This window comes from Nocardioides lianchengensis, from assembly GCF_900101465.1.
GTDB classification, from domain to species: Bacteria; Actinomycetota; Actinomycetes; order Propionibacteriales; family Nocardioidaceae; genus Nocardioides; species Nocardioides lianchengensis.
This window is the reverse complement of sequence record NZ_FMZM01000008.1, coordinates 56,303-167,441: the sequence shown is the minus strand read 5'-3', so window position 1 is coordinate 167,441 and position 111,139 is coordinate 56,303. Positions and strand designations below refer to the sequence as shown.

Below are 111,139 nucleotides of genomic sequence, written 5' to 3'. Positions count from 1 at the left end.
GTCGGCGTCGTGGGGGTTCCCGACTCGCGGCTGCCGGTCCTGGCGGAGATCTTCGGGTCCGAGCGGATCCTCCCGGCGACCGTGGAGTTCGTCGACATCGCGGGGATCGTGCGCGGCGCCTCGCAGGGGGAGGGCCTGGGCAACAAGTTCCTCGCCCACATCCGCGAGTCCGCGGCGATCTGCCAGGTGACCCGGGTCTTCCGCGACGAGGACGTGACCCACGTCGACGGCGAGGTGAACCCCGGCAACGACATCTCCACCATCCAGACCGAGCTGATCTTCGCCGACCTGGAGACGGTCGAGCGGGCGATCGCGCGCCTCGAGAAGGAGGCGCGCAAGGTCAAGGACCTGGTCGCCAACCTGGAGGCCGCTCAGCAGGCCAAGGAGGCGCTGGAGGCCGGTACGCCGATCATCGCCACCTCCATCGACCGGACGCTGCTGCGCGAGCTGTCCCTGCTCACGGCCAAGCCGTTCATCTACGTCTTCAACTGCGACTCCGACGAGCTGGCCGACGAGGAGCTGAAGACCCGCATGCAGGCGCTCGTCGCGCCGGCCGAGGCGATCTTCCTCGACGCCAAGTTCGAGTCCGAGCTGGTCGAGCTCGACGAGGAGGAGGCGGCCGAGTTCCTCGCCGAGGCCGGCGTCACCGAGCCCGGCCTGGAGGTGCTGGCCCGCGTCGGCTTCGCCACCCTCGGCCTGCAGACCTACCTCACCGCCGGCCCCAAGGAGTCGCGCGCCTGGACGATCCGCCAGGGCGACACCGCCCCGCAGGCCGCCGGCGTCATCCACACCGACTTCGAGAAGGGCTTCATCAAGGCCGAGGTCGTCTCCTTCGACGACCTGACCGCCGCCGGCTCCATGCAGAAGGCCAAGGAGGCCGGCAAGGTCCGCATGGAGGGCAAGGACTACGTCATGGTCGACGGCGACGTCGTCGAGTTCCGCTTCAACGTCTGAGCCAGTACGGCGAGCTCGCTCGCCGTACTGAGGCGAAGAGGTCGAGCGAGCCCCGCGGCCGAGCCTGCGAGGCCGCGACGGGCGTGTCGAGACCGTGATCCGGTTGCGCGAGCAGACAGCTCAGGCGCTGTCGGTGACCCGGCAACCGACCACGCTCAGGAAACCGTTGCGTGCTCACCGCTCGCGGCGGCGGTCCGCCGTTCGAACCACCAGCTCCGGAGCCTGGCGATCAAGCTCGCCACGAGACCGACGGGAAGCGCCAACGACCACGGCCGATCCCAGTCGTTGACCGAGGCCGCCAGCCCGATCACGAGGCACACCAGGGCCATCAGGGCCAGCGCCAGCCCCACCCGATCGCGGTGCCACGGCGGACGCGGCGGCAGGACCGGCGGCTCCCAGGTCGGGTCGTCGAGGTCGGCGCGGTGCGTCGGCGACCGTCGCGACCAGAGGCTCACGGGCCGAGGTTAGATCGCCTGCGCCGGACGACGAGGCGTTTCGGCGATCGAGGTCAGCACTCGTGAGCGGCGACAACTTCTCGTGGCCGGACGGTGTCCCACTCACCGACAAGCACGATCCACCGACCAGAAGGAGCTCCACCATGACGCGCACAGCAGCTCGGGCTGCGGTCCTCGCCCTCACGGGCGTCCTCGCAGCGACGACCCTGACCACCACGGCACTGACCACCACGGCACCGCCGGCCACCGCCGGAGCGCCCGCGGAGAGGGCCGAGATCACGAGGGTCGTGCTGCGGGTCGTCGGGTGCGACGACTGCTCGTTCACGGCGCACTCCTACCGCAGCGGGGAGGACGCGGCGTGGTCCGGCCCGGTGCGCCGGGTCCGGGACGGGAAGGTCGTGCTTCGGGTGCCCACCCGGCTCACCGAGGGCATGTCGATCTCGCTGACCGCACCGTGGGAGCGGCGGACCGGCGCGGTGAGCAACGTGGTCTTCCGCTACCGGGGGCAGCAGCCCGGCGACCGGGTCAGCCCGCAGGAGGCCCGAGAGGCCCGGCGCGGCTCGGCCTGCTTCCCCGGGATCGACGCGCCGCGGATCAAGCTGCGGGTCAAGGTCCACCGCGCGCACTTCCCCGGCACCGGCGCCCGGGCCACCGGCGCGGCGGCGTACACGGTCGTCTCCCAGCCGACCGTCGGCAACCGCGAGCGCGTGTACGACGGCTTCCTCGGCAGCCAGGACGTGATCCCCTGCCGGTGATCCGGACGTGACGTGCGCGACCCGGCGGTTCGGAGACCGCCGGGTCGGGCACCGGGGGTGAGAGCGTCCACCGCGGTCGCCACGAGCGGGGGACCCGATGACGGACGTACGACGCGTGCTGGTGACGGGAGCGACGGGGTACGTCGGCTCCCGCCTGGTGCCGGAGCTGGTGCAGGCGGATCACACGGTGCGGGTGGCGACCCGCGACCCCGACGGGCTGGACCGGTTCGACTGGTCCGACGACGTCGAGCCGGTGGTCCTCGACGTGACCGAGGACGAGTCGGTCCGCGACGCGGTCGCGGACGTCGACGTGGTCGTCTACCTGGTCCACTCGATGGCCGGCGGCGACTTCGTGGAGAAGGACCGCGAGGCCGCCGAGCGGGTCGCCGACGCGTGCGAGTCAGCGGGGGTGGGCCACCTGGTCTACCTGTCGGGCCTGGTCCCCGACGGCGAGCTGTCCGACCACCTGCGCTCGCGGCTCGAGGTCGAGGAGGTCTTCGAGGCGAGCAGCGTGCCGACGACGACCCTGCGCGCGGCCATGGTCGTCGGCGGTGGTTCCACCTCGTTCGAGCTGATGCGCAAGCTGAGCCGTCGGATGCCGGTGACCCTGGTGCCGACCTGGATGAAGCGTTCGTTGCAGCCGGTCGCGGTCGAGGACGTCGTCGAGGTGCTGACCCGCGCGGTCGGCGTCGACGACCCCGCCCGGATCGACCGGCCCTACGACCTCGGTGGCGACGAGGTGCTGACCTACCCCGAGCTCCTCGACCTGTACGCCGACGTGGCGAACCTCCGTCGCCCGCAGATCACGGTGCCGTTCGTGCCGATGTGGCTGGTCGGCGAGGTCGCGGCGCTGCTGTCGCAGATGCCTCGGGGCACGGTGACCAGCCTGGTCGACAGCCTGTCCCACGAGATGGTCTGCCGCGACGACGACGTACGACGCGACCTGGTGCCGGGCCACGGCTTCGTCCCGCTGCGCGAGGCGGTCGAGCGGTCGCTGGAGGGCGAGACCCGGGCGACGTCCTCGACCGGCGACGTGCAGGGCGAGGCGAGCTCCGACCCGGAGTGGGTCGGCTGAGGGAGCCTCAGCCGCCGACGACGGCCCGGACGTCCTCGTCGCCGTCGTTGAACCGGAGGATCCGACCCGCGGTGGTGTCGGGGGAGTCCACGACCGCGGCGATCACCTCGGCGACGGTGGCCCGCGAGACCTGCTTCTCGACGGTGTCGGAGGTGGCGATGCCGCCGGCGGGCTCCAGCGTGAGGGTGCTCGGACGCAGGATCGTCCAGGCGAGCGGCGACTGCTCGACGTACGCGTCGGCGGCGGTCTTCGCGTCGGCGTACGGGAAGAAGAAGTGGTCGGGCGCGACGCCGTGGTCGGGTCCGGCGCCGAAGTAGGACACCATCACGAACCGCGGCACGCCGGCCCGCGCGCTCGCGTCGACCGTCCGGATCGCGGCGTCGCGGTCGACGGCGTAGGTCCGCGACGGGTTGCCGCCGCCCGCCCCGGCGGACCAGACGACGACGTCCTGGTCGGCCACGAGCCCGGCCAGCGCGTCGGTGTCGAGGTTCTCGACGTCGGCCACCACCGCGGCCGCGCCGCTCGCCTCCACGTCGGCGACGTGCTCGGGGTTGCGCACCACCCCGGTGACGGTGTGGCCCCCGTCGCTGAGCAGCCGCTGCGCGAGCAGGGCGATCTTGCCGTGGGCGCCGATGACGATGACCTGGGACATGTCCTCGAATCTAGACGACCTCGCAGGCCGCGACCGGGCCAGGAGCACCGCGCACGGGTCTGGGGGCCTCAGGTCGGGACCGGACCGGCCGATGACGCCCGTGTGACGAGCACCTCTCCCGCCGCCCTGCGCTGGTTCCTCGACCGCGGGATCGCGACCAAGATCCTCTCCGCCATCGGCGTGGTGGCCCTGGTCGCGGCGGCGATCGGGGTCCTCGGCCTGGTCGACCTGGCGCGGGCGTCGTCGGGCACGCAGGACATGTACCGCCACCACGTGCTCAGCTCGACCACGACCACCCGGATCGTCACCGACGTCAAGGACATGGGTCTGGCGATGCGCGACGCCGCGCTGGCCTCCGACCCGGCCTCGGCCCAGGAGGCGCTCGACCGGGTCCCCGCGCTGCGGGCGAGCGTCGAGGAGGACCTCGCCGCGCTCGAGGACGCACACTCCTCGGCGGAGGCGGACGAGCTCCTCGACCAGGTGCGCACGGACGTCGAGGCCGGCCTGGCGTACGACGAGCAGCACACCGCCCCGCTCGCGCTCGCGCACCGCACCGACGCCTGGGTGAGCGCGAACGCCGGCAACGAGCACTTCGCCGCCGCCGTCGAGGAGCTGCACGAGCTGGGCGACGACGTGACCCGCGACGCCGAGGCGGCCGCGGCGGAGGCGGAGTCGTGGTACGAGCACGCCCGGAAGGTCGCGGTGGCCGTCCTGGTGCTCGGTGTCGCGCTGGGCCTCGCCGTCGGCCTGGTGATCGCCCGGATCGTCGCCGGGAACCTGCGCCGGGTGCAGGCGGTCTCGGAGTCGCTGGCTGAAGGTGATCTGACGCGGACGTCCGGGATCAGCAGCCGGGACGAGGTCGGCCGGATGGCCGCCAGCCTGGACGAGGCGATCGGCCGCCTGCGCGAGCTGATGGCCACCGTCGTCGGGTCCTCGGAGACCCTGGCCGCCTCGTCGGAGGAGCTCTCCGCGTCCGCCCAGCAGATCTCGGCCGGTGCGGAGGAGACCAGCGTGCAGGCCGGCGTGGTGGCCGGTGCCGCCGAGGAGGTCTCGCTGAACGTCCGCACCGTCGCCGCCGGCGCCGAGGAGATGGGGGCCTCGATCCGCGAGATCTCCGGCTCGGCCGCGGAGGCGTCGCGGGTCGCCGCCCAGGGCGTCGCGATCGTCGAGACCACGAACGCCTCGGTCGCCAAGCTCGGTGCCTCCAGCGAGGAGATCGGGAACGTGGTCAAGGTGATCACCTCGATCGCGGAGCAGACCAACCTGCTGGCGCTGAACGCGACCATCGAGGCGGCCCGTGCGGGAGCGGCCGGCAAGGGCTTCGCGGTCGTGGCCGGCGAGGTCAAGGAGCTGGCCCAGGAGACCGCTCGGGCGACGGAGGACATCTCGCGCCGGGTCGAGGCGATCCAGGCCGACACCGGGGGCGCGGTCGAGGCGATCGGCCAGATCAGCGGGGTGATCGAGGCGATCAACGACTACCAGAGCACCATCGCGTCCGCGGTCGAGGAGCAGACCGCGACGACCAACGAGATGTCGCGCAACGTCGCCGGGGCCTCGACCGGCACCGACGAGATCGCCGCCAACATCACCGGCGTCGCCGAGGCGGCCGACACCACCACCCAGGCGCTCGCGCAGACCCAGCTGGTCGTCGACGAGCTGGCCCGGATGGCCACCGACCTGCGCGGGGCGGTCGCCCGCTTCCGGGTCTGAGCTCCCGCTCCCGGCACTATCCGAAGACCACCAGCTGCCGCAGGGCGGCGCCGTCGGAGAGCACGTCGAGGGCGGTGTTGATGTCGGCGAGCGGGATGGTCGAGGAGACCAGCTCCTCGACGGGCAGCCGGCCGGCGCGCCACAGTTCCGCGAAGCGGGGGATGTCGCGGCTCGGGACGGCGCTGCCGAGGTAGCTGCCGACGATGGTGCGGCCCTCGGCGACCAAGCCGAGCGGGGAGACGCTGGCCCGCGCGTCGGGATGGGGGAGGCCGACGGTCACCGTCGTACCGCCCGCAGCGGTGAGGGCGACGGCGGTCTCGAACGCGCGGGCGCTGCCGGCCGCCTCGACCACGACGTCGCCGAGCAGGTCCGGGTCGCCGACCTCGTCGGGGTGGGCGGTGCGTACGGCGCCGAGCCGGGTCGCGATGGCCAGCTTCTCCGGCACCGTGTCGACCGCGACCACCTCGACATCGAGCGCGAGGGCGGTCAGCAGCGCGGCCATCCCGACCCCGCCGAGCCCGACCACGGTCACCGTCGAACCGGGGGCGGGAGGCGCGGCGTTGAGGAGCGCGCCGCCGCCGGTGAGCACGGCGCAGCCGAGCAGCGCGGCCACGTCGGCAGGCACGTCGTCCGCCACCGGTACGACGGAGCGCCGGTCCACGACCGCGTGGCTCGCGAAGGCCGAGACCCCGAGGTGGTGCAGGACCGGGCCGGCGTCGCCGCTCAGCCGGACGTCGCCGCCGAGGAGGGTGCCGGCACCGTTCGCCGCCGAGCCCGGGACGCAGGGCCGGACGCCGTCGGTGCGGCAGCCGGCACAGTCGCCGCAGCGGGGCAGGAAGGTCATCACCACCCGCTGGCCGACGCCCAGGTCGGAGCCGCCCGGCCCGACCGCCTCGACGATCCCGGCCGCCTCGTGGCCGAGCAGCATCGGCACCGGACGCACCCGGTCCCCGTTGACCACGGACAGGTCGGAGTGGCAGAGCCCGGCCACCTCGACCCGGACGAGCAGCTCGCCCGGGCCCGGCTCGGCCAGCTCCAGCTCACGGACCTTGAGCGGCTGCGAGACGGCGTACGGCCGCTCCAGCCCGATCTCCTCCAGGACGGCGCCGGTGATCCTCATCCCGTGATCGTGGCCGCTCGTGTGACGCCGATCAAGTCCACCGGTAGACCTTGCTCACACCGGGCCCGACAGGGGAACGAACGGGCGGCTCCGGACGATCTACCAGGTGAGGGAAACCCCCTCACCCAACCCCAGGAGAGATGCCATGAGCACCCCCACCGCCACCCTCGTCCACGACCTGGACGTGCTGCACTCGTCGTACGTCAGCGCCATCAACCTGGCCATCGAGTCGGGTCAGGACGACTACGTCGCCGAGCTGGCCGCGTCGTACGACCGCGAGGCGACGCTGATGGTCGCCCAGCGCGAGGGCAAGACCCACCTGCTCCCGCTGCGTCGCCGCCGGGCCGCCTGACGCTTCTCGGCAGAGCCGCCCGCCGTCCCCGGATGGGCGGTACCGTGGCGGCAACCACGCCTGCCAGGCGCGGCCCGACCGGGCCGCCGAGGGCAGGAACGGAAGGTGGGCGTCATGGCGGCGTCGCCCGACGAGGGGTCCCGGACGGGCATCCCGCAGTCGCTCGCGCACCTCGACCACCGACTCCACGAGGCCCGGCGGCAGGTCGCGGAGCGGCGGACCGGCCGTGGCCACCGCGACGAGCTGACCCGGGCGCACCGCGACCTGCTGGCCGCGCTCGAGGACTTCACCGGTGCGCTGGAGGAGCACGGCCTGCCTGTTCCGCCCGCATTGCGGACGGAGCTGCAGCTGCACCGTGACTTGTGGCGCTGAGCGCCCGACGGCGCCGCCGGTTGTGAGAGCGTGACGGCCATGATCGGGCAGCGCAGCACCACCGCCGTCGTCGCGCTGGCCGCCTCGGCCACGGCGCACCTCGTGGCGTCGTACCTCTGGTCGCGGCGCGCGGAGACCCACCCGGACGGGCGTCTCGACGACGCCCAGCGGATCCTCGCCGAGACCAGCGAGCGCTACCGCTCGCTCTTCGACCACCACCCCAGCGCGGTGTTCTCGCTCGACCTCGACGGTCGGTTCACGGCCGCCAACACCGCCGCCGAGCGGGTCAGCGGCTACACCGAGGCGCAGCTGCAGGGGATGTTCTTCGCCGACATCCTGCGGCCCGAGCACCTCGAGCCGGTCGCGGAGGCCTTCGAGCGGGTCCTCGGTCGGGACGCCCAGCAGCTGGAGACCGTGATCCGGACCCGCACCGGGACCGACGTGGAGCTCCACGTGACCGGTCTCCCGATCATCGTCGACGACCGGCTGGTCGGGGTCTACGGCATCGCCGAGAACGTCACGGAGCGCAACCGCATGCAGCGCGAGCTGCACGAGACGCGGGTGCGCGCGGAGCAGGCCAGTGACGCGAAGTCGATGTTCCTGGCCAACGTCAGCCACGAGATCCGGACCCCGCTCACCGCCGTGCTGGCGACCGCCGAGCTGCTGGTCGACAGCGAGCTCGACGACGACCAGGTCCCGCTGGCCGACACCATGCTCCGCTCCGGCCAGCGGCTGCTGCGCCTGGTCAACGAGCTCCTCGACTTCTCGGCCATCGAGGCCGGCAAGGCCACCGTGTACGACGTCGCGCTGGACCTGCCGGCCGTCGTCCTCGACGTCGTCGCGCTGGCCCGGCCCGCGGCGGAGGAGAAGGGCCTGTCACTGGCCGTCGACGTCGACCCGACGCTGTCCCGTCCGCTGACCGGCGATCCCGAGCGGATCGCCCAGGTGCTCACCAACCTGCTCAGCAACGCGGTGAAGTTCACCGACGAGGGCAGCGTCCACGTGCGGGTGGAGGTGGCCGAGCGGACCCCGGCCGCGACCAAGGTGCTGTTCCGGGTCGAGGACACCGGCATCGGCCTGACCGAGGCGCAGCAGGGCCGGCTCTTCGAGTCGTTCAGCCAGGGCGACCAGTCGGTCAGCCGACGCTACGGCGGCACCGGCCTGGGCCTGGCGATCTGCAAGCAGCTGGTGACCCTGATGGGCGGCTCGATCTGGGTGAGCGCCACCCCGGGCGCGGGCAGCACCTTCGCGTTCGTGCTGCCGCTCGCGCGGGCGGACGGCGCGGCGGCCTCAGGCTGAGGCCGGCACCCAGCGGGTCAGCACCGCGTCGACGTCCGCGGGCGTGATCGGCTTGGCCAGGTAGTCGTCCATGCCGGCCTCCAGGCAGCGCTCGCGCTCGCCCTGCACCGCGCTGGCGGTCAGCGCCACGACCGGGGTATGACGACCCAGGCCCTCGATCACCCGCAGCGCGCGGGTGGCGTCGTACCCGTCGAGCTCGGGCATCTGGCAGTCCATCAGCACCGCGTCGTACGACGTCGTGCGCAGCCGGTCGAGGGCCGCCCGGCCGTCCTCCGCGACGTCGGCGGTGAAGCCGAGCGTGGCCAGGATGCCGACGGCGACCACCTGGTTGACGTCGTTGTCCTCGACGACGAGCACGTGGCCGCGGGAGCGGGGCGCCGGCTCGGGCGGCTCCGTCGCCTCGCGGGCCTCGACCACCTGGAGCAGCGCGTCGCGCAGTCGGGGGAGCGAGGCGGGCTTGGTGAGCCGAGCCTCGACCCCGGCCGCTGCCGCCACGGTGGCCGGGACCTCGGGGCCTGAGGTCAGCAGCACGATGCCCGGCCGCGGCGCCCGGCGCTCGCTGATCCGGGTCGCGAGCTCGAGGCCGTCCATCACCGGCATGCAGAGATCGACGACGGCGACCTCGATCAGCTCGCCGGCCCGGGCCGCCTCGTCGAGGGCCTGGAGCGCCTCGACGCCGCCGGGCACGGCGATGGCGATCATGCCCCAGGCGCGCGCCTGCTCGACCAGGATCTGCCGGTTGGTCTCGTTGTCGTCGACGACCAGCACCCGGGCGCCGGCGAGCCGGTCGGCGTCGACCGGGAGGACCTCCACCGGTGCGTGCGCGCGCACGAGCGGGACGGTGAACCAGAAGGTGCTGCCGACCCGGGGTGTGCTGGTGAGGCCGAGCTCGCCGCCCATCGCGGCGACCAGGCGACGGGCGATGGCCAGCCCGAGGCCGGTGCCACCGTAGCGCCGGGTGGTGGAGGAATCGGCCTGCGAGAACGGCTCGAACAGGCGGGCCTGGTCGGCCGCGGCGATGCCGATGCCGGTGTCGCGCACCTCGAAGCGCAGGGTCTCGTCCACGCGGTGGACCGACACCACGACCTCGCCGTGCTCCGTGAACTTCACGGCGTTGCCGACCAGGTTCAGCAGCACCTGCTGGAGCCGCACGGGATCGCCGTGGAGGGCCGACGGCACGTCGGGCGCGCAGTAGGCGAGCAGCTCGACGTCGTCGCGTCGGCCGGCCTGCGCGGCCAGCCCGGTGGCCTGCTCCACGAGCTGGCCGAGGTCGAAGTCGACCGACTCGAGCTCAAGGCGGCCCGCCTCGGCCTTGGAGAAGTCCAGGATGTCGTTGATCGTGGCCAGCAACTGCGTCCCGGCCCCCTTCACGCCGGCGGCGTAGGCCCGCTGTCGGCTGTCCAGCTCGGTGTCGAGCAGCAGCCCGGTGAGGCCGATGACGCCGTTCATCGGCGTCCGGATCTCGTGGCTCACGGTGGCCAGGAACTCCGACTTCGCCCGGGACGCCTCGAGCGCGGCGTCGCGCGCGCCCACGAGCTCGACCTGGGCGCGGCGCTCCGACTCCAGCAGCCGCGCGGTGCGCACGAAGCCCAGGGCGAGCAGCACCGTGAGCCCGACCAGCTGCGCCGTGGGGTCGAGGGGGACGTCGCGGGCCGCATCGAGCGCGAGCAGGAGCGGCGGGACGAGCAGCGGGAGCACGGCGACGGCGAGCCGGCGCAGCATCGCGGCGCGGCTGGACACGACCGGGGCCGGCTCGGGGAGCGCGCGGGCGGGCGTCAGGGCGGCCGCCGCCAGCAGCGCGCTGCCGATCATCCAGCCGGCGTCGAGCAGCCGGGAGACCGCGCCGTCGCGCACCAGGACCAGGTAGCCGAGGTCGGAGACCAGCCAGCACGTCACGCCCGCGGCCAGCCAGCTGCTCACGGCCGAGCGGGTACGACGGTCGGCGAGCACGCGAGCCACCAGCGCGAGCAGCACGGCGTCGAGGGCGGGGTACGTCGCGAGCACCGCGCGCACCGGCGGCGAGTAGGAGTCGTCCGAGACCAGGGTGTCGATGGTGAGGTTCCAGACCAGCAGCCCGGAGACCACCAGCACGGTGAGTGCGTCGACCAGCGCGTCCAGGCCCGCCTCGCGCTGGCCGCGGACCAGGGTGAGCAGCAGCGCGATCCCGAGGAAGACGTAGGCGGCGACGAAGAACGGGTCGGCCCACGAGGCCTCCGGCGTCTGCCGCCGGGTCTCGTAGCCGAAGTAGACGATCTCGCCCAGGGTGCTCGAGGTGACGCCCGCGGCGATCAGGGCGGGGACGCCTCGGGCACCGGCCGGCGCCCGTCGTACGCCCAGCCAGGCGAGCAGGCTGGCCGGGCCGATCACGGCCAGGTAGGTGACGTCGGAGGGGATCTCGACCGGTCGGACGACGTGCACGACGGCCAGCGCCAGCACCGCTGCGAGCAGCAGCGAGCGCGGCCCGTCCGCCCGAACCCGAGTGTTCGTCCCGCTCACCTCCCTCGTCCCGGAGATGTTCTCGCACGTGACCGGGCCGAACGGTGGGACATCGGATGTCTGACGGCGTGTCGTGGTTGAAGATGCGACGATCGACGGCATGACTGTCTCGGAGACGAACCTCGTGGTCACGTTCGACCTGTTCAGCGCGCTGACGGACAGCCGCACGGGAGCGGCCGCGCTCCTGGGCCGGCTCGCCGCCGAGCGCGGCTGGGAGCAGGACGGCACCGCGCTCTACGACCGCTGGGACCGGCACAACAAGGCGCTGCAGCGGACCGCGCGCCCGCCCACGACCTTCCACGACGTGTCGCGCGAGGCCCTGGCCCGGGCGTACGACGAGCTCGGCCACCCGCTGGGCCTGGTCGACGACGACCTCGCGCTGCTGGAGGAGTCCGTCGCGGACTGGCCGCTGTGGCCGGATGCGGAGGCGGCGCTGCAGGCGGTCGCGACGCTCGCCGAGGTGGGGATCCTCTCGAACGTCGACGACGCGCTGGTCCGTCGCTCCCGGGCCTACCAGCTGGTGGACCCCGAGCGGGTGCTGACCTCGCAGCGGCTGGGCGCCTACAAGCCCGCGCCTGAGATCTACCGGTCGGCCGTCACCGCCGTCGCGCCCGCCCGGCTCGTGCACGTCGCGGCGTCGGCGCGCGACGTACGCGGAGCGCTGGAGGCCGGGATCGCCACCGTGCGGCTGGCCCGTCCGGGTCACCTGCTCGACCCGGACGGGCCCACGCCGACGGTCGAGGTCGGCCACGGCGGCGACCTGCGCCGCGTGGTGGCCGACCTCTCCGAGGGCTAGGCGCTCGGGACCACCATCAGGCCCCAGGCGACGAGCGGGGCGATGACCACGATCGACATGCCCCACTGCATGAGCCGCTTGAAGACCAGCTCGCGGTCGGTCGCGTCGGCGTTGGCCACCACGAGGGCGCCGTTGGTGGAGAACGGGCTGCAGTCGACCACCGAGCTGGAGATGGCCAGCGCGGCGATCAGGGCGATGGCGTTGACCTGGTCGGTCAGCAGGAACGGCACGGCCAGCGGGATGAGCGCCCCGATGATGCCGGTGGTGGAGGCGAAAGCGGAGACCACGGCGCCGATCAGGCAGATCAGCAGGGCCGCGACGAGCGGTGCGCCGACCTCGGCCACGCGGTCGCCGAGCCAGGTCACCACGCCCTCGTTCTGGAGCAGGTTGACGTAGGTGACGATGCCGCCGATGAGCAGCACGGTGCCCCAGCTGATCTTCTCGACGGCGCCCTTGGCGGAGGTCGGGAAGACCAGGGTCAGGGTGACGGCGATGGTCAGCGCGGTGAAGCCGACGTCGAGGTCGAAGACGAGCGCGCCGACCATCAGGGCGGCGAGCCCGAGCAGGGTGACGATCCGCTGCGGGGTGAGCCGGGTCGGGTCGGCGGCGTCGTCGTCGGCCGTGACCGAGCGGGAGGCCTCGACCGCGGAGTGCGGCGTGCTGGAGCCGCCGGCGTGGGTGGCCCGGAAGCTCGCCGCCTCGGCCTCGGTGCCCATCGCGGCGACCCGGGCGTCCTCGCGGCCCCGGGCGATCAGCTGGCGGCCGCCGAAGGCGAGGTAGGCGACGGTGGCGATGATCGTGGCCGCCAGGAACGTCGTGCAGAAGAGGAAGAGCTGGTTGCCGGGGAGGTCGTTGCGCTCGACGACGCCGTTGGTGATGCTGCCGAAGATGCCGATGGGGGAGAAGGAGCCGGCCGTCGCGCCCTGGACGACCATCATCCCCATCATCAGCGGGTTGATCTCGTAGCGCAGCGCGAAGCCCATCGCCACCGGCGCCACGATGGCGACCGCGGCCGGGCTGACCGCGCCGATCGCGGTGACCGCCGCGCAGACCAGGAACATCGCCCACGGGACCAGCGCGACCCGGCCCCCGACCGCGCGGACCGCGCCGTGCACGATCCAGTCGACGGTGCCGTTGTTCTTGGCCAGCGCGAAGAGGTAGGTGACGCCGACCAGGATCACGAACAGGTCGCTCGGGAAGCCGGCCAGCACGTCGTCGACCTCGAGGTCGTAGACGGAGAGGCCGACCACGAAGGAGGCCACCAGGGCCAGGGCGCCCATGTTGACGCCACGCACGGTGGCGACCAGGAACACGACCGCGAGGACGATCAGCGAGATGATCTCGTGGGACACGGGAATCCGTTCGTCAGAGGAGGGGTCCGAGAATGTGACCCACGTCATGAGGACTTCTCGATCATGTCAGTGGCTGAGCCACCTGGCAACCCAGCCACTTCCGGCCTAGGATCCCCGCATGACGCCGGAGTCCGCCAGGAGCCTGCCGCCGATGCGCCGGGAGCGGCTCTACGAGAGCCTCGCCGCGCACATCTCCGACTTCATCGAGGCGCAGGGCCTGGTGGGTGGCGACCGGCTGCCGTCGGAGCGCCAGCTGGCGGCCGACCTCGGCGTCAGTCGAGCGACCCTGTCGCGGGCCCTGGCCTCGTTGGAGACCCGCGGCCGGATCGAGGTCCGGCACGGGGTGGGGGCCCTGGTGCGCGATCCCGACGTCCCGGCGACCGGCGGGGGGAGCGGGCTCGCCGAGGGGCTGTCCGAGCGGCCACCCGAGCAGGTCACCGTCGCCCGCGAGGCGATGCTGGCCGGGCTCGCGCGGGCGGCCGCGAGCCACCCGCAGGACGCGCTGCGGACCGCGATGCTCGCTCCCGACGGCCGCCCCCGCAGCTTCGAGCACACCTGGCGCTGCATCCGCCGGCTCGCGGAGTCGCCGCTGATGGCCGACCTCGACGACCTGCTGGCCGAGAGCGCGCCGGACCCGGGAGACACCCCCGCCGTACGGGCCCGGCTGGACGCGCTGGCCGAGGCGATCATCCGGGCCGACGGCAGTGCTGCGGCCACCGCGTGCCTGGGCCTGCTCTCGGGGCCTGCTTGACCCGTGACCCGGGTCACCGGAGGATGCGCGGCGTGACTCAACAGGTGGATGTCGTCGTCGTGGGTGCCGGCCTGGCCGGTCTGGTCGCTGCTGCGGAGGCCGCCGACGCGGGCCGGTCGGTGGTGCTGGTCGACCAGGAGGGCGAGCAGTCGCTCGGCGGGCAGGCGTTCTGGTCGCTGGGCGGCCTGTTCCTGGTCGACAGCCCCGAGCAGCGCCGGATGGGCGTCAAGGACTCCCACGAGCTGGCCTGGCAGGACTGGCTCGGGAGCGCCCAGTTCGACCGCGAGGAGGACCGGTGGCCGCGCGCGTGGGCCGAGGCGTACGTCGACTTCGCGGCCGGCGAGAAGCGGTCCTGGCTGCGCGAGATGGGTCACCGGATCTTCCCGGTCGTGGGCTGGGCCGAGCGCGGTGACGGCCGCGCGGACGGCCACGGCAACTCGGTCCCGCGCTTCCACATCACCTGGGGCACCGGTCCCGGGGTGGTCGAGCCGTTCGAGCGACGGGTCCGCGAGCACGTCGCGACCGGTCGGATCACCTTCGCCTTCCGGCACCGCGTCGACGGGCTGATCGTGACCGACGGCGTCTGCGTCGGCGTCGAGGGACAGGTGCTGGAGCCGACCTCCGTCGACCGCGGCGTCGCCAGCTCCCGGACCGAGGTGGCGGCCTTCGAGATCCACGGCCAGGCGGTGATCGTCACCAGTGGCGGCATCGGTGGGAACCACGATCTGGTCCGCAAGGCCTGGCCGGCGCGGCTCGGCACGCCGCCGCGGACGATGGTGTCGGGCGTGCCCGCCCACGTCGACGGGCGGATGCTCGGCATCACCCAGGACGCCGGGGCGAACGTCATCAACCCCGACCGGATGTGGCACTACGTCGAGGGCATCCGCAACTGGAACTCGATCTGGGAGAACCACGGCATCCGGATCCTGCCCGGGCCCTCGTCGCTGTGGCTGGACGCGACCGGCAAGCGGTTGCCCGCGCCGTACTTCCCGGGGTTCGACACCCTCGGCACCCTCGCCCACCTGCGGAGCACCGGGCACGACTACTCGTGGTTCGTGCTGACCCAGAAGATCATCGAGAAGGAGTTCGCGCTCTCGGGCTCCGAGCAGAACCCCGACCTGACCGGTCGCGACATCAAGCTGCTGCTCTCGCGGGTCAAGAAGGGCGCTCCGGGCCCGGTCGAGGCGTTCAAGCAGCACGGCGAGGACTTCGTGGTGGCCGACTCGCTCAGCGAGCTGGTGCGGGGCATGAACGAGGTCGGCGAGGGCGCGACGATCTCCGAGCCCGAGCTGCGCGAGCTGATCGAGCGGCGCGACCGCGAGATCGACAACGCCTACACCAAGGACGCCCAGATCACCGCGCTCCGCGGGGCGCGGACCTACCGCGGCGACAAGCTGATCCGGGTGGCGACGCCGCACAAGATCCTGGACCCGAAGGCCGGCCCGCTGATCGCCGTACGATTGAACATCCTGTCGCGCAAGACGCTCGGCGGGCTGGAGACCGATCTCGACGGGCGCTGCCTGCGCGCGGACGGTACGCCGTTCCCGGGGCTCTACGCGGCCGGTGAGGTCAACGGCTTCGGCGGCGGCGGGATGATGGGCTACAACGCGCTCGAAGGCACGTTCCTCGGCGGCTGCCTCTTCTCGGGCCGTACGGCGGGCCGCGCCGCCGCGAAGGCGGTCGGCTGACGCGTGGGGGTCAGTGGGCGCCGGTGACGTTGAGGCCGACGACGCCGGCCACGATCAGCACGATCGACGCGGCCTTGAGCCAGCCGAGCGGCTCGCCGAGGAAGGCCCAGCCGACCACGGCGACCAGCGCGGTGCCGGCGCCGGCCCAGATGGCGTAGGCGACGGAGACCGGCACCGTCTTGACGACGACGGTGAGCAGCCAGATCGCGCTCGTGTAGCCGAGCAGCACGACGGCGGTCCAGCCGAGATGGGTGAAGCCCTGGGCCCGGGGCAGCAGGGCGCTCGAGGCGACCTCCAGGACGATCGCCACGGCGAGCAGGACGGCGGCCAGCACGGGTCTCTCCTTCGTCGACACGCGATGTAGCACTCGCTACATGCGCCTCGACTGTAGCACTCGCTACGCTCGGAGGATGGACCGTCGCGAGGAGCTGCTCGAGCAGGTCACCGACTACGTCTACGAGCACGGGCTGATCGGCCTGACCCTGCGTCCCGTGGCCGCGGCGATCGGGACCAGCGACCGGATGCTCATCTACCACTTCGAGAGCCGGGACGCGCTGGTCTCGGCCGTCGTCGCGCGCAGCACCGAGCGCTCGACCGCCGCGGTGCACGCCCTGCCCGCGGAGGCCGACGTACGACGGGGCGTGCTCGCGCTGTGGGCGGCCTACCAGGGGCCGCCGTTCAAGGCCTGCCTCGACCTCTACTGCCAGGCCGCGGCGAGCGGGCTGATCGGACAGGAGCCCTACCTGTCCAGCGCCCGCGCCGGCAACGAGCGGTGGGCGCAGGCGCTGCAGGAGTACCTCGTGCGCTGCGGCGCCCCGCGCGAGCGGGTGGCCCGGATCATCACCCTGGTCGACTCGGCGCTCTACGGGTTCCACCTCGACCTCACCACCGACCGCCCCGAGGTGCTCACCCGCGGCGTCGAGGACCTCGCGACGGCGGCCCAGACGATCGCCGGCGCCGGCCACTAGGGTCGGCGCGTGACCCGGATCCTCAGCACCGACGCCCGCACCCACGACCTCGACCCGCTCCGCCCCGGCTTCGGGCTGGCCGAGCTCGCCGACCTCGGCGGCGCCGGGATCGGGCTGTGGGAGATGGCGCCGGGCGAGGACCGCGACACCGAGGCCGACGAGGTGTTCGTGGTGCTGGCCGGCGCCGGGACCGTGGCCTTCGAGGACGGGTCGGTGCTCACGCTGGCGCCGGGCGTCGTCGTACGCCTGCGGGCCGGGGACCGGACGGTGTGGACCGTGACCGAGACGCTGCGCAAGCTCTATGTGACGGCTCCGACAGGGTGAGGGGCGGGCGCGCCGCAACATCGTTACACCGGTGAAACGAACGTGTCAGAACACGAAACGCAGCCTGGCTAGCGTGCGGCGCACCCGAGACACGCTCTCCTGGGAGGGACCCCAAGAAATGGCAGCACTTCCGCGCGCCCGCCGCCTGTCGGCCCGGCGCTCCACCATCGCCGCGAGCGCCGTGTCGCTCGTCGCGGTCCTCGCCCTCGCCGGCTGCGGCAGCGACGACTCCTCCTCCACCGACGCCGGTGGCGACGGCGGCGGCGACGCGTCGTACGGCGAGATCGACGTGCAGTACTCCTGGATCAAGAACGAGGAGTTCAGCGGCGAGTTCTACGCCTACGAGAACGGCTACTACGACGAGGCCGGCTTCGACGCGGTGAACGGGATCTCGGGCCCCGACACCGGCGTCGCCAAGCTGCTCAGCGGCACCGTCGACGTGGCGATCAACGACGCCGCCTCGGTCGGCGCCGCGATCGCCGAGGAGGAGGCGCCGCTGAAGATCGTCGGCGCGACCTTCCAGAAGAACCCCTTCACGATCCTGTCGCTGAAGGACGGCGCCGACATCGCGACGCCGCAGGACCTGGTCGGCAAGAAGATCGGCGTGCAGGACTCCAACGCCAACGTCTTCCGCGCCATCCTGGCCGCCAACGACATCGACGAGAAGGACGTCGAGGTCGTGCCGGTCGACTTCGACCCGACGCCGCTGATGAACAAGGACGTCGACGGCTTCATGGCCTACCTGACCAACGAGGCGCTGACCGTCGAGCTGGCCGGCTACGAGATCACCAACCTGCCGTACGCCGAGAACGGCGTCCCGTACGTCGCCGAGACGTTCACGGTCACCGACCAGACCCTGGCTGAGGACCGCGACAAGGTGAAGGCCTTCCTCACGGCCGAGATCAAGGGCTGGAGCGACGTCTTCCAGCAGCCGACCGACGCGACGGTCGACCTGATCACGAAGTACTACAACGAGGCCGCCTCCGACAACGCCGAGGGCCTCGAGTCGGTCTTCGGTGCGCTCGACCCGAAGAAGACCGGCATGGGCCTGGAGGCCTCGAAGCTGCTGATCTCGACGCCGGACACCGAGGCCAACGGCCTGTTCACCATCACCGACGAGCTGCAGTCGCAGACCGTCGAGTCGCTGGCCGCGGCCGGCTGGGAGGTCTCGGTCGAGGACCTGTTCGACACCTCTCTCATCGACGAGATCTACGAGGAGAACCCCGACCTCAAGGCCTACCAGGGCTGAGGTCGGGTCCTCGACCCGTCGTACACATGACGACTGAGCAGAACCTGGATGCCGGTGCCCGGCTGGGCACCGGCATCCAGATCAAGGGACTGACCAAGACGTTCAAGGGCAGTGGCGGCAAGCCCGTCACCGCCCTCCAGGACGCCCACCTGCACACCGACCAGGGCTCCTTCCTGGCGTTGCTGGGCCCGTCGGGCTGCGGCAAGTCGACGATCCTGCGGATCCTCGCGGGGCTGGAGTCGCCCAGCAGCGGCGAGGCCATCGTCGACGGCAAGACGCCGCGCGAGCTGCGCCGCGACAGCGAGCTCGGCATCGCCTTCCAGGACCACGCCCTGCTGCCGTGGCGCAGCGTGGTGAAGAACATCCAGCTGCCCTTCGAGGTCGCCGGCCGCAAGGTCGACAAGGCGTACGTCGAGGAGCTGATCGCCCTGGTCGGGCTGACCGGCTTCGAGAAGGCCAAGCCGGCCCAGCTCTCGGGCGGCATGCGCCAGCGGGTGTCCATCGCCCGCGCGCTGGCGCTGAAGCCGTCGGTGCTGCTGCTCGACGAGCCGTTCGGTGCGCTCGACGACATGACCCGCCAGAACCTCAACCTGGAGCTGCTGCGGATCTGGACCGAGAAGCCGGCGACCACCCTGCTGGTCACGCACGGCATCAACGAGGCGATCTTCCTCTCCGACCAGGTGGCGGTCATGAGCCCGCGGCCGGGCCGGATCAAGGAGATCATCGAGGTCGACCTGCCGCGCCCGCGGACGCCCGACATGATGCGCACGCCGGAGTTCCACGCGCTCGCTGACCGGGCCTCGGAGCTGCTCTTCGGCGCCGACGGGCGCGCGGCGGCCGAGTCGTGATCGCCCAGGGCCGCATCCCCGGCTGGCTCGCCGGCATCATCGGCGGTGTCGGGATCGTGCTGGCCTGGTGGCTGTTCTCCGTGGTCGCCTTCCGTCCCGACGAGGGCACCAGCTTCACGCCGGTGCCCTCCCCGTGGGCGGTCTTCCACCGGCTCTTCGAGGACGGCCTCGGCGCCTACTGGCCGGCCTTCGAAGTCACCCTCACCGAGGCCGGCTACGGCTTCGTGTGGGGCAACGGACTGGCGCTGCTGCTCGCCAGCACCGTGCTGCTGGTCCCGCGGCTGGAGCCGGTCATCGTCCAGGTCGCGGTGGTGAGCTACTGCCTGCCGATGGTCGCCGTCGGCGGCATCGCGATCGTCGCCGTCGGCGGCGCCGACCAGCCGGGGGATCCGTCCAAGACGGCCATCCTGCTCGCGGCGCTGGCGGTCTTCTTCACGACCGTCGTCGGCGCGCTGCTCGGCTTCCGGGCGGCCGACCGGGCCAGCCTCGACGTCGTCAGCGTGTACGGCGGCGGCCGGCTGACCCAGCTGCGCAAGGTGCGGCTGGTCGCGGCGCTGCCCGCGATCCTGAACGCGCTGCAGGTCGCCGTACCCACGGCGTTCCTGGGGGCCGTCCTCGGCGAGTACATGGGCGCCACCGACCGCAGCGTCGGCATCCTGCTGATCCGGCTGCAGGGCAACCTCGATTCCGAGCGGGTCTGGGTGGTCTTCCTGCTCTGCGCCCTGATCGCCCTGGTGGGCTACGGCCTCGTTGGCCTGCTCGCCCGCTTCGTCACGCCCTGGGTGTCCGGGAGGGAGAGCTGATGCACCCGTTCGCGAAGGCCGTCGGCCGTGCGCTGTTCAACGCCGTGCTGACCGTGGCCGTGGTGCTGCTCCTGTGGCAGGCCGTGCTCAGCTTCTCGGGCATCACCGAGTACGTCGCCAAGGGGCCCACCGACGTCTGGAACCATCTCTTCGTCGACGAGGAGGGCGCCCGCAGCACGGCCGCCGAGCATCGCGAGGTCCTCTTCGGGCTCGCGGGCAAGTCGCTGAAGGACGCCGCCCTCGGCTTCGTCGTCGGCATGGTCGTCGCCACCGTGCTGGCCATGGCCTTCACCGTCTCGCGGACCGTGTCCGCCGGCGTGATGCCCCTGGCCCTGCTGCTGCGCAGCATCCCGCTGGTCTCGATCGCGCCGGTCATCATCCTGATCACCGGCCGCGGCACCGCGGCCTCGGTGGCGGTGATCGGCAGCATCGTGGTGCTCTTCCCCGCCCTGGCCTCGGTGCTCTTCGGGCTCAGCCGCGCCAGCAAGGAGAGCCTCGACCTGGTCAAGGTGTACGGCGGCGGCAACTGGTCGGCCCTGACCAAGGTGGCCATCCCCGGCGCCCTGCCCTCGCTCTTCGCGGCGGCCCGGGTCTCGGTGCCCGGCGCGGTCACCGGCGCCCTGCTCGCGGAGTGGCTCTCGACCGGCAAGGGCATCGGCGGCAACATCACGAAGTTCAACGCCGCCGCCCAGTTCGACAACCTCTGGGCCGCGGTCGCGATCATCACTTTCGTGACCCTCGCGCTCTACAACGTCGTCCAGCTCGTCGAGAACATCGTCCTGGCGCGGATGGGCATGTCCCAGAGCACCGCCTAGCGAGGACGCGCCAGCGGACTCGCTGATGGTGGTCGAGCGAGCCGCGCGACCGAGGAACGAGGTCGCGTCCGGCGTGTCGAGACCCTGTCGGTCACGCAGACCCACCCGGGCTAGGGCTGGTCAGTAGTGGGTGCGGGTGGTGTTGTCGAGCCAGGCCTGGAAGGGGCTGAAGGCGGCGGGGACGGGCACGGCGTCCACCGGGGTGGGCCAGGTGGCGCGGTCGCGGGCGAAGAGCTCGTAGAACTCGCGGTCGTCGAAGCCGCCGCGGGCGGCGTCGTGGCGGTCGGCGGCGTACACGACGCGGTCGACCCGGGCCCACAGGGACGCGGAGACGCAGAGCGGGCAGGGCTCGCACGAGGTGTAGAGCGTGCAGCCGGCCAGCGAGAAGTCGCGGAGCTCGGCGCAGGCCGCGCGGATCGCGTTCACCTCGGCGTGCGCGGTCGGGTCGAGGTCGCGCGTGACCCGGTTCTGGCCGGTGGCCAGCACCGTCCCCTCCCGTACGACGAGCGCGCCGAACGGCCCGCCGCCCGCCTCGACGTTGGCGACGGCCAGCGCGACCGCCTGCTCCAGCCACACCTGGTCAGTCATGGGGGTTCCTCTCCTGCAGCATCCGCCAGACCCGGTCGCGGGTCATCGGCAGCTCGTGGGGTCGTACGCCGGTGGCGTCCCGGACGGCGTTGGCCAGGGCCGGTGCGACGGGGTTGTACGGCGCCTCGCTCATCGACTTGGCCCCGCGCGGGCCCAGGTCGTCGTACGTGTCGGCGAACAGCACGCGGGTCGGGGGCAGGTCGCCCATCTGCGGCACCCGGTAGTCGCGGAAGGTCCGGGTCGTCACCGCGCCGTCGACCAGGCGGACCTCCTCCTGGAGCGAGGTGCCGATCGCCTGCGCGACCCCGCCCTCGACCTGGCCGCGCAGCTGCTCGGGGTTCATCACGACGCCGGCGTCGGCGGCGTGCACCGAGGCGAGCAGCCGGACCTCGCCGGTCGGCGGGTGCACCGCGACCCGGAAGCCGTGCACGTTGAAGGCGACCGAGCGGGGCGTCCCGTGGTGCTCGCCGTGGGCGACCAGCGGCTCGGTGAGCGGTGCTCCCTCGCGGGCGGCGAGGAGGGAGCGGAGCTCCCGGGCCGCGGCCACGACAGCGCTCCCGGCGACCACGGTGCCGGTCGACCCGTAGGCCCCGGTGTCGTACGACGTCGCGTCGGTGTCGGACCCGCGCAGCCGGACGAGGGACACGGGGACGCCGAGCTCCTCGGCGACGAGCTGCACGTGCACCGTCGCCGAGCCGTTGCCGAACTCGGCCGAGCCGACGCCGATGGTGACCGTCCCGTCGAGCTCCGCGGTGACCGTGGCCGTGGCGTGGTGGCCGCGCGGCGGGATGGTGGCGATCATCGCGGCGGCCAGTCCGCTGCCGAGCTGCCACCCCGCGCCGGGAGCGGGGGTGCGGTCCTCCTCCAGGGCGGCCGCGACCAGGTCCAGGCACTGCGGCAGCCCGTACGACGACTCCGTCAGCATCAGGTCGTCGTCGGGCGGACCGTTGACCACGAACCCGTCCCCGGGCCGTACGGCGTTGCGCCGCCGGACCTCGGCGGCCGAGATCCCGAGCTCGCGCGCCAGGTCGTCCAGCGCCGACTCGATCCCGAAGATCACCTGCCCCAGCCCGTAGCCACGGAACGCGCCCGCGGGAACGGTGTGGGTGTAGACCGCCTCCGCGTCGACCCGCTTGTTGGGGCAGCGGTAGAGCGCGACCGACTCGTGGCAGCCGTGGAACAGCACCCCGGCGGCGTGGTTGCCGTAGGCGCCGGTGTCGCTGAGCACGTCGAGCCGCAGCGCGGTCAGCACGCCGTCCGCGTCGGCCCCGAGCTCGACCTCCACCCGCATCGGGTGTCGGCTGGGCACCAGCGTGAACTGCTCCTCGCGGGTCAGCTCCAGCTGCACGGGACGGCGTACCCCCGCGGCGGCGAGCCGGAGCACGGCCAGCCCGACGACGTCCTCGACCAGCATCTCCTGCTTGCCCCCGAACCCGCCGCCGACCCGGGCGGCCAGCACCCGCACCTGCGCGCGGTCGACGCCGAGCACGTGGGCCAGCTCGTCGCGGACCAGGAACGGCACCTGCGTGCTCGTGCGTACGACGAGCCGCCCGGCGTCGTCGACCCAGCCGCGGGCGCCGTGGGTCTCGAGCGCCGCGTGGGTGACCCGCGAGGTGCGCCAGGTGCCGGAGACCCGGACCTCGGCCGCCGCCAGCCCGGCGGACACGTCGCCGACCTCGCCGTGGGTCTGGGCGACCACGTTGCGCATCGGCTCGGAGATCCGGCTGCGCATCGTGGACTTCTCGCCGTGCACCAGCGGCGCGCCCGGCGTCCGGGCTTCCTCGGGGTCGAGCACGGCGGGCAGCACGTCGTACTCCACCCGGATCAGGGCGAGGGCCTCCTCGGCGAGGGCGACCGAGTCGGCCACCACGGCGGCGACCCGCTGGCCCTTGAACCGGACCACGTCGTCGAGCAGCCGGGTGTCGTCGGGGTCGTCGAGCCGGCTGTCGTGGCGGCCGGAGGAGTAGAGGACGTCGGGGGCGTCGAGATGGGTCAGCACCAGGTGGACGCCCGGCAGCGCCGCGGCCGCGGACGTGTCGATGGCGGTGATCCGGGCGTGCGAGTGCGGGCTGGCCAGCAGCTTCACGTGCAGGACGTCGGTCGCCGGGAGGTCGAGCGTGTACGGCTCTCGGCCCGACACGATCCGTGGGCCCGCGGGAGCGCCGACCGAGGCGCCGACCGCGCCGGGGGCGACGTTCGACCGGCCGGCGAGGGCGTCGCGGATCGACCGGTAGCCGGTGCAGCGGCACAGGTTGCCCTTGAACGTCCGCTCCGGGTCCTCGACCTCCCGTCCGACGGCGGTGGCGGTGACGACGTACCCGGCGGTGCAGAAGCCGCACTGGAAGCCGCACGCCGCGACGAAGGCCTGCTGCACGGGGGAGAGGTCGTCGGGGCTCCCCAGCCCGGCGGCGGTCGTGACCGCCGAGTCGACCGCGCGAGCCGCCGGGACGATGCACGAGTGCACCGGCTCGCCGTCGAGCAGCACGGAGCAGGCCCCGCAGTCGCCGGCGTCGCAGCCCTTCTTGACCGCCAATGCGCCTTGCTCGCGCAGGAAGGTGCGCAGGCACTGGCCGGGCGCGGGCGTCGCGTCGACCGGCCGGTCGTCGATCCTCATCTGCCCAGCTCCGAGACGACCTCGCGGGCGAGCAGGCCCGTGACCGCGGCGCGCCAGTCGGCTGCGCCGTGCGCGTCGTCGTACCAGCAGTCGACGGCGGCCAGTCCCGCGTCGAGGTCGTCCGCGTCGAGCACCACCGGGCGGGTGGTCGAGGCGGTGACGGTGACCGTGCGTCCGCTGCCGACCACGACGACCGCCGAGCGGCCGAGCGGCGACAACGACGTGCGGCGGAACGCGGCCGGTGCGGTCAGCGACGAGGGCGGTACGTCGATCGCCCGCAGCACCTCGCCGGGCCGCAGCGAGGTGACCCGCACGTCGCGCACGAACGCGGCGACCGGCTCGCGCCGCTCGCCGCCGTCGGGGGTCCACACGACCGCCTCGGCGCCGAGGCCCGCGAGCAGCGAGGTCATCGCCCCGGCCGGGAGGGCCAGGCAGACGTTGCCGCCGACGGTGGCGGTGCGCTGCACCTTGAACGACATCAGCAGCCCGTCGGCCGCCTGCCGGGCGAGCTCGGCGAGACCGCCCCACGGGGCGCCGACCAGCTGCTCGATCGTGCAGGTGGCGGCGATCCGCAGGGTGCCGTCGGGCAGGGGCTCGAACGGCGCCCAGCCGAGCGTGGTCAGGTCGACCAGGCCGGTGGTGCCGGGCTGCGGCTCGGAGAACAGCCAGGTCCCGCCCCCGACGACGACCTCGCCGCCCGAGAGGGTGAGGTCGCCGCGGGAGCGGGCGGGGCGGAAGGAGCGGACGGTGCCGAGGTCCATCACTCCACCTCCATCAGCCGCTCGTAGGTGCGGCTGATGGCGGAAACCCGCTCCCGGGCCGGGCGGCCGGCGTGGGAGAGCACCCCGTCGGCGAGCGCCCCGACCAGGCTCATCGCGGCGGCGTAGCTGTCGAAGGCCAGCGCCCCCTGGACCGGGCACTCGAGCCATACCGTCGCGGGCGTCGCGTGCGGCCGGGCGGTCGGGTCCGCGAGCAGCACCAGCGCCGCGCCGGTGCCGGCGGCCTCGGCCAGGAACGCACCGAACCCGCGCGGTCGGCGCCGGAAGCCCACCACCACCACCACGTCACCCGGGCCCAGGTCGGCCAGCTCCTCGCCGACCACCTGCCCCGGCAGCGGGGCCAGCCGTACGTCGCCGCGCGCCTGGGAGAGCTGCTGGCGCAGGTGCAGCGCCACCGGGTGGCTGTTGCGCCATCCCACCACCGTGACCCGCCGGGCGCCGGCGACCAGGGCCACGGCCTCGGTCAGCCGGGGCTGCTGCAGCGCGCGCAGGATCGCCTCGGCCTCCTGCGCGGCGTGGGCGGCCAGGTCGGGAGCGCCGTCGACGCGGTGCGGCTCGCCGGCGGTGCGCAGCGCCCGGAGGTGCTCGCGGACCTCGTCGAAGTCGGCGTACCCGAGGTGCCGGAAGAGCCGGCTCATGGTGGCCTTCGAGACGCCGGCCAGGGTGGCCAGCTCGGCGGCGCGGTAGGTCGCCAGGTCGTCGAGGTGCTCGAGCAGGGTGGCGGCCGCCTTGCGCTCCTGCGGGGAGAGTGCGGCGTGGTGCTCGGCGATCCGCTCGTCGATGCGCAGGCTCACCGCGCGACCCCCACCGTCGCGGCCACCTCGAGCACCGCTGCCTCGAACGCGTCCAGGCCGCGCGCGACGTCGACCTCGCGCACGTCCTCGCCGGGGTGGTGGCTGATCCCGTCGAAGCAGCGCACGAAGAGCATCCCGATGTCGGCGACGGCCGCGACCGCCATCGCGTCGTGGCCGGCCCGGCTCCACAGCCCCATCGGGGCGGCGTCGCCGGTGGTGGCGATGCCGGAGACCACCGCGCGCTGGAGCCACGCGGCGCACGGCGCAGCCGGTGCGGTGTGGGTCTCCACGACCTCCAGGCGCAGCCCGCGGTCGGCGCACAGCCGCTCCATCTCGGCGTGCATCGCCGTCCACATCGCGTCGCGCTCGGTGTCGGTCGCGGCCCGCAGGTCGAGGGTCAGGTCGGCGCGGCCCGGGATCACGTTGACCGCACCCGGCCGGACGTGCAGCCGACCGACGGTGGCGATGCACTCGCTGGCCCGCGCCATCCGCTCGACGGTGGTGACGATCTCGCTCGCGCCGACCAGCGCGTCCTTGCGCCGGTGGTACGGCGTGCCGCCCGCGTGCCGGGCCTCGCCCAGCACCGAGATCGCGAAGCGGCGCGCGCCGGCGATCGTCGTCACGTAGCCCAGGCTCGCGTCGGCCGCCTCCAGGTAGGGGCCCTGCTCGATGTGGGCCTCCAGGTAGCCGACCAGCTCCTCGGGCCGGCGGGCCGCCTCGCCGATCCGGCGCGGGTCGAGCCCGAAGTCGAGGAACGCCTGGTGCAGCGTCACGCCGTTCTTGTCCCGCAGCGTCCACCATTCCTCGTCCCAGGTGCCGGCGAGCGCCTGGCTCCCGAGCAGCGCCTTCCCGAACCGGGTGCCCTCCTCGTCGCTGAAGCCGACGATCTCCAGGGCGAACGGCAGGGCGGCGTCGCGGAGCCGCTCGGCGACGGCCACGGCCATCACCACGCCGAGCATCCCGTCGTACGACCCGGCGTCGGGGACGGTGTCGAGGTGGGAGCCGAGCAGCAGCGCCGGCAAGCCGGGCTCGGTGCCCTCGCGGCGCCCGCAGACGTTGCCGGCGGCGTCGGTCCAGGTGCGCAGCCCGGCCTCCTCCATCCAGCGGGCGACGACGGCATTGGCGCCGGCGTGCTCCGTCGAGAGGTGTACCCGCTCGAGTCCGGTCCGCATCGACGAGAACCGGTCCAGCTCGGCGCAGCGGTCCAGGACGACCCGTGCGGTGGTCACGAGGAGTACACCTCCTGCGCGGCCCCCACGCCGCCTCCGGCGGTGAGAGGTACGCCGCCCGCGCGCAGCACCTGCTCCAGGGCCGCGAGGGTCACCAGCACGGCGTCCTTCCGGGCGTTGTGGCCCATGGTGCCGATCCGCCAGACCTTGCCGTGGAGCGGGCCGAACGAGGTGCCGATCTCGATGCCGAAGTCGGTCAGCAGCGCCGACCGTGCGGCGTCCCCGTCGACCCCCGCGGGGATCTCGACGGCCACGACGTTGTGCATCTTGTGCGCCACGTCGCCGAAGACGGCCAGCCCCAGCCCGCGGACGCCCTCCAGCATCGCCAGCCCGTGCCGGGCGTGCCGCTCGACGGCCGCGTCGAGGCCCTCCTCGACCAGCAGCCGGGCGCACTCGCGGGCGCCGTACAGCATGGTGGTGGCCTCGGTGTGGTGGTTGAGCCGGCGGGGGCCCCAGTAGTCCATGACCTGCGCGAGGTCGAGGTAGTTGGAGGCGATCCGGACGCCGGCCGCGTCCTCGTCGTCGTCGTCGTCCGAGCGGATGCCGGCCTCGACGTGCTTGCGCCCGTCGATCACGGTGGCCGCCCGCGGGGAGAGGGTGATCGGCGCCGACCCCGACGGCCCGCCGAGGCACTTCTGCAGCCCGGCGGTGACGACGTCCAGGCCCCAGAGGTCGGTCTCGAAGGGGTTGCCGCCCAGGGAGGCGGTGGCGTCGCAGTAGAGCAGCACGTCGTGCCGGCGGCAGATCTCGCCGAGATCCTCCAGCGGCTGGCACATGGTGGTCGAGGTGTCGCCCTGGACGACGGCGAGCACCTTCGGGCGGGTCGCGACGACCGCCTCCTCCACGGCCGACGGGTCGAACACCTCGCCCCACGGCACCTCGATCGTGTGCACCTCCGCGCCGCAGCGCTCGGCGATCTCGACCAGCAGGTGGCCGAACCGCCCGAAGACCGGCACCAGCACCCGGTCGCCGGGCTCGACCAGCGAGACCAGGGCGGCCTCGATGCCGGCACGCGAGGTGCCGTCGACCACGAAGGTCTGCTCGTTGGTGGTGCGGAAGACGTCGCGGTAGAGACCCATCGTCTCGGTCATGGTGTCGGTCATCCAGGGGTCGTACTGGCCGACCAGCTGCGCCGACATCGCGCGCAGCACGCGCGGGTCGGCATTGATCGGGCCCGGGCCCATCAGCAGCCGCGGGGGTGGGTTCACGGGAGAGGTCACGAGAGTCTCCTCAGCTGTCGGCCCCAGCCGTGGTCGGGGCGCTCGACGTCGATGGCGTTGCCGCGGACGACCGACCGGGTGACCCGGCCGCCGTAGCGGAGCCCGTCGTACGCCGAGATCGGGTTGCGGTGGGCGAGCCGGGTCGCCTCGATCCGGAAGTCGACGCCGGTGTCGTAGACGGCGAGGTCGGCGTCGGCGCCGACGGCGATCCGGCCCTTGCTGGTCAGGCCGACCTGGTCGGCGGTGTTGGTCGACATCCACCGGCTCACGCTGGACAGCGGGATGTTGCGGCGCCGGGCCTCGGCGGCGACGGCGCTGAACCCGACCTGGAGCCCGGAGACGCCGCCCCAGGCCTGCTGGAGGTCGCCGCCGCCCCTGTTCTTCTCCTCCGCCGTCGCGGGGGAGTGGTCGCTGACGACGGTGTCGATGACGCCGGCCCGCAGCGCCTGCCAGAGCTCCTCGCGGTTGCCGCCGTCGCGGATCGGCGGGCAGCACTTGAACTGAGATGCCGCGTCCGGGATGGTCTCGGCCGCGAAGCACAGGTAGTGCGGGCAGGTCTCGACGGTCAGCCGCAGCCCCTCGGCCTTGGCGTCGGCGATCAGGTCGAGCGCGCGGGCGCTGGACAGGTGCAGGACGTGCACCCGGGCCCCGGTCTCGCGGGCGCCGTCGATGACCTGCCTGATCGCGGCCAGCTCGGCCTCGTGGGGCCGGGAGCGGACGAAGTCGGCGTACGCGCGGCTCGGCGTCGCGGGTGCCTCCGCCAGCACCCGGGCGTCCTCGGCGTGCACGATCATCAGCCCGTCGAAGCGGGCGACCTCGGTCAGCGCGGCGAGGAACTGGGCCGGGTCGAGCGGCGGGAACTCGTCGACCCCGCTGGGGGCCAGGAAGCACTTGAAGCCGAACACCCCGGCCTCCCACAGCGGCAGCAGGTCCGCCACGTTGCCGGGGACGGCGCCGCCCCAGAAGCCGACGTCGACCATGAGTTCGCCCAGCGCGGCCTGCTGCTTGACCCGCAGGCCCTCCATCGTGGTCGTCGGGGGGATCGAGTTGAGCGGCATGTCGATGAGCGTGGTCGCGCCGCCCAGCGCGGCGGCCTCCGTGGCCGAGACGAACCCCTCCCACTCGGTGCGGCCGGGCTCGTTGATGTGCACGTGGGTGTCGACGATCCCGGGGACGACGTACGCCGTGTCGGGCGCGTGCAGGACCATCCCGTCCACGTCGTGCTCGTAGGGCTCGACCCCGGAGATCGTGCCGTGCCGGACGGTCACGGTGGCGGGCACGAACGTCTGGTCGACCAGGACCTTCCGGGCGCGGACGGCGTCGACCCTCACGGGGTCGCCTCGCGCAGCACGGTGGCCTGGATCAGTCCGTAGGGCCGGTCCGCGGCGAAGAACACCTCGCCCGGGTTGTCCAGCCCGAACGGCTCCAGGTCGACCAGGAAGTGGTGCTTGTTGGGGCAGGACAGGCTGACCTCCGCGACCTCGTCGTACCGCTCGAGGACGGCCTTGCCCATCTCGAAGACGGTCTGCTGCAGGGCCAGCGAGTGCACGGTCGCGAAGGTCGAGAGCAGGAGGTCGCGGATGCCGGCATAGAGGGCGTCGTAGTCGTGGTCGGTCCCGGTGTAGCGCCAGGTCGCCGTGACGCTGGTGGCCATGATCCGGTCGGTGGTCTCCTGGAGCGTCGTGTAGCGGTCACGCGGGAAGCCGTGGAACTCCGAGCCGGTGCTCTTCAGCACGGTGCAGTCCCTCAGCCCGCTGACCACCGTGGTCTCGTCGCCGGCGCGGGTGACCACCGTCGTCCGGGTCTCGCGGCCGGAGCGGACGAAGGAGTGGTCGTGACCCTGCCCGTCGACGGCGATGCGCTCCCACGCGAACAGCTCGGCCGACAGCTCGGAGCCGGTCACCCACTCGAAGCCGTCGACGAAGTGGTCGGTCAGGCGGAGCAGCAGGTCCTCGGGCGTGCCGACGCCGTGCTCGCGGGCGAAGGCGTAGACGGTGTTCTTCTGCGTGTCGGTCGCGACCACCCGGCTGTTGTCGCCCGCGGTGTGGCAGGCCTCGAAGTCGCCCCGGAGCTGGGTGGTGACGTTGAGGTCCTCGATCGCGTGGCGTCCCCCGTCGGTCGAGCCCGTCGAGGCCCGCGTCACCTTCACCACGCGGCACTCCGCCTTGCCGTACTGGTTGGCGCCCAGCACGATCCTGCCGGTCATCTCAGCTCCCTCGGTAGGTCGTGTAGGAGTACGGGCTCAGCAGCAGCGCCACGTGGAAGTGCGGCTGCTCGTCGTCGACCGCGAAGGCGACCTCGACGGTGGGGAAGAACGTGTCGCGCTCGGCGTCGGCGAACCAGGCGCCGGTCTCGAACACGAGGGTGTGGGCGCCGGCGCCGAGCTCGGCGTCGAAGCGCACCCGGCCGTCGCCGTCGGTGACCGCCGTGGCCAGCGTGGCGCCGTCGGGCCCGGTCAGGGCCAGGCTGAGCCCGGAGGCCGGGCGGCCGAGGGCGGCGTCGAGGACGTGGGTGCTGAGGGTGCTCACGTGACCGCCCCCTGCAGCCGCAGCACGGCGATCTCCGCGAGCTGGCCGCGGGTCACCGCCCGCTCGGTGGCGTCGTCGTTCGCGAGCCGCTCCTCGAGGAGGACCAGCATCTCGTCGGCGCTGCGACCGGCCGCGCGGACCAGGTAGATCCGGTCGAACCGCTCCTCGTAGCGCCGGTTGCCGTCGGCGAGCCGGGCCTGGACGTCGGCGTCCTGCGGGACGCCGGCCTGCTCGCTGCGCGACATCGCGGCGCTGGTGCCGGCGCCCTGGTGCCGCTCGCCGATCCGCGGGTGGTCGGCCAGCGCCCGCTCGACCTCGGCGTCGGTCCACGTCGCGGCCTGCGCCGCGGCCGCCGCGTGCAGGGCCGCCGCGTCGTCGTACGGGCGACCGGCGACGAGCGCGTCCACCCACGACCCGATCGCCACGCACGGGCGCAGCACCTCGGCCGCCGCCTCCGCGTCCAGCGCGTCGAACTCCTCGATCCGCAACGTCAGCTCCCTCCCAGGATCAGGCCCCGCCGATGAAACTAGGGCCCGGATGTGTCGCGAATCCGAAACATCCGTTTCACCAGGGTTACGTTCCGGACAGCTGCACCGCAAGGTCGAGCAGGTCGCGATCGCGGCCGGGGGCGGCGACCAGGCAGGCGCCGGCGGGGAGTCCGCCGCTGGTGGTGACGGGCAGGCTGACCGCGGGCAGGCCGGCCAGCCCGGCGATGCTGGTGAGGGTCATGGTCGCGGTGCGGACCGGGCCGAGATCGACCCCGACCCGGGGGGCGACCGACGACGCCGACGGGATCACCAGCACGTCGTCCCCGACCAGGTCGCGGATCGCCCGCGCCGCGCGGTCGACGGTACGACGGGCCGCGTCCGCCTGGTCGTGGCCGATCGACGCCGCGTGCTCGAACCGGCTGCGGACGTCGTCGCCCAGGGTGTCGAGGCGGCCGGTCAGCCAGGAGCCGCGGACCTGCCAGGCCTCCCAGGCCTGCCAGGTCTGGAACGCCGCCCGCCAGGCCTGCAGGTCCGGCAGCGGCCGGTCGTCGGTGGCGTCGACCGGGATGCCCGCGACCGCGGCGACGACGTCGGACTCGGCCAGCGCGGTCAGCGCCGGGACCCCGACCAGCCGGGTGCCGCTGGAGGCCACCCGCGGCGGGAGCAGTACGTCGCCGACGGTGCGCAGCAGGCTCGCCGTACGGGTCAGCCAGCCCACCGTGTCGAAGCCGGGCGCCAGGGCGAGCAGGCCGTCGCGGGGGATCGCGCCGTGGGTGGTGCGGATCCCGAACAGCCCCTGATAGGCGGCCGGGACGCGGATCGAGCCGCCGGTGTCGGTGCCGAGCCCGATCGTGGCCTGGCCGAGCGAGACGGCGCTGGCCGAGCCGGACGTCGACCCGCCGCTGAGCCGGTACGGCGCCCGCGGGTTGGGCGGGCTGCCGGTGTGGGCGTTGGCGCCGGCGAGCGAGTAGGCGAACTCGTCGGTGCGGGCGATGCCACGGATCGACGCGCCCGCCGCGAGGAGGCTCGCCACCGCGGCGGCGTGCTGCGTCTCGGCCGGCGCCTGCTCCAGCCAGGCCGGGTTGCCCGCACCGACCCGCTGACCGGCGACGGCGTACAGGTCCTTCACGGCGACGCTCTCCCCGTCGAGCGCGCCGCTCCCGGTGGCCGGCACGAGCGGGTCGCCGACCAGGCGCCAGACCCGGGTGTCGAGCGCGGGCGGCGGGACCGACACGTGGGCGGCGGTCACCGCCCAGCCGTCGGGGAACCGCGCCCAGAGCTGGGTCTGCTGGCCGCGGCCTCCCCGCTCGAGCTCGGTCACCGCGACCACCAGCGCGTGGTCGTCGTCGATGGTCTGCACGTGGGTCTGCACGATCCGCCGCGCGGGCGCGCCGCCGCGCCCGCCGCGGAACGCGCTGATCATGTGGTGCCCCACCAGCAGCCCCTGGGCGTCGCCGCGCATGGTCGTCGGGCCGGGGGCGAAGAGCCGGTCGAGCTCGGCCAGGTCGTTGGTCATCAGAGCCTGCTCGTAGGCGCGGAACGCCTCGACCAAGCCGGGCGGCGGCGGCAGTCGCCGACCGGGGTCCACCGTCATGCGAAGTCCGCCTTCCGGATGCGGGCGTGCACGCCCTTCACGACGTCCACCACCTGGGAGATGTCGAAGTCGGTCGCGGCCGACAGATAGGCGTAGGCCAGCCGCGGGTCCATGCCGTAGCGGGCCTGGAGCAGGGCGATCGCGGCGCGCACGCAGTTCTGGACGGCCACGTCGAGGTCCTCGTCCATCCCGGTGGGGACCAGGTGGTCGACGGTCTCGGCGAGCGGACCGGCGAGCTCGCCGAAGCGTCGTACGGCGTCCTCGCGGGGGATCACGTCGAGCCGCACCGTGGCCCGCAGCGACGCCTCCATCGCGGTCAGCGACACCTCGCCGTCGCCCTGGGCGAAGTGCGGGTCGCCGACGTAGGCGAGCGCGCCCGCGACCTGCACCGGCAGGTAGAGGGTGGCGCCCACGGTCAGCAGGTTGATGTCGATGTTGCCGCCGTGGGCGCCGGGCGGCACCGAGTGCGGCCGCTCGTCGTCGTCGACGGCGACGCCCATGATCCCGAGGAACGGCCGCAGCGGGAACCGCACGCTCCGCTCGCCGCCCTCGACCAGCGGCAGCAGCCCGCGGCCACCGTCGTCGCTGACCGTCGCGAAGACGCTGTGGACCGGCTCCCCGCCGAGCGGGTACTCGCCGGCCAGCGCGCCCTTCGCATGCCGGTTGCTGATGACGCCGTACGGCACCCGCGGGAGCGTCTCCACCACCGTCATCGCCAGCAGGTCGCCGGGCTCGGCGCCCTCGACCCGCACCGGCCGGCTGACGACGTGTGGCCCGTCCACCCCGAAGGTGCGCTCGTACGGCGACGCCGCGAGCGCGATCGCGTCCTCCAGCACGACCTCGGCGCCGTGACCTGCGAAGAACGCCTCCGGGTCGCGGCCCTGGTCCTCAAGGATGCCCTCGTGGCTGATCGTGTCGAACGTGACCTCGGTGCCGGGCGCGACGCTCAGCGCCGGCGCGTCGGTGCGGCTCGGCAGCCGGCCCCACAGCACGGTGTCGGAGGTGGCCGGGAGGTACGTCGCCGACCGGACGGGCCCGGTGCCCGGCTGCAGCGCCTGGAACGTCGTGCTCATGGGCAGAACGCTACGGAACACCTGTTTCAAGAATGTTCCGGTGCGCCGGGACACGTGACGGCGACCGCGTCGTAGCGTCGGGCCATGCACCGCTCCCGCATCGGCATCGTGCTCGTCGACCACCCGGCCTCCGACTGGGACGCCGGCGTCGCGTTCTGGTCCGGCGTACAGGGGGTCACCCCCGAGGCGGGGGAGTCCGGCACCTATTGGGCGATCGGCGAGGTCGGCGGCGTCAGGCTGGAGTCGCAGCGCATCGGTGACGGCACGCCGCCCCGGATCCACCTCGACATCGAGACCGACGACGTGCCGGCCGAGATCGCGCGGGTGGTGGCGCTCGGCGCGCGGGTGGTGACCGACCACGACACCTGGGCCGTGCTGGCGGATCCCGCCGGGCTGCCGTTCTGCGTCGTACCGGTCCAGACGGGCGAGCTCTTCGAGCAGCACGCCCTCACCTGGGACTGACGGCGTCTAGAGGGCCAGCGTCACCGCGAGCAGCACCGACAGCACCACCAGCGCCGCCGTCACCAGGATCCCGAGGTTGAACGGCGGCAGCGGCGCCCGGGTGCGCATCGCCCGCTCGACCCGCGCCCAGCGGATCCACGACAGGGTGGCGGTCAGGCCGCCGAAGAGCAGCAGCGCCACGACCAGGACCAGTCGCAGCCCGTCCTGCTCGGGCACTTGGAGCGACTCGAGCGCGACCGCGCCGGCCAGCACGCCGAGGCTGGTGCGCACCCAGGCCAGGAAGGTGCGCTCGTTGGCCAGCGAGTAGCGCGGGTCGGGCTCGTCGCCCGCGTCGTACACCCAGGCCGGGTGCCGCCCGCCGCCCTCCTCGTCCATGTCCGTCATCCTGCCCGATACCTTGCCCGTCATGGACGCCGAGGGCTTCGAGTTCGACCGACAGATCGCCGTGACCGCCGAAGGGGAGGGCCGGTACGCCGCCGAGATCGACCCGGGCTGGGTGGTCGGCGGCGGGGTGAACGGCGGCTACCTGCTCGCCGTGATCGGCAATGCGGTCCGCGCGTCGCTGCCGGCCAAGCCGGACCCGGTCGCGGTCAGCGCCTACTACCTCTCCGCGACCCGGCCGGGCCCGGCGGAGGTCGCGGTCGACGTACGGCGCGAGGGCGGCCGGGTCGCCACCGTCGCCGCCGACCTGGTCCAGGGGGACGAGAGCCGGATCACCGTGCTGGCGACGTACGGCGACCTCGACCGCTTCGGCGACGACGTGCGGACCACGGCCGTGGAGCCGGACCTGCCGCCGCTCGAGGAGTGCGTGCGCGGCAGCGACGCCCCGCCCGAGGTGCTGGAGCTCGCGCCGATGATGGGCCGCTTCGACATGCGCTTCCACCCCGACGACGTCGGCTGGGCGGTCGGGAAGCCCAGCGGGCAGGGCGTGATGCGCGCGTGGTTCCGATTGAACGACGACCGCGAGCCGGACCCGGTGTCGCTGCTGATGGTCGTCGACGCGCTCCCGCCCGTCACGTTCAACCTGGGCCTGATGGGCTGGGCGCCGACCCTCGAGCTGAGCGCCCACGTGCGCGCCCGCCCGGCCCCCGGCTGGCTGAAGGTGCGCCACGAGACGCGCAACCTGGCCGGCGGGATGTTCGAGGAGGACTGCGAGGTCTGGGACTCCACCGGCCGCCTGGTCGCCCAGTCGCGCCAGCTGGCGCTGCAGCCGCGGACTGCTTGACCGCGCCTCTCCGTGGTCGGAAGGATCGGTACATGCGCCGCTTCTTCGCCCGACCGGCCGCCTGGAAGGCGCTCGTCCTCGTCGTCACCTACCTCGTCCTCTACCTGGCCGTCGGGCAGGTGGTCGGTCTGCTCTTCGGTGACGAGATCGACACCGACAACGTCTTGGGTACGACGGGCAGCATCTTCTTCGGCCTGGTGCTGCCGATCGCGATCGGCGCGACCTCGCTCGTAGGTCTCTCGGCCGCCCTCGGCTGGCTGCGCGCCCTCTTCGGCCGCCAGCCGGGCCGCGGTCGGCCCTGGATGTGGATCGGCCCGGTCCTGGTCCTCGGCGCCGTCGTCGGTCACCTGGGCTCGGCCGACTGGGACGTATGGACGACCGAGGAGATCCTGCTGATCCTGGGCCTCGGTCTCTGCATCGGCGTGGCCGAGGAGCTCGCCACCCGGGGCCTGGCTGTGAAGATCCTGCGCGACGCCGGCCACCGCGAGCGCTTCGTGATGGTCGTGTCCTCGCTGCTGTTCGCGCTGATGCACCTGGTCAACCTGCTGTCCGGGATGAAGGTCAGCACGGTGGCGGTCACGGTCGTCTACACCTTCGCCTTCGGCACCTGCATGTACCTCGCCATGCGCGTCACCGGCTCCCTCTGGGCCGCGATCCTGCTCCACGCCGCCACCGACCCCAGCACCTTCCTCGCCTCGGGCGGCCTCGACGAGGCCGTCACCGACCAGACCGGCGGTTGGTCGCTCCTCGCCGCGCTGATGACGATCCTGATGATCGTCTTCGCCCTGGTCGCCGTCGTCCTGGTGCGCGACGACCGTCCGGCCGCTGCGCAGGTCTGATGGACGCCTGCGCGCCGGGCACGGTCGTCGAGCGCCGCGAGGTGCTGCACGGGCAGGTCTGGCTCTCGACGCCGGTCACCGTGGTCGACGACGACGGCGAGACGCTCGCCGTGCTCCTCGTCCCGGGAGCGCCGATGACCTACCCCGACCACCCCTTCGGTCCGCACCCGTGGGCGGGCGTCGACACCTGGGGCGGCACCACCGTGCTGCAGCTCCACCGGGCGGACGACTGGTACGCCGTGTGGCGGATGTTCGAGGGCGACCGCGACCTCGGCTGGTACGTGAACTTCGAGGCGCCGATCCGCCGCGGCCACGCCCGGTTCGAGACCCTCGACTACGGCCTCGACCTCGTGATCCCGCCAGACGGCCCCTGGACCTGGAAGGACGTCGATGACCCGGACGAGCTCGTCCGCGAGGGGCGGATCACCCGGGAGGTCGCCGACGAGCTGCGCACCCGGGCCGCCGCCTTGGCCCAGGACCTCGACGCCGGGCGTCGCTGGTGGGCGGGTTGGGACAGGTGGACGCCGGAGGCGCGCCCGTAGCCCTGAGGGGCCGGTGGCCGTCAGGGCTGCGGGGTTGTGCCGGTGTGGTCGCGTCGGAAGATCAGACCGTTCGGGCTGCGCCAGATGAAGGTGGTGTCGTCGACCTTGTCGTAGCGCCACCTGGTGTGTGTCTTGGCGCGGTGATGTCGTCGGCAGAGGGGTGCGATGTTGCAGTCGCACGTAGCGCCGCCCCTGGATGCTGGGTCGCCGTGGTCGTGGTCGCAGGACCTGGCCCGGCGCCGGCACCAGGGGAAGACGCAGGAGTGCTGAAGGAGGACTTGGCGTTCTTTGAGCCGGTCGGGGACTTCGTAGGCGTCGACGTGGACGTGGCCGGTGAGGTCGATGACGGGCTTGATGACGACCTGACTGTCGCTGCTCTGGCACCAGCCCTTGACCTGCTCGACCGAGATCAGCGATCGGGTGTTCTCGACGCGGGCGATGGCGGCGTCGGCGAGGTGGACGTGGACGACGACCTGGCGGGGGCGTTTGCGGTCGGGCTCGGGTTCGGCGTTGAGGTCGAGGGTGAGTTGGCGTCGGGCGAGGTCACCGACGGCGATGGAGCGCCGCGCGTCGAGGGACAGCGCGTCGGCGATGGTGGCGAGGTGGGTCGCACCCCGGGCGATGGCGTCTTCCAGGTCGAGTGCGTCGACGAGGTCGAGGGTGCCGCGGACTTCGACGTGGCCGTCGTAGGAGACCTGCTGGGTCTCGATGTCGAAGTGCCGCACCTCTGCCGCATCACGCGCCCGTTGAGCAGCTGCCTCGGGGTCGAAGCGGACCCGGGCTTCTTCGATGGTCCGGTCGAGTTGGGCGATGGAGATCTTGTGCGCGGTGGCGGCGACGTGGGTGTCGACGAACTCCGCACCGTCCTCGGGGAGGTCGATGGTCTCGGCGGCGATGCGGCGGGCCTTCCAGACCGGGAGGTCCAACGATTGGACGCGTTCGTAGACCCTGGGGAGGCGGTGGGCGAGCTCGACGGCGTGGCCGAGGTAGATCCGCCCGGAGTCGGACGACAGGCCAAGTACGGCGGAGAACTCGAGGACGCTGAACTCCGCGATCAACGGCGCACCGGGGCCGGCGATGGCCATCTCGTCCTCGCAACCAGGGATCCACACCGCGGCCGCATCCTGCAGAGAGTCGGTGGAGTGCATCCCGGCCCAGGTGACCGCGGCGGCGAGCTGGTCGGCCTCGGCCTGCAACTGGACGGTGCGTCGGGCGCGGACGAAGGCGAGCACCGCGGGTGCGGTGTCGCAGTCGTCGAGGTCCCGAGTCATGCCTCGATTCTAATCGAACAGGTTATCGAATGCGAGGGTTGTTCACAGCCTTGTTCGAACGGTCGACCCGAAGGGACCGAGAGCCAGAAAGCAGCCTCGTGATGGCCCTTGATCACCGCGGACGACGAGCCCCTTCTTTCTGTAAAAAGTCTTCGAACCGGCCTGGTGCACCGAGCAGACGCCACGGCAGGAACCGACCCCACGCGAGGTCGCTTGCTGGCTGCGGGGGTCTCGACGGGCGTTCGGGACTTCGTCCTTCACTGCTCGACCACCGGAGGCGGCAGGGGTCGATTCGCGCGAGGTCGCTTGTTGGCTGCGGGGGTCTCGACGGGCGTTCAGGACTTCGTCCTTCACTGCTCGACCACCGGGGGCACGATCGACTCGAACGAGGTCAGTGGCAGGGCTGCGGGGGTCTCGACGGACGCTCGACCGCTAGCGCGGCCTCGCTGCTCGACCACCGGCGAGGGCCACCGGCGGCGACCACCGGCGAGGGCCACCGGCGAAGGCATCGGCCGGAGGCCGCCGAGCAGTCAGTCGAAGGCGCGTCGAGGCATGGCGAAGACCCACCGCCGTCGTGGGTGCTCGGAGACCGACCAGAGCAGGTCGCGGTCGGGCATCCACGAGAGGTCCTCGGGGCCCATCGGGGCGGCCCAGCGGTGCCGGCGCAGCGCGCCGGGCGCGCCGGCGTACACGGAGCCGGGCATCCACGGGCCGTGCGAGCGGGTGAGGTAGTGCCGCCCGCCGACGACCACGACGCCCTGGGTGCGTACGACGGCGCCCTCGTCCGCCACCAGCGGGTACGACGCCCCGTCGTCCCCGGTCGCCAGCAGCCGGGTGGCCGGGTCGATGTCGTAGCGGGCGATCCGGCGGGTCTGCGACGAGCTCCCGTACTCGCCGACCACCAGCGCGGGTCCAGCCGGGTCGTAGGAGCAGAAGGAGTACCGCAGCTTCTCGGTGCCCGAGGCGGTGACCGCCCGGTAGGAGGACCGCACGGGCAGCACCAGCTCGTGTCCGAGCACCCCGCCGGGAACGCGGGCGAGGTCGGCCAGCCGGCAGGTCAGCAGCCCGCGTCCGGTCGCGGCGACGTGCAGGAACCCGCCGTGCCAGGCGAGCCCGCCCGCATGGGCGTGGACCGGCTCGAGGGAAGGCGTCACCAGCAGCACGTGGCGGTAGCGGCGCGAGTCGAGGTCGAGGAAGGTCACCCGCGCACCGTGGGAGGCCTTCGAGTACCAACTGATGGCCAGCACCCGGCCGGTCCCGGGCACGTCCTCCCAGGTGATCCCCTGGGGCCACCAGTGCGGGTCACGGCGGTCCGCCGCGTCCCACGTCAGCGCCCGTCGTACGGCGAGGCCGGGGGCCAGCGTGCGTCGGGCCCGCCGGTCCAGGGCGCCCAGGAGGCCGTCCAGCCCGACCTGCTCGCCGACCGGCGTGAGGTCCTCGTCGGTGCGGACGAGGTGCACACCCGGGAGCGACGACATGCCACGCAACGTAGCCTCACGCCCGTGAAGCAGGTGGTCGGTGCCGCGATCGTGCGCGGGGGGAAGGTGCTCGCGACCCGTCGTACGACGCCGCCGGAGCTGGCCGGCCGCTGGGAGCTCCCGGGCGGCAAGGTCGAGCCGGGGGAGTCGCCGTCGGACGCGCTGGAGCGCGAGATCGCCGAGGAGCTGGACTGCACCGTCGAGGTGACGGGATGGCTCAGCGGGACGACGCGGATCAGCGACACTCATGAGCTGCGGGTGGCGACCGCCCGGCTCCGGGGCGGCGGCGAGCCCGACCCGACCGAGCACGACCAGGTCCGGTGGCTCGGGCCCGACGAGCTGGGCGACGTCGACTGGTTGGAGCCCGACCGCCCGTTCCTCGGCGAGATCGAGCACGTCCTCCGAGCGACGCCCGGCACCGGCCTGCGGGTCATCGTCTTCGAGGAGGACGACGCGGAGGCGGTGGCCGCCCGCCTGCGCGCCGAGGGGTACGACGCCTGGGTGGTCCGCGAGCGCCTCGCGGGCGAGGACGACGACGAGGACCATCCCTGGGCGGTGCTGTCGGACGCGCCCGAGATGCTGCTGGAGCTGCTGGTCGACGAGCACGACGGCTGGCTGGACCGCGAGGAACAGACCGGGCCGGCCGGGGGTTCGACAGCGAGGAGCCCGCTCGAGCTCCCGACCCAGCCGCGCCGCATCAAAAACCTAGGATCGCCCCATGACCGCTGACCAGCGCCTCCTCCTCGTGCACGCCCACCCCGACGACGAGGTGATCGGCAACGGCGCGACGATGGCGAAGTACGTCGCCGAGGGCCGCGGGGTCACCCTCGTCACCTGCACGGCCGGCGAGATGGGCGAGATCCTGGTCCCGGAGCTGGAGCACCTCGCCGCCGACCGCGACGACCAGCTGGGCGAGCACCGTCGCGGCGAGCTGGCCAACGCGATGAAGGCGCTCGGCGTGAGCGACCACCGCTTCCTCGGCGGCTTCGGCGCCTACCGCGACTCGGGCATGAAGTGGCACGAGGACGGCCACGCGATCGCCGCCGACGAGACCGACCCGCGAGCCTTCGCGAACGCCGACCTGACCGAGGCCTCCGCCCACCTGGTGGCGATCATCCGCGAGCTCCGCCCGCAGGTGCTGGTGACGTACGACGAGTTCGGCGGCTACGGCCACCCCGACCACATCCAGGCCCACCGGGTCGCCACGTACGGCGCCGCGCTGGCCGCGGTCCCGTCGTACCGCCCGGACCTCGGGGAGGCCTGGGACGTCGCGAAGATCTACTGGGGCGCGATGTCTGAGAGCCGGATGCGGGCCAGCCTGCGGGCGCTGCGCGAGGCCGGCGACACCACGACCTTCGAGGGCATGGACCCCGACGGCCCGCTCCCGCACTTCATCACCGCCGACGAGAACCTCGCGGCGGTCGTGGTGGCCGACGACTACGTCGACGCGAAGATGGCGGCGATGAAGGCGCACGCCAGCCAGATCACCCTGGACGGCCCGTTCTTCGCGCTGAGCAACAACCAGGGCAGCAGCGTGTGGGGCCACGAGTTCTACCGGATCGCCAAGGGCGAGCGCGGCGAGCTGGGCGAGGACGGTCTCGAGACCGACCTCTTCGCCGGTCTGTAGGCCGCGTGCGGGTCCTGGTCCGGCTGGTCTCCCTGGCCGGGTGCCTCCTGGTCGGCGCCGCCACCGGCCTGGCGTCCGTGGCGCTGCACCAGCTCTGGTGGGGCCTGGTCCTCGGGGTGCTCGCGCCGGCCGCGGCCCTGGTCGCGCTGCCGCCGGGCTGGACGTCCCGGCTGCCCTTCGCGCTGGGCTGGATCGCGATGGTCGGCTACCTCACCGTGCCGCGTCCGGAGGGCGACTTCGTGATCGGCAACGGCCTCGCCGGCTACGTGCTCCTCGCCGCCGCGATGGCCTTCCTGGTCGCGGGCCTGGTGACCCTCCCGCGGCGGGGGGCGCCGGAGCGCGCCGACCCGGAACCTAGGATGACCGCGTGAAGAACAAGAGCGAGCGGGCCGGCGGCAGGGCTGTCGTCCTGGTGGTGCTCGCTCTGGCGCTGTTGGTCGCGGGCGGCTGGGGAGCGGCGTACGCCGTCGCGGGGGACAAGGTCCCGCGCGGTACGACGGTCGCCGGGGTCGACGTCGGCGGTCGCACGCAGGCCGACGCGGTCCGGGCGCTCGAGGACGGTCTCGCCGAGCGGCTCGACCAGCCGATCGCGGTCACGGTCGGCGACACGACCGAGGACGTGACCCCCGCCGACGCCGGGCTCTCGGTCGACCTCGACGCCTCCGTGGAGGCGGCGGGTGGCGGCCGGAGCTGGAAGCCCGGCCGGCTCTGGGACTACTTCACCGGTGGCGAGGACCTCGACCCGATCGTCCAGGTCGACGACGCCACGATGGGCGAGCTGCTGGACCGCCTCGGGGCCGAGGCCGGGACGCTCCCGAAGGACGGCGGCCTGAGCTTCGAGGGCTCCGGGGTGACCCCCATCGATCCCGAGGTCGGGGAGGCCATCGACCCCGACGTGGCGGCCGAGGCCATCACCGCCGCCTACCTCGCCGACGAGCCGACGGTCGAGCTGGAACTCGTCGAGGCGCAGCCCGACATCGACGACGCCGACGTGCAGGCCGCGCTCGACGACTTCGCCAACCCCGCTCTCTCCGGGCCGGTGACCCTGGTCTTCGGCGACTCGCCGGTGCGGCTCGCGCCGCGCGACTTCAGCGCGGCCCTCGGGGTGAGGGCCGAGGGGGGCGTGCTGGTCCCCGACATCGACGAGAAGGCGCTCACGGCCCTGGTCGACGACGGGATCGCCGAGCGGGGCGCCCCGGTCGACGCGACCGTCGTCCTGCGCAACGGCAAGCCGAAGGTGGTGCCGGCCAAGCCGGGTGTCACCTACGAGCCGGCCGACGTCGCCGCGGCCTTCCTCGCGCTGCTGACCAAGCCCGAGGGCGAGCGCCAGCAGGAGGTCGAGGCGACGGTCGACGAGCCGGAGTTCTCGACCAAGGACGCCCGGCAGCTGCGGATCCGCGAGAAGGTCTCGACCTTCACCACCTACTACCCGCCGGCGTCGTACCGCGACACCAACATCGGCCGGGCCGCCGAGCTGGTCGACGGCACCGTCCTGAAGCCGGGCGAGACGTTCTCGCTCAACGACATCGTCGGGGAGCGCACGGTCGAGAACGGCTTCACCACCGGCACGATCATCAGCAACGGCATCTTCAAGGAGGACCTCGGCGGCGGGGTCTCCCAGATGGCCACCACGACCTTCAACGCGGCGTTCTTCGCCGGGCTGAAGGACGTCGAGCACAAGCCCCACTCGGTCTACATCGACCGCTACCCGGTCGGTCGCGAGGCCACCGTCGCCTGGGGCGCGGTCGACCTCCGGTTCACCAACGACACGCCGTACGGCGTCCTCATCCACGCGAACGTCATCCCGAGCGCCGGCCGCTCGCAGGGCACGGTCACCGTCAGCATGTGGTCGACCAAGGTCTGGGACATCACCACGACGACCTCCGGCCGCTACAACACCACCGCGCCCAAGACCCGCACCCTGACGACCCCCGACTGCCTGCCGAACAACGGCTACTCCGGCTTCGACGTCGATGTGAAGCGGTTCTTCGCCAAGCCCGGCTCCGACACGGTCGAGAAGACCGAGAACTTCCACACGACCTACATCCCCAGCGACACGGTCGTGTGCAAGAAGCCCGGCGAGGACGAGAAGCCCGAGCAGTAACGACCGTCACACCGGCTCGTTGGGCCGGTATGCGTCGAGTGCTCATCGCCGCCCTCTCGGGCCTGTTCCTGACCCTGCTCGCCCCCGTGGCCGGCCCCGCCCAGGCGGCGCCCACGCTGCCGCCGTTCGCCGTGGACCCGCCGGGCGCCAACGACTGGTCCTGTCGGCCGAGTGCCGCCCACCCGGTGCCGGTCGTGCTCGTGCACGGCACCTTCGGCGACCGACAGCACCTGCTGGAGCCGCTCTCCGCCACGCTCGCGGGCCGCGGCTGGTGCGTCTTCTCCCTCGACTACGGCAACCGCGGCACCGGCGACGTCGCGGCTTCCGCCGCCGAGCTGAAGCGGTACGTCGACCGCGTGCTCGCCGCCACCGGCGCGGCCCGGGTCTCGCTCGTCGGCCACTCGCAGGGCGGGATGATGCCGCGCTACTTCATCAAGAACCTCGGCGGCGCCGCGGTCGTCGACGACCTGGTCGGCCTGGCGCCGTCCAACCACGGCACCACCCTCGTCCCGCAGGGCTGGTCGGTGCCGTTCTGCGTCGCCTGCGACCAGCAGGCCGCCGGCTCCCCGTTCCTCACCGCGCTGAACGCGGGCGACGAGACCCCCGGCGACGTGAGCTACACCCAGGTCACCACCCGGTACGACGAGGTCGTCGTCCCGCACACCTCGGGCCACCTCGCGGCCGGTCCGCAGGTCACCAACCTGACCGTCCAGGACGCCTGCCCGCTGGACCTCTCCGAGCACGTGCTGATCCCCACCAGCCGGGCCTCGATCGCCTGGACCGTCGACGCGCTCAGCCACCCCGGGCCGGCCGACCCGGCCCTCGACCCCTGCCCGTGAGGGCCGCTCAGCGCGAGGGCGCCAGGTAGCGGTAGCGGTGGTGCTCGGTGAACCCGAGCCCGTCGTACAGCGCGAGGGCGGGGGCGTTGTCACCCAGCACCTGCAGGTACGCCGTCGTCGCGCCCTGCTCGGCGCCCCACTCCAGCAGCGCGGCCATCACCTGCAGGCCCAGCCCGCGGCGCCGGTGCTCGGGCGCGACGGCGATGGCCCGGAAGCCGACCCAGTCGCGGTCGACGGAGGCGACGCCCGACGCGCGGTCGCCGATCCTGGCGACCGCGTGGGCGCCGTCCCCGATCACCTCGACGGCCTCGACGTCCACGCCCGCCAGGGACCGCGAGGCCCGGGCCACCCCGGTGACCTGGAAGACCGTGTCGGCGTCACCGCTCTCCGGGCCCCAGCCGTGGCCGCGGAAGAGCGCGTCCTCCGGCGAGTCCGGGAGTACGGCGGCGATCGGCCGGCCGGTGCGCCCGGCGTACCACTCAAGGACCCGCTCGTAGTCGCCGTCGGCCCCGGACGGCTCGAAGGCCAGCACGGAGTTGGCCCGGCGGGCGGTCTCGCCGGGGGAGTGTCGCAGCACCCAGGCGCCCAGGGGCTCGGTCTCGAGGTCGGTCCACAGGGCCATCGACCGGACCTGGGCCTCCCGGGGCGACGCCCGGTGGCGGACTGACGGGCGGGGCGGAACCGGCTTGCCGGAGACGACGTCCGCGAGGGGGATCTCGACCGGGGCGCCGCCCTCCGGCAGCACCGTGCAGGTGGTCGGTCCCCAGGCGGTGCAGGTGCCGAGCAGGTCGGTGAACGCCGGTCCTCCGGTCGGTCCCGTCTCCCCGCGGACGAGTCGCCGGACCACGATCCGCTGGCCCACGACGTGCGGACCAAGCATGTGCTTGGTCACATGCTGACGTCGATCATCGTTCTGCACCCCCGGGATACTAGGCTGGGGTCGAGCAGTTGCTCCCACCAGCATTTCAGGAGGACCCGGTGACGTACGTCATCTCTCAGCCCTGTGTCGATGTCAAGGACCGTGCCTGCGTCGACGAGTGCCCCGTCGACTGCATCTACGAGGGCAAGCGGATGCTGTACATCCACCCGGACGAGTGCGTCGACTGCGGCGCCTGCGAGCCGGTCTGCCCCGTCGAGGCGATCTTCTACGAGGACGACGTCCCGGAGGAGAACAAGGACTACTACGACGCCAACGTGAAGTTCTTCGACGACCTGGGCTCCCCGGGCGGCGCCGCCAAGATGGGCGAGATCGACCACGACCACCCGATGATCGCTGCGCTCCCGCCGCAGAACCAGGACCACTGACCCGGATGCAGCGGGGGGCCGTCTCCGCACGGCTCCCCGACTTCCCGTGGGACCACCTGACGGCGTACGCCGAGCAGGCCCGTGCGCACCCCGACGGGGTCGTCGACCTCTCGGTCGGGACGCCCGTCGACCCGACCCCCGAGGTCGCGCAGCACGCCCTGCGTGAGGCGGCCGACAGTCCCGGCTACCCCGTCACCATCGGTCGCGCCGACCTGCGCCAGGCCTGCATCGACTGGCTGGAGCGCCGGCACGGCGTGACGGGCCTGGGCCTCGACCGGGTGCTCCCCGTGATCGGCTCCAAGGAGCTGATCGGCTCGATGGCCGTCCACCTCGGGATCGGTCCGGGCGACCTGATCGCCTACCCCGAGCTGGCCTACCCGACCTACGAGGTCGGGGCGGCGCTGGCCGGTGCCCGGGCCGTCGCGACCGACTCGCTGACGTCGTTCGGCCCCGAGGTCCCGGCCCTGCTGTGGCTGAACTCGCCCTCGAACCCCACCGGTCGGGTCCTGCCGCCGGAGCACCTGCGCAAGGTCGTCGACTGGTGCCGCGAGCGCGGCACGATCCTGGTCTCCGACGAGTGCTACCTGGAGTGCGCCTGGGAGGCGTCCCCGGTCTCGGTCCTGCACCCCGACATCAGTGGCGGCTCGCACGACGGCATCCTCGCGGTCCACTCGCTCTCCAAGCGCTCCAACCTCGCGGGCTACCGCTGTGCCTTCGTGGCCGGCGACCCGACGCTGGTCGGGGAGCTGCTCGCCGTACGCAAGAACCTCGGCCTGCAGATGCCCGGCCCCCAGCAGGTCGCGATGAAGGCCGCGCTCGACGACGACGACCACGCGCTGGAGCAGCACGGCCGGTACGCCGCCCGCCGCGCCCGGCTGCGCGCGGCGCTCGAGGGCGCCGGCTTCCGGGTCGACCACTCCGAGGCGTCGCTCTACCTCTGGTCCACGCGCGACGAGGACTGCTGGACCACCGTCGCCGCGCTGGCCGGGCAGGGCATCCTGGTCGCGCCGGGCTCGTTCTACGGGACCGCGGGCGCACGCCACGTGCGGGTGGCGTTCACCGCCACCGACGAGCGCGTCGACGCGGCGGTCGCCCGGCTCGCTCGGTAGGGCCGGGGCGGCCGGGAGGGCTCAGGCGGAGACCGGAAGCGTCAGGTCGTGGCCGTCGGGCGTCAGGTAGTGACCGTCGTCGAACAGCACGATGCCGTTGCACAGCCGGCACCAGCCCTGGTCCATGCGGTCGGCCACGACGTGGGCGCTGCAGCGGTCGGCGGCATCGGTGGTCGGGCAGCTCGGGGTGTGAGTACACATCAGCGTGTCCTCCGGAGTGTGGGGGTGGGTTCTTCTATGGAACGCCATCGGCAGCCGGGGCGCTGCTCTTTGGATTTCCCTGTGGAGAACCTCCATGAACGCCGGTCTGGACCGGATCAATCGAAGACGTCCACGTGCACGTGGTCGCGGTGCTCCAGGATCGCCGGGTCGCCGGCGCGGTCCGGTGCGTCGTAGTCACGCCAGCCGTCGTCGGACCGGCGTGCGCTCCAGATCTTGGCGTCGAAGATGACCGTCTGGATATCCAGCCGCTCGGCCTGGGCGACGAGGTAGTGCGCCACCGCCCAGCCCCGGACGTTCGTGGTGTCGTTGACCGGCCGGAAGAAGATGTCGACGGCACGACCCTCGTAGTGGGCGGAGCCCTCCATGTGCCCGGTCGACACCCCGCCCGGCTCGAAGCCGCCCAGGGACAGGTCACCGAAGACGGCCAGCGCCTCACGCCGTACGACGTCCGCGCGGCGGACCAGGCCGCTGTCGCTCAGCCCGTCCGGGGCCGCGGCGGCGTCGCCCTCGACCCGGCAGGTGAAGGCGGCGGGGGAGTTGCCGGTCAGGGCCGACGCGAGCACCCGCGCGTCGGCCTCGTGGTCGGCGTACGCGTCGGGGAAGGCCGAGCGCTGGACGGTCTGCGCGGCGACCGTGACCTCCATCGAGCGATAGCCGTCGACCTTCTCCAGGGCGTCGTAGAAGGCGTTGGTCGCGTAGACCGGGTCGAGGACCTCCTCCTCGGTGCCCCAGCCCTGCGACGGCCGCTGCTGGAAGAGTCCGAGGGAGTCGGCGTCGCCGTACTCGAGGTTGACGATCTTGGACTCCTGGTACGCCGTGGCCAGCGCGATCGTCGCGGCTCGCGCGGGCAGCCCCCGGCTCACCGCGATCGCGGTGATGAGCGCGGCGTTCTCGGCCTGCTCGGGGTCCAGGGTGACGGTGGTGCCGTCGACCGTCGCGGTGCACTGCTCCGGCGGGGCGAAGGGGCTGATGTCGCGGAGCCGGTCGATCCCGACGGTGATGGCGACGGCCCCCAGCGCGGCGACGCCGAGCAGCGCCACCCCCGTCCGCACCTTCCCTAGACCTGGCATGGTGCCAGTGTCCGGACGGGGTGAAATCCTCTCAGCGGGCTCTCAGCTCTGGTGCTCAGTTGGCGTGGAGGGCAGCGTTGAGGGCGACGCCCTCGGACTTCCACGGGACGGCCTCGATCGCGCCCGTCACCGAGTTGCGGCGGAAGAGCACGTTGCTCGCACCCGACAGCTCCAGCGCCTTGACGACCTGGGGCTTGCCGTCCAGGTCCGTGATGGTGACCTTGGTGCCGGCGGTCACATAGGTGCCGGCCTCGACCACGCAGTCGTCGCCGAGCGAGATGCCGAGCCCGGAGTTGGCGCCGAGCAGGCAGCGCTCGCCGATCGAGATGACCTGCTTCCCGCCGCCCGAGAGGGTGCCCATGATCGAGGCGCCGCCGCCGACGTCGGAGCCGTCCCCGACCACGACGCCGCCGGAGATCCGGCCCTCGACCATCGAGGTGCCGAGCGTGCCGGCGTTGAAGTTCACGAAGCCCTCGTGCATGACGGTGGTGCCGGCGGCCAGGTGGGCGCCGAGGCGGACCCGGTCGGCGTCACCGATGCGCACGCCGGAGGGGACGACGTAGTCGACCATCCGCGGGAACTTGTCGACGCCGAAGACCGTGACGTGCTGCCCGGCCGCGCGCAGCCGGGCGCGGGTGAGCTCGAAGCCCTCGACCGCGCACGGGCCGGCGGAGGTCCACACGACGTTGGTGAGCAGGCCGAAGACGCCGTCGAGCGAGAGGCCGTGCGGCTGGACGAGCCGGGTGCTGAGCAGGTGCAGGCGCAGCCAGGCGTCCTCGGTCGAGGCCGGGGCGGCGGCCAGGTCGGCGATCTCCACCAGCGTCACCTGGCGCTCGACCCGCCGGACGGTGTCGGTGCCCTCGAGCGCGACCAGGTCCTTCGGCGGCGCGGCGTCGGCGGGCTTCTCGCCCAGCGCGGGCTCGGGGAACCAGGTGTCGAGGACGGTCTCGTCGGCGGCGTACGTCGTCAGGCCGTAGCCCCAGGCAGCGGTGGTCACGGGCGTCCACCCTACGGGGTTCCTAGAGTGGGGAGATGCCGCGTCCGGTCTTCGTCCTGCACGACCACCGCAAGCCCCGGCCGCACGTCGACCTCCGGCTGGAGGAGGACGGCGTGCTCCGGTCCTGGGCGGTCCCGAAGGGGCTCCCGACCGACGTCCGGCACGACCGGCTCGCGGTCGCCGTGGACGACCACGACCTCGACCACGCGTCGTACACCGACGAGCACAAGTCGATCGCCGACCACGGGTGGTGGGAGCTGGAGGACCGGACGGAGCGCCGGTTCCTGTTCGTGCTGCACGGGGAGACCGGCAGCCGGCGCTACGCCCTGATCCAGACGGGCGCGGACTGGCTGCTCCACCTCACGAAGGAGCAGCCCTAGTCCGTCCGCTCCTGGTCAGTCGTCCTGCTCGGTCCGCAGCACCTCGCCGGTGGCGGCGTCGACGACGACCGTCTGCTCGGTGGCGGTGTCCTCGTCGAGCTGGACCTCCCAGACCGCCGTACCGGCGCTGAGGTCGAGGTCGAGCCCGGTGACCGTGCCGGACGGTACGGCGCCCCGCGCCGCCTCGACCGCGCCCGCGGGGTCGACGGTCGCGTCGGCCAGCAGCTGCTCGCGCTCGGCCCGGTCGTCGGTGTCGTCCGCGTCGTCGCGGTCCTCGACCGGCTCGCGGGTCACGCTGGAGCCGTCGGCGGCGAGGGCCAGGTCGAAGCTGGTCGCGTCGGCGTCCACGACGTCCGCCTCCCAGCCGCCGGCCTCCAGGTCGAGGGTGAACAGGGTCCCGCCCGGGACGGCGCCGGCGGCGGTCGCCGCCGCGGCCAGGACGGTGCTGTCGTCGCCGGCGGGGGCGTCGGCCGGGGCCGAGGACGCGCCGTCGGACGGCGTGGCGGGCGCGGAGGACGCCGGGGTCTGCTCGGCCGCCTGCTCGGCCCGGTCCTCGGCCCGGTCGTCCGCGTCGTCGTCACCCCCGCAGGCGACGAGCGCCAGGGCGAGGGGGAGGGAGAGGGCGGCGAAGGCGGTACGGCGGGTGTTCACGGGAGGTCTCCTCGGTCGGTGGACGGTACGGGTCCACCGTGCGTCGGCCCGCGCTAACCGCACGCGAACCGACCCTCAAGGCGAGGCAAAGAGGGCTACTGACCCGTCCGTCCGTCGACGCACTCGCGCAGCAGGTCGGCGTGGCCGCAGTGCCGGGCGTACTCCTCGATCATGTGCACCACCAGGTCGCGGACGCTCACGGTGCCCTCGTCGCCGGGCATCGAGAGCTCGCGGCCGAGGTCGGCCTCGGGCACGCCCGCGAACCACTCCTCGGCCTTCGCGACCTCTCGCCGCCAGGTGGCGAAGGCGTCGTCCACGCACTCCTGCGTCGGCTCGGCGCCGGTGAAGTCGTGGTCGCGGTCCTCGGCGGTCCGGTAGAGCCGGTCGTCACCGGTGGCCTGCGCGACCCGCTGGAACCAGCTGTGCTCGACCGCGGCCAGGTGCCGGACCAGCCCGAGCAGGCTCATCGTGCTCGGTGGCACGCTGCGGGCGGCCAGCTGCTCCGGGCTCAGCCCGTCGCACTTCAGCCCGAGGGTGAGCCGGTAGTTGGCGAGGTACTCGACGTAGGTCGCCTTCTCGCCGTGCGGGTTGCCGTAGGTGCGGGGGTCCTCGGTCTCGGGCAGCCAGAGGTCGCTCATCACCCCACCAGACCAGCAACGGCCGGTGGACGGCAACCGGGTTCTGTCGGTGCCCGCCGACGGCGAGTGGTCGCTGCTCGCCCGCGTCGACGACGACCACCCGACGGCCGAGGTCGAGCTGGCCGGGGTGAGCGTGCCGATCGACCTGCACCAGATCCTGCGCGCCTGAACCGATTGGCGGCCGCACCCGGGCCCGCCGTACGATTTGTGCACAGGCGCTCGAGCCGTCATCAGCGGTGAGCCTCCGGAAGAACGCCCCCGGTGACACGAGGGTCAGTAGAACCGGACGGGTAGGCCCGTCACAGCCGTGAACGAAGCGGTCCGTCGGCAGACGGGCAAGCGAGGTGGTACCGCGGCACTGTGCGTGAGCAGAGCGTCGTCCTCGTGGCCAGCAGCCCGAGCCCGACGTACCGCAGGAGATGCCGCTCATGACCTATCCGAAGGTCTCCACCGACGCCACGGGCTCCGTCCCGTCGAGCCCGCGCTTCCCCGACGTCGAGGAGCGGGTGCTGGCCTACTGGGCCGCCGACGGCACCTTCCAGGCGAGCATCGACCAGCGCGACCCCGGCGCCGACGGCTCCAACGAGTTCGTCTTCTACGACGGCCCGCCGTTCGCGAACGGCCTGCCGCACTACGGCCACCTGCTCACCGGCTACGTCAAGGACCTGGTCCCGCGCTACCAGACCATGCGCGGCAAGCGGGTCGAGCGGCGCTTCGGCTGGGACACCCACGGACTGCCCGCCGAGCTCGAGGCGATGCGCCTCAACGGCATCAAGACCACCGACGAGATCGTCGAGATGGGCATCGACAAGTTCAACGACGCCTGCCGCGAGTCGGTGATGAAGTACACCGGCGAGTGGCGCGACTACGTCACCCGCCAGGCGCGCTGGGTCGACTTTGACAACGACTACCGCACGATGAACGCCGACTACATGGAGTCGGTCATCTGGGCGTTCAAGGGCCTGCACGACAAGGGCCTCGTCTACGAGGGCTTCCGGGTGCTGCCCTACTGCTGGAACGACGAGACGCCGCTGTCCAACCACGAGCTGCGGATGGACGACGACGTCTACCAGATGCGGCAGGACCCCGCCGTCACCGTCGGGTACGACGTCACCTCCGACGGCCCGCTGCAGGGCGTCAAGCTGCTCGTCTGGACGACCACGCCCTGGACCCTGCCGAGCAACCTCGCGGTCATGGTCGGCGCCGACATCGACTACGTCGTGGTGGTCCACGAGGGCACCCGCTACCTGCTGGCCGAGGCGCGGCTGGCGTCGTACGCCCGGGAGCTCGGCGACGAGCCCGAGGTCGTGTCGCGGCACGTCGGCGCCGATCTCGTCGGGCTGACCTACACGCCGCCGTTCAGCTACTACCTGGGTCACGAGAACGCCTTCCGTGTGGTCGCGGCCGAGTTCGTCACGACCACCGACGGCACCGGGCTCGTGCACACCGCCGGCGCCTTCGGTGAGGACGACAAGGTGGTCACCGACCGCGAGGGCATCGAGGCGGTGATGCCGGTCGGCAAGGACGGGAGGTTCACGTTCCCGGTCACCGACTACGAGGGCCTGCAGGTCTTCGACGCCAACCTGCCGATCATCGACGACCTCAAGGCCGTCACCCGTGGCGAGGCCGGCGGCTCGGTCACGCCCGGCACCGTGCTGCTGCGCCGCGAGACCTACGACCACTCCTACCCGCACTGCTGGCGCTGCCGCGAGCCCCTGATCTACAAGGGCGTCTCGTCGTGGTTCGTCGAGGTGACCGCGATCAAGGAGCGGATGCTGGAGCTCAACCAGCAGATCCGCTGGGTCCCCGACCACATCCAGGACGGCCAGTTCGGCCGCTGGCTGGAGAACGCCCGCGACTGGTCGATCACCCGCAACCGGTTCTGGGGCTCCCCGGTGCCGGTGTGGAAGAGCGACGACCCGACGTACCCGCGCCTGGACGTCTACGGCTCGTTCGAGGAGATCGAGCGCGACTTCGGCCGGCTGCCGCGCAACGCCGCCGGCAAGCGCGACCTGCACCGGCCGTGGGTCGACGAGCTCACCCGGCCGAACCCGGACGACCCGACCGGTCGCTCGACCATGCGGCGGGTCACCGACGTGCTCGACGTGTGGTTCGACTCGGGCTCGATGTCGTATGCCCAGGTGCACTACCCGTTCGAGAACGCGGAGTGGTTCGACGGCACGGCGGAGAAGAAGGGCCACTTCCCGGGCGACTTCATCGTCGAGTACATCGGCCAGACCCGCGGCTGGTTCTACACGCTGCACATCCTGGCCACCGCGCTGTTCGACAAGCCGGCCTTCGAGGCCTGCATCAGCCACGGCATCGTGCTCGGCTCCGACGGCAACAAGATGTCGAAGTCGCTGCGCAACTACCCCGACGTCAGCGAGGTCTTCGACCGCGACGGCGCCGACGCCATGCGCTGGTTCCTGATGTCCTCGCCGATCCTGCGCGGCGGCAACCTGGTCGTCACCGAGCAGGGCATCCGCGACTCGGTCCGCCAGGTGCTGATGCCCCTGTGGAACAGCTGGTACTTCTTCCAGCTCTACGCCAACGCCGCCGCCGGTGGTCAGGGGCACGACGCCGCCGCGCGCACCGACTCGACGGACCCGCTGGACCGCTACCTGCTCGCCAAGGCCCGCCAGTACGTCGAGCAGATGACCGCCACGCTCGACGACTACGCCGTCGCCGACGCCTGCGACGTCACGCGCTCGTTCCTCGACGTGCTGACCAACTGGTACATCCGGCGCTCCCGCGACCGGTTCTGGGGAGACAGCGCGGACGCGTTCGACACGCTGTACACGGTGCTGGAGATCGTCTGCCGCACCACCGCGCCGCTGCTCCCGCTCACCACCGAGGAGGTCTGGCGCGGCCTGACCGGCGAGCGGTCGGTCCACCTGACCGACTGGCCGTCCGCCGACGAGCTGCCGGCCGACGACGCCCTGGTGGCGGCCATGGACCAGGTGCGCGACGTCTGCTCGGCGACCTCCGCGCTCCGCAAGGCCGCGGGTCACCGGAACCGGCTGCCGCTGGCGACCCTGACCGTGGTGGTCGACGACCCCGCCGCGCTGGCCGGGTTCGAGGGCATCGTCCGCGACGAGGTCAACGTGAAGGACGTCCGGCTGCTGGCGGCCGACGCGTCCGAGGCGGCGTCGTACGGCGTCTCGCAGCGGCTGTCCGTCAACGCCCGCGCAGCGGGTCCGCGCCTCGGCCGCGAGGTGCAGGTCGCGATCAAGGGCTCGAAGTCCGGCGACTGGTCGGTGGCCGAGGACGGCACCGTCACCGCCGGTGGCCTGGTGCTGGAGGAGGGCGAGTACACCCTCGAGACCGTCGCCGGTGCTGCCGACGAGACCACCGCGGTCGGGATGCTCCCGCGCGGCGGCTTCGTCGTCCTCGACACGGCGGTCACCCCGGAGCTGGCCGCCGAGGGCCTGGCCCGCGACCTGATCCGCCAGGTCCAGCAGGCCCGGCGCGACGCCGGCCTCGAGGTCTCGGACCGGATCGCGCTGACCGTCGCCGGCTCGGCGGAGGTCCAGGCCGCCGCCCGCACCCATGAGCAGCTGATCACTAGCGAGACCCTCGCGACGTCGTACGACGTGGTGGCCGGTGGGGGCGCCGAGCCGACGGTCGAGGTCACGAAGGCCTGACGAGGTCCGGGTCAGCACCCCCGGTGCTGACCCGGACCCTCCTCAGCGGACGCGCAGCGCGGTGATGGTCGGGCTGCCGACCCGGATGCTCTCTCCGGGCATCTCGGTGCAACGGATCGAGACCGGCGTGGCGTCGGTGCTGACGACGACCTGCTGCAGGGTGAGCGACTCGGTCTCGCCCGGCGTCCCGTTGGCGGCGAGCGGTGTACGCGCCTCGGCGAGCACCGAGTCGCCGCGGACCAGGCCGCAGCGGTCGGTGAGCGCGAGGGCCGGGCCGTCGAAGTTGTCGACCGAGAGGGTTCCGACGACCAGCCAGGTGCCGGAGCCGATCGGGGTGGCGGCGACGGCGGCACAGTCGTCGAGCCCCGTGTCGCTGCAGGTCCCGAGGTTGTGGTCAGGGGCATCGTGGACCCGGACCTCGTTCAGGACGGCGGGAGCCAGTCGGTCGGGGCCCAGGCTCCCGGCCTTCACATCGATGCCGGTCAGCGAGCCGTCCTTCACGTCGACGCCGGTCACGCTGCCGTTCTTGACGTCGACGCCGGTCGCGCTGCCGTTCTTCAGGTCGACCGAGGTGATGGTGCCGTTCTTGATCTGCTTGCCGGTGATCAGCTTGGCCGCCGTCGCCCCGCCGGCCAGGCCGACGACGAGCAGCAGGGTCGCCAGCAGCAGGGCCAGGGGAGCGGTGATCAGGCGGGGAGTGTTGCGGGACATGGGGGGAATCCTCCGAGTCGGGCGGGTCGCGACGGTCGCGACCTCATCCCTCGACGCTCCCGCGACCGGCACCCCCCGGGCATGAGGGAGGAACCCCCAAAGGTCGGAGGGGGTCAGCCCAGGCCGAGCCGTCCCGCCAGGCGGTCGAGCGAGCCCACGACCTCGTCGGGGGACTTGTCGGGGACGCCCCAGATGAGCTCGGACACGCCGGCCTCGGCCCAGGCGGCGAGGTCGGCCGGGTCGGGCTTGAAGGCGATGAGGACCCGGATGTCGGGGATCCCGTCGCGACCGGCCTCGGTCCAGGCCGTCTTCAGTGCCTCGATCTGGCCGCTGATGTCGGTCTGGGTGGGGGTGGTCATCCAGCCGTCGGCGTTCTCGGCGATCCACCGGAACGTCTTCGGCCCGCCGCCGGCGCCGATGATCAGCGGGATGTGGGCGGCCGGCTTGGGGTAGGCCCAGGACGGCCCGAAGGAGACGAACTCCCCGTCGTACGACGCCTCCTCCTGCGTCCACAGGGCACGCATCGCCTCGACGTACTCCTTCAGCACCGTCCGGCGCTTCGCCGCCGGGACGTGGTGGTCGGCCAGCTCGTCGGTGTTCCAGCCGAACCCCGCGCCGATCGAGACCCGGCCGCCGGAGAGGTGGTCGAGCGTGGCGATCGACTTGGCGAGGGTGATCGGGTCGGACTCGACCGGCAGCGCGACGGCGGTCGAGAGCCCGATCCGCGTCGTGACCGCGGCGGCGGTCGCGAGCGACACCCACGGGTCGAGGGTGCGCAGGTAGCGGTCGTCGGGCAGCGACTCGTCGCCGGTGCCGGGGTGCGCGGCGGTCCGCTTGACCGGGATGTGGGTGTGCTCGGGCACGTAGAGCGTGTCGAACCCGCGGTCCTCGGCCGCCGTCGCGAGGGCGGCCGGCGTGATGCCGCGGTCGGAGGTGAAGAGCACGATCCCGTTGCGCATGGCTGCACACTAGAACCGGTTCTAGTGACGCGGAAGCGCAGTCCCGCTCAGGCGCATCGCCGTGATCGGGACGACCCACCCGGCACCTCGCCGGCCCCAGGAACGGCGCGATTGCGCCGGTAGGTGGACCCAGGCCGCGCTGGCCCGCCTGCTTGGATAGCCCCATGACGACCCTCGACCTCACCGCCGACGCCGTCACCCTGACCCGCCAGCTCGTCGACCTCGAGTCGGTCAGCAAGGACGAGCAGGCGATCGCGGACGCCGTCGAGGCCGCCCTGCGCGCGCTCCCGCACCTCACGGTGACCCGACGCGGGCACACGGTGGTCGCCCGCACCGACCTGGGTCGTGACGAGCGGGTCGTGATCGCCGGCCACCTCGACACGGTGCCCGTCAACGACAACCTGCCGAGCCGCCTCGACGAGGAGGCCGGGATCCTGCACGGCCTCGGCACCTGCGACATGAAGGGCGGCGACGCGGTCATCCTGCGCCTCGCCGCCACGGTCCCCGAGCCGGTTCGCGACGTCACCTTCATCCTCTACGAGGGCGAGGAGATCGAGGCCGAGTTCAACGGCCTCAGGCACCTCGCGGAGAGCGACCCCGAGCTGATGGCGGCGGACTTCGCGATCCTGATGGAGCCGTCCAACGCCGTCGTCGAGGCCGGCTGCCAGGGCACCCTCCGGGTCGAGGTCCGGACCACGGGGGAGCGCGCCCACTCCGCGCGCAGCTGGCGCGGCGTCAACGCGATCCACGGCGCCGCCGAGGTGCTGGCCCGGCTGAACTCCTACGAGGCACGCCAGCCGGTCATCGACGGGCTGGAGTACCACGAGGGCCTCAACGCCGTCTTCATCCGCGGCGGCGTGGCCGGCAACGTGCTGCCCGACGAGTGCGTCGTCGAGGTCAACTTCCGCTTCGCCCCCGACCGCAGCGAGGCCGAGGCCGAGGCGTTCGTCCGCGAGTTCTTCGCCGGGTACGACGTCCGCCTCACCGACACCGCCCCCGGAGCGCTGCCGGGCCTGGACCGGCCCGCCGCGCGGGCGTTCGTCGAGGCCGTCGGCGGCGAGGTGAACCCCAAGTTCGGCTGGACCGACGTCGCGCGGTTCACCGCCCTCGGGATCCCCGCGGTCAACTACGGACCGGGCGACCCGATGTTCGCCCACAAGCAGGACGAGCACGTGCCGGTCGAGCACGTCGAGCGCTGCGAGGCCCGCCTGCGGGCCTGGCTGGAAGGACGGTGACCCGGTGGTGAGGTCCAAGCGGAAGGGGCCGGTCCTGCAACGGCGCGACCAGGTCGAGTTCTCGACCACCGACCAGCGGCTGCTGGACTCCCGGGGCCCGGCCGACTGGGTGCACGCCGACCCGTGGCGGGTGCTGCGCATCCAGGCCGAGTTCGTCGAGGGCTTCGGCACGCTGGCCGAGCTCGGACCGGCGGTGGCCGTCTTCGGCTCCGCGCGCACCGAGCGCGAGCACCCGTCGTACGCCGCGGGGGAGGAAGCGGGCCGCAAGCTCGTCGAGGCCGGCTTCGCGGTGGTCACGGGCGGCGGTCCGGGGGCGATGGAGGCGGCCAACAAGGGCGCCTGCGAGGCCGACGGGCTCAGTGTCGGCCTCGGCATCGAGCTGCCCTTCGAGTCGGGCCTCAACGACTGGGTCGACGTCGGCATCAACTTCCGCTACTTCTTCGTCCGCAAGACGATGTTCGTGAAGTACACCCAGGGCTTCATCGTGCTCCCGGGCGGCGTCGGCACCCTCGACGAGCTGTTCGAGGCGATGACCCTGGTCCAGACCCAGAAGATCACCCGCTTCCCGATCGTGCTGCTCGGCACCGACTACTGGGGCGGCCTGATCGACTGGCTGCGCGGCACCGTGCTGGCCGAGGGGCGGATCTCGCAGTCCGACCTCGACGCGCTGCTGGTCACCGACGACATCGACGAGGCCGTCGCGCTGATGGTCGCCGCCCGGGACGAGCCGATCGGCGAGGACGCCCCGTGATGTGGCTCTTCGCGGTCCTGGTCGTCCTCGCCATGGGCGTCGTGGCCATGGTCGCCGCTGGCCGAGGCGCCCCCCTGGCGGAGGCGTACGACGACCGACTCGACGCGACCGTCCCCGCAGCCGGGCCGGTGAGCGCCGACGACCTGCGCCGGGTGCGGTTCCCGCTGGCGTTCCGCGGCTACCGGATGCAGGAGGTGGACGCGCTGCTCGACCGGCTCGCGGCCGAGCGCGAGGAGGCCGCCACCGTGGTCGCCGACGATGCTCCTGAGCCGATCCCGGGGCCGGCGTCCGAGCCGGCGCGGGAGTGGTCGCCGCCGCCCGTCGATGGCCCCCCGCCTCCGGCGTAGGGCAGACTGCCCGCCGTGTCACCCGAAGTCACCTACGCCGTCGTCGGCGTCCTGACCGGTCTCGCGGCCGTGGTCGTGGTCCTCACCCGGCTCCGCCTGCGCCGTGCTGAGGTCGCAGGCCGCCTCGAGGTCGGGCCTGCGCTGCTGAACCTGCACACCGGTGCGGGCGTGCTCGCGCTGGTCGCCTGGGTGGCGTTCCTGCTCGCTCCGGAGAGCCACCCGCTGGGCGGCAGCCTGGTCGGGCTGGCCGCCGTCGGGCTGTGGTGGCTCGTCGCGCTGGCCGGCCTGCTCATCCTGGTCCGCTGGCTGCCGAGCCGGGGGCGGCACGCCGCCGAGGAGCGCACCGACAGCTGGTCCTCGGGCCCGGGGCTGTCGGTCCTGGCCCATGTCGGCATGGTGGTCGGGGTGGGCGTGTTCACCTGGGCCTACCTCTTCCAGAAGGTGTGATCGGCGCATGACGCGACGTCTCGGGACCCTGCTCGCCTCGCTCGCCCTCGTGGTGGCGTTCGCCCCGGCCCCGCCGGCGGCGGCCGAGCCCACCGTGATCGACAAGGTGGTGATCGGCCGCTCGGTCCAGGACCGCCCGATCGTCGCCTACCACCTCGGCAAGCCGGGTCGGAAGGTCCCGACGGTCGTGCTGATCGCGACCATGCACGGCAACGAGGCGGCACCCCGCCAGATCCTGCAGGCGCTGGTCAAGGGTGAGCCGGTCCGCCGGCTCGACCTGTGGGTGGTGCCGACGTACAACCCCGACGGCCTCGCCGCCGGCACCCGCAAGAACGCCCGGGGGGTCGACCTCAACCGCAACTACCCCTACCGCTGGGCCGACCTGGACGGCGGCTACGAGTCGGGCCGCGGGCCCGCGTCCGAGCCGGAGACGAAGGCGATGATGGGCTTCCTCCGCGACGTGCGGCCCGACCACATCCTCAGCTTCCACCAGCCGCTGTACGGCGTCGACACGGACACCAAGAACAAGCCCCTCGCCCGCCGGGTGGCCCAGGTGCTGCGGCTGCCGGCCAAGACCTTCGACTGCGGCGGCGTCTGCCACGGGACGATGACGGGCTGGTACAACGACCGGTTCCGCGGCAATGCCCTCACCGTCGAGTACGGCGCCCGCCCGAGCAAGCGGCAGATGACCCGGGTCGCCCCGGAGCAGGTCCTCCGCGTCTTCCGCGCCTGGCGCGGCTACCGGACGGTCGAGGAGCGCCCCAACCGGGGCTGAACCCCGGCTAACGCCCCTCGAAGACCGGCTTCTCCTTGGCCACGAAGGCGGCCACGGCGCGCTGGTGGTCCTCGGTCGCCCCGCTCTTCTGCATCATCGAGCTCTCGAACTCCAGGGCCTCGATGAAGGTGTGGGCCGCGGCGTACCCGACGGAGCGTCGGATCGCGCCGAGGGCCACGGTCGGCCCGGCGGCCAGCCGGGCGGCCAGCGTCTGCGCCTCGGCCGCCAGCTCGTCGGCGGGCAGCACCCGCGTCGCGAGGCCGAGCGTGAGGGCCTCGTCGGCCTTCACGGTGCGCGGGAAGTAGAGCAGCTCCAGGGCCTTGGCCCGCCCCACCAGCAGCGGCAGGTGGTAGCTGGCGCCGGTGTCGCAGGACAGGGCGACGTTGGCGAAGGCCAGGTTGAAGCCCGCGGTGTCGGCGACCAGCCGGAGGTCGCAGGCGAAGGCCAGGCTCGCGCCCGCCCCGGCCGCGACGCCGTTGACCGCTGCGATGACCGGCTTGGCCATGCCGGCGAGCGCGGTCACGATCGGGTTGTAGTGCTCGTCGACGGTGCGGAAGAGCGCGTCGCTGCCACCGCCTCGGAGCAGCTGGATGTGCTCCTTGAGGTCCTGGCCGGTGCAGAAGGCGCGCCCGGTGCCGGTGAGCACCACGCACCGGACGGCGTCATCGTCGGCGACCTGCTGAACGACCTCGCGGAGCAGCACCTTGGTGGCCACGTCGAGGCTGTTCATGGCCTCGGGGCGGTTCAAGGTGATCGTGGCGACGCCGTTTGAGATGTCGAGAAGAACGGGAGCATCGGTCATGGCCGCAGTCTGCCGCACCCGGGTTCACCCGGACTGTGGCACGGCACACCCCCGTCATGGGGGATAATGGTCGACGCACACGGCGTCGCGGGTCCCCCTGGTCCGCGAACGCCCCTGGACAGAAGGAAGAGGTGCCGGATGGCGGCGATGAAGCCGCGGACGGGCGACGGTCCGCTGGAGGTCACCAAGGAAGGACGCGGCATCGTCATGCGCGTCCCCCTCGAAGGCGGAGGCCGCCTCGTTGTCGAGCTCAACGCCGAGGAAGCCGGCGCCCTCGGTGATGCACTCAAGGACGTCGTGGGCTGAGGTTGACGACCTCACCGGCACGCCCTGATCTCCCGACCCAGGTCTCCCCTCCGGACTTCGCCCTCAGCGACGTGCTCCCGCATGCCGTGCTCGGCGTCGAGGTGGTGGCCCTCCCGGTGCTGCCCGCCGACGGCGAGGGGGACGGTCCGCTGCTCGGCCCCGGCGCCGAGCAGCTGGTCGACCAGCTGGGCCTGGACCTGCTCGCGGTGCTCGAGCAGGACCGGGCGAGCGGCAAGGCGGGCGAGGTCACCTCGTTGCCCGTGCCGCTGGGCGGGCCGGAGAACGCGGAGCTGCGCCAGGTGCTGCTCGTCGGGGTCGGCGATCAGCGGCCCGACGACCTGCGCCGGGCCGGGGCCGCGCTCGCGCGGGCCACGGTCGACCGCGCCTCGGTCGCCACCTCGGTGGCCGCGGTCGCCGACGACGCGGGCCTGGAGGCGTTCGTGGTCGGGGCCATGCTCGGCTCGTTCCGCTTCCACTGGCGCTCGACGCCGCCCGAGCACGTGCCGGTCGGACGGATCGTCGTCGCCGGGCGTCCGGAGGGCGACACGCCGGTGCTGCGTCGGGCCGTTGCGGTGGGAGGTGCCGGCTGGCGGGCCCGCCAGCTCGCGACCGTGCCGTCCAACCTGAAGAGCCCGGCCTGGCTCGCCGAGCAGGCGCGCCTGGTCGCGGACGAGGCCGGCCTGGCCTACGAGGTCTGGGACGAGCAGCGGCTCGCCGCCGAGGGCTTCGGGGGGATCGTCGGGGTCGGCCAGGCCTCGGCCACGCCGCCGCGCCTGGTCCGCCTCGACTACACCCCGCGCAAGGCCACCCGTCGGACGCCCATGGTGGTGCTGGTCGGCAAGGGCATCACCTTTGACACCGGTGGTCTGTCGATCAAGCCCGGCGAGGCGATGTCGACGATGAAGCGCGACATGACCGGCGGCGCCGTGGTGCTGTCGGTGCTCGCCGCACTGGCCGAGGTCGACTGTCCGGTCCGGGTCGTCGGGCTGGTGCCGATGGCCGAGAACGCCGTCTCCGGCAACGCGCTGCGCCCCGGCGACGTGGTCCGGCACTGGGGCGGCCGGACGACCGAGGTGACCAACACCGACGCGGAGGGCCGGGTCGTGATGGCCGACGCCCTCGCGTACGCCGTCGCCACCCTCGACCCGGCGGTCGTCGTCGACGTCGCCACCCTGACCGGCGCGATGAAGGTCGCGCTCGGCCAGCAGGTCGGCGGGTTCTTCGCCAACCGCGACGCCCTCGCCGAGCGGGTCGCGGCGGCGGGCGCCGCTGCCGGGGAGCCGCTGTGGCGCTTCCCGCTCGCGTCGGTCTACGAGGACAAGATCGCCTCCAAGGTCGCCGACGCCGACAATGCCGGCGGTGGACCCGGGGCGATCACCGCCGCGCTCTTCCTCCAGCACTTCGTGGGCGACGTGCCGTGGGCCCACCTCGACGTGGCCTCGGTCGGTGACTCCCCGTCGGAGTCCTTCGAGTGGACCACCGGCCCGACCGGCTTCGGGGCGCGCGCCCTGCTCGCCTGGCTGGGCGGCCCGGCGCCGCTCGACGGGATCTGAGCGTGCTCGGGCTGTCGATCCGCTGGTCGCTGGTCGACGCGCCCGACGGCGTCGAGGACGAGCTGGCGTCGTACGTCGCGGGCACGTCCCACGCCCGGTTCACCGGCATGTCCGGGCTGCGCTTCAAGACCTGGCGAGTGCGCCGGGGCGAGTGGTTCGAGGGCACCTACGTCTTCGCCACCGACGAGGCGCGCGCGTCGTTCGAGGAGGAGTTCCGCGCCGGGGCGGCCGACGTGCCGGGTTCGCGGATGGTCGGCAGCCCGCCGGTGCTGATCGAGGCGTTCGACGTGGTCGCGATCGCCGAGGGCTGGGAAGGCTTCGAGGCCGCAGCCCGCTACTGACCGGTCTCCTGGCCGGTCTCCGAGACCGCCTCGAACGCGGCGGTCGCGCCGGTCAGGTAGCGCTGGACGACCGCGAGCTCCTCGGGGGTGAACGCCTCCTCCAGCTCGCGGAGGCCGACGAACATCGGCATCAGGTGTGCGACGAGCTCGGTCCGCCCCGACTCCGTCAGGTGCACCTCGGTACGCCGGCGATCGTGGTCGTGCGGGCGACGCTCGACGTGCCCGCGCGCGGCCAGCCGGTCGACGATGCCGGTCGAGGCCGCCGTGCTCACGCCCAGCCGTCGGGCCACCTCGGCGGGGCCGAGGGGCGCCGCGGACAGGTGCTGCAGGGTGACCAGCTCCGACTCGCCCAGTCCGGCCGTGCGGGCGACGTGGTGGCGCAGTCGGACACCCGCCTCGACCAGCTCGCGCAGCAGGGCGGACGTGGGGTGGTTCGTGGGGGCGGTCGTTTCCTTCACCTACTTAGTGGTTAACCTAGTTAGCGATCCTACCAACGTTGCTCGAAGGACAAGCATGCCCTCGCCCGTCCGTCTCATCACCGGCCGCCGCACTGCGTGGCTGGTCGCCCTGCTTCCGCTGCTGCTCGCCGGAGTCGTCCTCGGTCTGGTCGGGGAGGGGGAGCGGGACCGAAGCCCGCTGGACTCCCTGCCCACCGGCCTCGACAGCACCCTCGGAACCGCGCTGCAGGAGCGCCTGCCCGCCGCGGACAGCTCCGTCGCGATCGTCCTGGTGACGGCCGACGAGGGTCGCCTGGACCAGGCCGCGCTCGACGCCGTACCCGTGGAGTCCGAGCTGACCGTGTCCGACGACGGGACGGCGGCGATCGCCGTGGTGCCGGTCGAGACGGACGACGGCGGCAACACCTCCGACGCGGTCGCGGACCTGCGCGCGTCGCTCGACGAGGCGCTGCCGGACGGGGTCACCGGGCAGGTGACCGGTCCGGCGGCCATCCAGGCCGACCTGTCGGCGGTGTTCGAGGGGGCCGACCTGCGGCTGCTGATGGCCACCGCGCTGATCGTGGCCCTGCTGCTCGTCGTCACCTACCGCAGCCCGGTCCTCTGGATCGTCCCGCTGGCCGTGGTCGGCATCGCCGACCGGCTGGCCGCGGTCGTGGCGACCCAGGTGCTCGCCGCGGTCGACGTGGCCTGGGACGAGTCGACGGTCGGCATCTTGTCCGTCCTGGTCTTCGGGGCGGGCACCAACTACTCGCTGCTGCTCATCTCCCGCTACCGCGACGAGCTCCGCCGGCACGGGCCCCGGCACCTCGCGATGGCCGAGGCGCTGCGTCGTACGGCGGAGCCCGTGCTCGCCAGCGGGACCACGGTCGTCCTCGGCCTGCTGACCCTCCTGCTCTCGCTGACCCCGACGACCCGCGGGCTGGGCCTCGCCTGCGCGGTCGGGGTCGTGGTGGCGGTGTTCTTCGCCCTGGTGGTCCTGCCCGCGACCCTGGTCCTGTTCGGACGCTGGGTCTTCTGGCCCCGGGTCCCGCGCGAGGGGGAGCCGGCGCTGGTGGACGGCAACGGGATCTGGCACCGGGTCGGACAGCGGGTAGCCGGACGCCCCGGCACCTTCGTGACCGGCAGCGTGCTGCTGCTCGCGGTGCTGGCCCTCGGCGTCTTCCGCATCGACACCGGCCTGGACCGCTCCGAGCAGTTCCTGGACGAGCCCGAGGCGATCTCGGCCGCGGCCCGCGCCGCCGAGTCCTTCCCCGCCGGGCTGACCGATCCCGCGCAGGTGGTGACGACCGAGGACCCCGCCTCCGTGCAGGAGCGCGTCGCCGCGGTCGAGGGCGTGCAGTCGGTCCGCCCGAGCGCGGAGGGCGACGGCGTCAGCCAGCTGGACGTCGTGCTGACCGGCGCGTCCGGGTCGGACGAGGCCCGCGACACCGTCGACCGCATCCGCGACGCGGTGGACGGGCTCGACGACACCCACGTGCTCGGGGCGGAGGCGGAAGGGATCGACGAGAAGGAGGGCGCTGCCCGCGACCGGCTGCTGATCCTGCCGCTCATCCTGGTCCTGGTGCTCGGTGCGCTGCTGCTGCTCCTGCGCTCGATCGTGGCCGCCGGCCTCCTGGTGCTGACCGTGCTGGCGACGTACCTGGCCAGCCTCGGGCTCTCCTGGTGGCTGTTCACCGGGATCCTCGGCTTCGAGGCCCTGGACACCAGCACGCCGCTCTTCGCGTTCCTGTTCCTGGTCGCGCTGGGCGTCGACTACAACATCTTCCTGGTGACCCGCGCCCGGGAGGAGGGGCGCGAGCACGGCTCCCGCGACGGGATGCTCCGGGCGCTCACGGCGACCGGCGGGGTGATCACGAGCGCCGGCATCCTGCTCGCGGCCGTGTTCGCCGTCCTCGGCGTGCTTCCGCTGGTCGTGCTCGCCCAGATCGGCACGGTCATCTGCCTGGGCGTCCTGCTCGACACGCTGCTCGTGCGCACCGTCCTCGTCCCGGCCCTGGCCATCCGGCTCGGTGACCGGTTCTGGTGGCCGCGGCGGGTCTGAGGCGGGGGGGGGGGGGGCGTCCTACTTACCCGGATAAGGGCCCTTCCCGGACGTTCCCGGGCGAAGCTTCGGCCAGGAACGTCCGGGAAACCCTGAGCGGTGTGGCCGGTGGGACCTGAGTGACTCAGGAGGCGGCGTCCTACTTCCCCTGATCACCGGGTAAGTAGGACAACGGCCCGGCAGCCCTCAGTCCTGCGGCGTCCACTCCTTCTTGGCGAGGAGCAGCCCGTCACCCACGGGCAGCAGGACCGGGACCAGCTCGTCGTGGGCGGCGACCTCGCGGCCGAGGTCGCGGATGGCGACGGTCTCCTCGTCGCGGCGGGCGGGGTCGGCGACCCGGTCGTGCCAGAGCGCGTTGTCGAAGGCCACCACGCCGCCGGGGCGGAGCAGGCGCAGGGCCTCGCGCAGATAGGCGCCGTACTCGCGCTTGTCGCCGTCGCAGAACACGATGTCGTAGTGGCCGTCGGTCAGCCGGGGGAGTACGTCGAGGGCCGCGCCGGAGATGGTGCGCGCACGCTGGCTGGGGATCTGGGCCTCGGTGAACGACTGACGGGCCAGGCGCTGGTGCTCGGCCTCGATGTCGACGGTGGTCAGCACGCCGTCGGCGCGCATGCCGCGCAGCAGCCAGAGGCCGGACACGCCGGTGCCGGTGCCGATCTCGACCACGGCCCGGGCCTCCAGCACGGAGGCGAGGAACCGCAGCGCGGCGCCGCCGCCGGAGCCGATGGCGGTCACGCCGACCTCGTCGGCCCGCGACCGGGCCGAGGCGAGCACGTCGTCCTCGGCGACGTACGCCTCTGAGTAGGACCAGCTCGCGGCGTTGATGGGCGTCGTCACCGGCTCAACGTATCGCGATCACGCCGCGCCGACCGGGAACACGGCCGCAGGCCTGCTCGTTGGCACGGATGGATCCTGGCTCACAGGGTCCTTTCAGCAAGGTGACCTAGCGTACGGAGGGACGGGACGTTGTTCAGGTCGAGAGGGGTCCCCGTGGACGTTCAGCAGGAGAGTGCGACGACGGTCCCCACGTGGGACGAGATCGTGGAGCGCCACTCCGACCGGGTCTACCGCCTCGCCTACCGGCTGACCGGCAACCGGCACGACGCCGAGGACCTCACGCAGGAGGTCTTCGTCCGCGTGTTCCGCTCGCTGTCGACCTACACGCCCGGCACCTTCGAGGGCTGGCTGCACCGGATCACCACCAACCTCTTCCTCGACCAGGCCCGCCGCAAGCAGCGGATCCGCTTCGACGCGCTCTCCGACGAGCGGGCCGACCGGCTCACCAGCGCGTCGCCCGCGCCCGAGGCCGCCTACGCCGACCAGCGCTTCGACGACGACGTGGAGCGGGCGCTCGCGACCCTGCCGCCGGACTTCCGGGCCGCGGTCGTGCTGTGCGACGTCGAGGGCCTGTCCTACGAGGAGATCGCCGAGATCCTCGGCGCCAAGCTCGGTACCGTCCGCTCGCGCATCCACCGGGGCCGCGCGATGCTCCGCACCGCGCTGGCCCACCGCGCGCCGGGTGCCGGCCGCGCCCGATACTCCGGCCCCGCCACCGGCCCGATCGCCCTCCCGGGGCGCGCATGATCGGCCACCTCGGCTCCCGCGCGAGCGCCCTGCTCGACGGCCAGCTCTCGGCGGAGGAGTCCGAGCGGGCCTGGGCCCACGTCCACCAGTGCCACCTCTGCCGCGACCTCGTCGAGCGCGAGGGCTGGGTGAAGACCCGGCTGGCCGGGCTCTCCCTCGACGGTGGCTGCACGCCCGCCGGGCTGAAGGGCTCGCTGCTCGGCGCGCCCGACTGCCGTCCCGCCGAGATGGGCATCCCGCCGGGCGACTTCTTCCTCGCGATGAGCGGGCGCTCCGAGTCGCGACCCCGTCGTACGGCGGGTCTCGCCGCGATCGGCGGCGGCGCCGTGGGTGCCGCGGTGATGGGCGTGCTGGTGCTCGGCACCGCCCCGGCCGACGCGCCCAACCTCGAGCGTCGGGCGCCGGTCACCTCGCTCCCGAACTCCACCACCTCGCAGGCCCCACTGCCGGCGACGCGGAGCGTCCGGCAGCCCTGACCCGGTCGCCGCAGGCGGTCGGGCCGACGGCCATTTCGGGCGACAGGTGATGATGGAGCCGTGAACGACGCAGGCCAGACGCCGCCGCCGAACGACTCCCGGGCGGACGACGACGCCACCCAGCCGATCGGTCCCGCCCAGCCGCACGGATCCGGCCAGCCGGCCGGACCCGGCGGCCCCTCGTGGGTCCCGCCCACCCATCAGCCGCCGGCCGGTCCGGTGCCGACCGCCTCCTGGCCGCCGTTCCCCCCGCCCGGCACCCAGCCGCTCCCGGTCGCCCCGGTGCCGCCGAGGCACGCGGCGGACCGCGGGCGGGTCAGCGGGTGGGTCTGGCCGTCGGTCGCCGCCCTGGCGCTGGTCCTCGGCCTCGCCGGGGGCGTGGTGGGCTCGGTCGCGTACGACGAGCTCAACGACCACGACGGACCCGGATCGGTGAGCGAGGGGCTGGCCGGGGTCGACGTCGTCGAGACGCCCCCGCTGCCGGCCGACGACGGCTCGATCGCCGCGGTCGCGCAGGAGCTGCTGCCGAGCACCGTCCAGATCTCCGCGGAGTTCGAGGGCCAGGCGAACGGCGCCACCGGCTCCGGCTTCGTGCTGGACCGCCAGGGCCACGTCGTCACCAACAACCACGTCGTCGCCGACGCCGCGAAGGAGGACGGTCCGATCGCGATCGTCGACCAGGACGGCAACCGCTACGAGGCGACGGTCGTGGGCCGCAGCCCGGTCTACGACCTGGCGGTGCTCTACTCCGAGGAGGCCAAGGAGCTGGCGCCGGCCGCCCTCGGCGCCTCGCGCTCGCTGCGGGTCGGGGAGGGCGTGGTGGCCATCGGCTCCCCGCTCGGCCTCAGCTCGACGGTCACGGCCGGCATCGTCAGCGCCCTGCAGCGACCGGTGTCGACGGGCGACGCGGCCAGCGAGTCGTCGTACATCAACGCGGTGCAGACCGACGCGGCCATCAACCCGGGCAACTCGGGCGGTCCGCTGGTCAACCTGCGGGGTCAGGTGGTGGGCGTGAACTCGGCCATCGCCACCACGGGCGGCAGCGGCTTCGGCACCGAGTCCGGCAACATCGGTGTCGGCTTCGCGATCCCGGTCGAGCAGGTGCGGATCACCGCCGACCAGATCCTCAAGAGCGGCGAGGCGCGCTACCCCGTGATCGGGGCACAGGTCCAGACCGGTCAGCGCGGCAGCGGGGCGGGCGCCGAGATCGACGAGGTCAACGACGGCACCCCGGCGGAGGAGAGCGGCCTGCGCAAGGGCGACGTGATCGTGGCCGTCGAGGGTTCGCGGGTCACCGACGGCATCGCGTTGATCGTGGCGATCCGCTCGCACCAGCCCGGCGAGACGCTGGAGTTCACCATCCGGCGCGGGGACGACGAGGAGACCGTCGAGGTCACCCTCGACTCCGAGGTCGGCTAGACCTGCTCGGAGGGCTGGTCCTGCTCGGCCTCGACGAACGGGTGCTGGTCGACGAACTGGGCGGTCTCGGTGTACATCCGCTGGATGTACTCCTCGAGGACCGAGCCCTCGACGCGCCACTGGCCGCGCCCGCCGATCTTGATGGCGGGCAGGTCGCCGCGGCGCACGAGCGCGTAGACCTGCGCGCTGGAGGTGTTGAGCACTTCGGCCACGTCGGCGAGCGTGAGGAAGCGGGGCGTTCCGGCCATGGGGTCATCGTCGCACCTGGGGCGGCGGGGACGTCGGCAGCACCCGCCGCCTGTGGAGAGGTGGCCTGTGGAGAGGCGGGTGTCTCCACCCGTTCGGGTGGGCATGATGGCGCCGTGTCGAGGAGTCCGGGAGTCCCCACCACGCAGCTGCCGCCGCCCGCGGTGCGGTCCACGACGTCGGGATGGCGCGACCCGCGGCTCTGGGTCGGCGTGGCGATCGTCGCGGTGTCCGTCGTCGCGGGGGGTCGGCTGCTGGCCGCCGCCGACGACACGGTGCAGGTCTGGGCGGTGTCCGCCGAGATGGGACCGGGCGACCGGGTCGGGGAGCCCGACCTGGTGCCCCACCGGGTCCGCTTCGGCGACGACGACGACCTCGCCGGCTACTTCACCGTCGACGACGAGCTGCCCGCCGACCTCGAGCTGACCCGGGCGGTCGGGGCGGGCGAGCTGCTGCCCCGCGGAGCGGTCGGCACGGTCGGGGAGAGCGGCAGCCTGGAGCTGCCGATCTCGGTCGACCCCGCGCTGGTGCCGGCGTCGGTCCGGTCCGGGTCGGTGGTGAGCGTCTACCTCAGCGTCCCGCGCCCGGCGGGGGCGGTCGGGGCCGCCGAGGCCGGATCGGCTCCCGCGGGCCTGCTGCTGGAGGAGGCCACCGTCGTCGACGCTCCGGCCGCCGGCTCGGGCCTGGCGACCGGTGGTCGGCGGCAGCTGGTGCTGGCGGTCGCCGAGCCCGACGTGGCTCGCTACTTCGAGGCTGTGGGTGCCGTGGCGGACCCGGTCCTGACCGTCGTACGGCGGGGCTGAGCGGTGCCGGTCGGGGTGGGCGGGGCGACCGTCGTGCTCGTCGTCGCCGCGGGGGCGGACTGGGAGTCCGCGGCGATCGGCCGCCTCAACGAGACCGCCGGGATCGTGGTCCTCAAGCGCTGCGTGGACGTCGACGACCTGCTCGCGGCCGCGGCCGCGGGTCAGTCGGACGTCGCGGTCCTCGCGCTCGACGCCCCGGGCCTCGACCGCTCGGCCGTCGACCACCTGCACCAGCACGGCGTCGCGCCGGTCGCGGTCGCCCCGGCCGGCGTTCCCGACGAGGCGGCCCGGCTCCGGGCCACCCGGATCGGCATCCGCAGCGTGCTGGCCGAGGCCGACCTGGACGTGCTGCCCCGGACCGTGATCGCGGCCGCCGAGCCGGCGTCCGAGCCCTCCGGTGCGGCCCCGGAGCCGGTCGGGCCCGACGGGCCACCACCGGCCGAGCCGCCGCCGGCCCCGGGCCGGGTCGTGGTGGTGTGGGGGCCGCCGGGCTCCCCGGGCCGCACGACCCTGGCCACCGGCCTGGCCGCCGAGCTGGCCCGGCGCAACCGTCGTACGACGCTGGTCGACGCCGACCCGGTGTCGGCCAGCGTGGCCCAGCAGCTCGGGGTCCTCGACGAGGTGTCCGGCCTGCTCTCGGCCGCCCGGCTCGCCTCGAGCGGCGACCTGGAGGAGGGACTGCCGTCGGTCCAGCGCGCCCTCGACCGGCAGCTGACGGTGGTGACCGGACTGCCGCGGCCGGACCGCTGGGTGGAGGTCCGGCCCGGGGTCGTCGAGCACCTGCTGGGCCTCGCGAGTGCCCAGGGACACGTGGTGGTCGACACCGGTCCGGTCCTCGAGGACGACGGATCGGGCGAGCTCGGGTCCCGCCCCGGACGGCACCAGCTCACCCTGGAGGCCCTCGACGCGGCCGACGAGGTGATCGTCGTCGGATCCGCCGACCCGGTCGGCCTGTCGCGGCTGGCCCGCGGCCTGGTCGAGCTGCGTGAGCGGCTGCCGGGCACCCCCGTGCGCGTCGTGGTCAACCGGATGCGCACCTCGCTCGGCTGGTCCGAGCGCGACGTCGCCGGGATGGTCGCCGGGTTCGTCCGCCACGAGAGCCTGCACTTCGTGCCCGACGACCGGGTCACCGTCGACCGGGCGCTGGTCACGGGCAGCACCCTGGTCGCTCAGGGCGAGGCGCCCGTCGTCCGCGCGATCGCGGCCGTCGCCGACGGGCTGGTCGGGCCGGCGGCGCCGGCGACGGTCGGACGGCTCAGGCGGCGAAGAGCAGGAAGAGGCCTCCTGCGGTGAAGCCGACCATCGCGAACAGCAGCGGGAGCTGACCGGTCAGCTGGTGTCGGGCCGGGAGCACCTTGATCGCCCGGTCGTGCGCGGCGATCACGCCCAGCACGTGCCCGACGACGACGGCGGCCACCTTGGTGTTGGCCAGCAGCGTCGGGTGGTAGGACAGCCAGTAGTTGACCTGCAGGTCGCCGGTGCCGAGGTAGTTGCTGCCGTCGCCGAACGGGTCGCTGGCCAGGATCAGGGTCAGCTGGCCGACTTCGACGAAGTACGTCAGGTAGTGGGCCACGATGTAGCCGACGATGATCGGCACGATCGAGTGGGCGAAGCGGTTGGGGAGGCTGCGTCGGTCGATCTCCGGATCGACTCCGGTCGCCATCGTCGCGAGCGCGAAGATGATGCCGATGCCGGCGCAGAAGGTCAGCAGCGCCAGGTTGTTGGCGATCGCCGCCGCGGTGTCGGGTCCGACCGCGCCGTTGGTCGTGATGATGTCGTGTTCCTGGAGGAAGTTCAGCCAGGTCGTGGAGTCGCGGAACGAGTCGAAGGCCGTGCTGCCGAAGAGCACGGCCGTGACGGCGACCAGGCCCGGGCGGGCCACCACGGTGGAGAGGTTCGCGAGCGGGCTGCGGACCACCACGCGGCCGTCGCGGGTGCCCCAGACCGACATCTTGGCGACCAGGCTGGAGTAGACCTCGAACGGGTCGGCGCGCTCGTAGAAGGTGTTGCCGAACAGGGCGCCGCCGAGCAGCATCGCGGCGACGTACACGGCGCACCACAGGCGGACCGGGCCGAGCTCGGTGGAGTAGGGGTAGACCAGCTCCATCCAGACGAAGGCGAAGAGGCCCACGGCGGCGGGCCAGTAGCCGAGCCGCTCGGGGTAGCGGAAGATGCCCTCGTCGGGGTCGCCGCCGGAGACCTTGGCGAACGCGAGGTTGATGGTGCGGACCGGGCTGATCGCCTTCCACACCGGGCCGAGGAGCAGCGAGAAGGGCACCAGGCCCACCCACCACCAGACGTAGAAGATGCCGAAGAACGGGTTGGTGACGCGGTCCTGGCCGAACACGGCGGCCATCGCGGTGTAGAGGAACAGCATCATGCCCAGGACCCGCAGGCCGACGCGGAACGCCGGGTGCGCGACCAGGGTGTCGATCCAGCCGGGCGCGGGCCGACCGGTCTCGCCGTCGTCGTACCGGGGCGTGCGCCAGGCGACGGCGAGGACGGTGAAGGAGACCGTCAGCGCGGCGACCGCGCCCGCGATCGCGAGCTCGGGCGAGATGGGCAGGTCCTGCGCGCCGCCGATGCCGTGGGCGAGCGTGCTGCCGTCGAGTCGGGCCACCTCAGCGGATGGTCAGCCGGATCACGACCTGGTCCAGGTCGTGCGACTCGATGTCGACCACGCCCGGCGCCTGGTTGGCCAGCTTGACCGGGATGGTCGTCGTACCGGCGCCGTACTCGACCTGCTGCTCGGGGGAGGAGTGGACGTGCAGCTCACCGGGCTTGTCGGCCTCGACGACGAGCTCGATGTCGCTGCCCTTCGCGATGGTCTCCTCGGCGCCGCGGGGCGTCACCGTGTCGCCGTCGAAGGTGATGTCGAACGAGACCGGCTCACCGTTGCCGGCGGGCGGCTCCTCCTCGTCACCGCAGGCGCTGGTCAGGGCCAGGGTCGCGACGATCACCGCGGCGCTCGCGAGCACTCGGCGCGTCGGACGGTTCCTCATCTTCTGTGGCACGTCTGCCAGAATCCCATGCAGAGCAAGCGAAGGGGTCTCGGGGGCCCGTACGCGCGACGAGAGGCGGGGTGGATGAGCGAGCGGCTGCGGCCACGGGACCTCGCCCTCCTGGCGGAGGAGTCCGCCACCACGCCGATGCACAACGCCACCGTCGAGATCTTCGATCCGGGCGAGTCCGGGTTCGACCACGACCGGTTGGTGCGCCTGATCTCCGACCGGATCTCGTTCGTGCCGCGCTACCGGCAGCGGCTCCAGGCGGTCCCCGGACGGGTCGCCAACCCGGTCTGGGTCGACGACACGCACTTCGACATCGGCTACCACGTACGACGCTCCGCGCTGCCACGGCCCGGCACCCTGGGTCAGCTGCAGGAGCTGGTCGCGCGGATCGTGTCGCGCCCCCTCGACCGCAGCCGGCCGCTGTGGGAGGTCTACTTCGTCGAGGGGCTGGCCGACGGGCAGGTGGCCCTGCTCTACAAGGCCCACCAGGTGCTGGTCGACGGCATCGACACCGTCGACCTCGGCCAGGTCCTGCTCGACATGACGCCCGAGCCCAAGGAGCTCGGCGGCGACGCGTGGACGCCCGGCCGACGGCCGTCCCCGGCCGCGCTGCTGGCGGGCGCGGTGCGCGACACGCTCGGCGACGGCACCACCGCGCTCGACACGGTCCGCAGCACCACCGGCTCGGTGCTGCGTGGTGTCGACAGCACGGCGCAGCGAGCCGGGCGGATCGTCAACGGGCTCGCCGGCCGTCGGCCGGTGCGGGAGAGCCCGTTCGCCGGCCAGCTCTCGCAGCAGCGCCGCGTGGTCGCGGTGTGCACCGACCTCCAGGACTACCGCCGGATCCGCGACGTCCACGGCGGCACGGTCAACGACGTCATCCTGGCGACCGTCACCGGGGCGCTGCGCGCGTGGCTGATGACGCGGGGTTCGCTCTCGGGCCTGCGCCAGATCCGGGCGGTGGTCCCGGTCTCGGTCATCGACCAGGAGCTCGAGGCGACCTCGCTCGGCAGCCAGATCGCCGCGCACCTGGTCGAGCTGCCGATCGGCGAGGCCAGCCCGGTCGTCCGGCTGCACCAGGTCTCCTACTCGTTCAAGGTGCACAAGGAGACCGGTCGCGGGGTGGCCGCCAACCGGCTGGCCGGGATCGCGGGGTTCGCCCCGACCACCTTCCACGCCATCGGCTCGCGGGTGGCCGCGGCCGAGCGCGGTCGCGGCTTCCAGCTGACGGTCACCAACGTGCCCGGCCCGCAGTCCCCGCTCTACGCCGCGGGTGCCCGGATGGTCAGCACCTATCCCGTGCCGCCGCTGCTGCCGGGTCACGCGCTCGCCATCGGCGTCACGTCGTACGACGGCCGGGTGTCCTACGGCCTCACCGCCGACCGTGACCTGGTGCCGGACGCCGAGGTGCTCGGCCAGTGCCTCCGCGAGGCCCTCGACGAGCTGCTCGACACCGTGACCGGGGCGCGTCCCCGGGTGCCGCGGGGCCGCCGGAAGGCCGCGAAGAAGGTGAAGCCGTGAGCACCCGCGTCTACGTGCCGACGACGCTGGCCGGGCTGGCGTCATACGTCGCCGCCGGCGAGGTGCCGGCCTCCGCCGAGCGGTTCGTGGCGCCCGATGAGTCGGAGGAGGGCGAGTACGCCGCCCTCGTCGCCGCCGGGGAGGCCGCCGCGGAGCTGCTGGACGGCCCCGGTCGACGGGTGGTGGTGGTCGGCGAGGCCGCCGACCCGGACGCCGCGGTCGCGTGGCGCCAGGTCGTCGCGGTGCACGCCGATGCGCTCGAAGGGGCTGACCCCGACGACGACCTGGCCTGGTTCGCGACCCAGGAGGTCCCGCACCTGCTCGACGGCTCCGCGTTCTGACTTTTTGAGTGCACGACCCCGCGGTGAGAGAGTCGCGGCATGGACGCCATCACCTCCCCGCCGGCTCCCACCAACGAGCCCAACCTCACCTACGCGCCGGGCAGCGCCGAGCGCGAGTCCCTGCTGGTCGAGATCGCGAAGCTGGAGAAGAAGCAGCTCACGCTGAAGGGGTACGTCGGGGGCCGCTGGAAGGCCGGTGGGGGAGCGGAGACCCAGGTCGTCCAGCCCCACGACCACCAGCACGTCCTCGGCACGTTCAAGGCCTCCACGCAGGCGGACGCGAAGGCGGCGGTGAAGGCGGCCGGGGCGGCGGCGGCCGACTGGAGGGCGCTGCCGTTCGACGAGCGCGCCGCTGTACTCCTGAAGGCCGCGGACCTGCTGGCGGGCCCGTGGCGCCAGCGGATCAACGCGGCGACCGTCCTCGGCCAGTCCAAGACGGCGTTCCAGGCCGAGATCGACTCGGCCTGCGAGCTGATCGACTTCTGGCGCTACAACGTCCACTACGCGCGGGGCATCCTGGCCGACCAGCCGATCGCGAACAGCCCCGGCATCTGGAACCGCACCGACCACCGCCCGCTCGAGGGCTTCGTCTACGCGATCACGCCGTTCAACTTCACCGCGATCGCCGGCAACCTGCCGACCGCGCCGGCGCTGATGGGCAACACGGTGATCTGGAAGCCGTCGCCGACGCAGCAGCTCGCCGCGTCGCTGACCATGGAGCTGCTGGAGGAGGCCGGGCTGCCGCCGGGTGTCATCAACATGCTCCCCGGTGACGGGATCGATGTCTCCGAGGTCGCGCTGGCCTCGCCCGACCTGGCCGGCATCCACTTCACCGGCTCGACCCCGACCTTCCAGCACCTGTGGCGCACGGTCGGGAACAACATCGAGAACTACCGCTCCTACCCGCGCATCGTGGGCGAGACCGGCGGCAAGGACTTCGTGCTCGCGCACCCGTCCGCCGACCCCGACGTCGTCCGCACCGCGCTGGTCCGCGGGGCCTTCGAGTTCCAGGGCCAGAAGTGCTCCGCCGCCTCGCGTGCGTACGTCGCCCGCTCGGTGTGGAAGCGGATGAAGGACGACTTCCTGGCCGAGGTCGAGGCGATCTCGATGGGTGACCCCACCGACCTGTCGCACTTCATGGGCGCGGTCATCGACGACCGGGCCTTCGCCAAGCACGAGAGGGCGATCGCCCGGGCGCGGTCCTCGAAGAAGCTCGACGTGCTGGCCGGCGGGCAGACCGACGACTCGGTCGGGTACTTCGTGCGCCCGACGGTCGTGGAGGGCACGGACCCGTCCGACGAGATGTTCTCCACCGAGTACTTCGGCCCGATCCTGGCCGTGCACGTCTACGACGACGCCGACTTCGAGAAGGTGACCCGCCAGCTGGAGGGCGCCTCGCCGTACGCCCTGACGGGTGCGGTCATCGCCCGGGACCGGGCGGCGATCACCTGGGCGCAGCAGGAGCTGCGCTTCGCGGCCGGCAACTTCTACGTCAACGACAAGCCGACCGGTGCGGTCGTGGGCCAGCAGCCGTTCGGCGGTGGGCGGGCCTCGGGCACCAACGACAAGGCCGGGGCGGCGGTCAACCTGCTGCGCTGGACCTCGCCGCGCTCGATCAAGGAGACGTTCGTCCCGCCGACCGACTACCGCTACCCCTACATGGGCTGATCGTGGTGCTTCCCCTGCACATGGGTGCGCTGCACCCGGTCGAGCAGGCGCTGACCCTGGCGCTGGCCTTCGGCCCGTTCGTCGTGCTCGGGATCGTCATCGCCGTACGCCGTCGGCAGGACCGCACCGCCGAGGCGGCCGAGGATCAGCGGGACAGGTAGTCGCGCCCGACCTCGTTCTCCCGCTGCAGCGCCTTCAGCAGCAGGTCGCCGATCAGGCCCTCGATCTTGCCGCCGACCAACGGGATGCCGACCTTGATCTCGAGCGACACGGTCTCGGTGGTGCGGCCGCCGCTCTCCTCGAGACGGACGGTGCCCTTCATGTCGCCGGGCTTGCCGGGGATCGTCACGTAGATGTCGCCGCGCTCGGCATCGGTCCAGATCTCCTTCTGGACGATGTTGATCTCGTCGCCGACGAACTTCTTGGCGAACGACGGGATGCCCGTCGCGGCCTGGACCTGGTCGACGACGACCTCCTTGCCAGCGCCCGCCGGGGTCACCGAGACCGTCTGTCGCAGCACGTGCTGGCGCTCGCAGACCTCCTCGCGGAAGGCGGGGTCGCCCAGCATCGCGGCCACGGCGGCCAGCGGGGCGTCGTACGTCAGCTCGTGCTTGATGCGCCTGCTCATCTCACTTCTCCCCGGTCGTGTTGCGCAGGTAGGCGACGCCCACCTCGTGCTCGGCGTCCATGCCGGCGGTGATCTTCTCGGCCAGCAGCCTCTCCAGCTTCCCGCCGATGAGCGGGACCTTGATCCGCAGCTCCAGCTCGACCACCTCGCGGGTGCCCGTGCCCTCCGGGGACAGCGTGATGCTGCCCGCCACCGAGGACGGCTTGCCGGGGGCGTCGATGCGCAGGCTGCCGCCGTGCTGGTCGGGCCACTCCTCGCGCTGGATCGCCTGCGTCGAGTCACCGGCGAACGCCTTCGCGAACGACGGCAGGTCGTCGGTGCGCTGCTGCTGGTCGATGGTCAGCGTGAACCCGTCCCCGCTGCGCTCCAGGGTGACCTCCGCGGAGATCACGTCCTGGGCCGTGCAGGCCGCCTCGCGGAACGCCGGGTCGGCCAGCATCGCGAACACCTCCGCGGGCGGGGCGTCGTACACGAGCTCGTGTCGGAACCTCATGCGGTCATCATGCCCGGCTCTGGCCGAGCCCCGTGCACGACCTCATCGCCGACTCGAAGGAGTCCACAGCGCTCATCTCGATGGTGCGGCGCCGCGGGGGAGATCGGTAGGTCCACGGCTCACCGACGCGGAAGAGCTCCGTCAGGAGGTGGGAGCTCTGTCCCGGGGGCCAGGCACTGCGCGCCTGGCGCCGCATCCGCCGGGTCAGGTAGCCCGCCTCGTCGGCAGCGGTGACGAGGTCCTCGTAGTCGACCGACCAGCTCGTGATCCGGTCGCCGGTCAGGTAGAACTCGGCCGGCACCCGGGCGAGCGAGTCGAACGGGATGCCGAGGGCGCGCTGCACGCCACCGCCGAGCAGACCGGCAGCGGTGTAGAGATCGGTCGAACCGACCAGGCTCCCGTAGCCGTTCAGCTGCGTGACCTCGGCGGTCAGGAGGCCGGCGACCTGCGGTGGGAGCCCGACCCCCGGGGCCACCGGGAGATCCAGGCCGGTGACCTCGCGCACGACGTCGGTGTCGGGGTGGATCCAGCACGTCCGGTCGGGCTGTTCGTTGCCCGTGAGCGCGGTGACTGCGAACCAGGCATCGGTGTCGGTGGACCGGACCTGGAGCTCCATCCCGTCCCCGCCGATCCTGAACGAGGAGGTGTACGCAGCGCGCAGCGCGACCAGGTCGTAGGTGCCCCGGTGCTCGTACTCGATCGTGCGGCCACGGGGGTCGTCGAGCCGGACCAGGGTCTGGAACTCGCCGTACCGCGCGTCGTAGAGGTCTCGCAGCGCGCGGCGGAGGGCTCGCCGCGCCGCGGTCGGGCCCGCCGGTTCGGCCAGCCGGGGGTCGGCGGTGGGAGTGGCGGCCGGTCGGCTGGTGAACCGCCGGTCGGACAGGTCGGACCCGTCAGGCGCAGGCTGGCGTGCGGCACCTGAACCCTCGAGCGCGCTGCAGCCCGCGAGGAGCGCCATCACGGCTCCGGCGGCCGCGAGTCGTCGTACCAACGTGGTCCCCTCCTTGGTCGGAGCGGCCCATCCTGGCGGTTCGCGCGCCCGCAGGTGGAAGAGTTGGCGAACATGACCACCGAGAACTTCGTGTCGTTCGGGGAGCAGGGGGCGCAGCTGACCTACGGCAGCTACCTCCGGCTGCCGCAGCTGCTCGACGCCCAGCATCTGGAGTCGGACCCGCCGGCGCACGACGAGCTGCTGTTCATCACCATCCACCAGGTCTACGAGCTGTGGTTCAAGCAGCTGCTGCACGAGGTGACCGCGGCCCGTGACGCGATGCTCGACGGGGAGCGGCTGTGGTGGGCGCAGCACCTGCTGCAGCGGGTGCACGTGATCGAGCGGACCCTGGTCCAGCAGGTCGACGTGCTGGAGACGATGACCCCGCAGGACTTCCTGGAGTTCCGGCAGCGGCTGGCCCCGGCGAGCGGCTTCCAGTCGGTGCAGTTCCGGGAGCTGGAGTTCCTGTCGGGCGCGCAGGACCCGTCGTACCTCGAACGGTTCCGGGGGATCACCTCGGACGAGCGCTCGCGCCTGGATCGGCGGCTCGTCGAGCCGACGCTCTGGGACGCCTTCCTCCGCGTGCTGGTCGCGCACGGCTTGGCGGCCGGCTCGGACGACGAGGTCGCCGACTCGATGCGGATCGTGGCCCACGACCGCTCGCAGTACGCCGTGATCTGGGCGCTCGCCGAGGCGCTGCTGCAGCACGACGAGCTCGCCGCCAGCTGGCGCGCCCGGCACGTCGTCATGGTCGAGCGGATGATCGGCGACAAGTCCGGCACCGGTGGGTCGAGCGGATCGACGTACCTGCGCTCGCGGGTGCCGCTGAAGTACTTCCCGGTGCTGTGGGAGCTGCGCTCAGCGCTCTGAGCGGCTGCCGTCAGGGCAACTGAAGGATCATGGAGTGCCACACGCACCAGGTGCGTGCAGGACTCCACGACCACGCAGGGACCAGCCCGCAGCCCGTCCGCTGGCCCCGGCCCGGCCGGACCTCACCCCGATAGCCAGCCAACACGCCGAGCCGAGTGGACCCGAAGGCCGTGTCGCGAGGGTGGGAGCAACGGGCGCTGTACGTCGTCTTACGGGGTTTCGAGGCTCGGGCCCGGGGGCCCTCGCACCTCAACCAGCGTCAGCGGCGGCGGTCAGACGACGGTGACCTGGCCGCCGCGGCCGGTGAGGGCGCGCAGGACGTCGACGCCGTCGCCGGCGGCGACCGCGATCTCGGCGGCGAGGGCCACGGCCTCGGCGAGGGCGTCGGCGGGCGGGCGCCAGTCGAGGGCGGCCGCAGCGGCGATGTCGGTGCCGTGGACGACCAGCTCGAAGGTGCGGGTGGGGAGGTAGTCGCGCAGTCGCATCCCGCCCGCGAGCGTGGTCAGCAGCTGCTCGTCGGCCGCGGCGACCAGGTCGTCCGCGACGGTCTCCAGCAGCCGCCGTACGGCGCCGTGGGGGTCGTCGCCGAGGACGAGACCGGCCTGGCGGCCCCGTTCGTCGACGTCGGCTCCCGAGGTCAGGTGGCGGATGGCGAGGTAGTAGGCGGCCGCCGACGGGACGTCGACCTTCTCGGCCGGCTGGGCGAGGTACGTCGAGACCGTCACCAGCGACCGGCTGGTGTGCCCGACCAGGGCGCGCAGGTCCCAGCTGCCGAGGCCAGGGGCTCCCGGGCCGCCCAGGTCGACCGGCAGGCGGTCGACCAGGTCGGCGTACGCCTCGGCCGCCTCCAGGTAGGTCTCGCGGGCCTCAGGCATCGTTCAGCGCGAGGTCCTTGCGGAGCTTCGCGACGTGGCCGGTGGCCTTGACGTTGTACTGGGCGAGGAAGACCTTGCCGTCCTCGTCGACGACGATCGTGGAGCGGATGACGCCCTCGACGATCTTGCCGTAGAGCTTCTTCTCGCCGAAGGCGGCGTACTCCTTCATGACCGTCTTGTCGGGGTCGGAGAGGAGGCGGATGGTGAGGGACTCCTTCTCGCGGAACTTCGCGAGCTTCTCGGGCTTGTCGGGGGAGATGCCGAGGACCTCGTAGCCGGCGGCCTGGAGCGAGTCGAGGGAGTCGGTGAAGTCGCAGGCCTGCTTGGTGCAGCCGGGGGTCATGGCGGCGGGGTAGAAGTAGACGATCACCTTCTTGCCGAGCAGGTCGCCGAGGGCGACCTCGGCGCCGGTGTCGTCGGTGAGGGTGAACTCCGGGGCGGTGTCACCGGGGGTGAGGCGGGCGGCGTCGCTCAACGTTCGTCTCCTGGTCCTGGACGCTTACTGCAAATGGTGTGCAACAGCGATAGTGTCGATGCGTTCGGGTACGGACCCGAATCTACCCACGACCGCAGGAGCACCCACCGTGCACGTCCCCGACGGATTCCTCGACGCGCCGACGTCGGTCGCGACCGGTGTGGTCGCTGCCGGGGTGGTGGGCCTCGCGCTCACCAAGGCCCGCAACGAGCTGGACGACCGTACGGCGCCGATGGCCGGCCTCGTGGCCGCCTTCGTCTTCGCCGCCCAGATGATCAACTTCCCGGTCGGGGCCGGCACCAGCGGTCACCTGCTGGGCGGGGCGCTCGCGGCGGTGCTGGTCGGGCCGTGGACCGGCGTGCTCTGCATCTCGGTGGTGCTGCTCGTCCAGGGCCTCTTCATGGCCGACGGTGGCATCACCGCGCTCGGCACCAACATCACCCTGATGGGCGTCGTGGGCGTCGCCACCGGCTGGCTGGTCTTCGCGGGCGTCCGCGCGGTCCTGCCGAAGAAGCTCGGCAGCATCGCGCCCGCCGCGGCCGTCGGGGCGCTGCTCTCGGTGCCCGTCGCCGCGACCGTCTTCACGCTGCTCTTCGCGATCGGCGGGCAGGCGCCCGTCGAGACCGGCAAGGTCTTCACCGCCATGGTCGGCTGGCACCTGCTCATCGGGGTCGGCGAGGCGGTGGTCACGTTCCTCGTCGTCGGCTCGGTGGTCGCGGCCCGGCCGGACCTGGTCCACGGAGCGCGCGGCCTGCTGGCCGGGCGCGAGCTCGAGATCCGGAAGGTCGCCGCATGAGGAACCGTCGCTTCTTCGCCGCCTTCCTGCTCGTGGCCCTGCTGGTGGCGGGCGTCGCCAGCTACTACGCCAGCAGTCACCCCGACGGCCTCGAGTACGTCGCGGGCAAGACCGGCTTCCTCGACTCCGCCGAGGACAGCCCGACCGCCGACAGCCCGCTGGCCGACTACCAGACCTCCGGGGTCGACAACGAGCGCCTCAGCGGCGGCCTGGCCGGCGTCGTCGGCGTCCTGCTCGTGCTCGGGATCGCCGGCGGGCTGGCCTGGGGCGTGCGCCGTCGTACGCCTGCCGAGGAGACTGTCGCCGACGACAAGGACGAGGCCACCGTCTAGTGGGGGCCGGTCACGGCCACCGCCTGCACTTCCACGGGCACAGCCCGGTCCACCGGGCGCCGGCGCACCTGAAGCTCCTCGCGCTGCTGGCCTTCGTGCTCGTCGTGGTGGCCACGCCCCGCGAGTGGTACGCCGCGTACGCCGGCTATCTCGCCGTCCTCCTCGGCGTGGTCGCGCTGAGCCGGGTGCCGTTCGGCTACCTCGCGAAGAGGATGGTCGTCGAGGTGCCGTTCGTCGTGTTCGCGCTGCTCGTCCCGTTCGTCGCGACCGGTCCGCGCACCGAGGTGCTCGGGCTGACCGTCTCCGAACCCGGGCTGCTCGCCGCCTGGGGACTGCTCGCGAAGGGCACCCTCGGCGTGCTCGCCTCGCTGACGATGGCGGCCACGACGGAGCCGACCGCGGTGCTCGCGGGGCTGCAGCGGCTGCGGATGCCCGAGCTGCTGGTGCAGATCATGGGCTTCATGATCCGCTACCTCGACGTCGTCACCGCCGAGATGGGCCGGATGATGGTGTCCATGCGCTCACGCGGCTGCGAGCCCCGCTCGCCCCGGCACTGGCCGGCCCTGGCCCGCTCCCTCGGTGCCCTCTTCATCCGCAGCTACGAGCGCGGGGAGCGGGTGCACCTCGCGATGGTGTCCCGCGGCTACACCGGGAAGCTGCCCTCGCTGGAGGAGCAGGCATGACCACCCCCGTCCTCGAGGTGCAGGGCCTGGCCTACGCCTACCCCGACGGTCACCAGGCCCTCTTCGGTGTCGACCTGCACGTCCACCGCGGTGAGCGGGTTGCGCTGCTCGGGCCCAACGGCGCCGGCAAGACGACCCTGGTGCTGCACCTCAACGGCATCCTCACCGCGGGTGCCGGCACCGTCGCCGTGAGCGGTCTCCCGGTGGAGAAGAAGCACGTGCAGGAGATCCGACGCCGGGTCGGGATCGTCTTCCAGGACCCCGACGACCAGCTCTTCATGGCCTCGGTGCGCCAGGACGTCGCCTTCGGGCCGGCGAACCTCGGGCTCAAGGGCGAGGCGCTGCAGCGACGGGTCATGCACGCCCTCGACCTGGTCGGCATGGCCGACTTCGCCGACCGGCCGCCCCACCACCTCTCCTTCGGCCAGCGGCGCCGGGTCGCGGTCGCGACGGTGCTGGCGATGGAGCCCGAGATCCTGGTCCTCGACGAGCCGTCGTCCAACCTCGACCCGGCGTCGCGGCGCGAGCTCGCCGACATCCTCCGCTCGCTCGACGTGACCGTGCTGATGGTGACCCACGACCTGCCGTACGCCCTGGAGCTCTGCCCGCGCTCGGTGGTCCTGAGCGAGGGCACGGTGGTCGCCGACGGGACGACGTACGACGTGCTGACCGACGACGCGCTGATGCGCGCCAACCGGCTGGAGCTGCCGTTCGGCTTCGACCCCCGGACCACAGGCATGGCGCCACCGGCCGGTTGATAGCCTCCACCCGACCCGATCACCGGGCGACCGGCGGCCCCGAGGAGACGAGAAGTGAGCAAGGACAAGGACACGTCCTCCCTCGAGCGCGAGATCGAGGAGACCCGCGAGCGCCTGGCCACCACGATCGACCAGCTTCTCTACCGGTCGAGCCCCAAGACGATCGTCGGCCGCGAGGTCGCCTCGCTGAAGGCGCACTTCGTCGACGTCGAGACCGGCCAGCCGCGCACCGACAACATCCTCAAGGTCGTCGGCGGCGTGGTCGGCGCCGTCGTCCTGGTCGTCGTGGTCCGGAAGGCCCTGAAGTAGCCCGATGAGCGACAAGACCCCCATCAAGATGCTGCACGACCGCATCCTCGTGGAGGTCGACCGCGACGCCGGGGAGCGCCGGTCGACCGGCGGCATCGTGATCCCCGCGACCGCGGCCATGGGGGCCAAGCGGCTGGCCTGGTCGAAGGTCGTCGCGGTCGGCCCGCAGGCGCGGGCGGTCGTCATCGGCGACCAGGTGCTCTTCGACCCCGAGGACAAGTCCGAGGTCGAGGTGCACGGCGAGACGTACGTCGTGATGCGCGAGCGGGACGTGCACGCCGTCGCGGCCGACCGGCTCGGCGACGAGTCCACCGGCCTCTACCTCTGAGCCGACCCCCGACACGCCACGAGGGCCGGTCCCCCTCCCGGGACCGGCCCTCGCGTGGTGCTGCTCCCTCCCAGGAGCTGGTGCTGCGGATCAGCGGCGCTTCTTCTTCGGCGCCTTGACGACCTTGACCACGAGGTTCTTGGTCACCGCACCGGTGACGAAGTCGGTGTCGGGGGCCGCCAGGCGGTAGGTGACCGTGCCCGGACGGGTCTCCCTCGGGAAGGTGACCTTGATGGCCCCGTCGACCTTGGCGACCGTCTTCACGGCGGCCCACCGGCCGGAGGTCCAGCGCTGCAGGACGACGGCCGAGAGGTCGACGTTGGCGAGGACCACGGTGTCGGCGGCGACCGTCGTACCGACCCGGACCTTGACGGTGCTGGTGTTGAACCCGGAGATGCTGGTGACCGCCTGCGGCGCGTCGACCGTCTCGGCCTTGCCGTCCGAGCCGACCAGGCAGTTGAGGGCGCCCTGCCAGTGGTAGTTGGTGCCGGCGACCTGGATCCACTCGACGGTGAACCAGCGCAGGCCGCTGGTCGGGTACGCCGGGTGCTGGGCGTAGGGGAAGCTCGTCGTGCCCGACCAGGTGCCCTCGTTGTTGTGGTAGTTGAACGTGGTCCGGCCCAGGTTGCTGTTGAAGCGGATGTTGACGTCGTTGGACTGCCCGGCCGGGATGTTGGCGGGGTAGCGCACGGTCAGCGCGTCACAGGTCGGAGCGGCGTAGGTCCAGTTCCAGTCCCAGGGGTTGAGCGCGGGAGCCGGGGTCGAGGGCAGCTCGGGCGCCTCGTCCGGGACGGACGGCTCCTGGCCGGGCTCGACGACCTCGGTGGAGTCGGTGGCGACCCAGGCGTAGGAGTAGTGGGCGATGCCGGCCGCGCCCCGGATCACGGTCCAGGTGACGGGGGCGGCGAGGTCGACGTACACGGGGGCGGCGGAGCCGGCCTGCACGCAGTAGCCGGTGACCAGGTGGCCGGCCGGGGCGATGGCGGCGACGGCGCGCGGGGTGCCGCTCGGGTCGACCTGGCCGGAGCTCAGGGTGGCGCAGGACGAGACGGCGGCCGTGGCGGCGGCCGGGCTGGTGGCGCCGGCCAGGACCGGGGCCAGCGCGAGGGCCGCGGCGGCGACGAGGGCGGTGGTACGGAATCGCATCGGGTGCTCCGAGACTGTTGGGGGGAGAACAGGAAAAGCGTGGCACCCGGTCGACACCTCAACGAGGGGGTTCGGCGAACCTACCGACGGTCTTGACGAGGTCTTGAGGTTTTGTTGAGCAAACCCTCCCGACGCCCGAGATTCGCGCCCCGTTCACCCGGGCGGGCACCGGGACGGCATGGACCAGACCCTGCTCGCCGTGATCGGCGTCGTCGCGCTCGCGCTGCTGTTCGACTTTACGAACGGCTTCCACGACAGCGCCAACCAGGCCTCGACGATCGTCGCGACCCGGGTGCTGCGGCCCCGGCTGGCGGTGGCCTGGGCGGCCTTCTTCAACTTCATCGCCTTCCTGTTCTTCGGCACGGCCGTCGCGAACGCGGTCGGCGAGGTCGTGGACTCCGCGGCCGTGGGAGTCCCGGTCGTGTTCTCGGCCCTCGTCGGGGCGATCGTGTGGAACTACCTCACCTGGTGGCTCGGGCTCCCGTCCTCGTCCTCGCACGCGCTGGTCGGGGGCCTGGTCGGTGCGGGCGTCGCCGCGGCGGGCGCCGACGCCATCGCCTGGGGCGAGGTGCGCACCATCGCGATCTTCATCGTCGTCTCCCCGGTGGCGGGCGCCGTCGTGGCGTACGGCGTCGGCCGGTTGGCCCGGCTGCTGGAGCGCGGGACGTCGCTGGAGGACGACTCGCGCACCTGGAAGGGACTGCAGCTGGTCTCCTCGGCCTCGATGGCGCTCGGGCACGGGGCGAACGACGCCCAGAAGACGATGGGAGTGATCGCGGCGCTGCTCGTCGCCACCGGCCACCTCGCCGGCGGCTCGGGGGAGATCGAGATCCCGCTCTGGGTGGTGCTGGCCGCGCACGGCGCGATCGCGGCGGGGACGCTCTCGGGCGGCTGGTCGATCATCCGGACCATGGGGATGCGGATCACCGAGCTGCGCCCGGCGTCGGGCTTCGCGGCCGAGACCGGGGCGGCGGCCGCGGTGTTCACGAGCACGCTGCTCGGAGTCCCGGTGTCGACGACCCACACCACGGCGGGGGCGGTCACCGGCGTGGGCCTGGCCTGGCCGCGGCAGGCCGTCCACTGGGGGATCGCGGGTCGGATGCTGGTCGCCTGGGCGGTCACGGTTCCCGCGGCCGCGCTGGTCGCGGCGACGGCGTACTTCCTGACCCGGTTGCCGGCCGCGGGGGAGGTCCTGGCGATCGGCGCCCTGCTGGTCGGCCTGGCCGTGGTGCTCGTCGTCGCCCTGCGGCGCTCGGTCGGGGTGGCCGACATCGACCGTGAGCTGGCCGGGGCGCCGGCCTAGGCGCCCCTAGGTCTGCTGCGTGCTCGCCGCGGGGACGTAGCCGAGCTCGGCGTTGTCGGCGTCCTCGAGCGGTCCGCTGGTGCCGGAGCGCCGCAGGTCCGGCACGAACGCGGCGCCGGCGGCCGCGAGCAGCATGGCCACGCCGAGCACGGCGAAGCCGACGGTGTAGCCGGACTCCTCGGGGATGCCGAGCGGGCCCACCTGGGCGGTCACGATGCCGGCCATCACGGCTGAGCCGAGGGAGCCGCCGATGGTGCGGATGTTGGCGTTCATGCCGCTCGCGACGCCGGTCTGCTCGGGCGGCACGGACATCACGACCACGCCGGCCAGGCTGGAGAAGACCAGGCCGGAGCCGACGCCCTGCAGCGTGGTGGCGGCGTACAGCTGCCAGGTCGCGTCGTGCCACAGCGCGATCGAGAAGAACGCGAGGCCGGTCAGGACGGCGCCGGTGAGGATGACCCGTCGGGCGCCGAAGGACCGGACCAGCCGGGCGGTGCTGAACCCGACCACGAAGCTGGCCAGGGCCGAGGGCACCAACAGCCGGCCGGACTCGCTGATCGTCGCGTCGAAGCCGTAGCCCGCCGCCGACGGCGTCTGCAGGAACTGGGGGAGGAAGCCGAACGACGCGAACGTGCCGAAGCCCACGAACAGGGCGACCAGATTGGTGGTCCAGACGCCGCGCAGTCGCATCATCCGCATGTCGATCATCGGGACCGGGACCCGGCGCTCGACCAGCACCCAGGTGGTCGCTCCGACCACGGCCACGACGAAGAGGCCCAGCACCCGGGCCGAGGTCCAGCCCCAGGTGTTGCCCTCGCTGAGGCCGAGCAGCAGCGCCACCAGCCACACCGCGAGCAGGACGGCGGGCAGGACGGGCAGTCGGCCCGGCGTACGGACGGGCGACTCGGGCACGTAGAGCAGGGCCGCCAGCGCGGCCAGGCTGGTGGCGATCATCGGCAGCCAGTAGAGCCAGTCGTAGCCCAGCGTCCCGACGATCGGTCCGGCGAGCACGATCCCGGCGCCGAAACCGACGGCGGTGAGGGAGGACAGCACGCTGATCGCCGTCGTCATCCGCTCGCGGAACTCGTCGCGGATGATGCCGAACGCCAGGGGCAGCACCCCGCCGCCCGCGCCCTGCACGACGCGCGCGACGATCAGCCACTCGATGCTCGGCGCGAGAGCCGCGACCAGCGAGCCGGCCGCCAGTGCGGCGAGGGTGATCACCAGCATCCGGCGCTTGCCGACCGCGTCACCGAAGCGGCCGAGGAGCGGGGTGCAGATCGAGGCGGAGAGCAGGTACGCCGTCAGCACCCACGTCGTCGTCGCCTGATCGGTGCCGAACTCGCGCTGCGTCTCGGCCAGCACCGGCACCACCAGCGACTGCAGCAGCACGAACGAGATCACCGCGACCGTCAGGACGGCGAAGGTCATCGGACGGCTGCCGCGGGCGGCGAAGGGGGACACGGAGCTCCTCGAGAGGTGGTTGCGCCCGACAACCAAGCGCCTCGGGAGAACTCTAGTCAGTTCGACTGGATACGACGGCGGTCGCGAGGGCACTGGAGCATCGTGAGCATCGGTCCCGGCACCCTCCTGCGCGACCGCTACGTGCTGGGCGAGGTCCTGGGTCGGGGCGGGTCGGCGGACGTCTACGCCGCCGAGGACCGGTTGCTGCACCGCCCGGTGGCCGTGAAGGTGCTGCGCGACTCGCCGGACACCGAGGCTGACCGTGCGCGATTCGCCGCCGAGGCACGGGTGCTCGCGCGGCTGTCCCACCCGGGGCTGGTGCTGCTGCTCGACGCCGGCACCGAGGGGGACCATCCCTATCTCGTCCTGGAGCTGGTCGTCGGCCGGACCTGGGCCCAGGAGCTCGCCGGGCGGGCCGTTGACGCACCGGAGGCGGCGCGGGTCGGAGTCCAGGTCGCCGCCGCGCTGGCCGCGGCGCACGCGGCCGGGGTGGTCCACCGGGACGTGAAGCCCGGGAACGTCCTGGTCGACGCGTCGGGTCGAGCTCGGCTGGCCGATTTCGGCATCGCCCGGCTGGTCGACGAGAGCCTGCGGCACACCCGCACCGGCTTCACGGTCGGCACCGCCGCCTACCTCGCCCCCGAGCAGGTCCGCGGCGACGAGGTGAGCGGCGCGACCGACGTGTATGCGCTGGGGCTGGTGCTGCTGGAGGCGGTGACCGGCGAGCGGGCCTACCCGGGCACCTCGGTCGAGGCCGCGTTCGCCCGGCTGCGCCGCAACCCGACCATCCCCGTCTCGCTGCCCCGCGGCTGGCCCCGGCTGCTGGCCGGCATGACCGCGACCGATCCGGTCGAGCGGCCGACCGCGGTCGAGGTCGCGAACCGGCTCGCCGCGCTCGCCGACCCGGACGCGGAGGTCGTCGTACCGGACGAGGCGACGGCGACGCTCCCCCTGGCCAGGCGTCGGCGTACGACGTGGCTCCCGGCGGCCGGGATCGCTGCTGCGCTCGCGCTGCTGGTCGCCCTCGCCGGTGTGGTGGGTCGCCCGGACGGCCCCGAGCCGGCGGCGGCGGCGAAGCCCACGCCCAGCGCCGCGGCCACGCCGACCGTTCTCGACCCGTCGCCCACGGTGGCGGCAGCGGCTGTGGTCGTCCCGGACGCGGGGCCGGCGCGAGCCACCACGACGAAGGCCGCGACGACGAAGGCCGCGACGATGAAGGCCGCGACGACGAAGACCGCGGCGAAGAAGACCGTGAAGCCCCGACCGGGCAAGGCCGTCAAGAAGGCGAAGAAGGCGAAGAAGGCGAAGAAGAAGGCCGGTCAGGGCAAGGGGAAGTCGCAGGGCAAGCGGCGGCCCTGACTACGGTGGGCCCATGAGCACGCGCGCGGTGGTCGTCGTCGGCGCCGGCCCGGGGGTGAGCGGGTCGCTGGCCCGCCGGTACGCCGCCGACGGCTGGTCGGTGGGTCTCGTCGGCCGCAACGTCGAGCAGGTGGCGTTGCTCGCCGAGGAGCTCGGTGCGGCCGGGGTGCGGGTGGAGACGGAGATCGTCGACATGACCGGTCCCGAGGCGGCGGACGCCGTACGACGGGTCGCGGAGCGGCTCGGCCGCGTCGACGTCCTGCACTTCAACCCCAGCGCGTTCCGCGAGCGGGACCCGCTGGAGCTGAGCGTGCCCGACCTGCTGGCCGACGTCGCGTTGGGCGTCGGGGCGCTGCTGACCGCCGTGCAGGCGGTCCGGCCGCTGCTGGTCGAGGGTGGCCGGATCACGGTCACCGGCAGCATGGCCGCCGACCGGCCCTGGCACCGGGCGGCCTCGCTCGGCGTCCAGAAGGCCGGCGTTCGCAACCTGGTGCACAGCCTCGACGCGACCCTGCGTGACGACGGGATCCGCGCGGTCTCCGTCACCGTGAACGGCACCCTCGGGGACGACGGACCGTTCAGCCCCGACCGGGTGGCGGAGGCACTGGTCGCCGCGGCCCGCCAGGACGAGGGCGACTGGCGCACCGAGGTCCCCTACGACGGGTAGGAGGCGACGCCGGAGCTGCACCGGCTCGGCCGGCAGTGGGACGCCGTACCCCGAGGGGTGATGCCGGGGCCGGGATGAGAGTTTCATCGGCTGGCCGACAAACCTCACGCCTGGACGATGAACCTTTGTCGTCCCAGCGTGAGTTTCATCGGCCAGCCGATGAAACTCACGCGGGCCGCCCGGCCGCCCCTCAGGCGTCGACGACGATGGTGATGATCAGCGGGCTGCGGCGGTACTTCTTGTAGGCCCAACGCCCGACCTCGCGGGTGATCATCTGCTCCAGCTGGTGGGCGTCGCCGATGCCCTCGGCGGCGGCCCGGGCCAGGGTCTTCTCGACGACCGGGATCGCGGCGTGGAACGCGTCGGGCTCGTGGACGAACCCGCGGACCAGGAAGTCCGGCTCCTCGGCGAGCGTGCCATTGTCGGCGTCGACCAGGGCGAGCACGGTGACGACGCCCTCCTCGGCGAGGGTACGGCGGTCCTTCAGCGTGGTCTCGGTCGCGCCGCCGACGGTCTGGGCGTCGACGTAGACGTTGCCGGCCGGGACCTTGCCGGTGATCTTGGCGCGACCCTTGACCAGGTCGACGACCACGCCGTCCTCGGCGATGATCACGCGGTCGGGGGCGACACCGGTCCGGATCGCCAGGTCGCCGTTGGCCTTCAGGTGGCGCCACTCGCCGTGGACCGGCATGACGTGGGTCGGCCGGACGATGTTGTAGCAGTAGACGAGCTCGCCGGCGCTGGCGTGGCCGGAGACGTGCACCTTGGCGTTGCCCTTGTGGACCACGTTGGCGCCCCAGCGGGTGAGGCCGTTGATGAGGGAGGAGATGGCGGTCTCGTTGCCGGGGACGGCCGAGCTGGCCATCAGGACCGTGTCGCCCTCGCCGATCCGGATCTTGTGCTCGCGGTTGGCCATCCGCGCGAGGGCCGCCATCGGCTCGCCCTGCGAGCCGGTGCAGACGATCGCGACCTTCTTGGGGTTCATCCGCTCCAGCTGCTCGAACGGGACGACGAGGCTCTCGGGGTAGCGCAGGTAGCCGAGGTCGCGCGCGACGCCCATGTTGCGCACCATCGACCGGCCGACGAAGGCGACCTTGCGGCCGTGCGCCTCGGCGGCGTCGAGGACCTGCTGGATGCGGTGTACGTGGCTGGCGAAGCTGGAGACGATGACGCGGCGGGGCGCCGTACGGAAGACGGTCTCGATGGCGGGCGTGAGCTCCCGCTCGGACATGGTGAACCCGGGGACCTCCGCGTTGGTGGAGTCCGTGAGGAACAGGTCCACCCCTTCCTCACCGAGGCGCGCGAAGGCGCGGAGGTCGGTGATCCGGTCGTCGAGCGGGAACTGGTCCATCTTGAAGTCGCCGGTGTGCAGGACCAGCCCGGCCCGGGTGCGGATCGCCACGGCGAGGCCGTCGGGAATGGAGTGGTTGACGGCCAGCAGCTCGATGTCGAAGGGTCCCAGGGTGAGGCGGTCGCCCTCCTTGACCTGGTTGAGCACCGGCTTGATCTGGTGCTCCTTCAGCTTGGCGTCGATCAGCGCCAGCGTCAGGCGCGAGCCGACGACCGGGATGTCGCGCCGCTCCCGCAGGAGGTACGGCACGCCGCCGATGTGGTCCTCGTGCCCGTGGGTGAGCACCACGGCGACCACGTCGTCGAGCCGGTCCCGGATCCAGGTGAAGTCGGGGAGGATCACGTCGATCCCCGGCTGGTGCTCCTCGGGGAACAGCACGCCGCAGTCGACGATCAGCAGCTTGCCGCGGTGCTCGAAGACGGTCATGTTGCGACCGATCTCGCCGAGGCCGCCGAGGCCGACGATCCGCAGCCCGTCAACGGGGAGTTTGGGGGGACGCTGCAGCTCGGGGTGGGGATGGCTCACCACCTCACGTTAGTGGAGTCCTCCGACGCAGGCCCCTCCGGGCGGGGTTTCCCGGCGCGGTCCGGGTAGCGAGAGGCCCCGGCAGCGCCTGTGCTGCCGGGGCCCGCCGCGCACGTCGGGGGTCAGATCATCGACGTCGGGACTTCGTGACGGCGACCTTGGTCACCGCCCGATCGGCCCGGTACGACGCGTCGCCGCTGTAGCGCAGCACCAGCGTGACCTTCCCGGGGCGTGTCGCCCGGGACAGCTTCACGCGCACCGTGGCGATGCCGTCGACCACCCGGGCCGATCCGACCTGCTTGCCGTGTCGGAGCACGCGGACCCGGCCGCTCGGCTGCCCTCCGGCAGGGGAGCTGACCCACACCCGCAGGCTGAGGCGCCTCCCGGGGACGGCCTTCCGCGGGTGCTGGCCGACCTTCTGGATGCGCGTCGCCTTCTTCGCCGGTGCCGAGGCCCGGGTGGGAGCGACCCGCTGCCGGGCGTCCGGGACCAGTCGCACCGGCCCGAGCAGTCCGGTGGCCTGGGTCGTGGCCCCGAGCATCGTCCCGATGCCGAGCGAGGTGGCCTTGTTGCGCAGCGTCGAGCGGAACTCGACCCGGAGCTCGTTGCGCCCGGGCCGGAGGAACCGGGTGACGTCGATCTGCGAGACGGCGGTGACGTCGGGGGTGGCGAGCCGGTCGTTGACGTAGACCTTGACCGATCCGCCCTCGACCTTGCCGAGGTCCAGTCGGGTCCCGCGGTCGGCGGTCGTCCACGACCGCGGCAGGTCGACGGTGGAGGTGTAGGTGCCCACGCCGGCGACGTTCTCCAGCTGGTCGATCGAGCGCCAGTCGGCCAGCGCCAGGTCGGACAGCTCGACGGTGGGCTGCTCCGACTCGGGTCCGGTGGCCTCGACGCGCAGGCCCCACCTCCTGGCCGGCAGGGCCGCCGGCAGCGTCGGCGCGGTGACCTTCGACGTCCGGCCGTCGCTGTAGGTGACGGTGCGCGACCCCGCGGTGGTGCTGGAGACCGTGAAGGCGTCGGTGCCGGCGAAGGCGACGTCCGACCCGCCGGCCGACGTGACGTGCAGGCGCTCGCCCGCACGGCTCTTGGGGAAGCCGAGCACGGTGTTCTCTCCCGGCCCCAGGGTGACGGGGACGACGACCCGGTCGCCGACCCTGCGGTACTCGGCCCGGGCCGTCGTCGTCCCGGTCCAGAGGTCGAGCTCGCGGGGGCTGCCGGTCGCGGCGAAGGCGATGTCGGTCGTGATCGGCTCCGTCGTCGGGTTGTAGACGTAGTAGAGGTCGGACGACGCCGTCTCCCGGTGCTGGCTGTAGAGCTGGTCGCCGGTCGACCACGAGGTGTCGGGACGGACCTCGAGACGATCGAGGGCGGCGCCGACACCGGCGTCGGAGGCGACCCGGCGCACCGACGGCGCGGCGAGGATCCGCCGTACCGCCGCGACGACGCGCGCGTCCGCGGCGGCCGGGTCCGCGCCGTAGGTCGCCGACCGGCTCGGGACGTCGCCGACGAGCACCACGGCCAGTCCTGCCTCCGCCTGGGTCGCGACCGCCTCGGCGGCGGCGGGGTCGAGGGACCGCTGGTCGACGACCAGGGCCCGGTACGCCGGGCCTTGCGGGTAGAGGACGCCGTTGCCCGCGGCCTCCGGCTCGGCGAGGCCCGCGGAGTCGACGTACTGCAGCTGGTAGCCGCGGGTCTCGGCCGACAGGCCGTCGAACAGCGCCGGCAGCGGGGCCGAGGCACCGAGGCTGGGCGTGGCCGCGGAGGTCAGGAAGCCGTCGTACAGGACGGCGACGTCGCTGCGCGGGGTCCCGGACTGCAGCACGTACGTGCCGCGGGCCCAGTAGTCGGCCAGCGGCTCCCAGTCGTCCCACTGGGGGAACGTGTCCGCGTTCCACGACTCGGCGACGATGTTGCCGAACCGGCTGGTGCCCGGCCAGGCGGCGCCCGGGGTCTGGTAGGCGTAGCCGTGCACGATGGGCCGGCTGATCCCCATCGCCCAGGACGTGTCCATCAGCTGCCGGTAGGAGCGCATCGTCGGCATGAACGCCGGGATGGCGGCCCCGAGCTCGCTGCTGACCTGCGTCTGGCCGCCCTGGTGGGAGCCACCGACGGCAGAGCGGTAGTGGTCGGCCATGAAGCGCCAGGACCCCTCGTTGGCCGTCAGCACCTCGTCGGGGGCCCAACCGCCGGCGTTCAGCGACTCGTCGTCCATCAGGCCGCCGGCCCGGGCGAGCTCACGAGCCGCCCGGGTCGTGTTGAGGCTCTCCCCGAACGCCGCCTGGGTGCGGAACTGCATGTCGGTCTGGGCGGCGAAGTCGATGAACGGCTGGAGGTGCTCGTCCGCGTAGAGGTCGTCCAAGGTGCGCCAGTAGTCGGTGAGCACTCGCTGACCGTCGCCGCCCGGGAGGGCGAAGTCGGCCGGTGGGAGCGTGCCGGGCTGACCCGTGTGCTCGAAGTCGAACGCGTACTGGCTCATGCCCTGCATGAAGACCAGGGGCAGGTACGTCGTCAGGTCGTAGCCGCGCCGCTGCTGAAACTGGGCCAGCATGTCCCGGGTCCAGTACTGCGACGCCGTGTGGTTCTCCAGTGAGTCCTCGAAGTAGGCACCGCCCACGCCGGGCAGGGCGGCCTCGTTCGCGGCTCCGAGCTGGTGGTCGCCGACGTACTCGGTGGCGGCCCGGGCGCTGTCGGCGTCGAAGAGGTTGGCGACGCCGGTCTTCCCGCCGGAGGACGCCCGGGACCAGAACGCGAAGACGATCCAGTCGCCGGCCGGTGCGGTCCAGTCGAGGCGGCCGCCGTCGACCTCGTCGGTGAGATCCACCATCGAGGCGGGGTCGAGGACGGTCGACCTGGCCGGCGGCTCATTCGCGGTCGTCACGGCCGGACCACGGCTGGTGACCCGGGCGGCGGTGACGGCGACCAGGGTCGCCGTCCGGTCGGTCACGTCGTCGAACGCGGTCGGGAGGGCCCCGCTGAAGGTGGCACCCCCGGCGACGTCGACCCGGCCGTACTGCAGCTCGAGCTCGGCCAGGCCGCTGGCCTCGTCGGTGGCCGGCGTCGAGACGGGCCAGGCCGCGCCGAGGGTCATGTCGAGCTGGAAGTCGTGCTCCTCGGCCCAGTCGATCGCCGCACCGAGCGCGTCGCGCTGGGCGGGGGTGGCCCAGCTGCTGGCGTCGTAGGCGATCTCGGCACCGCCGAAGCCGGCGTCCCTCATGTGCTCCAGGTCGGCGACCGTCTGCTCGGCGGTCAGCGGGGCCGCCCACCACCAGCGCATCATCGGCCGGAAGCCCGCCGCCGGGTTCGTGAAGGAGGAGGCGCTCGTCAGCGGGTCCGGGGCGGGGGCGCTGGAGGCGAGGGGCGCGACCGCCGCGGCGGTGCCGGTGCCGGTCGCGCCGGGCGTGGCTCCGACGACCAGCGACGTCGCGATGACCGCGCAGGCGCCGTACGTGCCGGCTGCGCGGAGCCGGAGGGTTCTTCTCATGCAGGTTCATCCGTTCTGACGGGACGCGTGACCACTTCGGGAGTGGAACGTTTCAAGAGAATGTGACGTGCGTCATCGTCACTTAGTGCTGACACTCTGTCAACGGTTAGCCATTGATGGCAGGACGGACCGACGGTCGGCGACGTGCGTCGCCTTCCGGGGAAGGGGGAGGCCTACGAGCTGGCCAGCGTCCTCTTCCAGACGGCGATCATCGCGGCGTAGGTCTCGCGGGCCGCCCGGTCGCGGCCGTCGGTCCAGTCGTCCTGGATCTGGAGTCGCTGGATCACCCCGAGCATCGAGGTGGAGAGGGCGCGCCACGTCGTCTCGACCGGGAGGCTCGGGTCGATGGACCCGTCGAGCTGCCCCGCTCGCAACAGGTCGTGCATGCCGCCCTCGCCGTCGGCGGGCGGGGCGAGCGGGTGCTCCTCGCGGTCGGCCGCGCTCATCCGGTGCACGCGGAAGCTGAAGTCGTAGAAGCTGGTGAACCGCAGGGTGGCGGGGTCGGCCGCGAAGATCTCGAACGAGGCTTCGAAGATGCGGAGGAGCCTCTCGAGCCCGTCGGTCGGGGGCGGCCCGCTCGCGAGGTCCTCGGCGATCCGGCGGCCGAGATCGGTCACCACGCGCTGCTGGGTGACGGCCACGGCAGCCTCGAGTGAGGTGAACTGCTTGTAGAACGTCTGGCGGCTGATCCCCGCGCGCTGGGCGACCTCGGCGACGCTCAGCCCGGACGGGTCCTCGGCGACGACGGCGATGATGGCCGCGGCCACGGCCGCCTCCTGCTCGCCGCGCAGTGCCTCCCACCGTGGGGATAGAGCACGCGGCGCGGCAGTCACGCCCGCAAGACTAGGGGGCGCCGCGAACGGGATGCCCGAGAACGACAAAGCCCCTGACCAGCGTTTCCGCTGGTCAGGGGCTTGATCTGTACGCCATCAGGGACTTGAACCCCGAACCCGCTGAGAACCCTCAGGTGCCATGGGAGCCGACGAATCCTGATGGACAAAGGTGCTCTGACCTGGACAAACGCAGGTACCCGCCGATAGTCGTGCGTGGTCGCGTTGATCAATTTGATCGGACTTTCTGGGCACTAAGTGGGCAGTGGTGGCCGGGCCCAGGTCAGGAGAGGCTGAGCGGCGCGATCCACCCACGACGAGGGACGCCACGCGGGGCGCGCTGCAGGGCGCGGACGCCGTCGGATCATCGGTGGCTAGCAGATCCCCGGCGCGCCGGCGGGCACGAACCGGTGGTCCGTGCCTGCCAGCGCTGCTGGTGCTCGCGGCGAAACCGTCCTCCGCCCTCAGCCCAGCAGGCCCTCCATGGTGTCGATCTCGACCTGCTGGGTCTCGATGATCGTGGTGGCTAGCGTAGTGGCGTCCGTGTTGGCGCCGTCGTCCTGCTCGGTCTGTGCCATGTCGACGGCTCCCTGGTGGTGCTCGACCATCATCGCCAGCCACATGTCCTGGAAATCGGCGTCGGAGGCGTTCTCCAGTGCATCCATGTCCTCGGCCGTCATGGCGCCGAGCATGTCGTCCATGCCCTCCATGCCCTCCATGCTTCCGCTCATGTCACCCATCGAGTGGCCCATGTTGACGTGGTCCATCGAGGTCTCCGGGATCTCCTGGTCCCAGGCGGTCAGCCAGTCGGTCATGGTCTCGATCTCCGGGACCTGTGCGGCCCGGATGTCCTGGGCGAGCTGCTCCACCTCCGGGTCCAGGGGGCGGCCCTGAGTCATGACGACCATCTGCACCGCCTGGGCATGGTGCTGGATCATGTGGGTGGCGAACTCGATGTCGGCGTCGTTGAACACGTCGCCGTTGCTGGCGGTGCTGACGTCTGACGCGGTGCCGCGGTGACTGTCGTGTCCGCTCTCGTCGCCGCCGCAGGCGGCCAGCGAGGTTGCGAGGGTCAGGGTGATGGCGACCGCGGCCGCACGTCGGATGGTGTGGGTACGCATGATGATGCAGTTCTCCTTCAGCTCTGGTGATGGCAGGACGAACCGACCGACGACACTTCGTCCGTGCGTCGGTCGGCTGCCGTGTCAGCAGCGTTGGATCGAGAGCTGGAAGAGGTCTGGTGGAACGGGGTCGCGGGCTCGGAACCACCCGGGGGCGGTCGATCGACCGGCGGGTAGGAGCGCTGCCAGCATCGTGCGGCCCAGCGCCCACATCCTGCTCGCGCAGAGAGCGAACAGCGCCGCCAGGATCGCCAGGCAGAGCCCGAGCAGGCCCATCTGTTCGGGCTGCTCGTGGGTGCCGCCGTCCGCGGGGCCGATCTGTTCGGAGGAGGGGGCGGCCCGCATATCGGGATGCGCCTCGCCGTGCGGGGTGGTGGGTGCGGAGGTGGTGACCACCGTCTCCGCGCTACCCATGCCGGGCATGGCGCCATGGCTCGCCGTGCCGTGGTCCGCCATGCCGTGCATCGCGAACAGGCCGGCGAGCGTCACCAGCAGAGCGACCCACCGCCCGACCTGTCCGAGGCGCGAGCGGCGGCGCGTCCGGTTGCCTCGTGCCTGGCCCATCGCCAGCCACCCTACCGACCGGCTTGTCGGGCGCCTCCCTGTGGCTGGATGACGTTGTACGGGGCGGTCAGGTCGCGGCGGATGTTCTGGTGTGGTGGTGGGCTCGTCCTCGGGCGATGGAGACGAGATCCCGCGCAGGACCGGCTGGCGGCTGGGGCCCTCCCGACCAGATCGCTCGGAACTCTCGGCGTAGGTCCACGGTGGTGCGGATGACCGCGAGATGGCCTGACTCGACGTCGCGTTGGATCACTCGTCGGCTGAGGAAAGCCGGCGCCCCTCCGGCAAGGACAGAACCTCGCACGGCCGTCGTCGTGGTCAGCTCGACGACCGACTCGTGCATGGCGACGCCGGCCTCGGCCAGCGCACGTTCAACGACCTCCCGGGTGCCCGATCCCGGCTCCCGGCTCGTCAGCGGCAGCTCGGCGATCTCTTCAGCGGTCATGGCCGTACGGCGACGCGCGAGGGGATCGTCAGCGGCGACGACCAGGACCAACTCGTCGTGGGCGACGACGATGGATCGTACGTGGAGCGGCCGGTCGACTCCTTCCACGAAGCCCACGTGTGCGGTGCCGTTGCGGACCGCATCCTCCACCTGATGACTGTTCGCCGCTGTCAGGCTCACGGCCGCGGGGGATCCGCCCTCGCGCACCTGTCGGTCGCGCAGCTGGACCAACCAGCGGGGCATCAGGCCGTCCGCGATCGTCATGCTCGCCCACACGGACAGCTCCCGCGAGTGCTCCCCGCGCAGTCCCAGGATTGCTGTCTCGATCTCGTCGGTCAGCTCGATCAGGCGCGCTGCCCACTCGGTGACGGCCACTCCTGATGCGGTGAGCTCGGACCCGCGCGGCCCACGGCGGAGGAGGGTGAGCCCGGTCTGCGCCTCGATGCCGCGCAGGCGCTCCGACGCGGCCTGCTGCGAGATCCCCGTTTCGCGGGCTGCGCCACCGATGCTGCCGGTTCTTCCGACCGCGACGAGGAGCCGGAGCCCGGCCGGGTCGGGGACGTGAGACGCGGACACGATCGCACCTTACGTCGGGGCCACAGGGCTGCCTTGTATCCGCACAGGTCGGCGATCTCTACTGCCGTCTGTCCGCCCGCGGCACCGTGGAGACATGACCACCTGGGAGACCCACGAGAGCGTCGAGACCGACCACGTGACCGGGATGAGGAGCGAGCGTCCACGCCGTGTCGATCGTCGCCCGGATGCACGTCGTGGCGGCTTCTTGGCGGGTCTGGAGGGACAGCCGGCGTTCGGGTTCATCGGGCCCAACTGGTTCGCCTCCGTGATGGGCACCGGGATCGTCGCCAACGCGGCTGCCACGCTTCCGATCGGTGTTCCTGGCCTCCTGGTCTTCGCACGGATGGTCTGGGTTCTCGCCGTCGTGCTGCTTGCTGCGGTGGTCGTCGCGACGACGCTGCATTGGCGAGGGCACCGGGTCACTGCCAGGGGCCACCTCGACGATCCAGTGATGTCGCACTTCTACGGTGCTCCGGCGATGGCGTTGATGACCGTCGGAGCCGGGGCGGTGCTGGTCGGTGAACCGGTCGTCGGTCGGGATGTCGCGATCGGGATGGACGCGGTGCTCTGGACCGCCGGGACCGTGCTCGGTCTCTGGACCGCGGTCGCGGTGCCGTACAAGACCTTCACGACCCACGATGTCCAGGAGGACTCGGCCTTCGGTGGCTGGCTGATGCCGGTGGTGCCGCCGATGGTCAGCGCCGCCACCGGGCCGCTGCTCATTCCTCATCTCCCGGCCGGTCAGTGGCAGCTGACGATGCAGCTGCTCTGCACGGTCATGTTTGGTCTGACCCTGCTCGCGAGCCTGATCGTCATCGCGCTCATCTGGGGACGACTCGCCCGTCATGGCGCCGGAGCCGCCGCCACCGTGCCCACCCTGTGGATCGTGCTCGGGCCACTCGGCCAGTCGATCACGGCCGGCCACACCCTGGGAGCGACCGCCCCCGACGCTCTGCCGGCGCCCTATGGCACCGCCTTCGAGGCGGCTGGCCTCGTGTACGGCGTACCGGTGTGGGGCTTCGCCCTGCTGTGGCTCGCCCTCGCGATCGCCATCACCGCACGGACCGTGCGCGAAGGCATGCCCTTCGCGCTGACGTGGTGGTCCTTCACGTTCCCGGTCGGCACCGTCGTGACCGGGACCTCGGGGCTCGCAGCCGCAACGGGGGCACACCTGTTCACCGCAGCCGCTGTCGTGTTCTACGTCGGGTTGCTCGCGGCTTGGGCGGTTGTCGCCGTCCGCACCGCCCATGGCGTGTATCGCGGCCACCTGCTCCGGGCGCCGGCGTGAAGCCCGTGGCCGGCATCGCGGGCGGTGCCCGTTCCCGATGCCTCGATCAGTTCGGTCCGGAGGGCGAATCGTCCCGGACGGCGCTCGCCAGCGCATGTTCGAGCCGCTCCCTCGCCTCCGTTCGTTGTCGGGCGTTGCGCGGCGACGGATGGGGCACACCCAGCACGCGGGGTGTGCGCGCGAGGTCGACCGGCTCGCTGGTGATCAGTCGCATGATCCCGTTGAGGGCCGGCGCCCCGACCGTCACCACGACCTCCAGGTCGGGAAGCAGGCCCAGCAGCGCCGAGAGCGCTGGCCGGGCGTCGTCGAGGTCCACCATCGTCGGCGGTCGCCGGCTGCCAGCCTCGTCGTACAGGGGCCACGGCACGACGTTCCACCTCAGGTACGCCGACCGCGTGAGCCCTGATCGCTCCCGAGCGTGGCGCAACGCGGCGGCCGTCGGGTCGTCGTTGTCCTCCGAGCTGAAACCGAGATCGCCCGCTCGCACCGTCCGCGGCCCGGGGGACTCCATGAGCACCAACACACGGGCACCGACCCCTCCGGAGTCCGGATCGAACCAGGGGACGAAGCGCTCCGCGGTCGGCCCAGCGGTCAAGGCGTCGACACGCAAGCTGCGGGCGAGGTCGTTCAGCGCCCGCACGTGCGGATCGTCGACCCGTTCCTTCTTGCGCAGTGTCATTCGCTCCAGCCTGACATGCCACCCGAGCGAGCCCGCCACGCACCGGGGTACCGACGGTCTCCAGTCGCCATCCGGCCGGCTTCTCACCAAGACACCCGAGAGGGGCAGCTCCCATGACACCTGACCCCCATGCGCGCGATCACGGCGCTGAGATCGCCGAGGGAGCCCACTCCCACCACGACGACTCGTCAGGCCTGCCACGCATGGCGGCCAGCGCGACCCTTCACTGCCTGGCAGGGTGTGCCGTCGGTGAGATCGTCGGTCTCGTCGTGGGCACCGCGTTCGGGCTGGGCAACGCCGCCGTGATCCCGCTGTCGATCGGTCTGGCGTTCGTGTTCGGGTTCACCCTGTCCGCCGTGCCGCTACTCGGTGCCGGCCTCGCCCCGACATCGGTGGTCAAGCTGGTGGTCGCCGCCGACACACTGTCCATCGCCACCATGGAGTTGGTCGACAACGGGGTCGTTGCCGTCGTGCCCGGAGCGCTCAATGCAGGTCTCGTGAATCCGACCTTCTGGTGGAGCATGATGCTCTCGCTCGTCGTCGCCTACTTGGTGGCATATCCGGTCAACCTCCTCCTGCTGCGACGCGGACAGGGCCATGCCCTGACCCATGGCCAGATGGCCACCGGGTCACGAAGGCCGCACGGGCCGCGGATCGATGTCACCGTCCTTGCCGTCGGGCTGGCGGCGTTCATGTGCGGAGGACTCCTGGTCTCGATCGCCGACGCTTCGGCTACGAGCACCTGGTCCACGGCCCCCCAGATGTGGTCACCCGCAGCCGGACGCGCGCCTCAGCCTGCACCAAAGGAGGTCCACCCATGAAGCTCTTCCCTCCCGGAAAGAACACCGGCATCCTGCTCGGCTATTTCGCCGGATTCGCCGCGGTGTTGCTGGTCATGCTCGCCGTCGCGCTCCTCGTACGTTGACGGTCCTCGCCGCGCCGGATGGACCGTCGCCCTGGGACCATGGCTCATGATTGAGTCCGACGCCGTGAGCCTCGCCGTCTGCACGGCGCCCGCGGTGCGATCGCAGAGTTCGTCGACGGATCGCTGAGCGACCACCTCGCGCACCGCCAGCGCATCCCCGTGCTCACCGTTCCTCGTGACGCATTCGGCGACATCGCACTCCACCGTCACCATGACGGCGATCCGCTATGGCCGCCGCTGCGCAACGCTCGGATCAGCTCGATGCTGCGGCCTTCTAGCGACAAGGGGCATGTCGAATGCGAGTCGGTCCCGGTTCGGAGAAACGGGGCGTGCATACGTGCCAATCTATTGCTTAGAGTTATTCTGAATAGATCGGCACGTATGCTACGAATATCCGTAGGACGGGTCACCATGTGGTGGCCCGATTCTGTATTTCTAGGGTAATTGACGAATATTTGTGACGGGTGACGAATATGCACGGTGGCATCAAGGTCTACCGCGGTTCGGCCAAGGCGGCACGTAATTACGTCGAGGCCGATCGTCCGCGTGCGGACGACTACTACCTGGCCGAGGGGACCGGCCTGGCCGAGCACTACGTCGCTACCGCCGGAGCTGACGCGCCCTCGGTGAGGGTCGAGTCGGCCTTGGATGGTGACGCCTACGAGGCATGGGTCGCCGGGCTCGACCGGACCGGCCGGGCGAAGGGTCGGGTGCGCACCGATGACCAAGCCGTGCGGTTCGTCGAGGTAGTGGTCAACGGCCCCAAGACCTGGTCATTGGCCGCCGCCGTTCATCCCGAGATCGCCGCCGCCTACGAGGCGGCGCAGGACCGGGCGGCGGGGGAGATCATCGGCTGGTTGGCCGCGACCGCAACCACCCGCGTTGGGCCGCGTGGCCGGCAGGTTCAGGTCCCGGTCGAGCGGATCGAGGCCGCGACGATCCGGCACTACACCTCCCGTGCCGGCGACCCGCACCGCCACCTGCACCTGCAGATCAACGCCCGGGTCTGGGCGGCAGGGAAGTGGCGGGGAATCCACACCGTCGGCATGAGGGACAGCCTCGAGGCGATCAACGGCATCGGCCATGCCGCCGTGCAGTGCGACCCTCACTTCCGGCAGGCGTTGGCCGGGCTCGGGTACACCCTCGACGCGGAGTCTGCCGAGATCCGGGAGTTCGCGCCCTATGTGGGTGAGTTCAGCGATCGGGCCGCGCAGATCGACCGCAACGTCAGCTGCTATGAGGCCGAGTGGCGCACCGAGTACCCCGGTCAGGAACCCGGACCGCGGCTGCGGCAGACGTGGGACACCCGGGCCTGGGCGCACGCCCGCCCGGACAAGGTCGTCCCCACCGACGGCACCGACCTCGCCCGCCGCTGGATCGAGGAACTGCACGAGCTGGGTTTCCACGAACCCACTGCACCCGACGAAGGGGAGCAAGGTCCGCCGGTGTCGGGCACTCGGGTGGGGTTCCTGGACCGCGACGACGTCGTCGACATGGCTCTAATCCGCCTCGGGGCAAGACGCTCGGCGTGGAACGCAGCTGACATCCGCGGTCAGGTCGAGCAGGCCATCGCCGCCGCCGGCATCGTCACCGACCCCGCCGTGAGACGTGAGCTCGCCGAGGACCTCACCGCCCGAGCCATCGAAGCCTGCATCCCGCTCCTCAGCCGGTCGGACGTCCCGGGTCATGTGCGGGCATTGACCTCACCACGCGTACTTGCGGTCGAAGCCGACCTCGCCACCCGCCTCGCATCCCGCGCAGCGACTGGAGCACGGCCCTCCGAGACCGCGCTGGTGCGGGACGAGTCCCAGGTGCTGGATCCGATGCAGCGCATCGTGGTGACGGTTCTGGCGGGTGGTGGTGGCCTGGTGGTGATCGAGGGCGCGGCCGGTGCCGGGAAGACCACGACGCTCGCCGCGGCCCGAGACGCACTCGATGGTGGGGGACACCAGCTGGTGGTGGTGACGCCGACGTTGAAGGCGTCCCAGGTCGCCGCGCGCGAGCTTCAGACGCCGGCGTTCTCGGCCGCCTGGTTGGCGCACCAGTACGGGTTCCGGTGGGACAACGACGGCCGCTGGACCCGCGACGTGAATTCGGACCCCGCGGTGGCCGCCGCGGCGGCGTTGTCGCCGGGTGACGTGCTGCTGGTCGACGAGGCCGGGATGCTCGACCAGGACACCGCCCACGCACTTCTGCAGGTCGCCGACGAGACCGGAGCACGGGTCGCGTTCATGGGCGACCGCCACCAGCTGCCCGCCGTCGGACGCGGGGGAGTGCTCGACCTCGCCACCCGCTGGGCCGGCCCCGATGCCTGTCTCACCCTCGACGCCGTGCACCGGTTCGCTGACGCCGAGTACGCGCAGCTGAGCCTGCTGATGCGTAGTGGTGAGCGCAGTGGTGAGGTGTTCGACCGCCTCCACGCCCGTGGTGAGATCCGCCTCCACGCCACCGAGGTCGAACAGAATCACGCCCTCACCGACCTTGTCACCGACAGTCAGAGTGAGGGTCTACTGCTGGTGGCCGACACCCGTGTTCAGGTCGACTTGCTCAACCAGTCGATCCGGGACCGACGCCTCGGGGTGGGTCAGGTGGACGCGACCCACAGCCTCCGCACGTCGGCCGGTGGCCGGCTCAGCGTGGGCGACCGGGTGATGACCCGGCGCAACGACCGCGACCTCGACATCGCGAACCGCGAGGCCTGGACCATCACCCAGGTGACCGACGACGGGGCGGTGACAGTCACCGGTCGAGGCGGTGACCGGGTCCTCCCCGCTGACTACGCCCGCGGGCACCTCGCGCTCGCCTACGCCACCACCGCCTACGGAGCCCAGGGCGAGACAGTCACCGAGGCCCACCTCGCTGTCAGTGACAGCACCGACGCCGCCTCCGCCTATGTCGCGATGACCCGCGGCCGCACCGCCAACACCGCCCACCTCGTCGCCGAGACCGTCGAGGACGCTCGACGCAGGTGGATCGACGTCTTCAGCCGCGACCGCGCCGACCTCGGCCCCACCCACGCCGCCACCGTGGCTGCCGACGACATCGACCGCTACGGGCCAGCCGCACCAGACCCGACACCCGGAGCCGCGGCCATGCTCCAGGCCGCGATCCTGCGCCAGCACCACGGACAACCAGGGGCCGCAGCAGTCCGCGACCCAAGACGCCCGGCGAGCGAGGATCCGTCGCGTCGACGTGGTGTTGGCCGCTGAGCAGCCGGCCCGTAGTGGTCGGTGCCGGTGGTGGCCGAAACCCGCGGATCCGTGTGGCTTCTGTCCTGTGCCGCGAGATCAGCTCCCGACACCGATGAGAGGACACCCGCGATGAGCATCAGCACCGTCTCCATTCCCGATGGCAAGGACGAGGACTTCCTGACCCTGACCGAGGTCGCCGCCATCCTCCGCGTCCCGGTCAACACCCTGCGCTGGTGGCGCCAGCAGGGCGATGGTCCCCGGTTCTTCAAGATCGGACGCCACCTCCTGACGACCATCGGTGACCTCCGCGGCTGGATCGAGGACCAGAAGGGCGACAGGGACCGGGAGGTGTGAATTGCGACCGGGCCTCTCCACAGATCGCCCGGCGCGCGAGCGCTGCGGGCGCGCAAGCGGTTGGATGCGCGACGTTAACCAGCGGGTTAACGCCGGTTCAGCAACCGAGCTCATTCGGAGGGAGGCCGCACTCATGAGGACAGGCAGACCACCGCTGACGGTCGGCACCTGGGGCGACATCAGCGCGGTGCGGATGCCGAACGGGACCTGGCGGGCCCGCGGCCGGTACCGCGACTACGACGGGACCGTCTCTCGGATCGCCCGCTTCCGAGACACCAAGTCCGAGGCGCTCACCGCGTTGAAGCTCGCCTTCACCGAGCGCGAGGACCCCACCGCCTCGGCGATCACCGGGCACATGCGCGTCAAGGCCCTGATCGAGGTCTACCTGGAGGACGTCGCCGCCCGCGCCAGCCTCGCCCCGTCGAGCCGTGAGCGGTACGCCAGGCTCGCCACCGACCTCGTGAAGCCGGGCATGGGGGACCTGCAGGTCCGCGAGATCACCGTCCCGGCCATCAACCGTTTCCTCGCCGCGATCGCACGCAAGCACGGCTACGGCACCGCCAAGATGGCCCGCTCGGTGCTCAGCGGCATGGTGCAGCTCGCCATCGACCACGGCGCCTTGCACGACAACCCGGTCCGCCAGGCCCGCCGGCTGGAGGCGCCGCGCCGCCAGTCACCCCGCGCGCTCAGCGTCGCCGAGCACATCGAGCTGCTCGACAAGGTCGCCGCCGACCGCAAGGCACGCGAGATGGACCTCGTCGACCTGATCGAGTTCCTCTCCGCCACCGGCACCCGCATCGGTGAGGCCAGCGCGGTCCGCCTGCGCTACCTCGACCTCGACGCCGGGGTCGTCGAGATCACCGCCACCGCCACGGACGGCGGCATCCAGGAGTGGACCAAGACCGACGCCGGCTGGCGGGTCCTCGCGCTCCCACCCCACGTGGTCGCCACCCTCCAACGCCGCATCGCCGACCCGGCCATCAACACCGACGAGGTGCTGTTCCCCTCACCGCTCGGCAAGGTCCGCAACCGGTCCAACACCACCGGCGAGCTCCGCCGCCTCTTCGACCGCATCGGGTTCGACTGGGTCACCTCCCACACCTTCCGCAAGACCGTCGCCACCCGGCTCGACGACGCCGGCCTCAGCGCCCGCCAGATCGCCGACCAGCTCGGCCACCGCAACCCGTCGATGACCACCGACGTCTACATGGGCCGCAAGACCACCGTCGCCGCAGCCGCGACCCTTCTCGGCCGGCCCGGCGCCGCTACGTCTGACTGAACCTGGCTCGAGCCGACCCAAGCACCGCGGTTCAACACGGTGGTGCGACGCGGTGGTGCGAGACGAGGGCCCGACTTTCTGGGCACTTTCTGGGCAGTTGGCCGCCCACGAAAAAGCCCCCGACCAGCGTTTCCGCTGGTCAGGGGCTTGATCTGTACGCCATCAGGGACTTGAACCCCGAACCCGCTGATTAAGAGTCAGCTGCTCTGCCAATTGAGCTAATGGCGCCCGGTGAAGCGAGAAGAACAGTACCAGCGCGCGGCAGTGGGGAAAAATCGCCGTGACATCTCAGCGGGAGGCCAGGACCGCCTGGGCCGCGTTGTGGCCGCCGATGCCCGAGACGGCGCCGCCGCGCCGGGCCCCGGACCCGCAGAGGAGTACGGCGTCCAGGCCGGTCTGCACGCCCCACTGCTGGGCCGGGGTGTCGAGACGGGAGCGGTTGGGGGCCCAGGGCCACTCCAGGTCGCCGTGGAAGATGTGGCCGCCCGGCATGGCCAGATCCGCCTCGATCTCCTGCGGGATCTTGGCCTCGATGCAGGGGTTGCCGTTCGCGTCGCGGGACACGCAGCTCTCGATCGGCTCGACCAGGTGCTCGTTGAGCGAGGCGATGGCGCGGGCGACGGCGCTCGCCTTGGCGGTGCCCGGGTCGGCGTCGAAGAGGGTCGCGGGGGTGTGCAGGCCGAAGTAGGTCAGCGTGTGCCGTCCCTCGCCGGACGGGCCGAGGATCGAGGGGTCGGTCAGCGAGTGGCAGTAGACCTCGCCGGGCAGCACCGACGGGACCCGACCGGCGGCGGCCTCGGCGTACGCCGTCTCCAGGGTGCTGAGCTCCTCGGCCAGGTGGAGGGTGCCGGCGAAGGCGACCTCCGGGTTGCGCCCGGACCGGAGCTCGGGCAGCCGGTCGAGGAGGAAGTTGATCTTCAGCTGCGCACCGACCGGCTTGGCCGCCGGGTCCTCGTCGCCGCCGAGCAGGATGCCGAGCACCCACGGGGCGACGTTCGCGAGGACGAAGCGCGCCTCGACGGTGTGCGAGCGGCCGTCGGCGTCCCACGTGACCTCGGCCTCGCCGTCCCCGGAGGGGGAGGTGCGGATCGCGCTGACCCCGGCCGAGGTGAGGATCTCGGCGCCGCCCTCGACAGCCGATCGCGCGAGTGCGTCGGTGACCGCGCCCATGCCGCCGACCGGCACCCGCCACTCCCCGGTGCCGTTGCCGACCAGGTGGTAGAGAAAGCAGCGGTTCTGGATCAGCGACGGGTCGTGCAGCGAGGCGAAGGTGCCGATCAACGCGTCGGTGCCGACCACGCCGCGCACCAGGTCGTCGCGGAACCGCTCCTCGATCGCGGCGCCGAGCGGCCGCTCGACCACGTCGCGCCAGATCTCGGGGTCGACGCGGTCGCGGATGTCGCGCTCGGTGGGCAGCGGGTCGAGCAGGGTCGGGGCGACCACCTCGGCGAGGCCGCCGACGCCCTCGTAGAAGCGGGTCCAGGCGTCGTACTCCTCGTCGGAGCCGGTCAGCTTCGCGAACGACTTGCGGGTCTTCTTGCCCTCCGGTCTCTCGACCAGCAGGCCGCCGTGGACGCCGTCACGGACCCAGGGGGTGTACGACGCCGTGGTGCGCGAGGCCAGCGCGACGTCGAGGCCGAGGTCGGCCATCAGTCGCTGGGGCATCAGCGAGACCAGGTAGGAGTAGCGCGAGAGCCGGGTGTCGTGGCCCGCGAACGCCTGGGCGGAGACCGCGGCGCCGCCCGTGTGGTCGAGCCGCTCGAGGACGAGCACCGAGAGTCCGGCTCGCGAGAGGTAGGCCGCGGAGACGAGGCCGTTGTGGCCGCCGCCGACGACGACCACGTCGTACTGTCGCCGACTGCTGGTGCTGGTGTCCGATGTCACCGGCCCACCGTAGATGACTAGCCCACCTGACCAGCCCAGCGCGTCGAACCGTCAAAATGAGCGCCGCGCCCCGGGGTGGGATGTGTTTGGATCGAGGCGTCTTATCGCGCTCGGGAGGGTGGCAGTGACTCGGTCCTCAGGAGTGCGTGTCGCACTGCTGGTCGTGGCCGTCGGACTCTTCGGCGCCGCCGCGGTCTGGGGCGCCCCCGACGACGGCCGGGTGATCGGCATCTGGCCGGTCGGCCTGGCGACCGGAGCGGCACTGCTCGCGCGCGGGCGCCAGGTCCCGCTGGTGATCCTCGCCGTCGGGCTCCTCGCGTTCGTCGAGATCACGGTCAACCGACCGACCGGCGTCGCCGCGGGGTACGCCGTCGGCATCGCCGTCGAGACCGCGGTCGTGCGGTGGATCCTCAAGCGCGGCCGCCCGGGTCCGCTGACCCTGCGCTCCGACCTCGACCTGCGGATCTACTTCCTGGCCTCGATCGTGGGCGGGGCCGTCGCGGCGGTGACCGGACTGGTCACGGCCGCGCTCGCCGACTGGGGACGGCCGGGGACGGTGGCCCTCGCGCTCGGCACCGCCCACCTCGCGAGCCAGCTCTGCGTGATCCCGCTCTTCGCCCTGCTGCCCGACCACGGGCCGTCGGCGGGCCCCCTGGAGCGGGTGCTCCAGTGGATCTCGATCGCGGTGGTGACGCCGCTGGTCTTCCTGCCCCACGACTTCCCGAGCCTGGTCTTCCTGGCCGTGCCGATCCTGGCCTGGAGCGCGTTCCGGATGGCGCCGTTCGAGGCGCTGCTGCAGATGGTCGCGGTGCTGGCGTTCGCGATCGGGATGACCACCGTCGGCTGGGGTCCGTTCGCCGACGTCCCGAGCGAGTACGGCATGTCCGTCGACGCCCGCGGGATCGTGCTGGCGACGTACGCCGCCACCTGCGCCTTCATCGTCGTCCCGCTGATGCTGCGCGCGGGCGTCCATCTCGTGACCGCGCGCGACGCGGCCGCCGAGCGTGACCGGATGCGCAACGTCGTCGACGGGACCCAGGGCGTCGCCATCATCGGCACCGACGACCTGGGCCGGATCACCCTCTTCAACCCGGGTGCCGAGCGGCTGCTCGGGTACTCCCGCGAGGAGGTCCTCGGCCTGCCGACCCGGATGTTCCACTCCGAGGAGTCGATCGCCCGCAAGGCCGACGAGCTCGGCGTCGACCCCGACCACGCCTCGGTGGCGCGCGCGATCATGGACCGCGACCTGGTCGCGACCGAGATGGGCTTCCTGCGCAAGGACGGCGAGGAGCGCAGTCACGCGATGACGCTCTCGCAGATCGCCGACGAGCGCGGCCACGTCATCGGCTACGTCAGCACGTCCGAGGACGTCACGGAGCGCCTGCACACCCAGAACGCGCTGGAGGAGGCGGTCCAGCGGCTGCGCGAGGTCGACGCGGTCAAGGACGCCTTCGTCTCCAGCGTCAGCCACGAGCTGCGCACCCCGATCACCAGCATCCTGGGCTACCTCGAGATGCTCGAGGACGGCTCGTACGGCGACCTCTCGCCGCTGCAGCGCGACGCCGTACGCCGGGTCTCGAGCAACAGCGACCGGCTGCTCGGGCTGATCGACGACCTGCTGACCCTCTCGCGGGTGCAGGACTCGGGGCTGTCGGGCGAGCGGGCCTTCGACCTGCGCTCGGTCGTCGAGGCCGGGTACGCCGTCGTGCTGCCGGTGCTGAAGTCGCGCCGGCTGCAGATGGGCCTCGACCTGCCGGAGGAGCCGGTCCCGTTCCTGGGCGATCGCGACCTGATGGAGCGGGTGGTGGTGAACCTGGTCGGCAACGCGGTCAAGTTCACGCCCGACGGCGGCCGGGTGGCGGTCGGCCTCGCGGTGCTCGGCGACTTCGCGCAGCTCGACGTCGCGGACACCGGCATCGGCATCCCCGTCAGCGAGCAGCCGAAGCTCTTCACCCGCTTCTTCCGCTCCGAGCTGGCCCAGAAGAACGCCATCCAGGGCAGCGGGCTCGGGCTCTCGATCGTGCGCGGCATCGTGGAGAAGCACGGCGGCTCGGTGGCGGTGACCTCGGAGGCGGGGGAGGGCACGACCTTCCACGTGCGGCTGCCGGTCGTCACGTGAGCGACGTGGGTTAGGGTCACCTAACTATGGAGGCTCGGATCTTCCGCGACGCGCAGGGCGTCCCGCACGTGCGGGCCTTCTCGGTGGCCGCCCTGGCCTTCGCCCAGGGCGAGGTCACCGCTCGCGACCGGGCCTGGCAGCTGGAGTTCCTCCGCCGCCGCGCGACCGGCACGACCGCGGCGGTGTTCGGCCCGCACGCGCTGGCGTGGGACCGCCTCGCCCGTCGTACGACGATCGCCGCCACCGCCCGTCGCGCCCACGCCGGCCTGTCCGCGGAGACCCGCGCGTTCCTGGCGTCCTACGTCGCGGGCGTCAACGCGGGCCTGCACTCCGACGCGCCCGAGTTCGACCGCGTCGGGATCGTCGCGGAGCCGTGGGAGGACTGGACGCCGCTCGCGGTGTTCCTCGCCCAGCACCTGCTCTTCGCCAGCCTGCCCGGCAAGCTGTGGTCGCACCGCGCCCGCGAGGTGCTCGGCGCCGACGCCTCGCTGCTCTCCCACGAGGGACCGCACACCAGCGGCAGCAACGCCTGGGCGGCCGGCGGGGGCCGCACCGCGAGCGGGCTCCCGCTGATCGGCGGCGACCCGCACCGCGTGATCGAGTCGCCCGGCGTCTACCAGCAGGTGCGGCTGGCCTGCGAGGACCCCGACGACACGTTCGACGTGGTCGGCTTCGCCTTCCCGGGGGTCCCCGGCATCCAGCACTTCGCGCACGCCGGCGGGGTGGCCTGGGCGATCACCAACGCGATGGCCGACTACCAGGACGTCCACGACGAGCGGCTGCGTCGTACCCCGGACGGGGTGGAGGCGCTCGGCCCCGACGGCTGGGTCCCCGCGGCCGCCCACGTGGAGACGGTGGCCGTCGCCGGGGCGGACGACGAGCACGTCGAGGTCGTCGTGACCGAGCGGGGACCGGTCTTCGAGGGTGGGTCCGCCGAGGGCCGGGGACTGTCGGTGCGGGCCGCGTCGATCGTCCTCGGCGACCTGGGCTTCGACACGCTGCTGCCGCTCCTGCGCGCCCGCACCGTCGACGACGTCGACCGCGCGCTCGACGGCTGGGTCGAGCCGGTCAACAACGTGGTCGTCGCCGACACGACGGGCGCGGTCCGCTA

Annotated in this window: 115 protein-coding genes and 1 tRNA gene (2 of these 116 cut by a window edge); 65 read left to right on the top strand and 51 right to left on the bottom strand. The window is 72.5% G+C overall.

Going from position 1 to position 111,139, the window contains the following annotated elements; translation table 11 throughout:
- Positions 1-954 carry the 3' portion of a redox-regulated ATPase YchF gene (gene ychF, locus BLT76_RS15705; RefSeq protein WP_090858049.1) on the top strand. The gene continues 120 nt to the left of window position 1, outside the view, so the window shows 954 of its 1,074 coding nt (coding positions 121-1,074); its start codon lies beyond the left edge, outside the window; its stop codon occupies positions 952-954.
- A 155-nt stretch (positions 955-1,109) separates the two neighbouring features.
- On the opposite strand, the gene BLT76_RS15700 is transcribed toward ychF, so the two are convergent.
- Positions 1,110-1,409, bottom strand: coding sequence for a hypothetical protein (locus BLT76_RS15700; protein ID WP_090858047.1), 300 nt, complete (start codon positions 1,407-1,409; stop codon positions 1,110-1,112).
- A gap of 143 nt (positions 1,410-1,552) precedes the next feature.
- On the opposite strand from BLT76_RS15700, the gene BLT76_RS15695 reads away from it, so the two are divergent.
- Positions 1,553-2,164, top strand: coding sequence for a hypothetical protein (locus BLT76_RS15695; protein ID WP_090858044.1), 612 nt, complete (start codon positions 1,553-1,555; stop codon positions 2,162-2,164).
- Positions 2,165-2,261: 97 nt separating this feature from the next.
- Positions 2,262-3,239: an NAD(P)H-binding protein gene (locus BLT76_RS15690; protein WP_090858040.1), complete on the top strand. Its 978-nt coding sequence runs from the start codon at positions 2,262-2,264 to the stop codon at positions 3,237-3,239.
- 7 nt (positions 3,240-3,246) lie between these two features.
- On the opposite strand, the gene BLT76_RS15685 is transcribed toward BLT76_RS15690, so the two are convergent.
- Positions 3,247-3,891 (bottom strand): SDR family oxidoreductase, encoded by a 645-nt coding sequence (locus tag BLT76_RS15685; protein WP_090858036.1) that lies wholly within the window; start codon positions 3,889-3,891, stop codon positions 3,247-3,249.
- 102 nt (positions 3,892-3,993) lie between these two features.
- Here BLT76_RS15685 and BLT76_RS15680 point away from each other — a divergent pair, with 102 nt between their 5' ends.
- Positions 3,994-5,601: a methyl-accepting chemotaxis protein gene (locus BLT76_RS15680; protein WP_090858033.1), complete on the top strand. Its 1,608-nt coding sequence runs from the start codon at positions 3,994-3,996 to the stop codon at positions 5,599-5,601.
- A 16-nt stretch (positions 5,602-5,617) separates the two neighbouring features.
- On the opposite strand, the gene BLT76_RS15675 is transcribed toward BLT76_RS15680, so the two are convergent.
- Positions 5,618-6,721, bottom strand: coding sequence for an alcohol dehydrogenase catalytic domain-containing protein (locus BLT76_RS15675; RefSeq protein ID WP_090858030.1), 1,104 nt, complete (start codon positions 6,719-6,721; stop codon positions 5,618-5,620).
- A gap of 145 nt (positions 6,722-6,866) precedes the next feature.
- Between BLT76_RS15675 and BLT76_RS15670 the strand changes: the two genes are divergently transcribed.
- The 3 genes from BLT76_RS15670 to BLT76_RS15660 all read left to right on the top strand — a co-directional run bounded on the left by BLT76_RS15670 (position 6,867) and on the right by BLT76_RS15660 (position 8,744).
- On the top strand, positions 6,867-7,073 hold the full coding sequence (locus BLT76_RS15670; protein ID WP_090858027.1) for a hypothetical protein: 207 nt from the start codon (positions 6,867-6,869) through the stop codon (positions 7,071-7,073).
- A gap of 114 nt (positions 7,074-7,187) precedes the next feature.
- Positions 7,188-7,445 carry a hypothetical protein gene (locus BLT76_RS15665; RefSeq protein ID WP_139175564.1) on the top strand — a complete coding sequence of 86 codons (258 nt, stop codon included), beginning with the start codon at positions 7,188-7,190 and terminating at the stop codon, positions 7,443-7,445.
- A 39-nt stretch (positions 7,446-7,484) separates the two neighbouring features.
- Positions 7,485-8,744: a sensor histidine kinase gene (locus tag BLT76_RS15660; protein WP_139175561.1), complete on the top strand. Its 1,260-nt coding sequence runs from the start codon at positions 7,485-7,487 to the stop codon at positions 8,742-8,744.
- Here BLT76_RS15660 and BLT76_RS15655 read toward each other — a convergent pair.
- A complete protein-coding gene (locus BLT76_RS15655; protein WP_170867088.1) occupies positions 8,736-11,240 on the bottom strand; it encodes a hybrid sensor histidine kinase/response regulator in 2,505 nt (834 codons plus the stop codon). The genes BLT76_RS15660 and BLT76_RS15655 overlap by 9 nt on opposite strands.
- Before the next feature lie 100 nt (positions 11,241-11,340).
- Between BLT76_RS15655 and BLT76_RS15650 the strand changes: the two genes are divergently transcribed.
- A complete protein-coding gene (locus BLT76_RS15650) occupies positions 11,341-12,036 on the top strand; it encodes an HAD family hydrolase (RefSeq protein ID WP_090858015.1) in 696 nt (231 codons plus the stop codon).
- Here the strand turns inward: BLT76_RS15650 and BLT76_RS15645 are convergent.
- Positions 12,033-13,388 (bottom strand): SLC13 family permease, encoded by a 1,356-nt coding sequence (locus tag BLT76_RS15645; RefSeq protein ID WP_170867087.1) that lies wholly within the window; start codon positions 13,386-13,388, stop codon positions 12,033-12,035. The genes BLT76_RS15650 and BLT76_RS15645 overlap by 4 nt on opposite strands.
- Positions 13,389-13,506: 118 nt before the next feature.
- Here BLT76_RS15645 and BLT76_RS15640 point away from each other — a divergent pair, with 118 nt between their 5' ends.
- Positions 13,507-14,139 (top strand): FadR/GntR family transcriptional regulator, encoded by a 633-nt coding sequence (locus tag BLT76_RS15640; RefSeq protein ID WP_090858009.1) that lies wholly within the window; start codon positions 13,507-13,509, stop codon positions 14,137-14,139.
- A gap of 32 nt (positions 14,140-14,171) precedes the next feature.
- On the top strand, positions 14,172-15,827 hold the full coding sequence (locus BLT76_RS15635) for an FAD-binding dehydrogenase (RefSeq protein WP_244509430.1): 1,656 nt from the start codon (positions 14,172-14,174) through the stop codon (positions 15,825-15,827).
- Positions 15,828-15,837: 10 nt separating this feature from the next.
- Here the strand turns inward: BLT76_RS15635 and BLT76_RS15630 are convergent, their stop codons facing one another.
- Positions 15,838-16,161 (bottom strand): DMT family transporter, encoded by a 324-nt coding sequence (locus BLT76_RS15630; RefSeq protein WP_211752995.1) that lies wholly within the window; start codon positions 16,159-16,161, stop codon positions 15,838-15,840.
- A 76-nt stretch (positions 16,162-16,237) separates the two neighbouring features.
- On the opposite strand from BLT76_RS15630, the gene BLT76_RS15625 reads away from it, so the two are divergent.
- The 6 genes from BLT76_RS15625 (at position 16,238) to BLT76_RS15600 (ending at position 20,834) form a co-directional block, all read left to right on the top strand.
- Complete coding sequence (locus BLT76_RS15625; RefSeq protein WP_090858003.1) at positions 16,238-16,795, top strand: TetR family transcriptional regulator; 558 nt, start codon at positions 16,238-16,240, stop codon at positions 16,793-16,795.
- Positions 16,796-16,804: 9 nt separating this feature from the next.
- Positions 16,805-17,119 carry a cupin domain-containing protein gene (locus BLT76_RS26385; protein ID WP_244509429.1) on the top strand — a complete coding sequence of 105 codons (315 nt, stop codon included), beginning with the start codon at positions 16,805-16,807 and terminating at the stop codon, positions 17,117-17,119.
- Between the two features lie 118 nt (positions 17,120-17,237).
- Positions 17,238-18,368: an ABC transporter substrate-binding protein gene (locus BLT76_RS15615; protein WP_090858000.1), complete on the top strand. Its 1,131-nt coding sequence runs from the start codon at positions 17,238-17,240 to the stop codon at positions 18,366-18,368.
- Between the two features lie 26 nt (positions 18,369-18,394).
- Complete coding sequence (locus BLT76_RS15610; RefSeq protein ID WP_170867086.1) at positions 18,395-19,216, top strand: ABC transporter ATP-binding protein; 822 nt, start codon at positions 18,395-18,397, stop codon at positions 19,214-19,216.
- Complete coding sequence (locus BLT76_RS15605; protein ID WP_244509428.1) at positions 19,213-20,019, top strand: ABC transporter permease; 807 nt, start codon at positions 19,213-19,215, stop codon at positions 20,017-20,019. Before BLT76_RS15610 ends, BLT76_RS15605 begins: the two co-directional genes overlap by 4 nt.
- Entirely contained in the window at positions 20,019-20,834 is an 816-nt protein-coding gene (locus BLT76_RS15600; protein WP_090857997.1) for an ABC transporter permease, read from the top strand. Before BLT76_RS15605 ends, BLT76_RS15600 begins: the two co-directional genes overlap by 1 nt.
- A gap of 120 nt (positions 20,835-20,954) precedes the next feature.
- Here the strand turns inward: BLT76_RS15600 and BLT76_RS15595 are convergent, their stop codons facing one another.
- The 12 genes from BLT76_RS15595 to BLT76_RS15540 all read right to left on the bottom strand — a co-directional run bounded on the left by BLT76_RS15595 (position 20,955) and on the right by BLT76_RS15540 (position 33,741).
- Positions 20,955-21,422, bottom strand: coding sequence for a nucleoside deaminase (locus BLT76_RS15595; protein WP_090857994.1), 468 nt, complete (start codon positions 21,420-21,422; stop codon positions 20,955-20,957).
- Positions 21,415-24,036, bottom strand: a complete 2,622-nt coding sequence (locus BLT76_RS15590) for a molybdopterin-dependent oxidoreductase (RefSeq protein WP_090857992.1) — start codon at positions 24,034-24,036, stop codon at positions 21,415-21,417. Before BLT76_RS15590 ends, BLT76_RS15595 begins: the two co-directional genes overlap by 8 nt.
- The gene (locus BLT76_RS15585) at positions 24,033-24,797 is read right to left on the bottom strand and encodes an FAD binding domain-containing protein (RefSeq protein ID WP_090857989.1); all 765 of its coding nucleotides are present in this window, start codon (positions 24,795-24,797) and stop codon (positions 24,033-24,035) included. Before BLT76_RS15585 ends, BLT76_RS15590 begins: the two co-directional genes overlap by 4 nt.
- Entirely contained in the window at positions 24,797-25,609 is an 813-nt protein-coding gene (locus BLT76_RS15580) for a MurR/RpiR family transcriptional regulator (protein ID WP_211752993.1), read from the bottom strand. The genes BLT76_RS15585 and BLT76_RS15580 overlap by 1 nt, the downstream gene beginning before the upstream one ends.
- Entirely contained in the window at positions 25,606-26,838 is a 1,233-nt protein-coding gene (locus BLT76_RS15575; RefSeq protein WP_090857986.1) for an allantoate amidohydrolase, read from the bottom strand. Before BLT76_RS15575 ends, BLT76_RS15580 begins: the two co-directional genes overlap by 4 nt.
- The gene (locus BLT76_RS15570; protein ID WP_244509427.1) at positions 26,835-28,058 is read right to left on the bottom strand and encodes a pyridoxal-phosphate-dependent aminotransferase family protein; all 1,224 of its coding nucleotides are present in this window, start codon (positions 28,056-28,058) and stop codon (positions 26,835-26,837) included. The genes BLT76_RS15575 and BLT76_RS15570 overlap by 4 nt, the downstream gene beginning before the upstream one ends.
- The gene (gene allB / locus BLT76_RS15565) at positions 28,055-29,389 is read right to left on the bottom strand and encodes an allantoinase AllB (protein ID WP_090857983.1); all 1,335 of its coding nucleotides are present in this window, start codon (positions 29,387-29,389) and stop codon (positions 28,055-28,057) included. Before allB ends, BLT76_RS15570 begins: the two co-directional genes overlap by 4 nt.
- The gene (pucL, locus tag BLT76_RS15560) at positions 29,386-30,264 is read right to left on the bottom strand and encodes a factor-independent urate hydroxylase (RefSeq protein WP_090857980.1); all 879 of its coding nucleotides are present in this window, start codon (positions 30,262-30,264) and stop codon (positions 29,386-29,388) included. Before pucL ends, allB begins: the two co-directional genes overlap by 4 nt.
- 1 nt (position 30,265) lies before the next feature.
- Entirely contained in the window at positions 30,266-30,586 is a 321-nt protein-coding gene (gene uraH / locus BLT76_RS15555) for a hydroxyisourate hydrolase (RefSeq protein ID WP_090857977.1), read from the bottom strand.
- Positions 30,583-31,074 (bottom strand): 2-oxo-4-hydroxy-4-carboxy-5-ureidoimidazoline decarboxylase, encoded by a 492-nt coding sequence (gene uraD, locus BLT76_RS15550; RefSeq protein ID WP_090857974.1) that lies wholly within the window; start codon positions 31,072-31,074, stop codon positions 30,583-30,585. Before uraD ends, uraH begins: the two co-directional genes overlap by 4 nt.
- Before the next feature lie 85 nt (positions 31,075-31,159).
- A complete protein-coding gene (locus BLT76_RS15545) occupies positions 31,160-32,668 on the bottom strand; it encodes an AtzH-like domain-containing protein (protein WP_090857971.1) in 1,509 nt (502 codons plus the stop codon).
- Positions 32,665-33,741, bottom strand: a complete 1,077-nt coding sequence (locus tag BLT76_RS15540; RefSeq protein ID WP_090857968.1) for an acetamidase/formamidase family protein — start codon at positions 33,739-33,741, stop codon at positions 32,665-32,667. The genes BLT76_RS15545 and BLT76_RS15540 overlap by 4 nt, the downstream gene beginning before the upstream one ends.
- Before the next feature lie 84 nt (positions 33,742-33,825).
- Here BLT76_RS15540 and BLT76_RS15535 point away from each other — a divergent pair, with 84 nt between their 5' ends.
- Positions 33,826-34,203 carry a VOC family protein gene (locus BLT76_RS15535; protein ID WP_090857965.1) on the top strand — a complete coding sequence of 126 codons (378 nt, stop codon included), beginning with the start codon at positions 33,826-33,828 and terminating at the stop codon, positions 34,201-34,203.
- 6 nt (positions 34,204-34,209) lie between these two features.
- Here the strand turns inward: BLT76_RS15535 and BLT76_RS15530 are convergent, their stop codons facing one another.
- Positions 34,210-34,578: a YidH family protein gene (locus BLT76_RS15530; protein ID WP_090857962.1), complete on the bottom strand. Its 369-nt coding sequence runs from the start codon at positions 34,576-34,578 to the stop codon at positions 34,210-34,212.
- A gap of 31 nt (positions 34,579-34,609) precedes the next feature.
- On the opposite strand from BLT76_RS15530, the gene BLT76_RS15525 reads away from it, so the two are divergent.
- Genes BLT76_RS15525 through BLT76_RS15515 form a run of 3 tightly spaced genes read left to right on the top strand, consistent with a single transcriptional unit; the run spans position 34,610 to position 36,809 of the window.
- Positions 34,610-35,428, top strand: coding sequence for a thioesterase family protein (locus tag BLT76_RS15525; RefSeq protein ID WP_090857959.1), 819 nt, complete (start codon positions 34,610-34,612; stop codon positions 35,426-35,428).
- A gap of 32 nt (positions 35,429-35,460) precedes the next feature.
- Positions 35,461-36,267: a CPBP family intramembrane glutamic endopeptidase gene (locus BLT76_RS15520; RefSeq protein ID WP_090857956.1), complete on the top strand. Its 807-nt coding sequence runs from the start codon at positions 35,461-35,463 to the stop codon at positions 36,265-36,267.
- Positions 36,267-36,809 carry a ribonuclease FAU-1 family protein gene (locus BLT76_RS15515; RefSeq protein ID WP_090857951.1) on the top strand — a complete coding sequence of 181 codons (543 nt, stop codon included), beginning with the start codon at positions 36,267-36,269 and terminating at the stop codon, positions 36,807-36,809. The genes BLT76_RS15520 and BLT76_RS15515 overlap by 1 nt, the downstream gene beginning before the upstream one ends.
- Before the next feature lie 20 nt (positions 36,810-36,829).
- Here the strand turns inward: BLT76_RS15515 and BLT76_RS15510 are convergent, their stop codons facing one another.
- Both BLT76_RS15510 and BLT76_RS15505 read right to left on the bottom strand, forming a co-directional pair.
- Entirely contained in the window at positions 36,830-38,080 is a 1,251-nt protein-coding gene (locus BLT76_RS15510; RefSeq protein WP_090857948.1) for an HNH endonuclease signature motif containing protein, read from the bottom strand.
- Between the two features lie 530 nt (positions 38,081-38,610).
- Complete coding sequence (locus tag BLT76_RS15505) at positions 38,611-39,558, bottom strand: hypothetical protein (RefSeq protein WP_090857945.1); 948 nt, start codon at positions 39,556-39,558, stop codon at positions 38,611-38,613.
- A gap of 24 nt (positions 39,559-39,582) precedes the next feature.
- Between BLT76_RS15505 and BLT76_RS26380 the strand changes: the two genes are divergently transcribed.
- The 5 genes from BLT76_RS26380 to BLT76_RS15480 are packed head-to-tail and all read left to right on the top strand — an operon-like array spanning position 39,583 to position 44,128.
- Positions 39,583-40,287: a (deoxy)nucleoside triphosphate pyrophosphohydrolase gene (locus BLT76_RS26380; RefSeq protein ID WP_244509426.1), complete on the top strand. Its 705-nt coding sequence runs from the start codon at positions 39,583-39,585 to the stop codon at positions 40,285-40,287.
- A complete protein-coding gene (gene mshB / locus BLT76_RS15495; RefSeq protein WP_090857942.1) occupies positions 40,277-41,185 on the top strand; it encodes an N-acetyl-1-D-myo-inositol-2-amino-2-deoxy-alpha-D-glucopyranoside deacetylase in 909 nt (302 codons plus the stop codon). Before BLT76_RS26380 ends, mshB begins: the two co-directional genes overlap by 11 nt.
- 5 nt (positions 41,186-41,190) lie before the next feature.
- Positions 41,191-41,556: a DUF6113 family protein gene (locus BLT76_RS15490; RefSeq protein WP_090857939.1), complete on the top strand. Its 366-nt coding sequence runs from the start codon at positions 41,191-41,193 to the stop codon at positions 41,554-41,556.
- Positions 41,553-43,289, top strand: a complete 1,737-nt coding sequence (locus tag BLT76_RS15485; RefSeq protein WP_090857935.1) for a VanW family protein — start codon at positions 41,553-41,555, stop codon at positions 43,287-43,289. The genes BLT76_RS15490 and BLT76_RS15485 overlap by 4 nt, the downstream gene beginning before the upstream one ends.
- A gap of 29 nt (positions 43,290-43,318) precedes the next feature.
- Entirely contained in the window at positions 43,319-44,128 is an 810-nt protein-coding gene (locus BLT76_RS15480; protein ID WP_090857930.1) for an esterase/lipase family protein, read from the top strand.
- Between the two features lie 7 nt (positions 44,129-44,135).
- Here BLT76_RS15480 and BLT76_RS15475 read toward each other — a convergent pair whose 3' ends face one another.
- A complete protein-coding gene (locus BLT76_RS15475) occupies positions 44,136-45,008 on the bottom strand; it encodes a GNAT family N-acetyltransferase (RefSeq protein WP_211752989.1) in 873 nt (290 codons plus the stop codon).
- Between the two features lie 98 nt (positions 45,009-45,106).
- Here BLT76_RS15475 and fdxA point away from each other — a divergent pair, with 98 nt between their 5' ends.
- Entirely contained in the window at positions 45,107-45,433 is a 327-nt protein-coding gene (fdxA, locus tag BLT76_RS15470) for a ferredoxin (RefSeq protein WP_090857924.1), read from the top strand.
- Between the two features lie 5 nt (positions 45,434-45,438).
- Positions 45,439-46,542, top strand: a complete 1,104-nt coding sequence (gene dapC / locus BLT76_RS15465) for a succinyldiaminopimelate transaminase (RefSeq protein ID WP_090857921.1) — start codon at positions 45,439-45,441, stop codon at positions 46,540-46,542.
- A gap of 21 nt (positions 46,543-46,563) precedes the next feature.
- On the opposite strand, the gene BLT76_RS15460 is transcribed toward dapC, so the two are convergent.
- The 3 genes from BLT76_RS15460 to dapD all read right to left on the bottom strand — a co-directional run bounded on the left by BLT76_RS15460 (position 46,564) and on the right by dapD (position 48,831).
- Positions 46,564-46,743 carry a DUF5999 family protein gene (locus BLT76_RS15460; protein WP_090857918.1) on the bottom strand — a complete coding sequence of 60 codons (180 nt, stop codon included), beginning with the start codon at positions 46,741-46,743 and terminating at the stop codon, positions 46,564-46,566.
- 116 nt (positions 46,744-46,859) lie between these two features.
- Complete coding sequence (locus BLT76_RS15455; RefSeq protein WP_090857915.1) at positions 46,860-47,834, bottom strand: VldE C-terminal domain-containing protein; 975 nt, start codon at positions 47,832-47,834, stop codon at positions 46,860-46,862.
- 55 nt (positions 47,835-47,889) lie between these two features.
- Entirely contained in the window at positions 47,890-48,831 is a 942-nt protein-coding gene (gene dapD / locus BLT76_RS15450; RefSeq protein WP_090857911.1) for a 2,3,4,5-tetrahydropyridine-2,6-dicarboxylate N-succinyltransferase, read from the bottom strand.
- 35 nt (positions 48,832-48,866) lie between these two features.
- Here dapD and BLT76_RS15445 point away from each other — a divergent pair, with 35 nt between their 5' ends.
- A complete protein-coding gene (locus BLT76_RS15445; RefSeq protein WP_090857908.1) occupies positions 48,867-49,211 on the top strand; it encodes a DNA polymerase ligase N-terminal domain-containing protein in 345 nt (114 codons plus the stop codon).
- 15 nt (positions 49,212-49,226) lie between these two features.
- On the opposite strand, the gene BLT76_RS15440 is transcribed toward BLT76_RS15445, so the two are convergent.
- A complete protein-coding gene (locus BLT76_RS15440) occupies positions 49,227-49,862 on the bottom strand; it encodes a PepSY domain-containing protein (protein ID WP_090857905.1) in 636 nt (211 codons plus the stop codon).
- 95 nt (positions 49,863-49,957) lie between these two features.
- Positions 49,958-50,500: a DinB family protein gene (locus tag BLT76_RS15435; protein ID WP_090857902.1), complete on the bottom strand. Its 543-nt coding sequence runs from the start codon at positions 50,498-50,500 to the stop codon at positions 49,958-49,960.
- Between the two features lie 25 nt (positions 50,501-50,525).
- Between BLT76_RS15435 and BLT76_RS25750 the strand changes: the two genes are divergently transcribed.
- Together BLT76_RS25750 and ileS are read left to right on the top strand one after the other, a co-directional pair.
- The gene (locus tag BLT76_RS25750; protein WP_170867085.1) at positions 50,526-50,669 is read left to right on the top strand and encodes a hypothetical protein; all 144 of its coding nucleotides are present in this window, start codon (positions 50,526-50,528) and stop codon (positions 50,667-50,669) included.
- A gap of 259 nt (positions 50,670-50,928) precedes the next feature.
- A complete protein-coding gene (ileS, locus tag BLT76_RS15430; RefSeq protein ID WP_090858415.1) occupies positions 50,929-54,144 on the top strand; it encodes an isoleucine--tRNA ligase in 3,216 nt (1,071 codons plus the stop codon).
- 42 nt (positions 54,145-54,186) lie between these two features.
- Here ileS and BLT76_RS15425 read toward each other — a convergent pair whose 3' ends face one another.
- Both BLT76_RS15425 and BLT76_RS15420 read right to left on the bottom strand, forming a co-directional pair.
- Complete coding sequence (locus BLT76_RS15425; protein ID WP_090857899.1) at positions 54,187-54,855, bottom strand: hypothetical protein; 669 nt, start codon at positions 54,853-54,855, stop codon at positions 54,187-54,189.
- Positions 54,856-54,968: 113 nt separating this feature from the next.
- A complete protein-coding gene (locus BLT76_RS15420; protein ID WP_090857895.1) occupies positions 54,969-55,814 on the bottom strand; it encodes an LLM class F420-dependent oxidoreductase in 846 nt (281 codons plus the stop codon).
- 164 nt (positions 55,815-55,978) lie between these two features.
- On the opposite strand from BLT76_RS15420, the gene dapE reads away from it, so the two are divergent.
- Genes dapE through BLT76_RS15395 form a run of 5 tightly spaced genes read left to right on the top strand, consistent with a single transcriptional unit; the run spans position 55,979 to position 59,369 of the window.
- On the top strand, positions 55,979-57,049 hold the full coding sequence (dapE, locus tag BLT76_RS15415) for a succinyl-diaminopimelate desuccinylase (protein WP_090857892.1): 1,071 nt from the start codon (positions 55,979-55,981) through the stop codon (positions 57,047-57,049).
- A gap of 4 nt (positions 57,050-57,053) precedes the next feature.
- Positions 57,054-57,800: an LOG family protein gene (locus BLT76_RS15410; protein WP_090857888.1), complete on the top strand. Its 747-nt coding sequence runs from the start codon at positions 57,054-57,056 to the stop codon at positions 57,798-57,800.
- Positions 57,800-58,147 (top strand): DivIVA domain-containing protein, encoded by a 348-nt coding sequence (locus BLT76_RS15405; protein ID WP_090857885.1) that lies wholly within the window; start codon positions 57,800-57,802, stop codon positions 58,145-58,147. The genes BLT76_RS15410 and BLT76_RS15405 overlap by 1 nt, the downstream gene beginning before the upstream one ends.
- A 15-nt stretch (positions 58,148-58,162) precedes the next feature.
- Positions 58,163-58,594: a hypothetical protein gene (locus tag BLT76_RS15400; RefSeq protein ID WP_090857883.1), complete on the top strand. Its 432-nt coding sequence runs from the start codon at positions 58,163-58,165 to the stop codon at positions 58,592-58,594.
- Between the two features lie 7 nt (positions 58,595-58,601).
- The gene (locus tag BLT76_RS15395) at positions 58,602-59,369 is read left to right on the top strand and encodes a M14 family zinc carboxypeptidase (RefSeq protein WP_170867084.1); all 768 of its coding nucleotides are present in this window, start codon (positions 58,602-58,604) and stop codon (positions 59,367-59,369) included.
- Between the two features lie 7 nt (positions 59,370-59,376).
- Here the strand turns inward: BLT76_RS15395 and BLT76_RS15390 are convergent, their stop codons facing one another.
- A complete protein-coding gene (locus tag BLT76_RS15390) occupies positions 59,377-60,171 on the bottom strand; it encodes an enoyl-CoA hydratase/isomerase family protein (RefSeq protein ID WP_090857879.1) in 795 nt (264 codons plus the stop codon).
- 138 nt (positions 60,172-60,309) lie between these two features.
- On the opposite strand from BLT76_RS15390, the gene BLT76_RS15385 reads away from it, so the two are divergent.
- The 3 genes from BLT76_RS15385 (at position 60,310) to BLT76_RS15375 (ending at position 62,371) form a co-directional block, all read left to right on the top strand.
- Positions 60,310-60,477, top strand: coding sequence for a DUF3117 domain-containing protein (locus tag BLT76_RS15385; RefSeq protein ID WP_082574674.1), 168 nt, complete (start codon positions 60,310-60,312; stop codon positions 60,475-60,477).
- Between the two features lie 71 nt (positions 60,478-60,548).
- On the top strand, positions 60,549-62,030 hold the full coding sequence (locus BLT76_RS15380; protein WP_244509425.1) for a leucyl aminopeptidase family protein: 1,482 nt from the start codon (positions 60,549-60,551) through the stop codon (positions 62,028-62,030).
- Between the two features lie 2 nt (positions 62,031-62,032).
- Positions 62,033-62,371 carry a hypothetical protein gene (locus tag BLT76_RS15375; RefSeq protein WP_090857873.1) on the top strand — a complete coding sequence of 113 codons (339 nt, stop codon included), beginning with the start codon at positions 62,033-62,035 and terminating at the stop codon, positions 62,369-62,371.
- On the opposite strand, the gene BLT76_RS15370 is transcribed toward BLT76_RS15375, so the two are convergent.
- Positions 62,365-62,829: a MarR family winged helix-turn-helix transcriptional regulator gene (locus BLT76_RS15370; protein ID WP_090857871.1), complete on the bottom strand. Its 465-nt coding sequence runs from the start codon at positions 62,827-62,829 to the stop codon at positions 62,365-62,367. The genes BLT76_RS15375 and BLT76_RS15370 overlap by 7 nt on opposite strands.
- A gap of 55 nt (positions 62,830-62,884) precedes the next feature.
- Here BLT76_RS15370 and BLT76_RS15365 point away from each other — a divergent pair, with 55 nt between their 5' ends.
- Positions 62,885-64,870, top strand: a complete 1,986-nt coding sequence (locus BLT76_RS15365; RefSeq protein ID WP_090857868.1) for an MMPL family transporter — start codon at positions 62,885-62,887, stop codon at positions 64,868-64,870.
- Positions 64,871-65,056: 186 nt separating this feature from the next.
- Here the strand turns inward: BLT76_RS15365 and BLT76_RS15360 are convergent, their stop codons facing one another.
- Positions 65,057-65,707, bottom strand: a complete 651-nt coding sequence (locus BLT76_RS15360; protein ID WP_090857866.1) for an O-methyltransferase — start codon at positions 65,705-65,707, stop codon at positions 65,057-65,059.
- A gap of 153 nt (positions 65,708-65,860) precedes the next feature.
- Here BLT76_RS15360 and sigE point away from each other — a divergent pair, with 153 nt between their 5' ends.
- The 3 genes from sigE to BLT76_RS15345 are packed head-to-tail and all read left to right on the top strand — an operon-like array spanning position 65,861 to position 68,349.
- Positions 65,861-66,454, top strand: coding sequence for an RNA polymerase sigma factor SigE (gene sigE / locus BLT76_RS15355; protein ID WP_090857863.1), 594 nt, complete (start codon positions 65,861-65,863; stop codon positions 66,452-66,454).
- Positions 66,451-66,930 carry an anti-sigma factor gene (locus tag BLT76_RS15350; RefSeq protein ID WP_090857860.1) on the top strand — a complete coding sequence of 160 codons (480 nt, stop codon included), beginning with the start codon at positions 66,451-66,453 and terminating at the stop codon, positions 66,928-66,930. Before sigE ends, BLT76_RS15350 begins: the two co-directional genes overlap by 4 nt.
- 60 nt (positions 66,931-66,990) lie before the next feature.
- Positions 66,991-68,349 (top strand): S1C family serine protease, encoded by a 1,359-nt coding sequence (locus BLT76_RS15345; protein WP_090857857.1) that lies wholly within the window; start codon positions 66,991-66,993, stop codon positions 68,347-68,349.
- On the opposite strand, the gene BLT76_RS15340 is transcribed toward BLT76_RS15345, so the two are convergent.
- Complete coding sequence (locus BLT76_RS15340) at positions 68,346-68,597, bottom strand: helix-turn-helix domain-containing protein (protein ID WP_090857854.1); 252 nt, start codon at positions 68,595-68,597, stop codon at positions 68,346-68,348. The two genes, BLT76_RS15345 and BLT76_RS15340, sit on opposite strands and share 4 nt — an antisense overlap.
- 114 nt (positions 68,598-68,711) lie before the next feature.
- On the opposite strand from BLT76_RS15340, the gene BLT76_RS15335 reads away from it, so the two are divergent.
- Together BLT76_RS15335 and BLT76_RS15330 are read left to right on the top strand one after the other, a co-directional pair.
- Positions 68,712-69,398 carry a hypothetical protein gene (locus BLT76_RS15335; RefSeq protein WP_139175558.1) on the top strand — a complete coding sequence of 229 codons (687 nt, stop codon included), beginning with the start codon at positions 68,712-68,714 and terminating at the stop codon, positions 69,396-69,398.
- Between the two features lie 3 nt (positions 69,399-69,401).
- Positions 69,402-70,691 (top strand): CpaE/TadZ family protein, encoded by a 1,290-nt coding sequence (locus BLT76_RS15330; protein ID WP_090857848.1) that lies wholly within the window; start codon positions 69,402-69,404, stop codon positions 70,689-70,691.
- Here BLT76_RS15330 and BLT76_RS15325 read toward each other — a convergent pair.
- A complete protein-coding gene (locus BLT76_RS15325; protein WP_090857845.1) occupies positions 70,654-72,018 on the bottom strand; it encodes a hypothetical protein in 1,365 nt (454 codons plus the stop codon). The two genes, BLT76_RS15330 and BLT76_RS15325, sit on opposite strands and share 38 nt — an antisense overlap.
- Position 72,019: 1 nt before the next feature.
- A complete protein-coding gene (locus tag BLT76_RS15320; protein WP_139175556.1) occupies positions 72,020-72,400 on the bottom strand; it encodes a fimbrillin family protein in 381 nt (126 codons plus the stop codon).
- 84 nt (positions 72,401-72,484) lie between these two features.
- Between BLT76_RS15320 and BLT76_RS15315 the strand changes: the two genes are divergently transcribed.
- From BLT76_RS15315 to BLT76_RS25415, 4 genes are read left to right on the top strand one after another with little or no spacing between them, the layout of a single operon-like run.
- Positions 72,485-73,930: a WS/DGAT/MGAT family O-acyltransferase gene (locus tag BLT76_RS15315; RefSeq protein ID WP_090857840.1), complete on the top strand. Its 1,446-nt coding sequence runs from the start codon at positions 72,485-72,487 to the stop codon at positions 73,928-73,930.
- Positions 73,927-74,271, top strand: coding sequence for a DUF6912 family protein (locus BLT76_RS15310; protein ID WP_090857837.1), 345 nt, complete (start codon positions 73,927-73,929; stop codon positions 74,269-74,271). Before BLT76_RS15315 ends, BLT76_RS15310 begins: the two co-directional genes overlap by 4 nt.
- A gap of 39 nt (positions 74,272-74,310) precedes the next feature.
- Positions 74,311-75,939: an L-glutamate gamma-semialdehyde dehydrogenase gene (gene pruA / locus BLT76_RS15305; RefSeq protein WP_090857834.1), complete on the top strand. Its 1,629-nt coding sequence runs from the start codon at positions 74,311-74,313 to the stop codon at positions 75,937-75,939.
- Between the two features lie 2 nt (positions 75,940-75,941).
- Complete coding sequence (locus tag BLT76_RS25415) at positions 75,942-76,100, top strand: cytochrome c-type biogenesis protein CcmH (protein ID WP_139175554.1); 159 nt, start codon at positions 75,942-75,944, stop codon at positions 76,098-76,100.
- Here the strand turns inward: BLT76_RS25415 and BLT76_RS15300 are convergent.
- Genes BLT76_RS15300 through BLT76_RS15290 form a run of 3 tightly spaced genes read right to left on the bottom strand, consistent with a single transcriptional unit; the run spans position 76,085 to position 78,051 of the window.
- Positions 76,085-76,567, bottom strand: a complete 483-nt coding sequence (locus BLT76_RS15300; RefSeq protein ID WP_090857830.1) for a DUF2505 domain-containing protein — start codon at positions 76,565-76,567, stop codon at positions 76,085-76,087. The two genes, BLT76_RS25415 and BLT76_RS15300, sit on opposite strands and share 16 nt — an antisense overlap.
- Before the next feature lies 1 nt (position 76,568).
- Entirely contained in the window at positions 76,569-77,060 is a 492-nt protein-coding gene (locus BLT76_RS15295) for a DUF2505 domain-containing protein (protein WP_090857827.1), read from the bottom strand.
- 7 nt (positions 77,061-77,067) lie between these two features.
- Positions 77,068-78,051, bottom strand: a complete 984-nt coding sequence (locus tag BLT76_RS15290) for a hypothetical protein (RefSeq protein ID WP_170867083.1) — start codon at positions 78,049-78,051, stop codon at positions 77,068-77,070.
- 72 nt (positions 78,052-78,123) lie between these two features.
- On the opposite strand from BLT76_RS15290, the gene BLT76_RS15285 reads away from it, so the two are divergent.
- A complete protein-coding gene (locus BLT76_RS15285) occupies positions 78,124-78,921 on the top strand; it encodes a tryptophan 2,3-dioxygenase family protein (RefSeq protein ID WP_090857821.1) in 798 nt (265 codons plus the stop codon).
- Between the two features lie 272 nt (positions 78,922-79,193).
- On the opposite strand, the gene BLT76_RS15280 is transcribed toward BLT76_RS15285, so the two are convergent.
- Positions 79,194-79,796, bottom strand: coding sequence for a maleylpyruvate isomerase N-terminal domain-containing protein (locus tag BLT76_RS15280; RefSeq protein ID WP_090857818.1), 603 nt, complete (start codon positions 79,794-79,796; stop codon positions 79,194-79,196).
- A complete protein-coding gene (gene bcp, locus BLT76_RS15275) occupies positions 79,789-80,271 on the bottom strand; it encodes a thioredoxin-dependent thiol peroxidase (RefSeq protein WP_090857816.1) in 483 nt (160 codons plus the stop codon). Before bcp ends, BLT76_RS15280 begins: the two co-directional genes overlap by 8 nt.
- 109 nt (positions 80,272-80,380) lie before the next feature.
- On the opposite strand from bcp, the gene BLT76_RS15270 reads away from it, so the two are divergent.
- From BLT76_RS15270 to BLT76_RS15250, 6 genes are read left to right on the top strand one after another with little or no spacing between them, the layout of a single operon-like run.
- Complete coding sequence (locus tag BLT76_RS15270; RefSeq protein ID WP_211752987.1) at positions 80,381-81,067, top strand: energy-coupling factor ABC transporter permease; 687 nt, start codon at positions 80,381-80,383, stop codon at positions 81,065-81,067.
- The gene (locus BLT76_RS26190) at positions 81,064-81,399 is read left to right on the top strand and encodes a PDGLE domain-containing protein (protein WP_211752985.1); all 336 of its coding nucleotides are present in this window, start codon (positions 81,064-81,066) and stop codon (positions 81,397-81,399) included. Before BLT76_RS15270 ends, BLT76_RS26190 begins: the two co-directional genes overlap by 4 nt.
- On the top strand, positions 81,399-82,082 hold the full coding sequence (cbiQ, locus tag BLT76_RS15265; protein WP_090857813.1) for a cobalt ECF transporter T component CbiQ: 684 nt from the start codon (positions 81,399-81,401) through the stop codon (positions 82,080-82,082). Before BLT76_RS26190 ends, cbiQ begins: the two co-directional genes overlap by 1 nt.
- Positions 82,079-82,840 carry an energy-coupling factor ABC transporter ATP-binding protein gene (locus BLT76_RS15260; protein WP_090857810.1) on the top strand — a complete coding sequence of 254 codons (762 nt, stop codon included), beginning with the start codon at positions 82,079-82,081 and terminating at the stop codon, positions 82,838-82,840. Before cbiQ ends, BLT76_RS15260 begins: the two co-directional genes overlap by 4 nt.
- Positions 82,841-82,894: 54 nt before the next feature.
- Entirely contained in the window at positions 82,895-83,149 is a 255-nt protein-coding gene (locus BLT76_RS15255; protein ID WP_090857807.1) for a DUF3618 domain-containing protein, read from the top strand.
- 4 nt (positions 83,150-83,153) lie between these two features.
- Complete coding sequence (locus BLT76_RS15250) at positions 83,154-83,477, top strand: GroES family chaperonin (protein ID WP_090857804.1); 324 nt, start codon at positions 83,154-83,156, stop codon at positions 83,475-83,477.
- A gap of 90 nt (positions 83,478-83,567) precedes the next feature.
- Here BLT76_RS15250 and BLT76_RS15245 read toward each other — a convergent pair whose 3' ends face one another.
- On the bottom strand, positions 83,568-84,623 hold the full coding sequence (locus BLT76_RS15245; RefSeq protein WP_090857801.1) for a hypothetical protein: 1,056 nt from the start codon (positions 84,621-84,623) through the stop codon (positions 83,568-83,570).
- A gap of 178 nt (positions 84,624-84,801) precedes the next feature.
- Between BLT76_RS15245 and BLT76_RS15240 the strand changes: the two genes are divergently transcribed.
- Positions 84,802-85,926: an inorganic phosphate transporter gene (locus tag BLT76_RS15240; RefSeq protein WP_090857797.1), complete on the top strand. Its 1,125-nt coding sequence runs from the start codon at positions 84,802-84,804 to the stop codon at positions 85,924-85,926.
- 6 nt (positions 85,927-85,932) lie between these two features.
- Here the strand turns inward: BLT76_RS15240 and BLT76_RS15235 are convergent, their stop codons facing one another.
- Complete coding sequence (locus tag BLT76_RS15235) at positions 85,933-87,390, bottom strand: MFS transporter (RefSeq protein WP_211752983.1); 1,458 nt, start codon at positions 87,388-87,390, stop codon at positions 85,933-85,935.
- Between the two features lie 102 nt (positions 87,391-87,492).
- On the opposite strand from BLT76_RS15235, the gene BLT76_RS25745 reads away from it, so the two are divergent.
- Both BLT76_RS25745 and BLT76_RS15225 read left to right on the top strand, forming a co-directional pair.
- Entirely contained in the window at positions 87,493-88,749 is a 1,257-nt protein-coding gene (locus BLT76_RS25745; RefSeq protein ID WP_170867082.1) for a serine/threonine-protein kinase, read from the top strand.
- A gap of 13 nt (positions 88,750-88,762) precedes the next feature.
- A complete protein-coding gene (locus tag BLT76_RS15225) occupies positions 88,763-89,416 on the top strand; it encodes an SDR family NAD(P)-dependent oxidoreductase (RefSeq protein WP_090857794.1) in 654 nt (217 codons plus the stop codon).
- A gap of 190 nt (positions 89,417-89,606) precedes the next feature.
- Here BLT76_RS15225 and BLT76_RS15220 read toward each other — a convergent pair whose 3' ends face one another.
- From BLT76_RS15220 to BLT76_RS15195, 6 genes are all read right to left on the bottom strand, one after another.
- Positions 89,607-91,292, bottom strand: a complete 1,686-nt coding sequence (locus BLT76_RS15220) for a ribonuclease J (protein WP_170867081.1) — start codon at positions 91,290-91,292, stop codon at positions 89,607-89,609.
- A gap of 127 nt (positions 91,293-91,419) precedes the next feature.
- Positions 91,420-94,776, bottom strand: coding sequence for a glycosyl hydrolase (locus tag BLT76_RS15215; RefSeq protein WP_090857791.1), 3,357 nt, complete (start codon positions 94,774-94,776; stop codon positions 91,420-91,422).
- 173 nt (positions 94,777-94,949) lie between these two features.
- Entirely contained in the window at positions 94,950-95,609 is a 660-nt protein-coding gene (locus BLT76_RS15210; RefSeq protein ID WP_170867080.1) for a TetR/AcrR family transcriptional regulator, read from the bottom strand.
- A gap of 461 nt (positions 95,610-96,070) precedes the next feature.
- Positions 96,071-96,727: a DUF305 domain-containing protein gene (locus BLT76_RS15205; protein ID WP_090857785.1), complete on the bottom strand. Its 657-nt coding sequence runs from the start codon at positions 96,725-96,727 to the stop codon at positions 96,071-96,073.
- A gap of 84 nt (positions 96,728-96,811) precedes the next feature.
- Positions 96,812-97,291, bottom strand: a complete 480-nt coding sequence (locus BLT76_RS15200; protein WP_139175552.1) for a hypothetical protein — start codon at positions 97,289-97,291, stop codon at positions 96,812-96,814.
- A 67-nt stretch (positions 97,292-97,358) separates the two neighbouring features.
- Positions 97,359-98,309, bottom strand: a complete 951-nt coding sequence (locus BLT76_RS15195) for a LysR family transcriptional regulator (RefSeq protein ID WP_090857778.1) — start codon at positions 98,307-98,309, stop codon at positions 97,359-97,361.
- 94 nt (positions 98,310-98,403) lie between these two features.
- Between BLT76_RS15195 and BLT76_RS15190 the strand changes: the two genes are divergently transcribed.
- Entirely contained in the window at positions 98,404-99,597 is a 1,194-nt protein-coding gene (locus BLT76_RS15190) for a TDT family transporter (protein WP_211752981.1), read from the top strand.
- Positions 99,598-99,643: 46 nt separating this feature from the next.
- On the opposite strand, the gene BLT76_RS15185 is transcribed toward BLT76_RS15190, so the two are convergent.
- Complete coding sequence (locus BLT76_RS15185) at positions 99,644-100,276, bottom strand: uracil-DNA glycosylase (RefSeq protein WP_090858400.1); 633 nt, start codon at positions 100,274-100,276, stop codon at positions 99,644-99,646.
- Positions 100,277-100,389: 113 nt separating this feature from the next.
- On the opposite strand from BLT76_RS15185, the gene BLT76_RS15180 reads away from it, so the two are divergent.
- The 4 genes from BLT76_RS15180 (at position 100,390) to BLT76_RS15165 (ending at position 106,025) form a co-directional block, all read left to right on the top strand.
- Positions 100,390-101,097 (top strand): DUF4396 domain-containing protein, encoded by a 708-nt coding sequence (locus BLT76_RS15180; RefSeq protein WP_244509424.1) that lies wholly within the window; start codon positions 100,390-100,392, stop codon positions 101,095-101,097.
- 577 nt (positions 101,098-101,674) lie between these two features.
- Entirely contained in the window at positions 101,675-104,410 is a 2,736-nt protein-coding gene (gene mobF / locus BLT76_RS15175) for a MobF family relaxase (protein ID WP_090857772.1), read from the top strand.
- Positions 104,411-104,521: 111 nt separating this feature from the next.
- Entirely contained in the window at positions 104,522-104,746 is a 225-nt protein-coding gene (locus tag BLT76_RS15170; RefSeq protein WP_090857769.1) for a helix-turn-helix domain-containing protein, read from the top strand.
- 133 nt (positions 104,747-104,879) lie between these two features.
- The gene (locus tag BLT76_RS15165) at positions 104,880-106,025 is read left to right on the top strand and encodes a site-specific integrase (protein ID WP_139175550.1); all 1,146 of its coding nucleotides are present in this window, start codon (positions 104,880-104,882) and stop codon (positions 106,023-106,025) included.
- Positions 106,026-106,180: 155 nt separating this feature from the next.
- Here BLT76_RS15165 and BLT76_RS15160 read toward each other — a convergent pair.
- Together BLT76_RS15160 and BLT76_RS15155 are read right to left on the bottom strand one after the other, a co-directional pair.
- Positions 106,181-106,253 (bottom strand) — tRNA-Lys (locus tag BLT76_RS15160).
- Positions 106,254-106,313: 60 nt separating this feature from the next.
- On the bottom strand, positions 106,314-107,909 hold the full coding sequence (locus BLT76_RS15155; protein ID WP_244509423.1) for a phytoene desaturase family protein: 1,596 nt from the start codon (positions 107,907-107,909) through the stop codon (positions 106,314-106,316).
- Positions 107,910-108,051: 142 nt separating this feature from the next.
- Between BLT76_RS15155 and BLT76_RS15150 the strand changes: the two genes are divergently transcribed.
- Together BLT76_RS15150 and BLT76_RS15145 are read left to right on the top strand one after the other, a co-directional pair.
- Positions 108,052-110,028: a sensor histidine kinase gene (locus tag BLT76_RS15150; protein WP_090857757.1), complete on the top strand. Its 1,977-nt coding sequence runs from the start codon at positions 108,052-108,054 to the stop codon at positions 110,026-110,028.
- 26 nt (positions 110,029-110,054) lie between these two features.
- A protein-coding gene (locus tag BLT76_RS15145; RefSeq protein ID WP_090857754.1) for a penicillin acylase family protein crosses the window boundary here: on the top strand, positions 110,055-111,139 show its 5' portion. Its footprint extends 976 nt past the window's final position; only the first 1,085 of its 2,061 coding nucleotides appear in the window; it begins with the start codon at positions 110,055-110,057; its stop codon lies beyond the right edge, outside the window.

Excerpts from the sequence above, each read along its gene's own strand:
- BLT76_RS15695 (WP_090858044.1), top strand. The coding sequence starts at position 1,553 with ATGACGCGCACAGCAGCTCGGGCTGCGGTCCTCGCCCTCACGGGCGTC.
- BLT76_RS15690 (WP_090858040.1), top strand. The coding sequence starts at position 2,262 with ATGACGGACGTACGACGCGTGCTGGTGACGGGAGCGACGGGGTACGTC.
- BLT76_RS15685 (WP_090858036.1), bottom strand. The coding sequence starts at position 3,891 with ATGTCCCAGGTCATCGTCATCGGCGCCCACGGCAAGATCGCCCTGCTC.
- BLT76_RS15675 (WP_090858030.1), bottom strand. The coding sequence starts at position 6,721 with ATGAGGATCACCGGCGCCGTCCTGGAGGAGATCGGGCTGGAGCGGCCG.
- BLT76_RS15670 (WP_090858027.1), top strand. The coding sequence starts at position 6,867 with ATGAGCACCCCCACCGCCACCCTCGTCCACGACCTGGACGTGCTGCAC.
- BLT76_RS15665 (WP_139175564.1), top strand. The coding sequence starts at position 7,188 with ATGGCGGCGTCGCCCGACGAGGGGTCCCGGACGGGCATCCCGCAGTCG.
- BLT76_RS15660 (WP_139175561.1), top strand. The coding sequence starts at position 7,485 with ATGATCGGGCAGCGCAGCACCACCGCCGTCGTCGCGCTGGCCGCCTCG.
- BLT76_RS15650 (WP_090858015.1), top strand. The coding sequence starts at position 11,341 with ATGACTGTCTCGGAGACGAACCTCGTGGTCACGTTCGACCTGTTCAGC.
- BLT76_RS15640 (WP_090858009.1), top strand. The coding sequence starts at position 13,507 with ATGACGCCGGAGTCCGCCAGGAGCCTGCCGCCGATGCGCCGGGAGCGG.
- BLT76_RS15625 (WP_090858003.1), top strand. The coding sequence starts at position 16,238 with ATGGACCGTCGCGAGGAGCTGCTCGAGCAGGTCACCGACTACGTCTAC.
- BLT76_RS15615 (WP_090858000.1), top strand. The coding sequence starts at position 17,238 with ATGGCAGCACTTCCGCGCGCCCGCCGCCTGTCGGCCCGGCGCTCCACC.
- BLT76_RS15610 (WP_170867086.1), top strand. The coding sequence starts at position 18,395 with ATGACGACTGAGCAGAACCTGGATGCCGGTGCCCGGCTGGGCACCGGC.
- BLT76_RS15600 (WP_090857997.1), top strand. The coding sequence starts at position 20,019 with ATGCACCCGTTCGCGAAGGCCGTCGGCCGTGCGCTGTTCAACGCCGTG.
- BLT76_RS15595 (WP_090857994.1), bottom strand. The coding sequence starts at position 21,422 with ATGACTGACCAGGTGTGGCTGGAGCAGGCGGTCGCGCTGGCCGTCGCC.
- BLT76_RS15590 (WP_090857992.1), bottom strand. The coding sequence starts at position 24,036 with ATGAGGATCGACGACCGGCCGGTCGACGCGACGCCCGCGCCCGGCCAG.
- BLT76_RS15585 (WP_090857989.1), bottom strand. The coding sequence starts at position 24,797 with ATGGACCTCGGCACCGTCCGCTCCTTCCGCCCCGCCCGCTCCCGCGGC.
- pucL (WP_090857980.1), bottom strand. The coding sequence starts at position 30,264 with ATGACCGGCAGGATCGTGCTGGGCGCCAACCAGTACGGCAAGGCGGAG.
- BLT76_RS15545 (WP_090857971.1), bottom strand. The coding sequence starts at position 32,668 with ATGACGGTGGACCCCGGTCGGCGACTGCCGCCGCCGCCCGGCTTGGTC.
- BLT76_RS15540 (WP_090857968.1), bottom strand. The coding sequence starts at position 33,741 with ATGAGCACGACGTTCCAGGCGCTGCAGCCGGGCACCGGGCCCGTCCGG.
- BLT76_RS15535 (WP_090857965.1), top strand. The coding sequence starts at position 33,826 with ATGCACCGCTCCCGCATCGGCATCGTGCTCGTCGACCACCCGGCCTCC.
- BLT76_RS15530 (WP_090857962.1), bottom strand. The coding sequence starts at position 34,578 with ATGGACGAGGAGGGCGGCGGGCGGCACCCGGCCTGGGTGTACGACGCG.
- BLT76_RS15525 (WP_090857959.1), top strand. The coding sequence starts at position 34,610 with ATGGACGCCGAGGGCTTCGAGTTCGACCGACAGATCGCCGTGACCGCC.
- BLT76_RS15520 (WP_090857956.1), top strand. The coding sequence starts at position 35,461 with ATGCGCCGCTTCTTCGCCCGACCGGCCGCCTGGAAGGCGCTCGTCCTC.
- BLT76_RS15515 (WP_090857951.1), top strand. The coding sequence starts at position 36,267 with ATGGACGCCTGCGCGCCGGGCACGGTCGTCGAGCGCCGCGAGGTGCTG.
- BLT76_RS15510 (WP_090857948.1), bottom strand. The coding sequence starts at position 38,080 with ATGACTCGGGACCTCGACGACTGCGACACCGCACCCGCGGTGCTCGCC.
- BLT76_RS15505 (WP_090857945.1), bottom strand. The coding sequence starts at position 39,558 with ATGTCGTCGCTCCCGGGTGTGCACCTCGTCCGCACCGACGAGGACCTC.
- mshB (WP_090857942.1), top strand. The coding sequence starts at position 40,277 with ATGACCGCTGACCAGCGCCTCCTCCTCGTGCACGCCCACCCCGACGAC.
- BLT76_RS15480 (WP_090857930.1), top strand. The coding sequence starts at position 43,319 with ATGCGTCGAGTGCTCATCGCCGCCCTCTCGGGCCTGTTCCTGACCCTG.
- BLT76_RS15475 (WP_211752989.1), bottom strand. The coding sequence starts at position 45,008 with ATGCTTGGTCCGCACGTCGTGGGCCAGCGGATCGTGGTCCGGCGACTC.
- dapC (WP_090857921.1), top strand. The coding sequence starts at position 45,439 with ATGCAGCGGGGGGCCGTCTCCGCACGGCTCCCCGACTTCCCGTGGGAC.
- BLT76_RS15460 (WP_090857918.1), bottom strand. The coding sequence starts at position 46,743 with ATGTGTACTCACACCCCGAGCTGCCCGACCACCGATGCCGCCGACCGC.
- BLT76_RS15455 (WP_090857915.1), bottom strand. The coding sequence starts at position 47,834 with ATGCCAGGTCTAGGGAAGGTGCGGACGGGGGTGGCGCTGCTCGGCGTC.
- BLT76_RS15445 (WP_090857908.1), top strand. The coding sequence starts at position 48,867 with ATGCCGCGTCCGGTCTTCGTCCTGCACGACCACCGCAAGCCCCGGCCG.
- BLT76_RS15435 (WP_090857902.1), bottom strand. The coding sequence starts at position 50,500 with ATGAGCGACCTCTGGCTGCCCGAGACCGAGGACCCCCGCACCTACGGC.
- ileS (WP_090858415.1), top strand. The coding sequence starts at position 50,929 with ATGACCTATCCGAAGGTCTCCACCGACGCCACGGGCTCCGTCCCGTCG.
- BLT76_RS15425 (WP_090857899.1), bottom strand. The coding sequence starts at position 54,855 with ATGTCCCGCAACACTCCCCGCCTGATCACCGCTCCCCTGGCCCTGCTG.
- BLT76_RS15420 (WP_090857895.1), bottom strand. The coding sequence starts at position 55,814 with ATGCGCAACGGGATCGTGCTCTTCACCTCCGACCGCGGCATCACGCCG.
- dapE (WP_090857892.1), top strand. The coding sequence starts at position 55,979 with ATGACGACCCTCGACCTCACCGCCGACGCCGTCACCCTGACCCGCCAG.
- BLT76_RS15405 (WP_090857885.1), top strand. The coding sequence starts at position 57,800 with ATGTGGCTCTTCGCGGTCCTGGTCGTCCTCGCCATGGGCGTCGTGGCC.
- BLT76_RS15395 (WP_170867084.1), top strand. The coding sequence starts at position 58,602 with ATGACGCGACGTCTCGGGACCCTGCTCGCCTCGCTCGCCCTCGTGGTG.
- BLT76_RS15390 (WP_090857879.1), bottom strand. The coding sequence starts at position 60,171 with ATGACCGATGCTCCCGTTCTTCTCGACATCTCAAACGGCGTCGCCACG.
- BLT76_RS15385 (WP_082574674.1), top strand. The coding sequence starts at position 60,310 with ATGGCGGCGATGAAGCCGCGGACGGGCGACGGTCCGCTGGAGGTCACC.
- BLT76_RS15365 (WP_090857868.1), top strand. The coding sequence starts at position 62,885 with ATGCCCTCGCCCGTCCGTCTCATCACCGGCCGCCGCACTGCGTGGCTG.
- BLT76_RS15350 (WP_090857860.1), top strand. The coding sequence starts at position 66,451 with ATGATCGGCCACCTCGGCTCCCGCGCGAGCGCCCTGCTCGACGGCCAG.
- BLT76_RS15340 (WP_090857854.1), bottom strand. The coding sequence starts at position 68,597 with ATGGCCGGAACGCCCCGCTTCCTCACGCTCGCCGACGTGGCCGAAGTG.
- BLT76_RS15320 (WP_139175556.1), bottom strand. The coding sequence starts at position 72,400 with ATGAGGAACCGTCCGACGCGCCGAGTGCTCGCGAGCGCCGCGGTGATC.
- BLT76_RS15315 (WP_090857840.1), top strand. The coding sequence starts at position 72,485 with ATGAGCGAGCGGCTGCGGCCACGGGACCTCGCCCTCCTGGCGGAGGAG.
- pruA (WP_090857834.1), top strand. The coding sequence starts at position 74,311 with ATGGACGCCATCACCTCCCCGCCGGCTCCCACCAACGAGCCCAACCTC.
- BLT76_RS15300 (WP_090857830.1), bottom strand. The coding sequence starts at position 76,567 with ATGAGCAGGCGCATCAAGCACGAGCTGACGTACGACGCCCCGCTGGCC.
- BLT76_RS15295 (WP_090857827.1), bottom strand. The coding sequence starts at position 77,060 with ATGAGGTTCCGACACGAGCTCGTGTACGACGCCCCGCCCGCGGAGGTG.
- BLT76_RS15285 (WP_090857821.1), top strand. The coding sequence starts at position 78,124 with ATGACCACCGAGAACTTCGTGTCGTTCGGGGAGCAGGGGGCGCAGCTG.
- BLT76_RS15280 (WP_090857818.1), bottom strand. The coding sequence starts at position 79,796 with ATGCCTGAGGCCCGCGAGACCTACCTGGAGGCGGCCGAGGCGTACGCC.
- BLT76_RS26190 (WP_211752985.1), top strand. The coding sequence starts at position 81,064 with ATGAGGAACCGTCGCTTCTTCGCCGCCTTCCTGCTCGTGGCCCTGCTG.
- BLT76_RS15260 (WP_090857810.1), top strand. The coding sequence starts at position 82,079 with ATGACCACCCCCGTCCTCGAGGTGCAGGGCCTGGCCTACGCCTACCCC.
- BLT76_RS15250 (WP_090857804.1), top strand. The coding sequence starts at position 83,154 with ATGAGCGACAAGACCCCCATCAAGATGCTGCACGACCGCATCCTCGTG.
- BLT76_RS15245 (WP_090857801.1), bottom strand. The coding sequence starts at position 84,623 with ATGCGATTCCGTACCACCGCCCTCGTCGCCGCCGCGGCCCTCGCGCTG.
- BLT76_RS15240 (WP_090857797.1), top strand. The coding sequence starts at position 84,802 with ATGGACCAGACCCTGCTCGCCGTGATCGGCGTCGTCGCGCTCGCGCTG.
- BLT76_RS15225 (WP_090857794.1), top strand. The coding sequence starts at position 88,763 with ATGAGCACGCGCGCGGTGGTCGTCGTCGGCGCCGGCCCGGGGGTGAGC.
- BLT76_RS15215 (WP_090857791.1), bottom strand. The coding sequence starts at position 94,776 with ATGAGAAGAACCCTCCGGCTCCGCGCAGCCGGCACGTACGGCGCCTGC.
- BLT76_RS15205 (WP_090857785.1), bottom strand. The coding sequence starts at position 96,727 with ATGCGTACCCACACCATCCGACGTGCGGCCGCGGTCGCCATCACCCTG.
- BLT76_RS15200 (WP_139175552.1), bottom strand. The coding sequence starts at position 97,291 with ATGGGCCAGGCACGAGGCAACCGGACGCGCCGCCGCTCGCGCCTCGGA.
- BLT76_RS15190 (WP_211752981.1), top strand. The coding sequence starts at position 98,404 with ATGACCACCTGGGAGACCCACGAGAGCGTCGAGACCGACCACGTGACC.
- BLT76_RS15185 (WP_090858400.1), bottom strand. The coding sequence starts at position 100,276 with ATGACACTGCGCAAGAAGGAACGGGTCGACGATCCGCACGTGCGGGCG.
- BLT76_RS15180 (WP_244509424.1), top strand. The coding sequence starts at position 100,390 with ATGACACCTGACCCCCATGCGCGCGATCACGGCGCTGAGATCGCCGAG.
- mobF (WP_090857772.1), top strand. The coding sequence starts at position 101,675 with ATGCACGGTGGCATCAAGGTCTACCGCGGTTCGGCCAAGGCGGCACGT.
- BLT76_RS15170 (WP_090857769.1), top strand. The coding sequence starts at position 104,522 with ATGAGCATCAGCACCGTCTCCATTCCCGATGGCAAGGACGAGGACTTC.
- BLT76_RS15165 (WP_139175550.1), top strand. The coding sequence starts at position 104,880 with ATGAGGACAGGCAGACCACCGCTGACGGTCGGCACCTGGGGCGACATC.